This window comes from Enterobacter sp. AC1 (assembly GCF_050434705.1).
Classification (GTDB): Bacteria; Pseudomonadota; Gammaproteobacteria; order Enterobacterales; family Enterobacteriaceae; genus Enterobacter; species Enterobacter cloacae_L.
On record NZ_JBNDIZ010000001.1, the window covers coordinates 115344 to 230686 of the forward strand.

The 115343-nt window shown below is 56.8% G+C and carries 96 protein-coding genes, 2 tRNA genes and 3 pseudogenes (2 of these 101 cut by a window edge); 69 read left to right on the plus strand and 32 right to left on the minus strand.

The annotated features are described in order from the left end of the window. The 3 genes and pseudogenes from M2433_RS00565 to M2433_RS00575 all read left to right on the plus strand — a co-directional run. On the plus strand, window positions 1-831 hold the 3' portion of the coding sequence (locus tag M2433_RS00565) for a D-amino acid dehydrogenase (protein ID WP_429052175.1). The gene continues 468 nt to the left of window position 1, outside the view; the window shows 831 of its 1299 coding nt (coding positions 469-1299); its start codon lies beyond the left edge, outside the window; it ends in the stop codon at window positions 829-831. Between the two features lie 9 nt (window positions 832-840). Then, the gene (gene dadX / locus M2433_RS00570; protein WP_063430649.1) at window positions 841-1911 is read left to right on the plus strand and encodes a catabolic alanine racemase DadX; all 1071 of its coding nucleotides are present in this window, start codon (window positions 841-843) and stop codon (window positions 1909-1911) included. Next, a pseudogene (locus tag M2433_RS00575) lies at window positions 1872-2024 on the plus strand (hypothetical protein); the annotation flags it as partial. The gene dadX and the pseudogene M2433_RS00575, both read left to right, overlap by 40 nt. Here the strand turns inward: M2433_RS00575 and M2433_RS00580 are convergent. Both M2433_RS00580 and ldcA read right to left on the minus strand, forming a co-directional pair. Continuing rightward, complete coding sequence (locus M2433_RS00580) at window positions 1956-3689, minus strand: potassium/proton antiporter (protein WP_429052178.1); 1734 nt, start codon at window positions 3687-3689, stop codon at window positions 1956-1958. The pseudogene M2433_RS00575 and the gene M2433_RS00580 overlap by 69 nt on opposite strands. A gap of 97 nt (window positions 3690-3786) precedes the next feature. After that, a complete protein-coding gene (gene ldcA / locus M2433_RS00585; RefSeq protein WP_429052180.1) occupies window positions 3787-4701 on the minus strand; it encodes a muramoyltetrapeptide carboxypeptidase in 915 nt (304 codons plus the stop codon). A 107-nt stretch (window positions 4702-4808) separates the two neighbouring features. Here ldcA and emtA point away from each other — a divergent pair, with 107 nt between their 5' ends. Beyond that, window positions 4809-5420: a membrane-bound lytic murein transglycosylase EmtA gene (gene emtA / locus M2433_RS00590; RefSeq protein WP_047345820.1), complete on the plus strand. Its 612-nt coding sequence runs from the start codon at window positions 4809-4811 to the stop codon at window positions 5418-5420. Between the two features lie 38 nt (window positions 5421-5458). Here the strand turns inward: emtA and ycgR are convergent, their stop codons facing one another. Next, on the minus strand, window positions 5459-6190 hold the full coding sequence (gene ycgR, locus M2433_RS00595; RefSeq protein ID WP_047345819.1) for a flagellar brake protein YcgR: 732 nt from the start codon (window positions 6188-6190) through the stop codon (window positions 5459-5461). 208 nt (window positions 6191-6398) lie between these two features. Here ycgR and M2433_RS00600 point away from each other — a divergent pair, with 208 nt between their 5' ends. Together M2433_RS00600 and M2433_RS00605 are read left to right on the plus strand one after the other, a co-directional pair. Continuing rightward, the gene (locus tag M2433_RS00600; protein WP_008502662.1) at window positions 6399-6653 is read left to right on the plus strand and encodes a GlsB/YeaQ/YmgE family stress response membrane protein; all 255 of its coding nucleotides are present in this window, start codon (window positions 6399-6401) and stop codon (window positions 6651-6653) included. A gap of 112 nt (window positions 6654-6765) precedes the next feature. Then, window positions 6766-8868: a TonB-dependent siderophore receptor gene (locus M2433_RS00605; RefSeq protein ID WP_429052182.1), complete on the plus strand. Its 2103-nt coding sequence runs from the start codon at window positions 6766-6768 to the stop codon at window positions 8866-8868. A gap of 61 nt (window positions 8869-8929) precedes the next feature. Here the strand turns inward: M2433_RS00605 and M2433_RS00610 are convergent, their stop codons facing one another. Further along, window positions 8930-10615: an alpha,alpha-trehalase gene (locus M2433_RS00610; RefSeq protein WP_429052183.1), complete on the minus strand. Its 1686-nt coding sequence runs from the start codon at window positions 10613-10615 to the stop codon at window positions 8930-8932. 365 nt (window positions 10616-10980) lie between these two features. Between M2433_RS00610 and M2433_RS00615 the strand changes: the two genes are divergently transcribed. Both M2433_RS00615 and M2433_RS00620 read left to right on the plus strand, forming a co-directional pair. Continuing rightward, window positions 10981-12339 carry a glycoside-pentoside-hexuronide (GPH):cation symporter gene (locus M2433_RS00615; protein ID WP_429052185.1) on the plus strand — a complete coding sequence of 453 codons (1359 nt, stop codon included), beginning with the start codon at window positions 10981-10983 and terminating at the stop codon, window positions 12337-12339. Window positions 12340-12557: 218 nt separating this feature from the next. Next, the gene (locus tag M2433_RS00620; RefSeq protein ID WP_429052186.1) at window positions 12558-13937 is read left to right on the plus strand and encodes a carbohydrate porin; all 1380 of its coding nucleotides are present in this window, start codon (window positions 12558-12560) and stop codon (window positions 13935-13937) included. Window positions 13938-13950: 13 nt separating this feature from the next. Here the strand turns inward: M2433_RS00620 and M2433_RS00625 are convergent, their stop codons facing one another. Beyond that, window positions 13951-14907, minus strand: a complete 957-nt coding sequence (locus M2433_RS00625) for an AraC family transcriptional regulator (protein ID WP_429052187.1) — start codon at window positions 14905-14907, stop codon at window positions 13951-13953. A 115-nt stretch (window positions 14908-15022) separates the two neighbouring features. Here M2433_RS00625 and M2433_RS00630 point away from each other — a divergent pair, with 115 nt between their 5' ends. Continuing rightward, the gene (locus tag M2433_RS00630; RefSeq protein ID WP_429052189.1) at window positions 15023-16210 is read left to right on the plus strand and encodes an MFS transporter; all 1188 of its coding nucleotides are present in this window, start codon (window positions 15023-15025) and stop codon (window positions 16208-16210) included. A gap of 47 nt (window positions 16211-16257) precedes the next feature. On the opposite strand, the gene M2433_RS00635 is transcribed toward M2433_RS00630, so the two are convergent. The 6 genes from M2433_RS00635 to M2433_RS00660 form a co-directional block, all read right to left on the minus strand. Continuing rightward, entirely contained in the window at window positions 16258-16737 is a 480-nt protein-coding gene (locus tag M2433_RS00635) for an Hcp family type VI secretion system effector (RefSeq protein WP_429052190.1), read from the minus strand. Between the two features lie 4 nt (window positions 16738-16741). After that, window positions 16742-16960 carry a hypothetical protein gene (locus tag M2433_RS00640; protein WP_429052192.1) on the minus strand — a complete coding sequence of 73 codons (219 nt, stop codon included), beginning with the start codon at window positions 16958-16960 and terminating at the stop codon, window positions 16742-16744. Continuing rightward, window positions 16960-17211, minus strand: coding sequence for a hypothetical protein (locus M2433_RS00645; RefSeq protein ID WP_429052194.1), 252 nt, complete (start codon window positions 17209-17211; stop codon window positions 16960-16962). Before M2433_RS00645 ends, M2433_RS00640 begins: the two co-directional genes overlap by 1 nt. After that, on the minus strand, window positions 17208-17663 hold the full coding sequence (locus M2433_RS00650; protein WP_429052195.1) for a hypothetical protein: 456 nt from the start codon (window positions 17661-17663) through the stop codon (window positions 17208-17210). Before M2433_RS00650 ends, M2433_RS00645 begins: the two co-directional genes overlap by 4 nt. Window positions 17664-17942: 279 nt before the next feature. Beyond that, a complete protein-coding gene (gene gap, locus M2433_RS00655; RefSeq protein ID WP_429052197.1) occupies window positions 17943-18953 on the minus strand; it encodes a type I glyceraldehyde-3-phosphate dehydrogenase in 1011 nt (336 codons plus the stop codon). Between the two features lie 79 nt (window positions 18954-19032). Beyond that, window positions 19033-20013, minus strand: coding sequence for a GlxA family transcriptional regulator (locus M2433_RS00660; RefSeq protein WP_429052198.1), 981 nt, complete (start codon window positions 20011-20013; stop codon window positions 19033-19035). 149 nt (window positions 20014-20162) lie between these two features. Between M2433_RS00660 and M2433_RS00665 the strand changes: the two genes are divergently transcribed. Together M2433_RS00665 and M2433_RS00670 are read left to right on the plus strand one after the other, a co-directional pair. After that, window positions 20163-21134: a fatty acid desaturase gene (locus M2433_RS00665; protein WP_429052200.1), complete on the plus strand. Its 972-nt coding sequence runs from the start codon at window positions 20163-20165 to the stop codon at window positions 21132-21134. Next, complete coding sequence (locus M2433_RS00670) at window positions 21127-21885, plus strand: phosphate/phosphite/phosphonate ABC transporter substrate-binding protein (protein ID WP_429052202.1); 759 nt, start codon at window positions 21127-21129, stop codon at window positions 21883-21885. The genes M2433_RS00665 and M2433_RS00670 overlap by 8 nt, the downstream gene beginning before the upstream one ends. Here M2433_RS00670 and M2433_RS00675 read toward each other — a convergent pair. Together M2433_RS00675 and M2433_RS00680 are read right to left on the minus strand one after the other, a co-directional pair. Beyond that, the gene (locus tag M2433_RS00675; protein WP_429052203.1) at window positions 21864-22760 is read right to left on the minus strand and encodes a LysR family transcriptional regulator; all 897 of its coding nucleotides are present in this window, start codon (window positions 22758-22760) and stop codon (window positions 21864-21866) included. The genes M2433_RS00670 and M2433_RS00675 overlap by 22 nt on opposite strands. Before the next feature lie 22 nt (window positions 22761-22782). Beyond that, window positions 22783-25071, minus strand: a complete 2289-nt coding sequence (locus M2433_RS00680) for an FdhF/YdeP family oxidoreductase (protein WP_429052204.1) — start codon at window positions 25069-25071, stop codon at window positions 22783-22785. A gap of 999 nt (window positions 25072-26070) precedes the next feature. Here M2433_RS00680 and M2433_RS00685 point away from each other — a divergent pair. The 28 genes from M2433_RS00685 (at window position 26071) to tri1 (ending at window position 59291) form a co-directional block, all read left to right on the plus strand. Beyond that, window positions 26071-26565 carry a hypothetical protein gene (locus M2433_RS00685; RefSeq protein WP_059312794.1) on the plus strand — a complete coding sequence of 165 codons (495 nt, stop codon included), beginning with the start codon at window positions 26071-26073 and terminating at the stop codon, window positions 26563-26565. A gap of 23 nt (window positions 26566-26588) precedes the next feature. Then, on the plus strand, window positions 26589-27092 hold the full coding sequence (gene tssJ, locus M2433_RS00690; protein ID WP_047345803.1) for a type VI secretion system lipoprotein TssJ: 504 nt from the start codon (window positions 26589-26591) through the stop codon (window positions 27090-27092). Between the two features lie 28 nt (window positions 27093-27120). Next, window positions 27121-28464: a type VI secretion system baseplate subunit TssK gene (gene tssK / locus M2433_RS00695; protein WP_047345802.1), complete on the plus strand. Its 1344-nt coding sequence runs from the start codon at window positions 27121-27123 to the stop codon at window positions 28462-28464. Window positions 28465-28481: 17 nt separating this feature from the next. Continuing rightward, complete coding sequence (locus M2433_RS00700) at window positions 28482-29720, plus strand: DotU family type VI secretion system protein (protein WP_033145801.1); 1239 nt, start codon at window positions 28482-28484, stop codon at window positions 29718-29720. Between the two features lie 2 nt (window positions 29721-29722). Further along, the gene (gene tssM, locus M2433_RS00705) at window positions 29723-33343 is read left to right on the plus strand and encodes a type VI secretion system membrane subunit TssM (protein ID WP_059312797.1); all 3621 of its coding nucleotides are present in this window, start codon (window positions 29723-29725) and stop codon (window positions 33341-33343) included. A 16-nt stretch (window positions 33344-33359) separates the two neighbouring features. Further along, window positions 33360-34076 carry a type VI secretion system-associated protein TagF gene (gene tagF, locus M2433_RS00710; protein ID WP_047345800.1) on the plus strand — a complete coding sequence of 239 codons (717 nt, stop codon included), beginning with the start codon at window positions 33360-33362 and terminating at the stop codon, window positions 34074-34076. Window positions 34077-34087: 11 nt separating this feature from the next. Then, on the plus strand, window positions 34088-35104 hold the full coding sequence (gene tssA / locus M2433_RS00715; RefSeq protein WP_059312798.1) for a type VI secretion system protein TssA: 1017 nt from the start codon (window positions 34088-34090) through the stop codon (window positions 35102-35104). Window positions 35105-35179: 75 nt separating this feature from the next. After that, window positions 35180-35704 (plus strand): type VI secretion system contractile sheath small subunit, encoded by a 525-nt coding sequence (gene tssB / locus M2433_RS00720; protein WP_008502644.1) that lies wholly within the window; start codon window positions 35180-35182, stop codon window positions 35702-35704. Window positions 35705-35707: 3 nt separating this feature from the next. Continuing rightward, entirely contained in the window at window positions 35708-37207 is a 1500-nt protein-coding gene (gene tssC / locus M2433_RS00725) for a type VI secretion system contractile sheath large subunit (protein ID WP_028018712.1), read from the plus strand. Between the two features lie 336 nt (window positions 37208-37543). Continuing rightward, window positions 37544-37963: a T6SS amidase immunity protein Tai4 family protein gene (locus M2433_RS00730; protein WP_429052209.1), complete on the plus strand. Its 420-nt coding sequence runs from the start codon at window positions 37544-37546 to the stop codon at window positions 37961-37963. A gap of 180 nt (window positions 37964-38143) precedes the next feature. Beyond that, the gene (locus M2433_RS00735) at window positions 38144-38626 is read left to right on the plus strand and encodes an Hcp family type VI secretion system effector (RefSeq protein WP_010432842.1); all 483 of its coding nucleotides are present in this window, start codon (window positions 38144-38146) and stop codon (window positions 38624-38626) included. Between the two features lie 57 nt (window positions 38627-38683). Beyond that, window positions 38684-39226: a hypothetical protein gene (locus M2433_RS00740; RefSeq protein ID WP_429052212.1), complete on the plus strand. Its 543-nt coding sequence runs from the start codon at window positions 38684-38686 to the stop codon at window positions 39224-39226. After that, window positions 39217-39624, plus strand: coding sequence for a putative T6SS immunity periplasmic lipoprotein (locus M2433_RS00745; RefSeq protein ID WP_429052214.1), 408 nt, complete (start codon window positions 39217-39219; stop codon window positions 39622-39624). The genes M2433_RS00740 and M2433_RS00745 overlap by 10 nt, the downstream gene beginning before the upstream one ends. A gap of 81 nt (window positions 39625-39705) precedes the next feature. Beyond that, the gene (gene tagH / locus M2433_RS00750) at window positions 39706-41472 is read left to right on the plus strand and encodes a type VI secretion system-associated FHA domain protein TagH (protein ID WP_429052216.1); all 1767 of its coding nucleotides are present in this window, start codon (window positions 39706-39708) and stop codon (window positions 41470-41472) included. Next, on the plus strand, window positions 41469-42266 hold the full coding sequence (locus M2433_RS00755; RefSeq protein WP_059312806.1) for a PP2C family protein-serine/threonine phosphatase: 798 nt from the start codon (window positions 41469-41471) through the stop codon (window positions 42264-42266). The genes tagH and M2433_RS00755 overlap by 4 nt, the downstream gene beginning before the upstream one ends. Before the next feature lie 16 nt (window positions 42267-42282). After that, a complete protein-coding gene (locus M2433_RS00760) occupies window positions 42283-43287 on the plus strand; it encodes a hypothetical protein (protein ID WP_429052219.1) in 1005 nt (334 codons plus the stop codon). A 9-nt stretch (window positions 43288-43296) separates the two neighbouring features. After that, a complete protein-coding gene (locus tag M2433_RS00765) occupies window positions 43297-44109 on the plus strand; it encodes a type VI secretion system accessory protein TagJ (protein WP_429052221.1) in 813 nt (270 codons plus the stop codon). Then, window positions 44102-44665, plus strand: a complete 564-nt coding sequence (gene tssE / locus M2433_RS00770) for a type VI secretion system baseplate subunit TssE (protein WP_010432861.1) — start codon at window positions 44102-44104, stop codon at window positions 44663-44665. Before M2433_RS00765 ends, tssE begins: the two co-directional genes overlap by 8 nt. Window positions 44666-44667: 2 nt before the next feature. Continuing rightward, window positions 44668-46539 (plus strand): type VI secretion system baseplate subunit TssF, encoded by a 1872-nt coding sequence (tssF, locus tag M2433_RS00775; protein ID WP_429052222.1) that lies wholly within the window; start codon window positions 44668-44670, stop codon window positions 46537-46539. Next, entirely contained in the window at window positions 46536-47579 is a 1044-nt protein-coding gene (tssG, locus tag M2433_RS00780; RefSeq protein WP_429052224.1) for a type VI secretion system baseplate subunit TssG, read from the plus strand. Before tssF ends, tssG begins: the two co-directional genes overlap by 4 nt. Window positions 47580-47617: 38 nt before the next feature. Continuing rightward, a complete protein-coding gene (gene tssH, locus M2433_RS00785) occupies window positions 47618-50233 on the plus strand; it encodes a type VI secretion system ATPase TssH (protein ID WP_429052226.1) in 2616 nt (871 codons plus the stop codon). A 24-nt stretch (window positions 50234-50257) separates the two neighbouring features. Then, entirely contained in the window at window positions 50258-51694 is a 1437-nt protein-coding gene (locus M2433_RS00790; protein WP_063430603.1) for a serine/threonine protein kinase, read from the plus strand. Window positions 51695-51726: 32 nt separating this feature from the next. Beyond that, window positions 51727-53193 (plus strand): phospholipase, encoded by a 1467-nt coding sequence (locus M2433_RS00795; protein WP_429052227.1) that lies wholly within the window; start codon window positions 51727-51729, stop codon window positions 53191-53193. Beyond that, a complete protein-coding gene (locus tag M2433_RS00800) occupies window positions 53190-53951 on the plus strand; it encodes an ankyrin repeat domain-containing protein (RefSeq protein WP_429052228.1) in 762 nt (253 codons plus the stop codon). The genes M2433_RS00795 and M2433_RS00800 overlap by 4 nt, the downstream gene beginning before the upstream one ends. 162 nt (window positions 53952-54113) lie before the next feature. Then, window positions 54114-56042, plus strand: a complete 1929-nt coding sequence (locus tag M2433_RS00805; protein WP_429052230.1) for a type VI secretion system Vgr family protein — start codon at window positions 54114-54116, stop codon at window positions 56040-56042. 11 nt (window positions 56043-56053) lie between these two features. Further along, entirely contained in the window at window positions 56054-56848 is a 795-nt protein-coding gene (locus tag M2433_RS00810) for a DcrB-related protein (RefSeq protein WP_429052232.1), read from the plus strand. A gap of 2 nt (window positions 56849-56850) precedes the next feature. Next, complete coding sequence (locus tag M2433_RS00815; protein WP_429052233.1) at window positions 56851-58191, plus strand: PAAR domain-containing protein; 1341 nt, start codon at window positions 56851-56853, stop codon at window positions 58189-58191. Further along, window positions 58191-59291, plus strand: coding sequence for an ADP-ribosylarginine hydrolase Tri1 (gene tri1 / locus M2433_RS00820; RefSeq protein ID WP_429052234.1), 1101 nt, complete (start codon window positions 58191-58193; stop codon window positions 59289-59291). Before M2433_RS00815 ends, tri1 begins: the two co-directional genes overlap by 1 nt. Before the next feature lie 126 nt (window positions 59292-59417). Here the strand turns inward: tri1 and ychF are convergent, their stop codons facing one another. After that, window positions 59418-60512, minus strand: coding sequence for a redox-regulated ATPase YchF (gene ychF / locus M2433_RS00825; RefSeq protein ID WP_010432886.1), 1095 nt, complete (start codon window positions 60510-60512; stop codon window positions 59418-59420). Between the two features lie 126 nt (window positions 60513-60638). Further along, window positions 60639-61223, minus strand: a complete 585-nt coding sequence (gene pth, locus M2433_RS00830) for an aminoacyl-tRNA hydrolase (RefSeq protein ID WP_023336005.1) — start codon at window positions 61221-61223, stop codon at window positions 60639-60641. Window positions 61224-61497: 274 nt separating this feature from the next. Between pth and ychH the strand changes: the two genes are divergently transcribed. Together ychH and M2433_RS00840 are read left to right on the plus strand one after the other, a co-directional pair. After that, the gene (gene ychH / locus M2433_RS00835; RefSeq protein WP_032656663.1) at window positions 61498-61773 is read left to right on the plus strand and encodes a stress-induced protein YchH; all 276 of its coding nucleotides are present in this window, start codon (window positions 61498-61500) and stop codon (window positions 61771-61773) included. A 120-nt stretch (window positions 61774-61893) separates the two neighbouring features. Beyond that, a complete protein-coding gene (locus M2433_RS00840) occupies window positions 61894-62952 on the plus strand; it encodes a MerR family transcriptional regulator (protein WP_429052238.1) in 1059 nt (352 codons plus the stop codon). Here M2433_RS00840 and dauA read toward each other — a convergent pair. The 4 genes from dauA to lolB all read right to left on the minus strand — a co-directional run bounded on the left by dauA (window position 62938) and on the right by lolB (window position 67292). Further along, window positions 62938-64617, minus strand: a complete 1680-nt coding sequence (dauA, locus tag M2433_RS00845) for a C4-dicarboxylic acid transporter DauA (RefSeq protein ID WP_429052240.1) — start codon at window positions 64615-64617, stop codon at window positions 62938-62940. The genes M2433_RS00840 and dauA overlap by 15 nt on opposite strands. A gap of 124 nt (window positions 64618-64741) precedes the next feature. Beyond that, window positions 64742-65689 carry a ribose-phosphate diphosphokinase gene (prs, locus tag M2433_RS00850; protein ID WP_003856663.1) on the minus strand — a complete coding sequence of 316 codons (948 nt, stop codon included), beginning with the start codon at window positions 65687-65689 and terminating at the stop codon, window positions 64742-64744. Window positions 65690-65814: 125 nt separating this feature from the next. Then, complete coding sequence (gene ispE, locus M2433_RS00855) at window positions 65815-66684, minus strand: 4-(cytidine 5'-diphospho)-2-C-methyl-D-erythritol kinase (protein ID WP_429052246.1); 870 nt, start codon at window positions 66682-66684, stop codon at window positions 65815-65817. Further along, window positions 66681-67292, minus strand: a complete 612-nt coding sequence (lolB, locus tag M2433_RS00860; protein WP_108417820.1) for a lipoprotein insertase outer membrane protein LolB — start codon at window positions 67290-67292, stop codon at window positions 66681-66683. The genes ispE and lolB overlap by 4 nt, the downstream gene beginning before the upstream one ends. 201 nt (window positions 67293-67493) lie before the next feature. Here lolB and hemA point away from each other — a divergent pair, with 201 nt between their 5' ends. The 7 genes and pseudogenes from hemA to kdsA all read left to right on the plus strand — a co-directional run bounded on the left by hemA (window position 67494) and on the right by kdsA (window position 72742). Further along, on the plus strand, window positions 67494-68750 hold the full coding sequence (gene hemA, locus M2433_RS00865) for a glutamyl-tRNA reductase (protein ID WP_028018745.1): 1257 nt from the start codon (window positions 67494-67496) through the stop codon (window positions 68748-68750). 41 nt (window positions 68751-68791) lie between these two features. Continuing rightward, complete coding sequence (gene prfA, locus M2433_RS00870; RefSeq protein ID WP_021240360.1) at window positions 68792-69874, plus strand: peptide chain release factor 1; 1083 nt, start codon at window positions 68792-68794, stop codon at window positions 69872-69874. After that, window positions 69874-70704 (plus strand): peptide chain release factor N(5)-glutamine methyltransferase, encoded by an 831-nt coding sequence (gene prmC, locus M2433_RS00875; RefSeq protein WP_429052250.1) that lies wholly within the window; start codon window positions 69874-69876, stop codon window positions 70702-70704. Before prfA ends, prmC begins: the two co-directional genes overlap by 1 nt. After that, window positions 70704-70772, plus strand: a pseudogene (locus M2433_RS00880) (siroheme synthase); the annotation flags it as partial. The gene prmC and the pseudogene M2433_RS00880, both read left to right, overlap by 1 nt. 125 nt (window positions 70773-70897) lie before the next feature. Then, window positions 70898-71038, plus strand: a pseudogene (locus M2433_RS00885) (siroheme synthase); the annotation flags it as partial. Between the two features lie 3 nt (window positions 71039-71041). Continuing rightward, a complete protein-coding gene (sirB1, locus tag M2433_RS00890; protein WP_047348217.1) occupies window positions 71042-71851 on the plus strand; it encodes an invasion regulator SirB1 in 810 nt (269 codons plus the stop codon). A gap of 36 nt (window positions 71852-71887) precedes the next feature. After that, window positions 71888-72742 carry a 3-deoxy-8-phosphooctulonate synthase gene (gene kdsA / locus M2433_RS00895; RefSeq protein ID WP_047348218.1) on the plus strand — a complete coding sequence of 285 codons (855 nt, stop codon included), beginning with the start codon at window positions 71888-71890 and terminating at the stop codon, window positions 72740-72742. Between the two features lie 93 nt (window positions 72743-72835). Here the strand turns inward: kdsA and chaA are convergent, their stop codons facing one another. After that, window positions 72836-73936: a sodium-potassium/proton antiporter ChaA gene (gene chaA, locus M2433_RS00900; protein ID WP_047348219.1), complete on the minus strand. Its 1101-nt coding sequence runs from the start codon at window positions 73934-73936 to the stop codon at window positions 72836-72838. Window positions 73937-74206: 270 nt separating this feature from the next. Between chaA and chaB the strand changes: the two genes are divergently transcribed. Together chaB and M2433_RS00910 are read left to right on the plus strand one after the other, a co-directional pair. Next, window positions 74207-74437 (plus strand): putative cation transport regulator ChaB, encoded by a 231-nt coding sequence (chaB, locus tag M2433_RS00905; protein ID WP_008499518.1) that lies wholly within the window; start codon window positions 74207-74209, stop codon window positions 74435-74437. A 177-nt stretch (window positions 74438-74614) separates the two neighbouring features. Further along, complete coding sequence (locus M2433_RS00910) at window positions 74615-75310, plus strand: gamma-glutamylcyclotransferase (protein ID WP_429052252.1); 696 nt, start codon at window positions 74615-74617, stop codon at window positions 75308-75310. Between the two features lie 30 nt (window positions 75311-75340). Here M2433_RS00910 and M2433_RS00915 read toward each other — a convergent pair whose 3' ends face one another. The 3 genes from M2433_RS00915 to M2433_RS00925 all read right to left on the minus strand — a co-directional run bounded on the left by M2433_RS00915 (window position 75341) and on the right by M2433_RS00925 (window position 78036). Beyond that, window positions 75341-75580, minus strand: a complete 240-nt coding sequence (locus M2433_RS00915; protein WP_010432930.1) for a DUF1883 domain-containing protein — start codon at window positions 75578-75580, stop codon at window positions 75341-75343. A 211-nt stretch (window positions 75581-75791) separates the two neighbouring features. Beyond that, window positions 75792-77576: a methyl-accepting chemotaxis protein gene (locus M2433_RS00920; protein WP_429052255.1), complete on the minus strand. Its 1785-nt coding sequence runs from the start codon at window positions 77574-77576 to the stop codon at window positions 75792-75794. A 106-nt stretch (window positions 77577-77682) separates the two neighbouring features. Continuing rightward, window positions 77683-78036, minus strand: coding sequence for a DsrE/DsrF/TusD sulfur relay family protein (locus M2433_RS00925; protein ID WP_429052258.1), 354 nt, complete (start codon window positions 78034-78036; stop codon window positions 77683-77685). Between the two features lie 72 nt (window positions 78037-78108). On the opposite strand from M2433_RS00925, the gene nasR reads away from it, so the two are divergent. From nasR to M2433_RS00960, 7 genes are all read left to right on the plus strand, one after another. Further along, window positions 78109-79293: a nitrate regulatory protein NasR gene (nasR, locus tag M2433_RS00930; protein ID WP_429052261.1), complete on the plus strand. Its 1185-nt coding sequence runs from the start codon at window positions 78109-78111 to the stop codon at window positions 79291-79293. A gap of 228 nt (window positions 79294-79521) precedes the next feature. Beyond that, window positions 79522-80769, plus strand: a complete 1248-nt coding sequence (locus M2433_RS00935) for a CmpA/NrtA family ABC transporter substrate-binding protein (protein WP_063956668.1) — start codon at window positions 79522-79524, stop codon at window positions 80767-80769. Between the two features lie 2 nt (window positions 80770-80771). Further along, window positions 80772-81650 carry a nitrate ABC transporter permease gene (ntrB, locus tag M2433_RS00940; RefSeq protein WP_429052265.1) on the plus strand — a complete coding sequence of 293 codons (879 nt, stop codon included), beginning with the start codon at window positions 80772-80774 and terminating at the stop codon, window positions 81648-81650. 9 nt (window positions 81651-81659) lie between these two features. Further along, window positions 81660-82448, plus strand: coding sequence for an ABC transporter ATP-binding protein (locus tag M2433_RS00945; protein ID WP_429052268.1), 789 nt, complete (start codon window positions 81660-81662; stop codon window positions 82446-82448). 10 nt (window positions 82449-82458) lie between these two features. Further along, complete coding sequence (nirB, locus tag M2433_RS00950; RefSeq protein ID WP_429052270.1) at window positions 82459-86448, plus strand: nitrite reductase large subunit NirB; 3990 nt, start codon at window positions 82459-82461, stop codon at window positions 86446-86448. Beyond that, window positions 86445-88922 carry a molybdopterin-dependent oxidoreductase gene (locus M2433_RS00955; RefSeq protein ID WP_429052273.1) on the plus strand — a complete coding sequence of 826 codons (2478 nt, stop codon included), beginning with the start codon at window positions 86445-86447 and terminating at the stop codon, window positions 88920-88922. The genes nirB and M2433_RS00955 overlap by 4 nt, the downstream gene beginning before the upstream one ends. 202 nt (window positions 88923-89124) lie before the next feature. Continuing rightward, window positions 89125-90531 (plus strand): YchO/YchP family invasin, encoded by a 1407-nt coding sequence (locus tag M2433_RS00960; protein ID WP_429052276.1) that lies wholly within the window; start codon window positions 89125-89127, stop codon window positions 90529-90531. A 3-nt stretch (window positions 90532-90534) separates the two neighbouring features. On the opposite strand, the gene narL is transcribed toward M2433_RS00960, so the two are convergent. Continuing rightward, the gene (gene narL / locus M2433_RS00965; RefSeq protein ID WP_008499531.1) at window positions 90535-91185 is read right to left on the minus strand and encodes a two-component system response regulator NarL; all 651 of its coding nucleotides are present in this window, start codon (window positions 91183-91185) and stop codon (window positions 90535-90537) included. Next, entirely contained in the window at window positions 91178-92974 is a 1797-nt protein-coding gene (narX, locus tag M2433_RS00970) for a nitrate/nitrite two-component system sensor histidine kinase NarX (protein ID WP_429052278.1), read from the minus strand. The genes narL and narX overlap by 8 nt, the downstream gene beginning before the upstream one ends. A gap of 309 nt (window positions 92975-93283) precedes the next feature. Between narX and M2433_RS00975 the strand changes: the two genes are divergently transcribed. From M2433_RS00975 to narI, 5 genes are all read left to right on the plus strand, one after another. After that, window positions 93284-94681, plus strand: a complete 1398-nt coding sequence (locus M2433_RS00975) for a NarK family nitrate/nitrite MFS transporter (protein ID WP_429052280.1) — start codon at window positions 93284-93286, stop codon at window positions 94679-94681. A 378-nt stretch (window positions 94682-95059) separates the two neighbouring features. After that, entirely contained in the window at window positions 95060-98803 is a 3744-nt protein-coding gene (locus M2433_RS00980) for a nitrate reductase subunit alpha (protein ID WP_429052282.1), read from the plus strand. Next, window positions 98800-100335 carry a nitrate reductase subunit beta gene (gene narH / locus M2433_RS00985; RefSeq protein WP_429052283.1) on the plus strand — a complete coding sequence of 512 codons (1536 nt, stop codon included), beginning with the start codon at window positions 98800-98802 and terminating at the stop codon, window positions 100333-100335. Before M2433_RS00980 ends, narH begins: the two co-directional genes overlap by 4 nt. Next, the gene (gene narJ, locus M2433_RS00990) at window positions 100332-101042 is read left to right on the plus strand and encodes a nitrate reductase molybdenum cofactor assembly chaperone (protein WP_047348231.1); all 711 of its coding nucleotides are present in this window, start codon (window positions 100332-100334) and stop codon (window positions 101040-101042) included. The genes narH and narJ overlap by 4 nt, the downstream gene beginning before the upstream one ends. Beyond that, on the plus strand, window positions 101042-101719 hold the full coding sequence (narI, locus tag M2433_RS00995) for a respiratory nitrate reductase subunit gamma (RefSeq protein ID WP_429052284.1): 678 nt from the start codon (window positions 101042-101044) through the stop codon (window positions 101717-101719). The genes narJ and narI overlap by 1 nt, the downstream gene beginning before the upstream one ends. Here the strand turns inward: narI and M2433_RS01000 are convergent. Beyond that, window positions 101716-102612: a DMT family transporter gene (locus M2433_RS01000; protein ID WP_429053092.1), complete on the minus strand. Its 897-nt coding sequence runs from the start codon at window positions 102610-102612 to the stop codon at window positions 101716-101718. The two genes, narI and M2433_RS01000, sit on opposite strands and share 4 nt — an antisense overlap. A gap of 107 nt (window positions 102613-102719) precedes the next feature. Between M2433_RS01000 and M2433_RS01005 the strand changes: the two genes are divergently transcribed. Beyond that, entirely contained in the window at window positions 102720-103163 is a 444-nt protein-coding gene (locus tag M2433_RS01005) for an Lrp/AsnC family transcriptional regulator (RefSeq protein ID WP_063429616.1), read from the plus strand. Window positions 103164-103272: 109 nt separating this feature from the next. Here M2433_RS01005 and M2433_RS01010 read toward each other — a convergent pair. The 4 genes from M2433_RS01010 to M2433_RS01025 all read right to left on the minus strand — a co-directional run bounded on the left by M2433_RS01010 (window position 103273) and on the right by M2433_RS01025 (window position 104981). Further along, window positions 103273-103357, minus strand: a tRNA-Tyr gene (locus M2433_RS01010). Between the two features lie 35 nt (window positions 103358-103392). Next, a tRNA-Tyr gene (locus M2433_RS01015) sits at window positions 103393-103477 on the minus strand. A 156-nt stretch (window positions 103478-103633) separates the two neighbouring features. Beyond that, window positions 103634-104476 carry a formyltetrahydrofolate deformylase gene (gene purU, locus M2433_RS01020; protein WP_059311611.1) on the minus strand — a complete coding sequence of 281 codons (843 nt, stop codon included), beginning with the start codon at window positions 104474-104476 and terminating at the stop codon, window positions 103634-103636. A 46-nt stretch (window positions 104477-104522) separates the two neighbouring features. Next, window positions 104523-104981 carry a YchJ family protein gene (locus M2433_RS01025; RefSeq protein WP_429052287.1) on the minus strand — a complete coding sequence of 153 codons (459 nt, stop codon included), beginning with the start codon at window positions 104979-104981 and terminating at the stop codon, window positions 104523-104525. A gap of 115 nt (window positions 104982-105096) precedes the next feature. Between M2433_RS01025 and rssA the strand changes: the two genes are divergently transcribed. The 3 genes from rssA to galU all read left to right on the plus strand — a co-directional run bounded on the left by rssA (window position 105097) and on the right by galU (window position 108212). Next, entirely contained in the window at window positions 105097-105999 is a 903-nt protein-coding gene (gene rssA / locus M2433_RS01030; protein WP_429052289.1) for a patatin-like phospholipase RssA, read from the plus strand. 90 nt (window positions 106000-106089) lie between these two features. Continuing rightward, window positions 106090-107103 carry a two-component system response regulator RssB gene (gene rssB / locus M2433_RS01035; protein ID WP_047348238.1) on the plus strand — a complete coding sequence of 338 codons (1014 nt, stop codon included), beginning with the start codon at window positions 106090-106092 and terminating at the stop codon, window positions 107101-107103. 200 nt (window positions 107104-107303) lie between these two features. After that, on the plus strand, window positions 107304-108212 hold the full coding sequence (gene galU / locus M2433_RS01040) for a UTP--glucose-1-phosphate uridylyltransferase GalU (protein WP_429052290.1): 909 nt from the start codon (window positions 107304-107306) through the stop codon (window positions 108210-108212). Between the two features lie 201 nt (window positions 108213-108413). Here the strand turns inward: galU and hns are convergent, their stop codons facing one another. After that, complete coding sequence (hns, locus tag M2433_RS01045) at window positions 108414-108827, minus strand: histone-like nucleoid-structuring protein H-NS (RefSeq protein ID WP_008502781.1); 414 nt, start codon at window positions 108825-108827, stop codon at window positions 108414-108416. A 549-nt stretch (window positions 108828-109376) separates the two neighbouring features. On the opposite strand from hns, the gene tdk reads away from it, so the two are divergent. Next, on the plus strand, window positions 109377-109991 hold the full coding sequence (tdk, locus tag M2433_RS01050) for a thymidine kinase (RefSeq protein ID WP_047348240.1): 615 nt from the start codon (window positions 109377-109379) through the stop codon (window positions 109989-109991). Between the two features lie 77 nt (window positions 109992-110068). Here the strand turns inward: tdk and adhE are convergent, their stop codons facing one another. Beyond that, entirely contained in the window at window positions 110069-112747 is a 2679-nt protein-coding gene (gene adhE, locus M2433_RS01055; RefSeq protein ID WP_013096268.1) for a bifunctional acetaldehyde-CoA/alcohol dehydrogenase, read from the minus strand. Between the two features lie 478 nt (window positions 112748-113225). Here adhE and M2433_RS01060 point away from each other — a divergent pair, with 478 nt between their 5' ends. Together M2433_RS01060 and oppA are read left to right on the plus strand one after the other, a co-directional pair. Continuing rightward, window positions 113226-113873 (plus strand): YchE family NAAT transporter, encoded by a 648-nt coding sequence (locus M2433_RS01060; RefSeq protein ID WP_429052291.1) that lies wholly within the window; start codon window positions 113226-113228, stop codon window positions 113871-113873. 770 nt (window positions 113874-114643) lie between these two features. Continuing rightward, window positions 114644-115343, plus strand: the 5' end (the start) of a protein-coding gene (gene oppA / locus M2433_RS01065; protein WP_059311605.1) for an oligopeptide ABC transporter substrate-binding protein OppA. The gene runs 932 nt beyond the window's last position; only the first 700 of its 1632 coding nucleotides appear in the window; it begins with the start codon at window positions 114644-114646; the stop codon falls past the right edge of the window.

The window sequence follows — 115343 nt, forward strand, 5'->3', positions numbered from 1 at the left end:
CTGGAAGATGCCGGCGTGCCGTATCAGCTGCTGGAAGCCAGTCAGTTAGGGCAGGTTGAACCGGCCCTGGCGGAAGTGGCGCATAAGCTGACGGGCGGCCTGCGCCTGCCGAATGACGAAACCGGCGACTGCCAGCTCTTCACTCAGCGTCTGGCGCAGATGTGCGAGCAGGCCGGGGTGAAATTCCGCTTTAACACCTCCGTCGACAAGCTGCTGTCGGAAGGGGAAAAAATTTACGGCGTGAAGTGTGGCGAAGAGGTGATCAAAGCGGATGCCTACGTCATGGCGTTTGGTTCGTACTCAACCGTGATGCTGAAAGGCATTCTCGATATTCCGGTTTACCCGCTGAAGGGGTACTCGCTGACCATTCCGGTGAAAGAGGAGAGCGGCGCGCCCGTGTCGACCATTCTGGATGAGACCTACAAAATCGCCATTACCCGCTTCGATAACCGCATCCGCGTAGGCGGCATGGCGGAGATTGTCGGCTTCAACACCGAGCTGCTGCAGCCGCGTCGTGAAACGCTGGAAATGGTGGTAGGGGACCTCTTCCCGCGCGGTGGTTTCGTTGAACAGGCGACCTTCTGGACCGGTCTGCGCCCAATGACGCCAGACGGCACGCCGATTGTCGGACGCACGCCTTATAAAAATCTGTGGACCAATACCGGACACGGTACGCTTGGCTGGACGATGGCCTGCGGGTCCGGCCAGCTGCTGAGCGATCTGATTTCCGGGCGCACCCCGGCAATTCCGTTTGACGATTTAAGTGCCGCGCGCTATCAATCGGGGTTTACGCCTTCGCGTCCACAGCACCTGCACGGCGCGCATAACTGAGGAGTTGTCATGTCCCGTCCTGTTCTGGCCCAGCTGAACCTGCAGGCCCTGAAGGATAACCTGCAAATTGTTCGCCGGGCAGCGCCTGGTGCGCGCGTCTGGTCGGTGGTGAAAGCGAATGCCTACGGCCACGGTATTGACCGTATCTGGAGCGCGCTGAGCGCGACCGATGGCTTTGCGTTACTGAATCTGGAAGAGGCCATTCTGCTGCGCGAGCGCGGCTGGAAAGGGCCCATCCTGCTGCTGGAGGGGTTCTTCCACGCCGACGATCTGCCGCTGCTGGACAAGTACCGGCTGACCACCAGCGTTCACAGCAACTGGCAGATTAAGGCGATTCAGGATGCGAAGCTTCATGCTCCGCTGGATATCTATCTTAAGGTCAACAGCGGCATGAATCGCCTGGGCTTCCAGCCCGAGCGGGTACATACGGTCTGGCAGCAGCTGCGCGCCCTGAAGAACGTGGGTGAAATGACGCTGATGGCGCATTTTGCCGACGCGGAAAAACCGGACGGTATTGCCGATGCCATGGTGCGCATTGAGCAGGCGGCAGAAGGGCTGGATTGCCCGCGCTCGCTGTCGAACTCGGCGGCCACGCTGTGGCATCCCGAAGCACACTATAACTGGGTGCGTCCGGGGATTGTCCTGTACGGCGCGTCGCCCTCAGGCCAGTGGCAGGATATTGCCAACAGCGGCTTGAAGCCGGTAATGACCCTGCGCAGCGAAATCATTGGCGTACAGACCCTGAAGGCCGGTGACGCGGTGGGCTACGGCAGCCGCTACCGGGCAGCGGGCGAGCAGCGCATCGGTATCGTGGCGGGCGGCTACGCTGATGGCTACCCGCGCATCGCGCCGACCGGTACGCCGGTCCTGGTGGATGGCGTGCGCACCGGAACGGTGGGCACGGTATCTATGGATATGCTGGCCGTTGACCTGACGCCATGCCCGCAGGCGGGCATTGGCTCACCTGTTGAGCTGTGGGGTAACGAAATCAAAATTGATGACGTGGCTGCCGCGGCGGGGACGGTAGGGTATGAACTGATGTGCGCGCTGGCACCGAGAGTGCCGGTTGTGACGGTGTAACTTTTGTGTGCCGGGTGGCGCTAGCGCCACCCGGCAAAGAACCGCTACTCCACGTCCTCTTCCCTCGGCCTCAACCCCACCTTCCGTACCGCGTTATCTTCTTTTTCAGCAACCGTCCAGATCATCCCGGCAAACTCCACCTGGTCTCCCACTACCGGTGCAGCGCCGAGACGCTGCTGGATGATTTCGCCAAGCGTCTGCTGGTTATCACCGTCTTCAGCTCCCTCATCCAGACCGTAAATCAGCGCCACATCCGCAAACCTGGCACTCGCTTCCAGAATAAAATCGCCGAAGAAACGCTGGTCCAGCGCCACCGGCGGCGACTGGCTGAACAGCTTGCCCAGCGCGGGAAGGTCGCGCTCGCGGCCAATCACGCACAGAATATCCCCTTCGCGCAGGCGGGTGCTGCCGGTAGGGTGTAGCAGGACATTGTCGCGGAACAGGGCGGCAATGCGCGTCTCGGCCGGCATGTGCAAATCGCGCAGCGAGGCCCCCACGCACCATTTGTCGGCGCTCAGCTGATACACGAGCTGCTCCCACGGGTTTTCAGGGTGAATGTCGAGCCCCACGCGGGACACCGGCCAGCCCACGGGAGGAACCACCACTTTGGCTTTTTTTGCCGCCCATCCGAGCGACGTGCCCTGGAAGAGCAGCGAAATCAGCACCACGAAGAACGCCACGTTAAAGAACAGCCGCGCGTTATCCAGACCGGCCATCATCGGGAAGACCGCAAGGATAATCGGCACCGCGCCGCGCAGGCCCACCCAGCTGATAAAGATGCGCTCGCGCAGGTTGAAGCCGCGAAACGGCAGCAGACCTGCAAACACCGACAGCGGACGGGCGAAGAAGATCATCCATGCAGACAGCAGCAGCGCCGGAATGGCGATCGGCAACAGGTCCGATGGCGTAACCAGAAGCCCCAGAACCAGGAACATGCCGATTTGTGCCAGCCACGCCAGGCCGTCGAAGTTCTGCAAGATGGCATGGCGGTTGCGAATAGGGCGGTTGCCCATCAGGAACCCGCAGAGATAAACGGCGAGGATACCGCTGCCGTCCAGCGCCGTGGTCACGGCAAAAATAAGAATGCCGCCGCTCAGCGCCAGCAGCGGGTAAAGCCCCAGAGGCAGCGATATGCGGTTGATTGTCTGCTGTAGCAGATACCCTCCCGCCAGGCCGATGAGGATCCCCAGGCCGAACTGCTGCAGGATATGCCAGGCAAACATCCAGCTCAGCCCTGTTTCGTGCTGCTGAATCATCTCGATAAGCGTGATGGTCAGGAACACCGCCATCGGATCGTTACTGCCGGATTCAATCTCAAGCGTGGAGCCCACGCGTTCGTTAAGCCCTTTCCCGCCGAGCAGGGAAAACACGGCTGCCGCATCGGTTGAGCCCACGATAGCGCCAATCAGCAAGCCTTCCATAATATTAAGATGGAAGAGCCACGCGGCCATCATCCCGGTGAGGCCAGAGGTAATCAATACGCCGACCGTGGCGAGCGACAGCGCGGGCCCCAGGGCAACGCGAAAGGAGCTCGCCTGGGTGCGCATGCCGCCGTCAAGCAGGATCACGGCCAGCGCGAGGTTACTCACCATGTACGCGAACGGGTAGTTGTCGAAGGGGATACCGCCGATGCCATCAATGCCGGCCAGCATGCCGATGGCAAGAAAAATAACAAGAATAGGTATGCCGAGACGCGATGAAAATGAACTTAATAAAATACTGCTGGTTACAAGGACCGAACCCAAAATGAAAAGGCTGATTATCGCTGCGGCATCCAATGTTCTCTTACTCCCACCTCAATGTTAACGCTGTTACTAAAACCCTAACATATTAACGACGGCAACAGCGTTTTATTAAGCGGGTATAACGGCTTTTTTATGCCTTTATGACAGGATGGCCGCTGAGGGTTAGCCTGCTGCCCGAATCATTATGGATCAGCGAGGCGTGCGCGCCCAGCGCCAGGGTGACTGTTTGCTGCTCATGACCGAAATCCAGGCCGGTGATCACCGGAATATCCAGCCGCGAGCGAACGAAATCGACCATGGTTTCAAGGGTGTAACCCGCGTCATAATCATTTGGCGCAGAGCCGCTAAAGCTGCCCAGCACAATCGCGGACTGGCGCTCAAGAATACCGGCATGATAAAGCTGCAATAGCATGCGCTCGACGCGGAACGGATGTTCGTTGATATCTTCCAGCACCAGAATGCCGTCCTCGATGTGCGGCATCCACGGTGTTCCAATGAGCGAGACCAGCATCGCCAGGTTGCCGCCCCAGAGCTGGCCTTCGCACTCCCAGTGAGGCCCATTCCCCTGCCACTCCACGCTGTAGGTTGAATTGCGCAGCGCGCGCCAGAAATGTTCCACGGTAAACGTATCCAGCTCCGGCGCGCCGAAGTTGCCGGCCAGCATCGGGCCGCTGAAGGTGATGACGTTATGCAGGGCCAGCAGCCCAAGCTGGATGACGGTGAAATCGCTGTGGCCGCAAATCAGCAGCGGATCCTGCTGCTGGCGCTGCGCCAGACCCTGCCAGTCAATGCTCTCCAGCAGCCGGCTCGCGCCATATCCGCCGCGCACCGCCAGAACGATCTGGTTTTCACCCTTCAGGTTCACCAGGCTATTGATATCATTCAGCCTCTGCGCTTCAGTGCCGGCAAAGCGCTGCTGGCGGCGGGGGATAATCGTCTGATTTTCTACCTGATGGCCGAAGTCCAGCAAACGCTGAACGCCCCGCTGCGCCGCGTCCTGGTTAATGCAATAGCCCGACGGCGCGATGAGATGAAACTGAGACATGGCAATTCCTTGCTGAATGAGAAACTAATTGTCTATATCATGCCGCTTAAACGCCGCCTGCTTCAAGGGGCGGCGCACTGCGATGACCGGCTATAAGGATAGATGACGTGAAATTGAGATGGTTTGCTTTTTTGATTGTGTTGCTCGCTGGCTGTAGTTCAAAGCATGATTATCAAAATCCGCCCTGGAACCCTGAAGTGCCGGTAAAGCGGGCCATGCAGTGGATGCCGATCAGTGAACAGGCCGGAAAGGCCTGGGGTGTCAGTCCGCGTCTGATAACGGCGATTATTGCGGTCGAGTCCGGCGGTAATCCCACGCTTGTCAGCAAGTCCAACGCCGTCGGGCTGATGCAGCTTAAAGCGTCAACGGCGGGGAGAGAGGTTTACCGCTACATGGGCTGGAGCGGCCAGCCGTCGACTAGCGAGCTGAAGAACCCGGAACGCAACATTTCAATGGGTACAGCCTATCTGAGCATTATGGAGCATGGCGTGCTGAAGGGGATTGAGGACCCGGAGGTGATGCAGTACGCGCTGGTGGTCTCTTACGTTAACGGTGCCGGCGCGTTGCTCAGAACCTTCTCCTCTGACCGCAAAGAGGCGATAGAAGAGATTAACGGCATGGACAAAGATGAGTTCTTTGAGCATGTTGCGAAAAATCACCCGGCACCACAGGCGCCTCGTTATATCTGGAAAGTACAGAAAGCGATGGATGCCATGTAATGCCGCAGACGGGCGGCGGTCACGCTGCCCGATTTTCCCTACAGAACTTTGTTTGCGCGTTCGCGCGCTTCCCGCTCCAGCGAATAGATAATGCGCTGAAGTTCACGCTCTGCACCGGGTCCGACGTTCAGGAAACGGAAACTCAGGCGCGGCGTGGTGATGGTTTCATTTTTGCTGTCCACGACGGTGCGATCGCTGATGGCAATCAGCTGTGCATCGAAATAAAAACGCCCCCAGCCCCCCATATCCAGCTCGATTTGCGTAAACCGCATGCCTTCTACCAGTCCGTCAGGTTTCGGCGTATCCATCAGCGCGCCCATGCCGCCCAGAGACAGATCGAAGAGGCGAAAGCGGATCTCCTTTTTGTCCGGCATTTTGGCCTTGCAAAAATAGGCGGGGTGAAGCGGGGCGCTGATGCGGAAATATTCACGGCGCTGGACAAACCAGAGATTGGTGGGAAGCGGAGTGGCAAAAGCCGGGAGTCCCTGGTATTCGCTCAGTTCCAGCCGCGACAGGACAAACTCCACTTTAGCACCCTGCGTTTCGGCCATCACTGCGACGTTCTCCGCTTTCAGCGCCGCGCGGTTTTCATGCTCCTGGCTGCCTAAATCAATCACCAGCCGCTCCTGCGAGGCGTCAAGGATCTTGCTGATGAACTGATTATTCGACCAGCTGATGCGCAGCGGCACTTCGCCTTTTTGCAGGTCGCGTAACACCCCTAATACAGCCAGCGGATTTTGCTTGAGGAACTGCTCACTGTAATGACTCACGCCGGATGGCTCCTTGATTGATGACAGACTGTCTTAGCGTTATCGGCAATCTGCAATGAAACTTAATACAAACCGGTGAGTTTTTTTTGCCTGTTCAGGCAAAGATAAGTCGGTGAGATGAAAATGATTTTCCGGCGATGACCTATACTTACGTTAGCTGTGCAGAAGGTTTTCTGCACATGCGTTAAACCTGCAAGAGGGCATCGCTATGGGTATCATCGCCTGGATTATCTTTGGTCTTATCGCTGGCGCTATCGCTAAATTGATCATGCCGGGAAACGATGGCGGCGGCTTTATTTTGACCTGTGTACTCGGGGTCGTTGGTGCGGTTGTGGGCGGCTGGCTGGCGACGATGTTTGGCTTTGGAGGCAACATAAGTGGTTTTGACCTGCACAGTTTCCTGGTCGCTGTCGTGGGTGCCATTGTTGTGTTGGGCATATTCAGGTTACTGCGACGAGCATAAAATGACATAAACGGCTCTCTGCGGAGGGCCGTTTTTTTATATGAATATTGATTTGCTAATCGAAATGATAATAATTGTCGTTCCGTATTGCATCTAACAACAAGACGACATCATGAATACCCCACGTTTCACGCTATGCGCCCTGGCAGGCGCCGTCATCCTGGCATTGCAGGTTCAGGCGTTTGCCGAAGAATCCACCATCGTCGTCACGGGCTCAGAGCAGGGCAGCGCGCTGCCGGCCTGGACAAACAGCGCCACGAAATCCGCCGTGGCCGAAAGCAAAACGCCGCAGGTCATCACGACCCTCTCTGCGCCGGAAATTGAAAAGCGTCACGCGAATTCCGTGAATGAAATCCTGCGCTATGCCCCGGGCGTTTCGACTGAGGTGCGGGGAAATACGTCATACATGAGCGAATATAAAATTCGCGGCTTTACCGTCGACCAGGAGTTCTACAACGGGCTGCAGCTACCCTATAACGTCACCGGCAATACCAAGGCCCGCATCGATCCGCTGTTGATTGACAGCGTGGATATCCTGAAAGGCCCTTCATCGGTCCTTTACGGCGGCGGCTCGCCGGGCGGCCTGGTAAACATCCAGAGTAAAAAACCGCAGCGGGAAGCCCGAACCGAGATCGGCGTTAACACCGGGACCCGAAATCTGAAAGAGGGCTATCTCGACTCAACCGGGCAGATTGCCGACAGCGACTGGAACTATCGCCTGCTGGGCAAAGCGACGGAAAATGACGATCAGCCGCACACCACCCGGTATGAAAACTACCTGGTTGCCCCGTCCGTCACCTGGCAACCCGACAGTAAAACTCGCCTCACCCTCGATGCGCTGGCGCAAAATACCCCAAGCCTGACGCCGTCGAACCCGCTGCCGCTCGCCTACCTGCGCTCGAAATACGCGGGCAAGCGCGATTACGCCGGAGACGAGTGGAGCGGGTTTAAGCAGCGGCAGTGGATGCTGGGCTATAGCTTTGAACACGAGTTTGACAGCGGCTGGGGCTTTAACCAGAAGGCGCGCTATTTCGACGTCGACACCCACCAGCGCAGCGTTTATGCAACGGGGGCGGGGAGCGAGGTTTATCAGCTCAACCGCTTTGCCTACACCACGGATGAAGATCTGAAGAGCTTCAATATTGACAACCAGGTAACCAAAACCGTTGCGCTAGGCGAGTGGAAACACCACCTGCTGGCCGGGTTTGACTATCAGAAGCTGAACTCCCACTTCCACTACCGTTACGCATCTGCCACGCCGGGCATGGATATGCGCAATCCGGACTATTCGCAGATCGACGATAGCGCGCTGGGGCTTTATACCGCCCAGAAAAACCGTCTGAGCTATCAGCAGAACGGCTATTACCTGCAGGATCAGGTGGAGTTTGGCGGCTTAAATCTGCTGGGTAGCCTGCGCTACGATGATTACCGCTCCGTCACCACCAATTATCTGCAAAACGGTGAGAAGGCCTGGGTATCGCAGGATCGCGTTACCAAACGTCTGGGCGCGCTTTACGCCTTCGATAACGGGATTTCGCCGTTTATCAGCTATTCCGAAGGTTTTGCGCCGGTGTCGCCGCAGGGCACGCTCGTGGCGAAAGACGTCAAACCCACCACCAGCAAGCAGGTGGAAGGCGGGGTGAAATACCTGCTGGCGGATTACGCCACCACCTTTACCGCGTCGGTGTTTAATATCCGCCAGAAAAATGTCGTCACCTCCGATCCGGGCTTCCTGAACTATCGTCAGACCGGGGAAGTGGAATCCAAAGGAGCGGAACTGTCTGCCGTCAGCCGTCCGACGGACAACCTGACGCTGATTGCTAACTATGCCTACACCCACGCGATCAATACGGAAGATGACAAGTACAAAGGTAAACGTCCGACGCAGGTGCCGGAGAATGCCTTTAACCTCTGGGGGGATTACACCTTTGAGAACACCGCGCTGAAAGGGCTGATGCTGGGCGCAGGCGCACGCTACACCGGGCCAATGGAGATCTCTCCGGCTAACGATGCGGGTAAACTCGGCGGTACCACGCAGTACGATCTGTCGGCATCCTACCGGATGGGCGAAATACTGCCTTCGCTGGCAGGGTTAACGCTTAAAGCCAGCGCGCAGAACATCACCAACAAAGAGACGCTGACCTGTTACGACGCGACGAACTGCTGGATTGGGCGTGACAGAACGTATCAGCTCGGGGCGAGTTATAGCTTCTGAGCAAAGCCCTGCGAGTCCAAAATGTAGGCCGGGTAAGGCGTAGCCGCCACCCGGCAATACACTACTGCGCCGCAGCTTTCACCGGCGCAGCCTCGTCATTCGCCGCAGGCTGGTTCTCCGGCACGCTGTCGCACGGTTTCTCTTTCGGGCAGACCAGGTCAAGCATCTTCAGCGTCACGCCGTTGCTCCAGCCGAACCCATCCTGCAGCGGATACTCTCCACCGCCGCCACCGGTGCCGGTTGTCGACACGTCATACTTCTCGACCAGTTTCTTTTCGCGATCGTAGGTATGCTGAACGTTCTTCAGGAAGCGCCAGGTCACATCCATCGCGACCTTATCTTTCCCGTAATTCTGCAACCCTTCCGTCGCCACCCACTGCAGGGGAGCCCAGCCGTTTGGCGCATCCCACTGCTGGCCGCTGTTGATGGTGGTGGTCGCTATCCCGCCCGGCTGCAGCAGGCGTGATGAGGTTGCCGCGGCGACTTTATCGGCACGATCCTGCGCCGCTGCCTTCACGTAAAGCGGGAACAGGGCTGCCGCCGTGAGCTGATTGCGGACCTTCTTGTTCTTCAGATCGTAATCGGCGTACCAGCCCTCTTTATCATTCCACAGGTGGCTTTCGATGGCTTTCTGGCGGGCGGTGGCCAGCGCCTCGTATTTGCTGGCGCTGGCGGCATCGCCGCTCTCCTGGCTTGCCCGCGCCAGCAGTTTTTCCATCTTAAACATCAGGGCATTCAGGTCGACGGGAACAATGCTGGTGGTCCGGATGGTGCCAAGTTTTTGCGGGTCATCCATCCAGCGTGAGCTAAAATCCCAGCCCGAAGCTGCCGCAGAACGCAGATCACGGTAGATCTCGGTCGCCGATCGGTTAGGGTTACTTTTGGCGGTATTCACATCATCAAGCCAGGATTCCGGACGCGGGGTATCGCGATCGTCCCAGTAGCGATTGAGGACAGCTCCGTCATCAAGCTTCACTACGCGTTTGTTGGCCTGGCCCGGTTGAAGACCGTCAACGCCGTCCATCCAGTAGGCATACTCTTTCTCCATCTGCGGACGGTATTTCTTCAGCGCATCGCTGTCGTGGGTCGCCAGCAGTTCAACCATCAGCGAGAAGAACGGCGGCTGGGAGCGGCTCAGGTAATAGCTGCGGTTGCCGTTGGGAATGTGCCCGTAAGTGTCGATTTCATAGGCAAAGTTATCCACCATGTCGCTGATTTTGTCCCAGTGACCGCTTTCCGCCAGGCCCAGCATGGTGAAATAGCTGTCCCAGTAGTAAACCTCCCGGAAACGACCGCCGGGCACAACGTAAGGCTTCGGTAACGGCAGGAGGGAATCCCATTTATTGCTGGCTTTATCGGTGGTGCGCGTCAGTACGGGCCAGAGATCGTCAATGTGTTCACGCAGGCTTTGTCCGGCAGGCGGGACGTATTTCTCACCTTCACCCGGCAGCGTAAAGTTCACCTCGACAAAATGGCGTAAATCAAACCCGGATTGACGACGCTGCATGCGGTAGTCGGCAAGGATCGTCAGGGGATCGCTGTTAGGCACTGCATCTGCAAAGGTTTTTTGATCGGGGAAGAGTTTGGCACTTTGCACGTCGCTGAAGAGGGGCCCGAGCAAAATATCCGGTGAATTCGTCTGGCCAGCGTTCATCTCTTCCGCGGCGCCAGAAGCGGCAACCGCGAGCAGCGCACTGCCCAGAACCAGAGGTAAGAGGCGAGGGCGCAGCTTTTGAGGGGTTATCATGGGTGCTTCTCCTTATTCACTGAGCAGCAGTTACGCTGTCTTAATCACCAGAAAACCTTAGTCGAATATGCCGCGCTTCGCGTGTCGAACATCGCATTTTGCACAAATCCAGACTATTTACCGTTGCGCTTAATGCCGCTTGTGATGCGGTGAAATATTGATATTGTGAATATTTAAAAGGTGCAGGAAATAAATTGCGATCCGTTGCACATAATGTTCCCGCTGAATTCTTTCTTTTAATTATCACGATCACATAAAGCAAAAAACATAAGTTGCTGGTGAAAAAACATAATGGATCGCGGCGTCACTCTCAGGCGAAATGGTTGTTGCACAAGAAACCGGTTTCATAAATAAGAGGTTACGCTATGTCAGTTGCAGAAAAAATTCCGGTCAAAGAGAAAATAGGCTATAGCCTGGGCGATGCAGCAAGCCACATTGTATTTGATTCATCGGTGGCCATTCTGGCGTATTACTATACGGATATCTATGGATTACCGCCTGCCGTAATGGGAACCATGTTTCTTCTGGTGCGTTTATTAGATGCCATTACCGATCCCATTATGGGGGCAATTGCCGATGCAACATCAACGCGCTGGGGGCGTTTTCGTCCGTGGCTGCTGGCGATATGCGTTCCTTTTGCGGTGAGCTGCGTGCTGGTTTATTCCATTCCGGATTTTACCGAAACCGGAAAAATTTATTACGCCGTCGGGGCGTATATTTTTATGACCCTGATGTACACCGCCATTAATATCCCGTATTGCTCCCTGGGGGCGGCACTCACGTCCGACCCGCGTGAAAATCTCTCATTGCAGTCCTGGCGATTTGCCATCACCCCCATTGGCGGCGCGCTTGGCACAGCCCTCATTCTGCCGCTGGCGGACTACCTCTACCCGGGCGACAGAGCGACCGGTATTCAGGTGGCGATGGCGCTTTTTGGTGCGATCGGCTGTCTGATGTTTATCGTCTGTTTCGCGACCACAAAAGAGCGCGTGCAGCCCATCAAAGAGGAGAACCTGAACATCGCGCGCGACGTTAAAATTCTCTTCCGTAACGACCAGTGGCGCATTCTCTCCCTCTATAACTTTATGATGCTGGTGGCGGTGGTGATTCGCGGCGGTGCGGTGGTCTATTACGTGAACACCGTGCTGAACAGAGGGGCGGATATTATCTCGTTCTTTATGCTGGGCGGCATGCTGGCCTCGATGTTTGGTTCCGTGCTGGCTCAGCCGTTTGGTACCCGTTTTTGCAAGGTCAAACTCTCGTTCTGGATCAATATCCTGAATGCGGCATTGGGCGTGGCCTGTTTCTGGCTGCCGCTGGAGTTCTGGGTTATTCCCCTGATCGCCCACGTGCTTATTCAGATTGTCCAGGGCGGCAACGGTGCGCTGCAGTGGTCTATGATCACCGATGCGAATAATTACGGTGAATGGAAAACCCAGCGTCGTATTACAGGCATGAACGTTGCGGCCAATATATTCGTGATTAAATTAGGTGTCGCCGTCGGCGGTGCCATTCTTGGCTGGGTGCTGGCCTGGTATAATTATGAATCCAGCAGCACCGTACAATCGGAATCCGCCGTTCAGGGCGTCATTCTGCTGTTTACGCTGATCCCTTCACTCTTTTATTTACTCACCGCCTTCTCAATTAAATTTTATAAATTAACGGAAAACGTCATGAATGGCGTGGTGAGCGATTTAAATAAAGGCGAGTTCGCTAACTCTTAATGGTTTATACCCTAAATAATTCGAGTTGCAGGAAGGCGGCAAAGGAGTGAATCCCAGGAGCTTACATAAGTAAGTGACTGGGGTGAACGAATGCAGCCAACGCACATGCAACTTGAAGTATGACGGGTATAAATAGTAAGCCGATAATTCATGCGAAGTATCGGTGAGGTTCTCTGTGTCCGTCAGGAAATAATGATTAACTCACGAGGATGGAGTCGATGAAAGTGAAATATATTGCACTCATTGTCAGTGCGTTTTGTACTACCGGAGCAATGGCCGCAAAAGATACTCAGCGTCTGGAGGATAAGCTGGCGCAGCTGGAGGCGCGTCTCGAAAAGGCCGAAACCCGGGCGTCTAAGGCGGAAGCACAAATTCAGGTTCTGGAAAAACAGCAGCAGACCGCGGTGGCCGCCAACCCGGTTGTCGTTGAATCCACAGAGCCTGCGACAGCGCAAGCGGCACCGAAGCTGACGTTATCCGGCTACGGCGATATTACGTTTTATGGCGACGTTGAATTTAATATGGACGCGGCCAGCAAGACCGGCAGCTTAACGGCCGTGAAAACGACGGCCAATAAAGACTGGGCGCCCGGCAGCCACGAGCGCTGGGATATTAACGGTCGTCTGCTGCTGGGCTTTGATGGATATAAGCGCATGGACAACGGCAATTTCGCCGGTTTCTCCGTGCAGCCGCTGGCTGACCTGACGGGGAAAATGAACCTTGATGATGCCGTTTTCTTCTTTGGCACGGAAAACGACTGGAAGGTGAAAGTCGGGCGCTTTGAAGCCTATGACATGTTCCCGCTGAATCAGGACACCTTCGTGGAATATTCCGGCAACACGGCCAACGATCTCTACAGCGATGGCTACGGCTACATTTACATGATGAAAGAGGGGCGCGGGCGTAGCGACAGCGGCGGTAACTTCCTGCTGAGCAAAACCCTGGGAAACTGGTATGTCGAGGTTAACACCCTGCTGGAAGACGGGAGTTCACTGTTTGTTGACCAGCAGTATCACGGCGTGGACCTGGATAATGAAAAAAACGTCGCCTACGTCCGACCGGTCATTGCCTGGCAGGAAGGCAACTTCTCGACGGCTATCGCGATGGAGAGCAACCTCGTCAACAACGCCTATGGCTACCGCGACGCATCAGGACAATGGATAGACCAGTCTGACCGTACGGGCTACGGCTTCACCTTGACCTGGAACGGGCAAAAAACCGATCCGGATGACGGTATCGTGGCGAACCTGAATACCGCGTATATGGATGCTACGGACGAGAAGGATTTCACCGCAGGCGTGAACGCCTTATGGCGTAATTTTGAGCTGGGCTATATCTACGCGCATAACCAGATCGATAATTTCAACACCGCGAACTTCGACGCTGACTGCGACGGCGACTGCTGGGTGACCGATCCCGGGGATTATGATATTCACACCATCCATGCTTCATACCTGATCCCGAACGTGATGAAGATGAAGAATTTCAATATTTATCTTGGCGCGTATGCGTCCTGGGTGGAAGCCCATCCGAAAGACGGCGATGACCGAAATGACGATCGCTACGGCGGACGCGTGCGCTTTAAATACTATTTCTGATGCCTTACGCCAGTCAGACCTCTTCCGGAGTCTGGCTGGCTTCCCGCAGCGTGCCGGGCGCATGCCCGATAATCCGCTTAAACGCCCGGCTGAACGCCGCCAGCGATCCATACCCCAGCCGCAGCGCGACCGTTTCAATGGGCTGATTTTCATGGCGAATATACTGAATGGCCAGCCGCATCCTCAGCTCGCTGAGATATTTGGCCGGGGTGGTTCCCGTCGCGGCCAGAAACCGTTCGGCAAACACGGAGCGGGAGGTACCCGCTTCTTTTGCCAGGTCCGCCACGTTCCAGTTCAGACCGGGCTGCTGGTGCATAGCGTAGATAGCCCGGCTCAGGCGAGGGTCGCGCAAGACCTGCACCCAGCCCGTCGCTTTTCCACAACCCGCCTCGACCCAGCCGCGCACGATCAGCGCCGCCACCACGTCGGCCAGCCGGGCGAGGATCCCGGCGAAGCCGACCTGTCGCGTCATTGATTCGCGCTCCATCGCCGCGAGCAGCGGATGAATTTCCGGCCAGGTGGACATCAGCCGGCTGACCATCATCACCTCCGGCATCGACTTGATCAGCGGCTGCATCCCGCCCAGCTCGAAATCCATGCACCCGCTAAAGATGATGGTGTTCTCGCTCTCCGGGCAGGGCTCACAGGTAATGGCGCAGACCGAGCTGCAGATGGGTTCGCTGGGAAAGTCGCTGACCGGGGTAATGGTGGCCTTTTCGTCGGAAAGCAGGGCATGGGAATTACCGCCCGGAATAAACAGGGCGTCCCCGCTGCTCAGTTCAAAGGTCGCACCGCTCTCCATTCGCAGCAGGGCGCTGCCGTGGCTCACGAAATGAAACTGCGCTTTACCGGGCGCCTGGTGGAACGCAACGCCAAACGGCGAGCTGGCTTCAATCCGCCGGTATTTCACCCCTGACAGGCGCATGCCGCGTAAAAGTTCGCTGATCAAATCGGGTGACTGTACGGTCATGGCACAACTCCGGACGAATAATCAATAAGTGGAGATTATATGTCATAGATCGTCCAGGGTGAACCTTCTATTCTTTTGCGACAGTTGTCACATTTCTATAACGGGAGAAAAACAGATGAATTCATGTGTCGCGGCGAGCGAGGCGGTAACGCCTGCAAAACCCGCCTGGCGGGCCGTCTATTCACTGGGGCTGGGGGTGTTTGGGTTAATTACGGCAGAATTTCTGCCCGCCAGTTTGTTAACGCCCATGGCCGCGAGCCTGGGCGTGAGCGAGGGAATGGCTGGGCAGGCCGTGACCGCCACCGCGCTCGTGGCGCTGGTGACCGGGCTGCTGATTACCCCGGCAACCAAAAGTATCGACCGCCGCTGGGTGCTGATGTTTTTCTCGGTGCTGCAAATCATCTCCAGCCTGCTGGTGGCCTTTGCGCCCAACCTGCACGTCCTGCTGATGGGGCGCCTGCTGCTGGGGGTTGCCATTGGGGGATTCTGGGCGATGTCGACGGCCACGACAATGCGTCTGGTGCCGGTGGACAAAGTGCCGAAAGCGCTGGCGGTGATCTTCTCCAGCGTATCGATTGCCACGGTGGTTGCGGCGCCGCTGGGAAGCTATCTTGGCAGCCTGATCGGCTGGCGTAACGTCTTTATCCTCTGCATTCTGCCAAGCATGCTGGCGCTGCTGTGGCAGCTCTGGGTCCTGCCGTCCATGAGGCCGGAGAGTAGCGGGAGCCTGAGCACGCTGTTCCGCGTGCTGCGTCGTCCGGGAATGATCGGCGGCATGCTGGCAACCATTCTGATCTTCAGCGGCCATTTTGCTTTCTTCACCTACCTGCGTCCGTTCCTGGAAACGGTAGGGCAGGCGAGCGTAGAGACCATTTCACTGATCCTGCTGGGCTTTGGACTGGCCAATTTTGTGGGCACCTCCGTTGCCGGACATCTTCTGGCGCGTAATCTGCGCCTGACGCTGGCGCTGGTGCCGTTCGCCATGGGCGTTCTCGCGCTCACGATGGTGGCGTTTGGCCATCTGGCCATGCTGGACGGTTTCCTGGTTGCGCTGTGGGGCTTTGCATTTGGTCTGGTTCCGGTGGGCTGGTCAACCTGGCTTGCCACCACCGTTCCGGATGAAGCCGAAAGTGCAGGGGGGCTGCTGGTAGCCTCAATTCAGCTGGCGATAAGCGCCGGTGCAGCCGGGGGCGGGGCGGTCTTTGACCTCAACGGTGCCAGCGGCGTATTCGCCGGCAGCGGCCTTCTGCTGGTAACGGCAATGGTGATTGTGTTTATGGGCGTGAAGGTTAAGGCGGAGTGATCTTTTCCCTCTCCTGCGGGAGAGGGAATTTATAGATATCTATTATTCTAGGCAGTCGCTCTTTCATTCCAAGTGTCTTTAAACATTATATTTCCGTCACAATATTTCCATTCGATTGATTCATATCGCAGTTCGACTTCTTCCATATGAGCACTCGCGATACCTAGCGGGTGCAATAAAGGGGAGATCCTTGTTATCTTGACGTTTTCCAGGATGATGTTGAAGTATTCACGCTCGATCCCGGCGTCATTGATTTTATACATTTTGATTAATGCCGTTTTGAATGTTTTTCCTGTACAGACGGCACGAAATAGATAGGGGGTGACGCGATCTATTTCTTTTTCAAGGGAAATTGGGACATGAAGTCGTGTTCCTGTCAGTTTTCCCGTATTGGAATCGGTGGGGATCCACACCGAGTGGTTAAACGATTTTAGTTCGGTAGAGCCCAATCTCGTAGGCATTAAACACTCCCCTGTAATCGGGGCGTTATTTTCATCTGTAAGCCATATATGTGCTGGTGTAGACATTTATTTACCCTTTGTTTTTGTAGCGAAACGCAATGAAGTAAACAACTAATAAAATAATCCCAAAAATCCTTAGTGCAATTTCTTCATCTTCTATAAAACTCACTACGACAGCACCTAGAATGACAACGAATATTCCAGTGCCATACCAAAAAAAATCATACATAATATCTTTTAAAAAACTTTTTAAAAATTGCATCAAAAATTCTTTTATAGATTTCCACATTATCGCATCATTTTATTTAGCGCATCAGCAATTTCACCATCGGATACAGTGTTTAAGTTAAGATATCCGGTCTTCATTATCACGGGTTCAATAAGAAAATACATCATTTCCAGCTTTTCAACATACAGCGCATGGTAAAACAACGGTTGGAATTTTTTCAGTGTATTTGCGCTGTCTGCCGCATGCTGGACTATGGCGTAAAGGTTTAATACGCTAATTACACCTCCTGTGCCCCAACCAATTTTTTTCATAAATGCACTTGTACGGCCGCGTTCATGTTATTACCATAACAGATGTATGACGTGACGGCATAAATCAACCCATTCTTAGATACCTGCTTTACTGAGTAGTTTGTTGTAAATGGTATTATTCTCTCAAGAATGTTTTTTCTTTGGCTATTGGATTTGTTATGAAGCATCGTTTCAATATAAATCCTAACCATTCTAAAAATTACATCTCTATGCTTAACGAGCTGTGCTACTCCTTCTAAAAACCTTAAATCTTCATAACCTAATCGTTTACATACATCCTGGTAATTATCCGTGAAGCAAGACGTATAATAGAGTAAGCGTGTTGTAGCATCGCCAAGATTATTTAAATATTCAATAGCTCCGTCTCTCACCCCAGCTACGGCGCGATCAAGCCTTAAAGCAAGTTCTTTATCGGACCCTATTTTTTCGATAATCGATTTACTGTAATACATAGCCTGTCCCTGTTGTGTACAGAGTTCATCATGGGCTACGTTGTCACCTGTGGACAGCGATCGCACTCGCATTTTTAAAAGTAAAATAAAGAATATCCACTAACCTATTTTCTAAGTTAATGGGTGCTTTTTTATAATTGATGTGATGAATTAGCAGCCGTTGAATAGACTTAGGATTATCTTAATTTATTAATTCTGCGAGGGGGGAGAGATATTTTGAATAATGATATAATGTGTAGGCCGGGTAAGCGCAAGCGCCACCCGGTATTAAAGTAAGACTTACAGCCCTTTCTTATCCATAAATACCGCCAAATCCACCAGGCGGTTTGAGAATCCCCACTCGTTGTCATACCACGCCAGGATTTTCACCATATTCCCGCCAATCACCAGGGTGGAAAGCCCGTCGATAATCGAGGAGCGCGGGTCGCCCTGGTAATCGCTGGAAACCAGCGGCTCATCGCTATACCCCAGAATGCCTTTCAGTGGCCCGCTGGCGGCAGCGTGACGGAACGCGTCGTTCACCTCTTCGGCGGTCACGTTGCGGCTCAGCGTCACCGTTAAATCCACAATCGACACCACCGGAACCGGCACGCGCAGGGAATACCCGGTCAGTTTACCGTCCAGGGAGGGGATCACTTTCCCCAGCGCTTTCGCCGCGCCGCTGGAGTAAGGCACAATCGACAGCGCCGCCGCGCGGGCGCCGCGCAGATCTTTCTCCGGCTGGTCGTGCAGCGCCTGGCTGTTGGTGTAGGCGTGGGTCGTGTTCATCAGGCCATGCTCAATCCCGAACTGCTGATGCAGCACCTGAGCAGCCGGTGCCAGACCGTTCGTGGTGCAGCTCCCGTTACTGACTACATCGTGGCGGGCGGGATCGTACTGCTCGTGGTTGACGCCCATCACAATCGTCAGGTCGTCGTTCTTCCCGGGAGCGGAAATGATGACGCGCTTAGCGCCGCCGTGAGTGATATGCACTGCCGCTTTTTCCCGTTCGGTAAAGAACCCGGTGGCTTCAATCACCACGTCAACGCCGACATCGCGCCACGGAATATTTGCCGGATCGCGTTCGCTAAAGACGGCGATACGCTGCCCGTCTACCTGCAGCGCGCCGTCGGCCGCTTCAACGGGCGCGGGCAGTTTGCCCAACAGGGAGTCGTGTTTCAGCAGATGGGCGAGGGTTTTGCTGTCCGTCAGATCGTTAATGGCCACAATCTGCAGATCCGGGTTACCCAGCGCCGCGCGCAGGAAATTACGTCCGATACGGCCGAAACCGTTAATACCGACCTTAACCATGGTGCACTCCTTATCTTTCGTTGTCTGGAGTCACTGTAGGCGTCAGGCGAAATGGCGTAAACGACAAAAAAGGATCAGATTAGGCCATTTTCCGGCAGTGAAAGCGCTGGCGATATTCGCTCGGGGTGAGGTGGAGCTGTTTCTCGAACACGCGCCGCAGGTTAATACTGGTGCCAAACCCGCTTTGCCCGGCAATGCGCTCAAGGGAATCGCTGGTCTGCTCAAGCAGCTGGCGGGCAGCGGCCAGACGCGCTTCAGTCACGTAGCGGGCAGGAGAGACGCCGGTTTCACGGGTAAACACACGGGTGAAATTACGCGGGCTCATCGCCGCCTTTTCGGCCAGATTTTCCACGCACAGGTCGGCGGTGAGGTTCTGCAGCATCCAGGCCTGCAGCTCGCTTATCGGGCCCGACGTGCCGGGCTGCTGCAGGCTGTAGCGGCTAAACTGCAGCTGTCCCCCGGGGCGGCGCAGATACATCACCATATCCTGCGCCACGTCGCGGGCGAGGGTAAATCCGTAGTCTTCCTCCACCAGCGCCAGGGTCAGGTCAAACCCTGAACTCACGCCGCCGGAGGTCCAGACGGGGCCGTCCTGAATATACAGCGGACCGCCTTCGACCTTGATCGACGGATACTGAGCCTGCATTGTCTCCAGCAGCCGCCAGTGGGTGGTCGCACGACGACCGTCAAGCAAACCGCTCTGGGCCAGTAGCATCGCGCCGCCGCATATAGAGGCGACCCGCCGGGCGTGCGGTGCAGCAAGGTGGAGCCAGTCGACCACCGCCGTGCTCTCCTGCTCGTTCATGCCGCGCCCGGTGATGATAATGGTGTCCAGCGGTTCGCGCGGATCCAGCTCCGGCAGGCGGTAATCCGCCAGCAGATTCAGGCCGGATTGACCGTGAATCACCTGGTGAGGCTGGGTCGTGGCGATGATAATCCGGTAGCGGGGGTGGGCAAGCCCTTCCGGGTGCAGTCGGTTGGCCTGCATCAGAATGTCGGCGATACCGGCGGCTTCAAACAGCATGCCGCCGTCGGGAACGATAATCAGGATCTTCTTCATGTCCTGAAAAGTACCTTTATTACAGAATAAGTCAAGCGGCGGGCGACCCGGACGTTTCTGGCAAAGCAAAGCGATTTAAGTTGTTTGTTATTTCAGGCGTAATCCCCGATCGTCAGGGCACTGTCTTTGGCGAAACGGCGTCTGAAGGAATGGGTAAACGAAGCTCCCTCTATTTGCATCCGCAGCAGCGCAATCAAATCCACCATCTCGCTTCGGGATTCCTGTGGCGAAGCGAACTGCCCACCTGGCTGTTAATGATGACCATTTATGCTGGCTGGTTTGGCACGCTGGCGTTCTGGCAAACGCTCGGCCTGTTGCCCGCTACGCTGCTGCTTATCGGGTTTACCGCCTGGTATATGTCCCTGCAGCATGAGCTCATCCACGGACACCCGACGCGTTTTGCCTGGCTTAACCAGCTGTTTGGCACGCTCCCGCTGGCGGTCTGGTATCCGTATGGCCTGTACCGGGATTCCCATCTGGCCCATCACCGGTACGACAGCCTGACCCATCCGGTGGATGACCCGGAGTCCTACTATTTTACCGACGAGAGCTGGGCGCGCTTTACCCCGTGGCAGAAGCGCGCAATCCGCGCCCGGAATACCTTCGCCGGTCGGCTGATGCTGTCGCCGCTGCTCGATATTCTTCAGACGCTGGGCAGCGCCGCGGCGGCGTTTCGCCATCTTCACCTGCGGGCAATGGCGATGTGGCTGGTGCACGGTGTGCTGCTGGCGGCACTTTTCGTCTGGATGACGCGCGTCGGTTTTTCACCCGTCTGGTTTGTGCTGGCGGTAAGCTATCCGGCGCTGGCGCTCACTAAAGTCCGATCGTTTTTCGAACATCGCGCGGCGGACGACCCGCTCGCCCGCTCCGTCATTAACGAGGCGGGGCTCTTCTGGCGGGTGCTGTTTTTGAATCTCAACTACCATTCAGTACATCATGATTTACCGGGCGTTCCCTGGTACGGGCTGAGGGCGATCTACCTGCAAAACCGGGAGGCGTACCGGGAGCGAAATCGCGGTTTCCTCGTCAGGGGCTACGGTGAATGGCTGCGACAGTTCTGGACCCGGCCCGTCGACGTCACCGTTCATCCCGGAGTGCAACAAGGGGAAGGGTATGAGTAACCTGCTGGCGTTTCCCATGTACGCCGTGGATCGCGCCGACACCCGCGCGCTCTGGCTGGCGGTAAAGGGGTTACTGGCCGCGCGCGGTGTGCCCGTCGATCGCGATCCCGGCTGGCCGGAGTTCGATCTGCTGGCCCACTGGCGGCAGCCTGGGCTTATCCTCAGCCAGGCCTGCGGCTTTCCGCTGGTCACGCAGCTCCCGGACGTGCAGGTGGTTGGCTGTTTTCACTACACGGCACCGGGCTGCGAAGGGATCCACTACCGCAGCGTTCTGGCGGTGCGCGAGGAGGATCGGCATCTCACGCTGGCTGATTTTCGCGGACGCCGGGCGATCTGTAATTCCCCGGACTCGCAGTCCGGCTACCGTGCGCTGCGAAAAAAAGTGGCTCCCCTGACCGCTGACGGTCCGTTTTTCGCGCAAACGTCCTTTAGCGGCAGCCATCGGCAGTCGCTGATTGATATCAAACGCGGGGCAGGGGATATCGCGGCCATCGACTGTGTTACCTGGGCGCTGCTGCAGCGTCACGAGCCGGAGCGGCTTGCCGGGCTGGCGGTCATCGACCGCACCCCCCTGACGCCAGGGCTGCCGCTCATCACCTCGCACAATACCTCGGCTGAAACGCTGAGCGCCCTTCGCGATGCGCTACGCGCGCTGGTGGATGCGCCGGAACACCGGGACGTTTGCGACGCGGTGCTCATCGACGGTTTTAGCGCGGTGACGCGTCAGGCTTATGCCTCATTGCGAGAATGAAAAATCTCCTGCGCGTCGGTAAAACAGCGCAGCGCCAGCGAGGAGACGGGTTTTTGCCTGCGCATAATCAGGCCGACGGGGGCCTCAATATTCGCGTCGACGATGGGGACTATCCGGAAATGACCGTTCAGATCTTCCAGCCCGTTGTTCAGCGGCATCACGGCGCAGCATACGCCGCTCTGAACCGCCTGAATGATCTGAAACGTGGAGTCGCTTTCAAAAACGGACGTCGGATCGATACCGGCCGCGTTAAAGCTGGCCTCCATATGCGCCCGGTAGTGCATCCCTTTGGTCAGGAACCCCAGCGGAAAATCCATCAGATCGTGCCATGTCAAACTCTCCTGGCGTAGCTGGAAGTGGCGGGTGTCGTGCAGCAGCCCCATCTTCGTTTTGGGCAACTGGATAACGTCGAACAGGCTGGTGTCGATACTGTTAAGGTAGCAAATCCCCAGTTCGAGCTGGTTGCGGCTGACGCCGTCGGCAATCTGCGCTGAGGACATGGAATAGAGGCTGTAGGTCAGCTCCGGGTATTTGTGCGTCAGCAGACGAATAAAGATCATTGGGTCCACGCTCGCCAGCGGCACCATCCCCAGCCGTAATTCACCCACCACCTGGCCTTTGCACAGCGCGGCTTCCGCCTGTAACCCGTCGTGCGCGGCCAGCAGGGCGCGGGCCCACGCGAGGATGCGTTCCCCCTCCGGCGTAAACCCTTCAAAGCGCTGCCCGCGCACAATCAGCACCAGCCCCAGCTCCTCTTCCAGGTTACGGATGCGCATGGAGAGGGTCGGCTGGGTGATGTTGCACTGCGAGGCCGCTTTACCAAAGTGTCGGGTCTGGTCCAGCGCGATTAAGTATTTTAACTGTTTTATATCCATCGTTTTCTCCGCGCGAACGGCCTTACAGCATGCGGATCTCTTTTGAGCGCAGGGTGATGCGAACCGGAACGGATTTATAGGACGGCGTTCCGCTGTCCTTATCCAGATAGTCGAGCGGCACCAGCACGTTGGCCTCCGGGTAGTAGGCGCCGACAGAGCCCGGGGCAATGCTGTAGGCCACCACGGTGATGTCTTCCAGACGCTGCACGCTGCCGGGCAGGGCGGTTTCAATGTCCACGCGGTCGCCGTGTTCCAGTCCTGACTGCGCCATGTCGTCTTCGTTCATAAACAGCACGTCGCGACGGCCAAACACGCCACGGTAGCGGTCGTCCAGGGCGTAAATGGTGGTGTTGTACTGGTCGTGGCTGCGCAGCGTGATCAGGCGCAGAACGTGCTCGCCTTCACCGCTGGCGTTCTCGTGAACGCCGTCGAATACCGAGAACATCGCTTTTCCCGTCGCCGTTGGCCAGATACGCTGCGTTGGCGGCAGCGGCATCCGAAAGCCGCCGGGAACGCGGATCCGCGCATTGTAGTTCTCAAAGCCCGGAATGGTCTGCTCGATCAGATCGCGGATGCGGTCGTAATCCGCCACCAGCGTTAACCAGTCCACGCGGGTGGCGGGCAGGGTGGCTTTCGCCATGCCGGCGACGATAGCGGGCTCCGAACGGAGCCGCGGGGAGGCGGGCTTCAGCTTGCCGGAAGAGGCATGCACCATCGACATGGAGTCTTCGACGGTGATGGACTGACGTCCGGATACCTGAACGTCCAGCTCGGTGCGGCCCAGGCACGGCAGAATAAACGTCTCTTTGCCCACCAGCAGATGCGTGCGGTTCAGCTTGGTGCCAACGTGGACGCTCAGCTCCAGAGATCCCATAGCCGGAAAGCCGCGTTCATGATCGGGCATTGCCACCGCAAAATTGCCGCCGAGGCAGATGAGCGCTTTTGCGCGGCCGTCGATCATCGCCTGCGTCGCCTGCACCGCGTCGTGTCCGTGGTGAGACGGCGGCTCAAAGCCGAACACCGCCTTCAGACGGTTCAGGAAGGCCGGCGCGGGTTTCTCGCTAATCCCGACGGTGCGGTTTCCCTGCACGTTTGAGTGGCCGCGCAGCGGGCAGATTCCCGCGCCGGGCTTGCCGATATTCCCGCGCAGCAGCAGCACGTCAGCGATCAGCCGCACGTTTGCCGTGCCTTTATTGTGCTGGGTAATCCCCATCCCGTAGGTAATGATGGTGGCCTTCGATTTCGCATAGGCCTCTGCGACCTTTTTGAGCGCCGACTGGCTCAGGCCCGACTCGCGCTCGATGTCGTCCCAGCGGGTTTGCGCGATATCGGCGGCAAAGTCCGCAAAGCCCTGGGTGTGCGCCGCAATAAACGCGTGGTCGAGCACGTCACCGCGTTCGGCCTCCATCTCCAGGAGGTGTTTAGCGATGCCTTTCAGGGCGGCGGCATCGCCCCCGGCCTTCACCTGGAAATAGGTCGAAGCGATATCCGTGGAGCCGTAGGTGGCCATTTCGATCACGCTTTGCGGATCGGCGAAGCGTTCCAGGGCGCGCTCGCGCAGCGGGTTAAAGACGATGATCGGCACATTGCGACGCGCCAGCTCGTGCAGGGTACCCATCATTCGCGGATGGTTGGTGCCAGGGTTGTGACCGATGGAGATCACAAGCTCGGTCTTGTCGAAGTCGTCCAGCGAGACGGTGCCTTTCCCAATGCCAATCGAACGCGGTAAACCGACGCTGGTGGCTTCATGACACATATTCGAGCAGTCCGGGAAGTTATTGGTGCCGTATTCGCGGGCGAACAGCTGGAACAGGTACGCCGCTTCGTTAGAGGCTCGCCCGGAGGTATAGAACTCGACCTGGTCCGGTTCGAGCCCGCGCAACACCTCTCCGATGCGCTGAAACGCCTCGTCCCATTCGACGGGCCTGAAGGTATCGCTGTCGCGGTCATAGCGCAGGGGATGCGTCAGCCGACCGTAACCTTCCAGTTCAAAGTCCGATTTTGCCAGCAGCGAGGAGACGCTGTTTTCCGCCAGAAACGCGGGTGTCACGCGCTTGCTGGTGGCTTCCCACGTCACCGCTTTGGCGCCGTTCTCGCAGAACTGGAACGTGGATTTGTGTTCTTTATCTGGCCACGCGCAGCCCGGGCAGTCAAAACCGTCAGGTTGATTGGTGCGCAGCAGCGTCGCGGGGGCATCAAAGGTATCCATCTGGGTACGTACCGCAATGGCCGTGGCTTTTAACGCGCCCCAGCCGCCTGCAGGACCATCATAGTGTCTGATACCGGGCACTGAGCGTCTTTTACTGTTCATACCAACTCCTGATTTGTTCGGTCTTACGGCGACTAAGCCAATAAATCACTGAAGAAGACGATAAGCGACAGCAATGGCGGCCGGATGTCTGTGTGCATCCGATACGGCAAGGTGTCTTATCTTAAATTCTTTTTATTACAGTGATTTAACAGCTATGCCGCATAAATATTTAAAGAAATTATAACGAAATTTTATCATTTTAATAATAAATATTATCTATCATCCGTTAGGTGGGATAGATGGTGGCGAGCGCAGGAGGATGTAGTACCCGTTAAACTTCGAATGAAGCTTTTGCACGGTGGAAAAGAAAATATCCGCGTCTGGCAGGCTCTCGGGCGCATTGGGCAACGCGAGGGCGGCTGGAATGTTTACTCGGGCTTAATGATTAATGGATATAATTTATGCCCTGGTGGGGTATTTTCACAACGTGAAATATAAAGTTATTTTGAGGCGTGAAATTAACGTCATGCTGCATAAGTGAAATAATCCCATTATGACAATAATTGCGATGAATATTAAAGATACCCTGTTAGTGCAACAAATAATTCATCGTCAGTATATTGTTCTGACATCACCAATACGCGAATTCTACTAATTATGGTAGTGGCGATAATAGCGACATTGCGTTAATGAAAGTGATTCTCTTTTGTCTTTTTCATTTATAAAACATAACCTTAAGTCGTAATGAGGTGAGGGAATTAGAGGGGTTAGGCCACGTCGGGTTTTTTTCTCAGATTAATCCTATAATCTTCCGACTGCTTCATTTACCACCAGTTGCGCAGCGGTAAATATTGAATTGATACGAAGCTCATGTAAACTTGTTTACCGTTTGTCAAAATATGTCAGGAACACGCTGGGCCTTATTCTGGAGGGCTCGTGCGGTAGCTATGTCCTTAAAATAGTAACATCCTGAAAATATCCTGGCTATTTTAACAATAGCACTTAAGTCAAACTTCATCCCCTTATCTCCATCATCGAAATATCGCTACGGAAAAGCATATGAAAATGCGCGTACTGTTTTCACTTCTGTTTGTAATGGCGGTGGCGGGCTGTAAAGCGCCGCAGAAACCTGTGATCAACGACGATACGATCGAGACCAGCCAGGTCAACGGCGTAACCTTAACCCACCGTCACGCCGTTACGCCGCCGGCGGAGTTCACGCCGGTCAACGAGCCGTATCGTGCCATGTATCCGGCATCCCTGATGAGCCGTCCTGACTTTGGCGGCAAGGTTATCCGCAACCTCGAGACCGGTAAAACGTATGTGGTGCTGGGGCAGGTTGAACACTACTGGATGGCGCTTGCCGATGAAGGTAACGAGCAGCTGATTGGTTACGTCCCGATGCGTGCCGTTATCAAGGCCGATCAGTACGAGGCCACCGTGCGTAAGCAGGCCATTCGTCCTAAGGCGCGTAAAAAAGCGACCTGTGTTGATGTCGACGGCAACAGCAAAGCCTGCAAAGACAGCGCTAACGGTACCTGGATCCTGAACTAAACGGCTTTCATGAGCGCATTTTTATGAATAATAAAAATTTTCATAAGCTGTGGTTATTCTTTTACGCGGTGATTTTCGCCCTTGTCGGTGGTTGTACGTCGTCTTCACACAGCGACCCCTCCCGCTACAATCTGCAGTTTCAGGCTCATCCACAAATCAATGAATCTGCGCCGCTTAAGGTCCGGGTGCTGTTGCTGAAATCCGATGCGGATTTCATGTCCAGCGACTTCTACTCCCTGCAGAACAACGCGTCAGCCACGCTTGGCGCGAATCTGCTGAACAGCGATGTGTTCTTCCTGATGCCGGGACAGCTGTCGAAAACCCTCAGCGGGCAAAGCTCTCCGGAGGCCCGCTACATCGGCGTGATGGCGGAATATCAGATGCTGGATGGCAAAAAATGGCGCGTTTCACTCCCTCTGCCCGTGCCTGGCGAAAATCACATCTATCAGTTCTGGAAATGGTCCGCAGATGAACTTCAGGCCAACGTCTTCCTCGACGTGAACGGCATTCGGGTCATCAGCCAGTAACGCGCTTCATAACAGGAAACACATCATCATGACCAAAGCAGAAAAGGTCGTCTGGACCGAAGGCATGTTCCTGCGTCCACACCATTTTCAGCGGACTGAAAGTTATCTGCTCAACCATGTTCGTGAATGGGGTGCGCTGCAGCGCTCTTATCTCTGGGGCTTTCTGGACGTTGAACTGGATGAAGCGATGCTTCGCCAGGGATGCATTGCCCTGAGCTACTGCAGCGGGTTGCTGCCGGACGGCACCTTTTTCCAGGTCCGTAACGGGCGCAACGGTCCTGTGCCGCTGAAAATTCCTGACAACCTCACCAATGAAAAGGTGGTGCTCGCGCTGCCGGTTCGTCGCGGCGAGAGAGAAGAGGTGATTTTCAGCGAAGAGCCGGCCTCGCTGGCGCGCTTTATCGCGTTCGAGCAAGAGGTCGAAGACGATAACGCCATGTCGGTGGGGGACGCCACCGTCCAGTTTGGCCGCCTGCGTCTGACCCTGATGCTGGAAAAAGACCTCACGGCCGAATGGACCGCCATCGGCGTGGCGTTTGTGGCTGAGAAACGCAACGACAACCACGTGCGCCTCGATAACAGCTACATCCCGCCGATGCTTAACGCCAATAACAGCCCGCAGATCTACAGTATGATCAACGATCTGCACGGCTTACTGGTGCAGCGCAGCCAGCAGATTGGCGGCCGATTGCGCCAGCCTGGCCGCTTTAACACCTCTGAAATGATCGAGTTTACGCTGCTGTCGCTGGTTAACCGTCACCTGGGCGAGGTGTCGCATTTAAAAACCCTCCCGCTGCTGCATCCGGAAACGCTCTGGCGCAGCTGGCTGCCGTTTGCCACCGAGCTCGCCACCTGGACGTCGCAACGCACCGCTGAAAGCGTGCTGCCGATTTACGATCATGACGACCTGGCAAACTGCTTTAGCAAGCTGATGCTGATGCTGCGCCAGGGACTGTCGCTGGTAATGGAAGACCACGCAATTCAGCTGCCGCTTAACGAACGCTCTCACGGCCTGAACATCGCCACGGTGCCGGAAACCAGCATGGTGCGCGAGTTTGGCTTTGTGCTGGCGGTCAAAGCCAATGTGCCGGGCGAACACCTGCAAACCCATTTCCCGGCGCAGATGAAGGTCGCGCCGGTGTCGAAAATTCGCGATCTGGTCCAGCTGCAGCTGCCGGGCATTATGCTGCGCGCCATGCCGGTCGCGCCGCCGCAGATCCCGTGGCACGCCGGCTACAGCTACTTCGAGCTCGAGAAGGGCAGCGAGCTGTGGCACGAGATGGATAAGTCCGGCGCATTCGCCCTGCATCTTGCAGGGGAGTTCCCGGGGCTGGATATGGAGTTTTGGGCCATCCGTAGCCCGACAGAATAATAAAGCGAGCGCTTAATATGCAGGAACGACAGGACACCGGCAGTGATGCCGCGTTTACCGGAGCCAGTAGCAACAATCAGCTGGTGGCGGCCGCCAATCCGCTGCTCAATGCGATCCCGCAGATCCGTCATTCGGTGTCGCATGACGATCAGGTGGCGCTGCGCCAGCGTCTGATCGATGAGATTCGCCGTTTTGAAGTCCGCTGCCAGCAGGCGGGGCTGCCTTATGAAGTGATCGTCGGGGCGCGTTACTGCCTGTGTACGGCGCTTGATGAAGCCGCCGCGCTCACCCCCTGGGGCAGCAGCGGCGTCTGGTCAAGCAATGGCCTGCTGGTGACGTTCCATAACGAAACCTGGGGCGGCGAGAAGTTTTTCCAGCTGCTGGCGCGCCTGTCGCAGAACCCGCGCGAACATATCCTGCTGCTGGAGATGATCAACTACTGCCTGCTGCTTGGATTCGAGGGGCGCTATCGGGTGCTGGACAATGGCCGCACCCAGCTTGAAACCATCAAGCAGCGTCTGTGGCAGATGATCCGCGGCGTACGCGGCAGCTACCCGCCGCCGCTTTCACCCCATCCGGAAGATCGTCCGGTGCTGCGCAAGCTCTGGCGGCCAATGGTTCCCCTGTGGGCCTGCGTGGCGCTGGCCGGCTTTATCGCCTGTCTGTTTTATATCGTGCTTAACTGGCGTCTTGGCGATAACACCAACCCGGTGCTGGCGAAGATTTACCAGTCTCAGCTGCCGGAAACCACTATTCAGCAGCCGGCTCGTCAGCTACCGGCGGTGCTGAACCTGCGGGGCTTCCTGAAGCCGGAAATCGAGGCGGGCCTCGTCGCGGTGAAAGACGAAGCGGATCGCAGCGTCGTTATCCTGAAGGGCGACGGGCTGTTTGCCTCGGCCTCTACCGTGGTGCGCGACCGCTATGAGCCGGTGATCAACCGCATTGCGCAGGCGATGAATAACGTCAGCGGCAAAATTCTGGTGGTGGGCTACAGCGACAACGTGCCGATCCGCAGCGCGCGCTTTGCCTCTAACTATGAACTTTCTCTGGAACGTGCCCGCTCCGTACAGAAAATGCTGCAGGGAAGCCTCTCTCAGCCTGGCCGCGTGAAGGCGGAAGGGCGGGGTGAGATTAACCCGGTGGCGCCGAACACGACGCCGGAAAACCGCGCCCGTAACCGCCGTGTGGAAATTACTCTGCTGGTGTCGCCTGAAAATACGCAGGCCGAGCTGAACGGATTGCCGCAAGGAAACTAAGGATGCTGACTACACTTCTTTCCATTTTGACCAACCGCATTCTGTGGAGCTTCCTCGGCGTAACGGCGCTGGCGGCGGTGATCTGGATGATTGGTCCCCTGTTGTCCATCGTGGACACCCGGCCGCTTGAGTCCGAACAGAACCGCATAATCAGTATCGCCGTGGTCTACCTGCTCTGGGCGCAGGGCCACATTCTGCCGCGGCTGTACAATGCCTGGCTGAACCGCAAGCTGATGGACAAGCTCAAAGAGAACACCGCCAGTCCGGAAGCGGCGGATCCCCAGAAGCGGCTGAACAGCGAGGAGCAGATCCTCGCCAGCCGCTTTGATGAAGCCGCGCAAATGCTGAAAAAAGCGCACTTCAGCAAAGCGGGACAGGGTGCCCAGTGGACCCAGCGCTTCAGCACGCAATATCTCTATCAACTGCCGTGGTACGTCATTATCGGCGCGCCGGGCTCGGGTAAAACCACGGCGCTGGTCAACTCCGGGCTGCAGTTCCCGCTGGCGGATCGTTTCGGTAAGACTGCGCTGCGGGGCATCGGCGGCACGCGCAACTGCGACTGGTGGTTCACCAACGAGGCGGTGCTGCTGGATACGGCAGGGCGCTACACCACGCAGGAGAGCGAGCAGGTGCAGGACGCCGGCGAATGGCTGGAGTTTATCAACCTGCTGCGCAAGTATCGCCGCCGCCAGCCGATCAACGGCGTCATCATCACCATCAGCATTTCTGACCTGCTTACCCAGTCTGCCGAGGCGTCCCGCCAGCAGGCGGTGAATCTGCGTCAGCGTTTGTCCGAGCTGCATGAACAGCTGGGCATCCGCTTCCCGGTGTACGTGATGGTGACCAAGGCCGACCTGCTTAAAGGCTTCCGCGCCTGGTTTGCCGACTACGACAAAGCGCAGCGCGACCAGATCTGGGGCTTTACGCTGCCATGGGAACAAACCAAACACGCTGACTACGACCTGATGGGCAACTTCCAGCAGGAGTTTTCGCTTTTACAGCAGCGCCTCGATGCCGGGCTGCCGGAAACGATGCTGAAAGAGCACGACGCGAAAGCCCGTGCCGAAGCCTATCTCTTCCCACAGGAGTTCGCCGCGCTGCGTCCGCTGCTGGCGGATTATCTGAGCACGGTCTTCGCCCGCTCCAACTTCGAAACCGAATTCTCCCCGCGCGGGATCTACTTCGCCAGCGGCACGCAGGAAGGCATGCCGTTCGACCGCGTGATGGGCGAACTGAACCGTGCGCTGTCGCTGCCGGAAGGGGCGGAGGCGGATCGCTGGGATTCGGTGAGCAAAGAGGCCCCTATCCCGGGGGCGAAAGGCCAGAGCTTCTTCATCAAGAACCTGCTGCAAAACGTCATTTTCCAGGAAGCCGGGATCGCCGGAGAAAACCGCTGGTGGGAACTGCGCAACCGGGCCGTGATCTGGTCCGGCTACGCGGCGCTGCTGGCCCTGCTGGTGATCCTGGGCGGGCTGTGGCTGACCAGCTATGCCAAAAACAAGGCCTATCTGGAAGAGGTGGATGCGAAGGTGCCGCTGCTTGACCAGCAGAGCAAGGCGCTGCAGAACCAGACCCAGCGTGACCTGTTCGATCTGCTGCCGCTGCTGAACGGTCTGGTTGACCTGCCAAAAAGCGACGCGTTTGACGTGAACGACCCGCCCGTTTCCCGCCGTATGGGGCTTTATCGTGGGGATGACGTCAGCGATGCTTCCCAGTCTCTGTACCAGAAAGCGCTGGATCAGATGCTGCTGCCGGCCGTTGCCATGCACATTACCACCTGGCTTCGCAACGACAACGGCAGCGATGTGGAATACAGCTACGAAGCGCTGAAAGCCTATCAGATGCTCTATCAGCCGAAGCACTATGATGGCAAATTCCTGCACTCGTGGGTGATGCTCAACCTGCAGCGTAACCTGCCGCAGAACGTCACGAAGGCGCAGCTGCAAGAGCTTGAATGGCACCTGACCCAGCTGCTGGAGCCGAAGATTCAGGCCTCCCCGTACGCGCAGGATGAATCCCTGGTTGCGCGCGAAAGGGCGATGATCAACCAGCAGCCGCTCTCCACGAGGGTGTACGGTCGTCTCAAGCGCCTGCTGGAGCATGATGAAAACCTGAAGCCGGTTTCCCTTTCCGACCTGGGCGGACCGCAGAGCGAGCTGGTCTTTTCACGCAAAAGCGGCAAGCCGGTGAGCGAAGGCGTGCCGGGGCTCTATACGCCGGACGGCTACTGGAAAAGCTTTAACGGCCAGATTGACAGCGTTACCACCGCCCTGCACGAGGACGACGCCTGGGTGCTGGGGGCCGCCACGGCGCAAGAGGATAAACAGCAAATCGATAACGCCGTGCGCCAGCTCTACATGCGCGACTTTATCGCTAACTGGGATCGCTTTCTCGCCGACATTCAGCTGAATAACAGCGCCGACCTTTCCCAGCGCATCAACACGGCGCGCCTGCTCTCGGGGGCAAACTCGCCGCTGCGCCGTCTGGTGCAGAACCTGAGCCAGGTGCTGACGCTGTCGCGCAATGCGCCTGCGCCAGAAGATGCGGGTAAAGCGCAGGATCAGAGCAACCGCGCCACCCGTACGCTGGAAGCGCTGTTCAGCAACAATGACAATGCCCCGACGCAGGCTGCCGTGGTCACGCAGGCGCCGGAGCAGCTGGTGACCGACCACTATGCGCCGATGATCGAGCTGGCGCAGCCGCTGGAGAAGGGCGGGAAGACCATCGTATTTGACGATTTTCTCAAGCAGGTGGATGAGCTTTACCGTTATCTGACCGCCGTACAGGACGCCGCCAACAGCGGCATGCCGGCACCGGGCGGCGAGGCGATCAGCCGTCTGCAGGCCAGCGCCGGTCGTCTGCCGGGCGGGCTGCAAACCATGTTCAGCAATATGGCGGTGGGCGCCAGCAGCGATACCCAGCGCCGTGACCTGGAAAACGTGCGTAAGCGCATCAACGTGGAGGTGGGCGGGTTCTGTCGCCAGGCGATTGCCGGTCGCTACCCGCTGGTGCGCAGCGCCAGCACCGAGGTCACCCCTGACGATCTCGCGCGCATGTTTGCCCCCGGCACCGGTTTGATGGACGCCTTCTTCCGCGACAACCTGACCAATAAAGTGGATACCACGCAGGCAAACTGGCGCTTTATGCCGGGCATCGACGGTAAAACGCTGCCGGGAAGCGAAGGGCTGCTGAGACCGTTCCAGCAGGCCCAGTCTATTCGCGACGCCTTTTTTGCTAACGGCGCAACCACGCCGTCTTTCAAGGTGACGGTACGCACCGTGCGAATGGATAACACCATTCTGAACCTGACGCTGGACGTTGACGGCCAGCTGCTGCGCTACAGCCACGGCCCGCAGGCCGTGCAGATCATGAACTGGCCGGGGCCGGGCGGCACCAACCAGGTCCGAATGCAGCTGGGTCTGGCGAACGGCAGCACGGCGACGCTGGTGACGAACGGTGCCTGGGCGCTGAACCGCTTCTTCGATAAAGCGAGCACCAGCCCGGGGGCGGGGAGCCTGAGCCGTCAGGCCACCTTCAACGTTGACGGACATCAGGTCACGCTGGAGTTTGCGCCAAACAGCATTCGCAACCCGTTCCAGCTTCCTCGTTTCTCATGCCCATAACCGCAAGGACAGCCGTATGACGAATACCCCTGCGATGAACCGCTACAGCTGGTATGGCAAATTACCCAGCGCCGGAGATTTTTTGCAGCGCCGCTTTCCTGACACCTTACAGCGCCAGTGGTCCCATTGGTTCCAGGTCGGTCTGCTGGCCTGGCAGCAGGAAGAACTGCGCAGCGGCGAGCGACAGTTCCACAAAGCGCCGGTCTGGAATTTTGTTGTACCGCCTATGCTGGGCAGCCAGATGATCCAGATGGGCTGCCTGCTGCCCGGTCGGGACAGCGTTGGCCGACAGTACCCGGTTTGCCTGCAGCTGAGCTTCGCCCCGTCAGAGTGGTCGACTAACCTGCTCAGTCAGGCCGAGAGCTGGTATCAGCAGCTTGGACGCCTGGGGCTGCACGCGGTGCGCAACAGTTTTTCCGCCTCGCAGCTGGACGAGATGCTGATGTCCATTCCGGCGCCGCAGCCCGTCGAGCCGCAAAAGCGTTCCGACATTCTTGATGTGATTGGCTATGACGAGGACGGCCAGAGCACGCTGGGCTGGCCTCAGGCGGCAGAGTGTTTTGACCCGCTTCGTCAGACCAGCTACTGGTGGACCAACCGCTGCGACGGCTACCCGCTGTACACCCACGTTCACAGCGGTAACTTTACCGGGCAGCTTTTCACCCTGCTGTTCGATCCGGCAGGGGGCGCCCGCCCGGGCCGTCACGGTCTTTATCCGCCTATGTTTGAATAAGCAGGGATCTTATGAATATCGAAGAATTTCTCGCGCCAATAAGCCCCGACAGGCCCTGCGGCGAAAACCTGGAGTACGACGCTGACTTCCAGCTCATGAATCAGGCAGGCCAGGGAAAAGCGGAACAGCAGTTTGGTGACACCATCATCCCGGCGGAGCCGGCTGACTGGAACACGGTAGAAAAATACGCCACCAGCCTGCTGAGCCGCACCAAAGATCTTCGCGTGCTGCTGGCGTTAACCCATGCCTGGACGCGCCGCCGCGGGCTCGCGGGCTACGCAGACGGATTGCTGCTGGTGCAGGAGGCGCTCGCACGCTACTGGGAGCCGCTCTACCCGCTGCTGGAAGAGTTTGGCGAAACCGATCCGTTCTATCGCATTAACGCCCTGGCAGGGCTGAGCGATAAGTCTGACCTTACCGTCGCCGTGCGTAACGCCTCGCTTCTGCGTTCAAACGGCGATGAAATTTCGCTTCGGGATGCCCAGGCGCTGCTGGACGGCAGTAAGACGGAATGCCCGGACTATCCCGGCGGCCGTCCACGGCTGATTGACGAGCTGGCCCGCGGCGACCAGCCGGGAACCGCAGCGGTTATCGTCATTAACGAACGCCTGCTGGCGATTCGCGATCTGCTCACCGGTTATCTCGGCGAAAGCGGGGTACCGGAGATGGAGCAGCTTCTGAAAACCGTTGGGCTGGTTGCCAGCGCCTGTCAGGTGACCGACATCAGCAAGCTCCTGCCGAACCGGGAGGCGCAGGCTGAACAGCACGCCGAGCCGCAGCCTGCGGCTGCGCAACCCGTTCAGCAGGTCACCGACTGGCGCAGCGTGCAGGTCACTAGCCGCGCCGACGCGCAGCTGATGCTGGAAAAAGCGAAGCAGTATTTTGCACAGTACGAACCGAGCCACCCGGCACCGCTGATGATTGAGCGGGTGCAGCGGCTGTCAGAACTTAACTTTATGGACATTATTCGCGACCTGGCGCCAGACGGCGTTAACCAACTGGAAAACATCTTTGGACGCCGCGAATAACGCGTCCAGGCATTATGACGACAGGCATGGAGCCTGCCGTTTCACCTTCACCGCGCATCTTTGATGGAGAACATCATGGCAATGAGTAACAGTGGGCAGAAATTCATCGCACGTAACCGTGCCCCCCGCGTGCAGATCGAGTACGACGTAGAGATCTACGGTGCAGAACGTAAAATTCAGCTGCCGTTCGTGATGGGCGTCATGGCCGATCTGGTCGGCAAACCGGTGGAAAATCTGCCGGCCGTGGATGAGCGTAAGTTCCTCGAAATCGACATCGACAACTTTGACGAACGCATGAAGGCGCTGAAGCCACGCGTGGCGTTCCAGGTGGATAACACCCTGACCGGCGAAGGCAAGCTCAACGTCGATCTGACCTTCGACAGCATGGACGACTTCCTGCCGGATGCGGTGGCCCGCAAGGTTGAGCCGCTGAACAAGCTGCTGGAAGCGCGTACTCAGCTCTCCAACCTGCTGACCTACATGGACGGCAAAAACGGTGCGGAAGAGCTTATCGCTAAAATTCTGCAGGATCCGACGCTGCTCAAATCCCTGAGCCAGTTGCCGAAAAATGACGAAAGCGCGAAAGGTAGCGAGGAATAATCAATGAGCAACCAGACTCAACAACATGAGCAGCAGGCGGGTCAGGCGTTCAGCCAGGATGAATTCAGCGCGCTGCTGAACAAAGAGTTCCGCCCGAAAACTGACCAGGCACGCTCCGCCGTGGAAAGCGCGGTAAAAACTCTGGCGCAGCAGGCGCTGGAAAATACCGTCACCTTCTCAAACGATACCTACCGCACCATTCAGAACCTGATTGCGGGTATCGATGAGCAGCTGTCGCAGCAGGTGAACCAGATCATTCACCACGACGAGTTTCAAAAGCTGGAGAGCGCCTGGCGCGGCCTGAGCTACCTGGTGAACAACACTGAAACCGACGAGATGCTGAAGATCCGCTTTATGAGCATCTCCAAGCAGGAGCTGGGCCGTACCCTGAAGCGCTACAAGGGCGTGGGCTGGGATCAGAGCCCGATCTTCAAGAAGATCTACGAGCAGGAGTACGGTCAGTTCGGCGGCGAGCCGTTTGGCTGCATCGTGGGCGACTACTACTTCGACCACAGCCCGCAGGACGTTGAGCTGCTGGGTGAAATGGCGCGCATTGGTTCTGCGGCACACTGTCCGTTTATCACCGGTACCGCACCGGGCGTGATGCAGATGGAGTCCTGGCAGGAGCTGGCCAACCCGCGCGACCTGACCAAGATCTTCCAGAACACCGAATACGCCGCCTGGCGTTCACTGCGTGAATCTGAAGATGCCCGCTATCTCGGTCTGGTGATGCCGCGCTTCCTGTCGCGCCTGCCGTACGGCATTCGCACTAACCCGGTCGACAGCTTTGACTTTGAAGAGCAGACCGACGGCGCGAACCACAACAGCTACTCCTGGGCGAACGCCGCCTATGCGATGGCCGCTAACATCAACCGCTCCTTTAAAGAGTACGGCTGGTGCACCTCGATTCGCGGCGTGGAGTCCGGTGGGGCGGTAGAAAACCTGCCGTGCCACACCTTCCCGAGCGACGACGGCGGCGTGGACATGAAGTGCCCGACCGAGATCGCCATCAGCGACCGTCGTGAAGCCGAGCTGGCGAAAAACGGCTTTATGCCGCTGGTTCACCGCAAAAACTCTGACTTTGCTGCCTTCATCGGCGCGCAGTCTCTGCAAAAACCGGCGGAGTACCACGACCCGGATGCGACCGCTAACGCGCGCCTGGCCTCCCGTCTGCCGTACCTGTTCGCCTGCTGCCGCTTTGCTCACTACCTGAAGTGCATCGTGCGCGACAAAATCGGCTCCTTCCGCGAGCGCGAAGAGATGGAGCGCTGGCTGAACGACTGGGTCATGAACTACGTGGACGGTGACCCGGCTAACTCCTCCCAGGAGACCAAGTCCCGTAAGCCGCTGGCGGCTGCGGAAGTGCAGGTGCAGGAAATCGAAGACAACCCGGGCTACTACGCCGCGAAGTTCTTCCTGCGTCCACACTACCAGCTGGAAGGTCTGACCGTTTCCCTGCGCCTGGTGTCTAAACTGCCGTCGCTGAAGACGAAAGACGCGTGATGACGATTGCCGGCCCATTGGGCCGGCAACTTTTAGGTGAATACGAGATAGCTAATGAATTTGACTTTGAAAGCGTTAATACGAAAATTCATCAGCTATTTAACCATTTATACGTTGCTAATAATTTCATTCATGCTGTTTGTGACGGTATCCGTCTACTATCTCTTTATCTTTGACTGGCCGGAAGATGTTCCGCGAATCGCAATGCATGGGTTCTTATGTGTTGGACTTAATTCATTAGCGATAGGCATATACGTTGTCGCAGAGAAATGGAAAGAAAAATCGAGTATTTAACGTGGGCTGAGGCGCTGCGGGGCTTGGGGCAAAGGATATAAGGTGAAATATTTCTTTTTTTTCCTCGCATGTATGACTTTTTATGTGTGTGCCGGAAATAACTATCCTGATTTTTATCAGCAGCAAACATACCGGCAGGTTTTAAAAGATTTAGTTCTGGCGCGCTGTCTTGCGCAGGTGGCAGATAAAGGCAGCCAGTTTTCTGCTGATGCGGCCCGCAGTGCGAGTGCATTCATTGAGTGGATACCTTTTGATGCCGAAAATGGCACTGATAAAGTGGATGCCCTCATCGGAAAATATAAAAATCAAATTAATGGTTTTCATTCAGAGCGAAAACCCGATGTCAAAGGTGTAACCTTAAACTGTTTGCGTCTTTTTCATAGCGATGAGCTGAACAAACTGGTTCCGCAGGTCATCATAGGCGATCCTGATCGTACCTGGATTCAGGATAACCCGCAGTAGTAAAAGACTTCACATTCTTTCCGTTCATTCTGGGGGAATGTAAGACTGTCAAATGACACGGGTCATTTGATGTGAGGCAGAGGTAAAATATGGACGGTTTTATTCAGCCCCATGCTTTCCTGTTTGCCATATAAGGGCTTTTTCGAAAGCAATATTGTTCATCCACGAAGAGTAGATATTATGGCTATTGATATGTTTCTGAAGGTCGAGGGTGTTACGGGCGAATCTAAAGATTCTAACCACACCGGCTGGACTGATATTACCTCCTTCTCCTGGGGCGCTTCCCAGCCGGGTAATATGAGCGTTGGCGGTGGCGGCGGTGCCGGTAAAGTTAACTTTAACGACCTGCACGTTAACGCGCTGATCGACAAATCCACTACAGCAGTCCTGAAACACTGCGCCAGCGGTAAGCACCTGACCAAAGTTGAGCTGTCCGTCTGCAAAGCGGGTGGTCAGCAGGTTGAATACACCCGCATCACGCTGGAAGACGTTCTGGTGACTTCCGTTCAGTACACCGGTGCTGACAACGGCGATACCGTTGGTGTGACCTACGCATTCCAGGCTGCGAAAGTGAAACAGCAGTACTGGGAGCAGACCACCGCCGGTGGTAAAGGTGCTGAAAGCAGCGCTGGCTGGAACATCAAAGAAAACAAAGAAGCGTAATTGCGCATGTGGCCGGGGAGTTTTCCCCGGTCATTATCAACCGGGAAGGAAGATAGCATGGCAAGTTTGCAGGAAGGAGGCGCCCGTCCTCTCACCATTGGCGAAATAGCACTGGCGCGCTCGGTTTTTGGTGACGCAATAAAATACTCAGAAGTTAAAGTCCATAATAAAAGCTATTTGCCCTTTAATATGCAGTCAAACAATGTTGCGATGACGCCTAATGGCGAACTCTATTTTCGGGAGCCGCATTATCGGGACGACTTCTCGACAGAAGTTCCACGATATAAACACTGGTTTATTCACGAGATGGTGCATGTGTTGCAGCACCAGATTGGAATGAATGTTCGTACCCGAGGGGCATTCAGTTGGGCAGCAAGTTATAATTATTCTCTGCCCCCCGATAAAAAGCTATCGGACTTTGGTATGGAGCAGCAGGCTTCTATCATTTCAGATTTTTATTACCTGATAAATTACGGCCTGGGTGATTTCCGAAATATTGCAGGGTTTGAGGGGATTATCGGACCAGATCTGAAGGAAAAATACCTGCAGGTATTATCGTTGTTTATTCAAAATCCTAAAGACCGGCGGGTATGGTTATGAAACAGTTACTCAGTGTTGTGGCAATCGCATTAACGGTGAGCGCCTGTGTCTCTCATCCGGCACAATATCAGCCGCTTTCGGTTACGCTAAAGAACAACGAACCCTGCTTTGCTATTCCCGCTGACTCCGGGTTAGACGCGCCTGTCACCAGCCATTCGCCCACCATAATGAAACGCGCGGGAAATGAATGGAAAGCAATATCGCCGCCGTCAACGTTTAGCCCTGAGGTGACGTTAACGACCCAACAATGTCATCAGTGGACGGGGATTACGTGGCAAGCGGGAGAATATGATGTTGCTCTGAAAGTGTCAGGGAAAAACGATTCTATTCGCTATGCGGCCCGTTTCACCTTACAGGAAGGTACCTCAGGCCAGTTTAAGCTTACGCAGACTGAATAGAATATGTTAACCCCAAACGCCGCCGTTCTCGTCCCGAGAGCGGCAGCGTTTGAGCGCTAATCATACCAGCAGGAATACGCCATGCGATTCACGATTATTTCTACGAAACCCGGTCATCAGCCGCCGCAGAGCAGCTGTGATTTTTACGCCCCGGGCGGCACCATTGGGCGCGGTACGGATAACAATCTGGTATTGCCGGACAATGACCGCACCATCTCGCGTCTGCAGGCCATTGTTCACGTTGATGCCCAGGGTGAATGCCGCGTCACCAACCGTGGCAGCGTCACCCGCGTGGTATTAAATGACATTCCGCTGGAGCGGGGCCGTCAGGTTGAGCTGCAGGATGGCGACATTCTCGGAATTGATGAATACCGCATCGAAGTGACCGAGCTTATCCACGATACGCAGCCGGTAAGCCGCATGGCGGCCAGCATGCAGCAGCAGGCTCGTCCAGCCGCGCCAGCGCCCGCTCCGCAGCCGAAACCGGCAAGCGCCGCCCCGCGCGGGAAGAGCGAGCCGACAGCCGTGCCAACGGAAATCTGGGATAGCCTGATGCAGGAGTTCTCTATCTCCGACAGCATCTCCAGCAACCGCACAAAGCCCCAGCCCGCTGCATCGCACGATCCCTTCACCCAGCCCGCGGCGCCGGAGCGTAACGCCGAAGATCCGCTGGCGATGTTTAACGACAGCGATCCGAAGCTTGAGCGTAAGAATGTCGACCCGGACACGCTGTTCAGCGATGAGGCGCTGTTCAAAAAAGAGAGTATTTTTGACGACGTCACCCCGTCAACGCTGGTGCCGCCGAGCGAGACAGCTCCCGTGCAGCCAGAAGAAGAGGCAGCGGATGAGCTCGACCCGCTGGCCCTGTTCGGTGGTAAGGCCAGCGCGCCCGCCGCGCGTAATGACGACCCACTTGGGCTGATGGGCGGCGCGCCGTTAACCCATCCGGACGACATTGCCGACGAAAAGCCGGAGCCGGAAACGGAACCAGCACCGGCGCAGGAGGAGGACGTGCTTGCCGCTTCCCCACTGTTCGCCCCTGAGCCGCAGGAGGCCCCGCGCGCTGAAGAAGAGCCCGCGCGTCCGGATTACGCAGGTTTCACCATGCCTACGCCGCAGGCCGTTGCGCGCAGTAGCGCGCAGACGCCTAAGGGCCGTCTGCGCATTGACCCGGTCAATAACGCCGCTTCCCCGACAGCCACGGCGAACAGCGGTGAGAAGGGCGAAGTGCTGCAGGGCGAGCTGCTGGAGGCGCTGCTGGAAGGCATGGGTCTCAGCGAAATGCAGCCGGTGCCGCAGTTTGACCGTGAAAATATGCGTCAGCTGGGCCAGATCCTGGGCATGTTCTCCCAGGGGACCGTGGCGCTGCTCTCTTCGCGCTCCATCCTCAAGCGCGGCGTAAAAGCCGATATGACCATGGTGCTGGACGATGCCAACAACCCGTTCAAGCTGCTGCCGACCGGGAAAACCGTCCTGATTCAGATGTTCGGCACGCCGATGCCGGGCTTTATGCCGCCAACCAAATCCGTGCGCGACGCGCTGATCGACCTGCAGGCGCACCAGCTGGGTATGATCTCCGGTATCCGCGCCATTATTGCCGCGATGCTGCAGTCCTTTAACCCGGAACAGCTCGAAGAGCAGGCGAAGCAAAACGGGATGACCTCTCGTCTGGCGCTGCCGGGAAGCCGCAAAGCCGCCCTGTGGGACTATTTTGTTCGCAGCTACGGTGAGACGGCCGGCGAGATTGAAGATGACTTCCACACCCTGTTTGGCGAAGCCTTCCTTCATGCGTATGACATGGAGGTGAATCAGTACAAAGACTCACAGAGCGGATCGGAAGACAAATGAATATCGCAACGGCTTCTCTCTCCCGCCAGGGGACGCGCGCCAGCAACCAGGATCAGACGGGAGAAACCATCGGGGAACGTTCAGCCTGCTTTGTCGTCTGCGACGGCATTGCTGGCCTGCCGGGCGGTGAGGTTGCCGCTGAACTGGCCCGCAACAGCATTATCTCCCGCTTCGATGGCGACAAACATCTTAATGCGCAGCATATTCGCGACTACGTGCAGACCGCGAATCGCACCATTTTGAGTGAACAGCAGGCCGTTCAGGACTATCGCCGGATGGGCACGACGCTGGTCAGCCTGTTCATTGACCGGGATTACGGCCTGGCCTACTGGGCGCACGCGGGCGACAGCCGCCTGTACCTGTTCCGCCGGGGATGGCTGTGGCACGTCACCACCGACCACAGCCTGGTGCAGCAGATGAAGGATGCCGGGCACCAGACCGAGAACCTGAACAGCAACCTGCTGTATCTGGCGCTGGGGATTGAAAACGGTGGGCCGGAAGCCAGCTACAGCGACGTGGTGCAGGTCGAAGACGGCGATGCGTTCTTACTCTGCACCGACGGTTTCTGGCACGGCGTCAGCGAAGAGCAAATGAAGCAGTCGCTGCATATGGTCAATACGCCACAGGAGTGGCTGACCTTAATGAACCAAATCATTCAAAAGAATGGCGAACAGGAGGGGAACGCTCAGGATAACTATACTGCCCTGGCGGTATGGATGGGCAACCCTCAGGACACCACTTTGCTGCACACCCTCTCTGATGCAGCACAATTTCTTCCCTGCGGAACTGATTAGACACACAAGGAACGATATGAAACTTTGGCTATCGGGTTTGGCAATTCTGGCGGTGACCTCCACCGCGCAGGCTGAAAATTTCCGCATCGTGCAGTCTCCTGCGCAGAAGCTGGATATCTGGATCGACAACATCAAAGACAACACCCCGCAAAGCTGGTGTAAGCCAGAGGTGGCGCTGCGTATTGTGGCGAACGGCAAGAAAGACGTCTCCGTGCTGGAAAACTTTGTGCCGCGTCTTGGCTCACTGCTGGAACACCAGTGCAGCAAAGTGAATAAGCTCAGCTGGACGCTTAACGATCCGGCGGGGACGACGCTGGCGCAGGGCACGGCAGGCAAAGCGCAGGAGTGGGCGCTGGTGGTGAAACAGGCGCAGGCTGAGCCCGCCGCGACCCCGACCGCAACCGCAACTGCGGCCAGCGGCGCGTTGCTGCCGCCAGACCAGAACGTGGCAGCCAATACCGTTGCCGCCGACCGCACGCCGTGGCAGGAGTTTACCCTTCAGGACGGCTGCCACCTGCGCACCTTCTGGGAAGGCGGCGCTTCCGCACCGGCGCTCTTCATTCCGGATTCTGATACCACCCGCTGCGGTAACGGCAGCTGGCTGAGCGGACACACCGTCATTTCTCAGTCCCGCAGCGGCGGGCAGAAAGAGATGGCGGTGACCTACATTCATGGCTTCCCGGTAACGGGGCTTAACCAAAGCGCTGACCCGGAAAACGCGCTGATCACCTCCGTTAACAAAGAGCGCATGGTATTCAGCACCCCGAACAGCGACCAGAGCTGGATGATCCTGCCTTACGATCCCACCCTCAACAGCTGGAAGAGCAACGGCACGGTGGCGGTAGAAATTTCGCGTGAAACCGCCAGCGACGATGCCAAACTGCAGGCGCGTATCGACGCGGTGAAAAAAACGTGGGGCGCCTGGGTTGCACCCGGTACCCCGCTGAATATCGTTCTGATTGACACCCTGCGCCCGCAGCTGCGCGATCCGGCAATCGGCGCATGGCGCGCGGCGAATTAAGGAGTGGCTATGAATACGCTCTATCAACACCTGGCGGGTGAGTCGCTCGGCGACGCGCTGGCGCGTCTTGAAGCAGAAATCAAAGCCCGTCCGGCGGATGCCGACCTCCGCGCCGCGTTCGTGCAGTTTTTAACCCTCAGCGGCAACTGGACCCGGGCGCTGACCCAGCTGAAAAGCTGGCTGGCGCTGAAGCCTCAGGCGAAGCCCACCGTCACGCTGCTGGAGCAGTCCATTCAGGGCGAGCTGCAGCGCGCGCAGGTAATGGCCGGCGCGCAGCGTCCTGCCATGCCTGAAACCCAGTGGCCGTGGCTGACCACCCTTGCCGCGGCGCTGGGCGAGGAGGGCGAGCGCGCGCAGGCGCGGCGTCTTGAAGCCCTTGACCTGGCTCAGGCAAACCCGGGCCGCATCGTCCTCGAAAACGAGGAGACGCAGGCGTTTGACTGGCTGATGGACGGCGATGCTCGTCTCGGCCCGGTGTGCGAAACCATTGTAAACGGCCGCTATTTCTGGCTGCCGTTTAGCGCGATTGCGGAGATCCGTTTTCAGGCCCCGGCCAGCGTCACCGACCTGGTCTGGCGCCATGCGCTGGTACGCCTTACCGACGGCACGGAACAGGTGTGCCAGATCCCGGCGCGCTATCCTTTTGGGGACGATGCCTCCGATGCGGTCAGGCTGGGGCGCACCACCGAGTGGCGTCCGCTCGACGAGGACGGCACCCTTTACGAAGGGATGGGGCAAAAAGCCTGGCTGAGCGAACAAAGCGAAAGCCCGCTGCTGACGCTAAGCCTCGTAACGTTTGCGACGGATGGAGCCGATGAGTAATCCCGCTGGCGAAGGCGATCTGCTGCGCAGCGGCTGGCAAGCCCGCAGCAAGCAGGAGAAGGTGGGGGCGCGCGACAAAATGCAGCCCTCGCTGCTGGATCGTCTCACCGATAACGACCCGGAAAAAAAGCGTGAGTCGGCCAACAGCAATCTGATCACCCACGCCGCGCTGCGCCGCAATGTCCTGCGAGATCTGCAGTGGCTGTTTAACACCATCAACCATGATGCCTCCGGTGATTTGAGCGCCTTGCCGCACGTGAACCGCTCGGTGGTTAACTTCGGCGTCGCCCCGCTAGCCGGGAAGCGAATGTCGGATATCGAATGGCACGATATTCAGCGCAAGCTTACCGAGGCCATCATCAATTTTGAACCGCGCATTTTGCCGCAGGGGCTGCAGGTTCGCTGCGTATCGGATACTTCCTCGCTGGATCTGCACAACGTGCTGTCCATCGAGATAAAAGGGCGCTTATGGTGCGTGCCGTACCCGCTTGAGTTCCTGTTTCGCACCGATGTCGATCTGGAAAACGGCCATTTTGAACTGAAAGATGCGGGGTAATCATGGAAAGTAAACTGCTCGAGTATTACAACCGCGAGCTGGCCTACCTGCGCGAAATGGGGGCCGAGTTTGCTGAGCGCTATCCGAAAGTTGCCGGACGGCTGGGCATGCGCGGTATCGAAGTGGCGGACCCGTACACTGAACGCCTGATGGAGGGCTTCGCCTTTCTCACCTCCCGCGTGCAGATGAAAATGGATGCGGAGTTTCCGCGCTTCTCCCAGCGCCTGCTGGAGATGATTGCGCCGAACTACCTCGCGCCCACGCCCTCGATGGCAATTGCCCAAATTGAGCCCGACAGCAGCCGGGGCGACCTGAGCAAAGGCTTTATCGTGCCGCGCGGCACCATGATGGACAGCCTGGCGCTGAAGAAGACGGGCGTCACCTGCAGCTATACGACGGCGCACGACGTCAACCTGCTGCCGGTGAAAATCGACAAGGTTGAGCTGGGCGGCGTTCCCGCAGACCTGCCGCTGGCGCAGCTGGGCCTGAGCCAGCGGGGGATTAACAGCGCCTTACGGATCCGCATCGCCTGCGACGGTCCGCAAAACCTCGGGCACCTGGATTTTGACCGGCTCGAGTTTTTTCTCAGCGGCCCGGACATTGAAGCGCTGAAGCTGCTGGAGCTGGTGATGGAGCACCATGCCGGGATCGTCTGTCAGACGGTCAGCCAGCATCCGCAGCGACAGCTGCTGGCGTCGGACGCGCTGCGTCAGGAGGGCTTTGGGCCGGAACAGGCTTTGCTTCCGGACGATCTGCGCAACTTTGACGGCTACCGACTGCTGCAGGAGTATTTTGCCTTCCCGGCCCGTTTCCGCTTTATCAGCCTGAGCGGTCTGAGCAAGCTGGTTCAGCGTTGCGAAAACGAAAAAGCCTTTGATGTTTTCATCCTGCTGGATAAGTCGGATGAACAGCTGGAGCGCGTGGTCGACGCCAGCCATCTGGCGCTGCACTGCACGCCGGTGATCAACCTCTTCCCGAAGGTGGCGGCCCGGCAGAAGCTGAACGAAGGCCAGCATGAATACCATCTGGTAGTCGATAACATCCGGCCGCTGGACTATGAAATTTACGCCGTGAATAAAATTTTCGGCAGCGCCGACGGGCAGCGCGATGACCAGACGTTTCGTCCTTTCTGGAGTACCTGGAGCGGCGACGCGGGCAACTACGGGGCCTATTTTTCGCTGCGCCGGGAGCAGCGCGTGCTCTCTGAGCATGCCCTGCGCTATGGCACCCGTACCGGCTATATCGGTTCAGAAGTGTTTGTTTCGCTGGTGGATGAACAGCACGCGCCGTGGCAGGAAAACCTGCGCTATATTTCTGCCGAGGTGCTCTGCACCAGCCGCGACCTGCCGCTGATGCTCCAGCAGGAGCTCGGGCAGTTCATCATGGCTGACTCCATGCCGGTGAAATCCCTGACCCTGCGTAAAGGGCCGACGCCGCCGCGTCCGGCGCTGGCCGAAGGGTTCAGCACCTGGCGGCTCATCAGCCAGCTGCAGATGAACTACCTCAGCCTGATGGACAGCGAAAATGAAGACGGCGCGGCCGCGCTGCGCCAGCTGTTAGGCCTGTACGCTAATCTGGCCGAAACGCCGGTTGCGCGTCAGGTGGAAGGCGTTCGCCACTGCGTGCTTGAGCCGGTTCACCGCCGCGTGCCGGAACCCGGTCCGGTCGTTTTCGCCCGCGGAATTGGCATTACCCTGACGGTGGACGAGCGGGCGTTTTCCGGCGCCAGCCCCTGGCTTTTCGGCAGCGTGCTTGAGCGCCTGTTTGCCCGGCTGGTGTCGATTAACAGCTTCACGGAATTCACCCTGAAAAGCCAGCAGCGCGGCGAAATCGGCTACTGGGCGCCGCGAATGGGTAAAAGGGCGCTGCTATGAGTGACGTTGCTGCCGCACCGCTGCGCGTTCACCGCCTCACGCCGCTGCCAGACAGTTTCTGGCGCGGGGTGCGCGAGACGCCGTGGCGCTATGACCTGTTCCAGCTGCTAAGGCGCATTGACGCCCAGGGGGGCGAGCGCTATCCGCTGGGACGCGCGCCGCTGCCGAAATTTGAGCCGTTACGCATCGGCCAGCAGCCGTCGATGAGCTTCGCGCCTTCCACGCTGGCACAGGTACGACAGCGGGAAGAGAGCGGGCTGCACGAGGTGTCTATCCTCAGCTTCGGGCTGTTTGGCCCTAACGGCCCGCTGCCGGTCCACATGACCGAATACGCCCGCGAGCGTATTCATCATCATCAGGACAGCAGCCTGAGCGCGTTTGCCGATCTGTTCCACCATCGCCTGACGCTGCTGTTTTACCGCGCCTGGGCGGACGCGCAGCCCGCCGTCTCCCTTGACCGCGCCGACAACCGGCGCTTTGAGGGGTACCTCGCGTCGCTGATTGGGATGGGGCAGCCGGGCCAGATGAGCAAAGGCAGCCTGAGCGCCCATGCCCGCTTTACCCACGCCGGGCACCTGACCCGTAACGGGCGGGATCCGGAGGGGCTGGAAAAGATCCTGCGCAACTACTTTAACGCGCCGGTCAGGCTGGTAAGCAACGTGCCGCAGTGGATGCCGCTCTCCGCGCGGGAGCAGGCGCAGCTGGGAGCAGGGCGCCGCATGCCGCGCATGGGCGAATCCGCCTTTCTGGGCGTTGCGGTGCGCGACGTGCAGCACAAGTTTCGCATCGAGATCGGCCCGCTGAGCGCGGAGGAGTACAACCGCTTCCTGCCGGGCGAAGCGTGGGTCACCGAACTGCGCGACTGGGTGCGCCAGTATGCCGGGCTGGAATTTGAGTGGGAAACGCGGGTGATCCTGCGCGAAGACGCGGTGCAGGGCACCACGCTCGGCGGCGACGGGCGATTAGGCTACAGCACCTGGCTGGGCCACCAGCCCCAGCCTGTCCCGCGTGGCGATCTGGTGTATCGCGCAGAGCGGTAATCCTTCCGTATACCGAATCATTGTTAATGGAAACTAACATGTCAGAAATTAGCCGTGCCGTGCTTTTCGGCAAACTGGATACGCTGTTATTTACTTCTCTGGAAAGCGCCACCGCGTTTTGCAAGCTGCGCGGCAACCCGTACGTGGAGCTGGTGCACTGGCTGCATCAGCTGATGCAGCAGCAGGAGGGCGATCTGCAGCAGGTCATCCGCCACTTTGCCCTCGACGAACAGCAGCTGACGCGCGATATCGTCGCCGCGCTGGACGCCCTGCCGCGCGGGGCGAGTTCCGTTTCCGACCTCTCCGAACATATCGACAGCGCCGTGGAGCGCGCCTGGGTTTATGGTTCGCTAAAGTTTGGCGTCAGCCGTATTCGCGGCGGCCACCTGCTGATCGGCCTGTTCAAAACCTGGAACCTGGCCAACGTGCTGAAAAGCATCTCGGCGCAGTTCACCCGTCTTAACGTCGAGGTGCTGATTGAGCAGTTTGATGCCATTTGCGCCAACAGCAAAGAGACGCAGCAGGCCACTGCCGCGGTTGACGCACCGGCGGGGGCGGTACCGGCTGCGCAGGGGACGCTGGCCCAGTACGGCCAGGACCTGACCGCCCGCGCGCGTGACGGCAAGATTGACCCGGTTGTCGGGCGTGATGAAGAGATCCGCCAGATGGTCGATATTCTGATGCGCCGCCGTCAGAACAACCCGCTGCTGACCGGGGAAGCCGGGGTCGGCAAAACGGCGGTGGTGGAAGGGCTGGCGCTGCGTATCGCCGACGGCGACGTGCCGGAGCCGCTGCAAAATATTCAGCTGTGGCTGCTGGACATCGGCATGCTGCAGGCAGGCGCCGGCATGAAAGGCGAGTTCGAGGCCCGACTGCAGGCGTTAATCAATGAAGTGCAGTCCAGCGCCACGCCGATTATTCTGTTTATCGATGAGATCCACACCCTGATTGGCGCAGGCGGCCAGCAGGGCACCGGCGATGCCGCCAACCTGCTGAAGCCCGCGCTGGCACGCGGTCAGCTGCGTACCATCGGCGCCACGACCTGGGCGGAATACAAAAAATACATCGAGAAAGATCCGGCGCTGACCCGTCGTTTCCAGACGGTGCAGGTCCACGAGCCGGACGAAGCGAAAGCCGTTCTGATGCTGCGCAGCACCGTGTCGCCGCTGGAGACGCACCATCAGGTTCTGCTACTCGACGAAGCGGTCAGCGCGGCGGTGAAGCTATCCCATCGCTATATTCCGGCGCGTCAGCTGCCGGATAAAGCCGTTGCCCTGCTCGACACCGCCTGTGCCCGCGTCGCGGTCAGCCAGAGCGCGCCGCCGGCGCAGCTGGAAGACTGCCTGCGCCATCTCGCCGCGCTGGACGTGGAAATCGAGATAGCCGAACGCGAAGCGCGCGTGGGAGCCGGTGACGCCGGGCGCGTAACGGCATTACGCGCCGAGCGCGACGCGTATGAAACCAAACGTGAAGCCCTGGCCCAGCGCTGGGAAGAAGAGCGCAGCCTGGTGCAGGAGATTATCCGCCTGCGCGCGGCGCTGTTCGCGGCGGGCGAAGACGATGCCGCCGAACTGCGCGGCCAGCTGGCGGAGCAGCAGCTGGCGCTGAACGCCTTACAGGGCGATGAGCCGCTGCTGTTTGCCGCGGTGGATGAAAACGTTGTCGCCGCCGTGGTCTCCGACTGGACCGGGATCCCGCTGGGCCGGATGGTGAAAAACGAGATCGACGCGGTGCTGAACCTCGCCGATACGCTGAACCAGCGGGTCATCGGCCAGCGTCACGGGCTGGACCTGATTGCCCGCCGCGTCAAAACCTCGCGGGCGAAGCTCGACGACCCGAACAAACCGGTGGGCGTCTTTATGCTATGCGGCCCGTCCGGCGTCGGTAAAACGGAAACCGCGCTGGCGCTCGCGGAATCGCTGTACGGCGGCGAGCAGAACGTTATCACCATCAATATGAGTGAGTTCCAGGAAGCGCACACCGTTTCCACCTTAAAAGGTGCACCTCCGGGGTACGTAGGGTATGGTGAAGGCGGGGTATTAACCGAGGCCGTTCGCCGTCGCCCGTACAGCGTAGTGCTGCTGGACGAAATTGAAAAAGCGCACCCGGACGTCCACGAGATCTTCTTCCAGGTCTTTGATAAAGGCTGGATGGAGGACGGCGAGGGGCGCCACATTGATTTCCGCAACACCATTATTATTCTGACGTCCAACGTGGGCACCGACCTGATTAGCGCCATGTGTGCCGATCCGGAGCTGATGCCGGATCCGGACGCCCTGAGCGGCGCGCTGCGCCAGCCGCTGCTGGAGGTGTTTCCCCCCGCGCTGCTGGGCCGTCTGCTGGTGGTACCGTACTACCCGCTCAGCGACGATATGCTGGGGCAGATTGTTCGCCTGCAGCTTAAGCGCATCCAGCGTCGTCTGGAAGAGAATCACAACATCATTTCTGAGTTTGACGACAGCGTGGTGGAACAAATTGTTCAGCGCTGCACCGAGGTGGAGTCCGGCGGCCGCATGGTGGATGCGATCCTCACCAACACCTTGCTGCCTCAGATGAGCCAGATATTACTTACCGCCAGCCGCAGCGACGAGCAGTACCGACGTCTGCACGTCACCTGCGAGCAGGGCGAGTTTCACTGTCAGTTTGCCGCGTAATAATCATCAAGAGAACTGTAAAAGATGACGGATAATGATAACAATCGGACTGTCCCAAACGCGCTCCCGGTCGGGTACCGCTTCAACGAGTTTGAAATCAAAGAGGTGATCGGCGGCGGCGGTTTTGGCATCGTTTATCGCGCGTGGGATCACCAGCTCGAACGCACTATCGCTATCAAAGAATTTATGCCTTCCTCGCTCGCCGTGCGCGGCGACGACATGACCCTGGTGCTGCGCAGCGAGCGCTTTGGCAAAGCCTTTTCCGCCGGTCTGAACAGCTTTATTCAGGAGGCGCGCCTGCTGGCGCGCTTTAACCACCCGAACCTGCTGCACGTCCTGCGCTTCTGGGTGCAAAACGACACGGCCTATATGGGGACGCTGTTTTACAGCGGCACCACGCTTTCGCGCCTGCGCGAACAAAAGCCGGAGCTGATTAACGAAGCCTGGATCCGCCGCACGCTGCCGATGCTGTTTGGCGCGATCAAGACCATCCACGACGAAGGCTATCTGCACCGCGATATCTCTCTGGATAACATCCAGATCCAGGATAACGGCCTGCCGGTGCTGCTCGATTTCGGCTCCGCGCGCCGCACGATTGGTAACCTTTCTGACGAAACGGAAACCATGTTGCGTCCGGGCTTTGCGCCGATTGAGCAGTACACCGACGACAACGAAAGCGAGCAGGGCCCGTGGACGGACATTTACGCCCTCGGCGCCGTGCTGCGTACCCTGATTGTGGGTTCGCCGCCGCCGGTCAGCGTGGTGCGCTCCATTCAGGACACCTGTAAACCGCTGGTCGAGCTGATGCCGCAGGGCTATTCCATTCCGCTGCTGCAGGCCATCGACCGCGCGCTGGCGCTGCACATGGAGGACCGCCCTCAGTCTATCGACGAGTTCGCCGCGCTGATTGAGATGCCGGTTGCCGGTATTAACGACGTGCTGACGGCGAAAAAGCCCGGCACGATGCTGGTTCCGGTCGAAGACGAAAGCCCGGCTTCGGCACTCGACTGGCGTCGCTACAAGATCCCGGGCATGGTTGCCGCGGGCGTGCTGGTGGGTGTCGTTGCCGGCGCGATGCTGTTCAGCGGCGGTGGCCATGACGCGCCTGAGCAGGCTGCACAGGCACCGTCCGAGACGCGTCCGGCTGAAACAGCCGCAAACGCGCCGGACGTGAAGCCAGAAACGACGACGGTGAACGAGCAGGCGACTGCGCCAGCAGCGGCGCAGCAGACGCCACCGCCTGTCGAGGCCAGCCCGGTTGCGTTGGTTTATATCCGTATTCTCGACGGCGAAACGCTGAAAGTGAACGGCGAGCCAAAAGCGCTGCGTCCGGCGAATAACGGCTACGCGTCGCTCAAGCTGCCAGCCGGCGAGGTGAAGATTGAACTGCAGGGCAACGGCAGAACGCGCAGCCAGACGCTGGATATCGCCAAGCCGGGCACCTGGCTGGTGAATCCGTAAGTCAGGCAGGGACAGGGAACAGGACGGAGCGAATGTATAACATTAAGTTTGTCTATCTTTTCAGCGAGAACGTCTCGCCAGCGCTTTTTGCGAAAATTATCCGCCCGTCCGTTGCCGGGCAGTGGATTATGTCGGTGCCCGACAATTCGCTGCGCTCGCTGTTCACGCGCTACGATTTGCTGCGAACCATCACCGGTGCGAATCCCTATCAGTCCGGGCGCGATACGCGCAAGCTGATAGCGCAGGATCTCGATATGGGCAGAATCGTTGCAATTGACGAAAGTTTTCGCAGCTGGTCATCGGTAACGGAAATCTTTTACATCAATGCCAAAGGGCGGCTGCAGGCCGCCTCGCTCACCGGGCTGGGCTGGTACCCGGTAAGCACTATCGTCGATCGTTACGAAACGATGGTGCGCACCTATGGTTCTCGCCCTGCGCCGACGGAGCTCCCGACGCAGGTGGTGAAATCCAAAGCGGCGCAGGTGCCTGACCAGCCGACGCCGGGCAAAGACGGTAAAACCTACGCGGCACAGCTGCAGAATATGACCAAAGCCGAACGCTGGCAGGCCCGTAAGGACCTGATTGCGAAGGGCAGCAACAGTCTCTATCCGGATGCGCAGATCGCGGCTAAGCGGCTAGCGGCAAATAACATTGCCGTGGAGAAAGCGAAGCTTGCGGAAAATGTTTATAAGACCGTAAACCCGCTGGAAACGACGCCGGGCGTGCCGGAGGGGTGGACGGATATTAGTAATGATGATGCGCTCCTGGGCAAGTATGGCCTGAATAAATCGATGCTCTTCGATGATGACACCTCTCCCAATTTTCTTGCTCGCGTCTATCAGCCTAAACCGGATGTGTTTGGGAATGATATGAATCCCACGGTGGTATTCCGGGGATCGAGGGAGCCGGGTTTTGCATCGCTGTCTGATAATGTTTCCTCGTTGCTCACCAAAGGGGAGCTGGCACCCGTTAAAAACGGTGCAGACTGGTCTAATAACTTCTCCCAGGGCATGGGGATGGCATCTGATTATTATAAAAAAGCCGTGAATATTAGTAAGGAGCTGGCAAGGTCAGGCCAGAATATTGATATTGCCGGACACTCGCTGGGAGGCGGTCTCGCGTCTGCCGCTTCAATGGGAAGTGGTAAAGCAGGATGGACATTTAATGCCGCAGGGCTTAACGCCGGAACGGTAGAAAAATACGGCGGTAAGATCCTGGGCAGCACGGAGAATATTCAGGCGTATCGGGTTAACGGAGAACTGCTGACGAAGATTCAGGAAGTTAATCTTTGGGAAGATCTGAAAACGGTGAAGGGGCATGTCCCGGCTTTAATTCTCAAAGAGGAAATTTCTGCGCTGAGCCCGAATGCTGCGGGTATCGCCCACGATCTTCCCGGTGGGACCGGAAGCGCGCTCGACCGGCATGGTATTAATCAGGCGATAAATTGCATTGAGCAGCAAAAAGATGAGGATATTTCGATAATCGGGAGTCGGTTGTGAAAAAACGTTTGATGGCTTTTGTAGCGTTATGTTTTTTAATCATGATTCAGGGGTGTAAGCAGGATATGGAACTCAATCCACAGGATTACTTCAGCGGTCAGCAGCTTGAACTGGCGAGAGCGATTGAAGAAGGCAATGTTGACGTGGTGAAGACGCTTGCACCCGATAGCAACCTTAACCAGCCTGGAAAGCAGGATATGACGCTCCTTTTCTGGGCGCTTGGCAACGCAATTAATGATAAAAAAACATCTCCCCATTTTAAGGTCATCACTTTGCTCGTTGAGGCCGGTGCGGATCCGCTACAGCCTCGGCCACAAGGGAAAAGCAGCCCCGCAGAATTCGCTCTGAAAGGGGACAGTGCAGACTGGATTAACGCGATGCTGGACGGTGGCCTTTCGCCCGATGTGAAAGATAAGGTTTTCCACGAGCCAATAATCTTCCAGTCGATTAAAGCGAAAAATACGGAGACGCTGGAAGCGATGCTCGATCGCGGTGCTGACGTCAATACAGCCAATTCATTAGGCAAAACGCTGGTATTCGACGCGCTGGATAATCAGTCATACGATCATGTATTAATGTTGCTCGATCGTGGAGCAGATCCGTCAATTAAGGCAAAAAATGGCTGGTCAATGAGCAACGCGCTTGCGGATGCACTGAGTGGGCTTGAAAAAGGCAGCGAGCACTACGAGAAATTAAACGAAATTAAAGAGAAGCTCATCCAGAAAGGTGGTAAATGGCCACCTGAGCCTGTTAGATAAGGGCTAACTCTCTCCACGTTAATTAACAGAACGTTTTTATTTTCTGAGAACACAAGACTTCTCGCCATGGGTAAATGGTGGCTTGTACAAACTCTATATATCCCCACAAATGACATCCACTGTTAAGAATTTCTCAGCATAAACCATTACGGAATACAGATTATGCTCAACCGAATTACCGTCCAGCTCCCGGTCGAGGGGCTGCTCTTCTGGAAACTCTCCGGCCGCGAGGCGATGTCCGAGTCGTTCGCCCTGACGCTGACCCTGCTCGGCACGGATGCGCGAATTGACCGCAGCAAATTGCTCGGGCAGCCGGTCACGGTGACCATCCCGACGCAGAACCTGCTCACCTCCCGCTACATCAACGGCAAAGTCACGCGCGTGGCGGTGAGCGCCGTTGAGCTGACGGGCACCCGCTACGCGGTATACCAGCTGACGGTGGAGCCGGACCTGTGGCCGATGAAGCGCGACCGCAACCTGCGTATCTTCCAGGGGCAGACGGTGCCGCAGATAGTGAAGACCCTGCTGGGGGAGCATCAGGTCAACGTGGAGGACAAACTCACCGGCAGCTACCGGGTGTGGGACTACTGCGTGCAGTATCAGGAGTCGAGCCTGGACTTCATCAGCCGCCTGATGGAGCTGGAGGGGATTGCGTATTACTTCAGCCACGAGGCCGACAAACATACGCTGGTGCTCACCGACGCCGCCACGCAGCACCAGCCGTTCAGCGGCTACGAGGTGATTCCGTATCACCAGACGCCGTCCGGCGGCAGCACGGACGAAGAGGGCATCGGCCAGTGGGCGCTGGAGGACAGCGTGACGCCGGGCATTTACAGCCTCGACGACTATGACTTCCGCAAGCCGAACGCGTGGCTGTTCCAGGCCCAGCAGAACCCGGCATCGCCGAAGCCGGGAAGCATTGACGTGTACGACTGGCCGGGCCGCTTTGTGGAGACCGGACATGCGGAGTTCTACGCCCGCATTCGCCAGGAGCGCTGGCAGGTGGAGCACCAGCAGATTCAGGCCACCGCCACGGCGGCGGGCATAGCGCCGGGCCACATCTTCACCCTGACCAACGCGCCGTTCTTCAGCGATAACGGCGAGTATCTGGTGACGGCGGCGGGGTATCACTTCGAGGAAAACCGCTACGCCAGCGGCGAGGGTGAAACCATTCACCGCACCGATTTCACGGTCATCCCGGCGTCGGTCTCTTATCGCCCGGCGCAGAGCACGGCGTGGCCGCGCACCTACGGCCCGCAGACGGCGAAAGTCGTGGGGCCGCAGGGGGAGAGCATCTGGACGGACAAATACGGTCGCGTGAAGGTGAAGTTCCACTGGGACCGTCTGGCGAAGGGGGACGACACCAGCTCCTGCTGGGTGCGCGTGTCGAGCGCCTGGGCGGGCCAGGGCTACGGCGGGGTGCAGATCCCGCGCGTGGGCGATGAGGTGGTGGTGGACTTTATCAACGGCGACCCGGACCGGCCGATTATTACGGGCCGCGTGTACAACGACGCGAGCATGCCGCCGTGGGCGCTGCCGGCGGCGGCGACGCAGATGGGCTTTATGAGCCGGACGAAAGACGGCTCGGTCGACAACGCCAACGCCCTGCGCTTTGAGGACAAGGCGGGGGGCGAGCAGGTGTGGCTCCAGGCCGAGCGCAACCTGGATATCAACGTCAAAAATGATGAATCCCATTCGACTGAAAAGAATCGAACCCAATTTGTGGGAGAGGATGAAACATTACGGGTTGTCAAAAATCAGAATGCGGGCGTAAAAGGGAACGTCATCTGCCTGACGGGTAACTCTCGCAGTGACAAAGTGGTTAACGACTATATTCTTGCAGCGGGTAATACGCTGAGGCTGGAGTGCGGCGAAAGCGCCATTGAATTATCGAAAGATGGCAGCGTTAATATCATTGGCAATAACTTTAACTTTACCGCTAAGCAGAATGCGCAAATAAACACGCTTGGCGGCGAACTGCATTTAAACCCTGATGATGGAAGCAATGCCATCGATCCTCCTGGGGCATCCCATCAGAGTGAAATCCAGCAGGAAGTAGATGGTTTTTTTGTTATTAATGCCAACAAATAAGAGTAACTCGTATGGCGGAATATATTCTCCAGGAAGCTACACTGGCGTTACCAGATGTATATAAAGACAGAACCATGAATTTATTTACCCTGAGCGAAAATGGTGCCAGTGAGTTTACTTTTGTTGTATCTCGTGCAAGTGCTAAACACGAAGATAAAATCCATGATGTGGCAACTCGTCTGGTGCGTGAGCTGGAAATTACGGTGCCAGACTTTCGTCTCGAATCCTCTCAGATGACTTCTGTTGATGGTCATCAGGCGGTAGAGCTTTTTTATCAGTTTAAAAATGATAATGCGGTCATTCTTCAGAAACAAACGGTGATTTTACTCGGTGACCATCCTGCCGGTCAAAAAATGGTGTGTTATATCGGTACATGCCCGGGTGAATTTAGCGATTTTTATCACAATCAATACCAGGCAATTATCCGCAGCATCAAGTTTCATAAGCCAGCCCCGACCGAAACCAGAGAAATGCTTGCTGCCAACACAGAGGGACCATTTTTTGCACTTGATTGCGAGAGTAAAGTACTCAGTGTCTTTAATAACATCCAGGAGCTTTACGGGCATCTTTCGCTTCAGCGGGCGAAAGAGGGACACTATTTACTTTTTGAGAAGCTGGGGGCACCGCTAAGTATTGCGCCTGTTCCGGGCAGTCAGCCTCTTCGTTATGCGCTGTGGACTCTTTCTGCAGAGAAATCCCGCCACTTAATTTCACAGCTTTCTGTTTGCCGCCAGGTCTCAGGTTTTGACGATCTTAATTCACCCGATCAGATCCGCAAGTATCTGATGGCGCAGAGAGCCGAATAGCTATGTCCGAATGTCTGGCCGCACGTGTTGATGACGAAATTGCTCATACAGCCTCTAAAGGATGGATGATCGCTGGGCTCGTAGGTGGAGCAATTCTGGGTGCGGCTGCCGTTGTTGTTACCGGAGGGACTGCTCTGGTAGCCGTTTCTGCTGTCGCAGCTGGGGCGTGTGCTGCTGGTGGTTTGGGTGAGGTCCTGGGAAGTATGTCATGGGCACCACGGCATGCCACAGGTACGCTTAAAGAAGGTTCGCCTAATGTATTCATCAACAGTCGAAAGGCTATCCGCGCTCATCTTTCTGCTGGGGAGTGCGACGAGCACAGTGGAAGTTTGCAACGAGTTGCAGAAGGTTCGATAAAAGTTTACATCAACAATTTTCCCGCTTCGCGAATTGGCGATAAGTTGACATGCAGCGCTGAGATTAGCCAGGGATCTCGTAATGTTATCATCGGTGGAAGCAAGGTCCAGACTGATGAAATAAGTCCTGAAATTCCTGAATGGGTAAACTGGACGATGCTCGCCGTTGGTGCCGGAGCGATGGCGGTGCTGGCCAGTCCGGCAATCGCACTTCTGAGCACCCTCGGTGCAATGGGCGGTGGGACTGTTGGTAGCTACGCGGGTGGGATGCTGTTTGGCGAAGGTAGCGACGGTCAAAAATGGGGGATGCTGATCGGCTCTGTTATCGGCGGCGGGGCTGGCATGAAGGGCGGGGCACGGTTTGATGCGTGGCGTGCTGGTAAAATACCGACAGTTAAACCTGTTGAAGCAAATCCATTAAGCGCTACAGTTTTAAATAAACCGAAAATGAGTTTATCCGAGGCTGTAGGTAAAGACCTCGCTAATACTTGGGTAACAAAGGGAAGACAACTTGCTGAACAAGGGGATAAACGACTCTCCTCCCTGCTAACCGATGATGAAGTAGGGGCTCTTTACGGTTATACTACGAATGAAGGTTATCCGATGGTTAACAATGCGCTAAGAGGCCAGACTGAACTGACACCAGAAATTCAGGCTTTTGCGGATCATGCTACTAACGCTCTTGATAAGCTTCCTTCCTATGAGGGTATAACATACCGAGGGGCAACGTTACCTGAAAGCGTACTAATGGAAAACCAGGTTGGTCATGTTGTTTCTGATCCCGCATTTATGAGTACCGATCAGAAAGTTCCTTTTTCCGGAGATACTACAATCAAGATTAATGGTAAAACGGGTAAGCCTATTGATTTTCTCTCCGAATATAAAGGAACTGAAACGGAAGTACTTTTTAAACCCGGCACCAAATTTGAAGTTATTGAGCGTGTTGATTCTGGTGGTAAAACCGCGCTTACGTATAAGGAATTATAATGATCGATCTGCACTCTGATTTAAATACGTTACTAAAATATGTGGACAAATATCGACAATACTTACCCGTTAGCAGTCCTTCAGTCCAGCGGAGGATGCAGTATACGTATGATGATAAGCCCTCAGAATCATCCTCAAATAGTGATGCACAAAAACAATGGGATGTAACACCATCATGTAGTCTCTCACCTGCGGAATCACGGGATCGCGCGATAGGTGCTCTTATCGGTCTTGCGGTCGGGGATGCTGTAGGTACCACACTCGAATTTCTACCACGTGACAGAGCACACGTTAAGGATATGACAGGGGGGGGGCCATTTCGACTGCGCGCAGGCGAATGGACGGATGATACATCCATGGCATTATGCCTTGCGGAAACTCTTCTTGAGAAAGGCGATGCTGATACTATATCCTTTAGGAATAAACTTCTGGCATGGTATCAGCATGGGTATAACAGTTCAAATGGTGTCTGTTTTGATATAGGGAATACGACTCGATTTGCTTTAGAACAATATTTGGCTATTGGTCCTGGCTGGAGCGGTAATACCTCACCAGACACTGCAGGTAATGCATCCATTATCAGGCAAGCACCTGTCTCAATTTTTTTTAGAAAGTCATTAAGCAAATCATTTTATGAATCCAAAAAACAAAGTATTGCTACACATGGTGCATCGGAAGCAATAAATAGCACACAGTATTTAAACTATTTACTTGTATATATGATTAATGGGAGCAATAAAGATTTTGTTTTCGCTCCACATATTATGCCGCTCCAGCCACGTGTAATGATTATTAATGCGGGCGAGTATAAGCAAAAAACTCGCGATCAGATTCGTTCAAGTGGTTATGTTATCGATACGCTTGAGGCCGCTATGTGGTCCGTATGGAACACGGATAATTTCCGAGATGCAATTCTACTGGCCGCTAATCTTGCTGATGATGCTGATAGCGTTGCCGCGACAGCGGGACAAATAGCTGGTGCATTGTATGGTTATTCAGGCATTCCTCAGGAGTGGAAAAACAAGCTGGTCCAGCACGACCGTATTCTCCAAATGGCAGGAGATTTGTTCGATAGGGCACCTGAGGACACTTTTTTATAAATATAACATAGTGCCCCGCACCGTGTTATTGGGCGGAAAAATCATAATATTAAGCTAATTCAGCCGGTAATTTCTAATAATAAAAAAATCCACGCCAGGGCGTGGATTTTTTTGACTCAAGACGAATCAGACGTTGAACAGGAAGTTCATTACGTCGCCATCTTTAACGATATAATCTTTCCCTTCCGCACGCATCTTGCCTGCTTCTTTCGCGCCTTGCTCACCCTTGTAGGTGATGAAGTCCTCAAACGCGATAGTCTGCGCACGAATAAAGCCTTTCTCGAAGTCGGTGTGAATTTTACCAGCAGCCTGAGGTGCAGTTGCACCCACAGGGATGGTCCACGCACGCACTTCTTTCACGCCAGCGGTGAAGTAGGTCTGCAGGTTCAGCAGCTCATAGCCTGCGCGGATCACGCGGTTCAGGCCCGGCTCTTCCAGACCCAGCTCGGCCATGAACTCTTCACGGTCGGCATCGTCCAGCTCGGCGATATCGGATTCAACGGCCGCGCACACGGCAACAACCACAGAACCTTCAGCCGCTGCGATTTCACGCACTTTGTCGAGGTACGGGTTGTTCTCGAAACCGTCTTCGTTAACGTTGGCGATGTACATGGTTGGCTTCAGGGTCAGGAAGCTCAGGTATTTGATTGCCGCTTTGTCTTCTTCAGTCAGGTTTTTCAGCGCGCGCAGCATGCCGGCGTTTTCCAGCTGTGGCAGACATTTTTCCAGCGCAGCCAGTTCCGCTTTCGCGTCTTTGTCGCCGCCTTTGGCTTTCTTCTGCACGCGGTGAATCGCGCGTTCGCAGGTGTCGAGGTCAGAGAGCGCCAGTTCGGTGTTGATGACGTCGATGTCGTCGGCCGGATCCACTTTGTTGTTGACGTGGATAATGTTGTCGTTCTCGAAGCAGCGCACAACGTGACCGATCGCTTCGGTTTCACGGATGTTGGTCAGGAACTGGTTGCCCAGACCTTCACCTTTGGATGCGCCTTTTACCAGGCCCGCGATGTCCACAAACTCCATGGTGGTTGGCAGAATACGCTGCGGCTTCACGATTTCCGCGAGCTGGTCCAGACGCGGATCCGGCATTGGCACAACGCCGGTATTAGGTTCGATGGTACAGAACGGGAAGTTCGCCGCTTCGATACCCGCTTTGGTAAGCGCGTTAAACAGGGTGGATTTGCCCACGTTTGGCAGACCGACGATACCGCATTTGAATCCCATTTCTAAATCACCTTAATCTCTTGATAATCAATCCGTTAACGATAACCGACTGATGAAAAGTAAATAACTACGCCTATTATACACGTAACCCGCATGACGCGCGGTAAAAATGCCGTACCGGGTGGATTATTGCGCTTTGAAAGCGTGCAAGCGGTTTGTCGCCTTGGTTAACCCATCTTTCAGCCAGATTTCGGTGCAGCGCGCCGCTTCGTCTACCGCCTCGTCAATCAGTTTCTGCTCTGAAACCGGGGGTTTACCCAGAACAAAACCGACAACTTTGTTTTTATCGCCCGGATGGCCGATTCCCACGCGCAAACGGTGAAAATTCGGGTTATTGCCCAGCTTGCTGATGATGTCTTTTAGACCGTTGTGGCCGCCGTGCCCGCCGCCCAGCTTGAATTTTGCCACGCCAGGCGGGAGATCCAGCTCATCGTGGGCAACCAGAATTTCATCCGGATTAATGCGATAAAACGTCGCCATCGCCGCCACCGCTTTACCGCTCAGGTTCATAAACGTGGTGGGCACCAGCAGGCGAACATCCGCGCCTGCAAGGTTGATACGTGAGGTATACCCGAAGAATTTAGGTTCTTCACGCAGGGGAGCACGTAACCGCTCGGCCAGCAGATCGACGTACCATGCCCCGGCATTGTGGCGGGTGGCCGCATACTCTGCGCCCGGGTTGGCGAGGCCGACAATCAGTTTAATCGTCACGATTCAATTCCTAATGGGTTCCAGATCTGGCGCGTAGTTTACTGTCTGGCGCGCCGCTTGACAAAATTCTGCGCTCTTGACGGTGAAATACGAATAATTACTCATTTGAACAATTAGAATTTCAAGCTGTTCAAAGTCTTATTTGTAAACTTTTGTTTGGGAGTTATCTGTAATTGTGATCATTCACGCAACTCATAAAAAGGGCGTTGTCTATACTTTACACACAAGGATTAGGGGGTTTTCCCCTGACAACCCAAAGTTCCGGAGGTGACACATGAAACGCAAAAACGCTTCGTTACTCGGTAACGTGCTGATGGGATTAGGGCTGTTTGTGATGGTAGCCGGCGTGGGTTATTCAATTTTAAACCAGTTGCCGCAGCTTGACCTCCCGCAATACTTTGCGCATGGCGCAATATTGAGCATCTTTGTGGGTGCGGTATTGTGGCTGGCAGGGGCTCGCGTGAGCGGCCATGAGGAAGTGTGTGACAAATACTGGTGGGTGCGCCACTACGACAAACGCTGTCGTCGCGACCAGCATAAGCACAGCTAGTGCAGCGATATAGAACACCGAAACGGCTCCCGAGGGAGTCGTTTTTTTTTGCATCAAGGGTTGACCCTCACGTAACGTAAGGCTCCAGAGTGGCGCCACTGGCAAAGAAAAGGAGCAGTTATGTTGATTCAGGTGGGTGAGCTGGCAAAACGGGCCGGGATCACCGTGCGAACATTGCATCACTATGAGCAAACAGGGTTGTTGCTGCCTTCTGCCAGAAGCGCGGCAGGTTACCGGCTTTACAACCTGGCGGATGTTCAGCGTCTGCATATGATCCAGGCGCTGGCAAAAGCGGGGATGGAACTTGCTGAAATCAGGGATTTTCTGGAACAGGAGTCGCTGTCGTTAACGGAGCTCCTCGATGCGCAAATCAGCCTGCTGGATAAGCAGCTGCGCAGCATAAATACGCTGCGCGACCGGCTGATGGATTTACGCACCGGGCTTCTCAACGATGCGACCCCGGATCTGGAATCCTGGCTACAGACTCTGGAGTTGATGAATATGTACGATCGCTGGTTTAGCAAAGAAGAGTTACAGCAGCTGCCGTTTGTGGTGCAGAAGGATGCGCTGGCGGCTATCTGGTCGGGGCTGGTAGCGGAGGCCAACGCGCTGCTGGAACAACGCATACCCGTGACTGACGCGCGGGCGATGGACCTGGCTACGCGCTGGATGGAACGCCTGGAGCAGGATACGGCGGGCAAGCCGGAGTTTCTCACCCGGCTGAACGACATGCACAGCGTTGAGCCACAGATGCAGGCGCAGACCGGCATCACGCCGGAGATGACCGATTACATTACGCGGGCGTTTGCCGAATCGAAGCTTATTATCTGGGAGAAATATCTCTCTGCCGAAGAGATGGCTTTTACCCGGAAACACTACTTTGACCGCATGATGGAGTGGCCGCCGCTGGTGGCGATGCTGCACCAGGCGCAGCGGGAAAATCTCGATCCCGCCTCAGACGATGCGCAAAAGCTCGCCGAAAACTGGCTGGTGCTGTTCCAGTCTTACGCGGGCACGAACCCGGAGACCCAGCAAAAGTTTCGCATGGCCATGCAGCAGGAGCCGCATCTGATGAAGGGAACATGGATGACGCCTGCCGTGCTTGGGTGGCTCCAGCAGGCTATCGGGGTGATGATGCAGAGACGTTTCTCTGCATCAGGTGGCTCACAGATCCGCTAACGCGGCTTCACGGTTTGGGTAGAAGGAGAGTCGGCCAGGGATAGGCTGCACGCCCGCGCGCGCCATGGTGCGCAGGGGCTGGAACTCCAGGTTACTCACCCGCAGCTCGCAGCCTTCCGGCAGACGTTTCACAAAGCGCTGGAAGGCATCCAGCCCGCCGGCATCCAGTACCGGTACGGCATCCCATTTCAGCACCACAATCCGCTTGCCCGCGATGCGGGACTCCAGATCGCTGAACAATCCTTCCGCCGCGGCGAAGAACAGCGGGCCAATCACGCGCAGAACCAGCACGTCATCAGGCACCTCCACGTTAACCGGGGAGAGGCGCGTCATCTGCGCAATGCGGCGCATAAACAGCAGGGAAGCGAGCACGATCCCGACGCTGATGGCGATGACCATATCGAACAGCACGGTCAGCGACATGCAGATCAGCATCACGATGATGTCGTCTTTCGGGGCGCGACGCAGCAGGTTCACGACCTTGTGCGCCTCACTCATGTTCCAGGCCACCATCAGCAGCAGCGCGGCCATGGCGGAGAGCGGCAGCCAGGAGAGCAGCGGGGCGAGGATCAGCAGGGCGAGGATCACCAGCGCGGAATGGATAACTGCCGATACGGGCGAGGTTGCCCCGGCGCGCACGTTCGCCGCTGAACGGGCGATAGCCGCCGTGGCCGTAATACCGCCGAAGAACGGCGCGATGATATTCCCTAATCCCTGGCCGACCAGCTCGCCGTTAGCTTTGTGCTTTGTGCCGGTCATGCCGTCAAGCACCACGGCGCAGAGCAGGGACTCAATCGCCCCCAGCATCGCCATAGAGAACGCCGCAGGAAGCAGGGCACGCAGGGAGTCCCAGCTTAGGGTAAAGCTGGAGCCGGGCAGTTCCCACGGCAGCACCAGCTGCGGTAACAGCTGCGGAATGCCGCTGCCCTGTGAACCGTCCGCCAGAACATAGTGGAACTGCGAGCCGATGGTGGCGACATGACCACCAAACATATTCACGATAGCCATCACCGCGCAGCCCAGCAGCAGCGCGGGCAGATGGCCCGGCAGTCGAATGCCCAGACGGGGCCAGACGATCAGCGTGCCCAGCGTCACAATCCCGATGGCGGCGTCGCCCAGGTTGGCGGTCGGCAGCGCCATAAACAGCGCCCCGACTTTCTGTAAATAGTGCTCAGGAACATGAGTCATCTGCAGGCCGAGGAAATCCTTGATCTGCATGGTTCCGATGGTGATACCAATCCCCGAGGTGAATCCCAGCGTCACGGAAAGGGGGATGTACTCGATCAGCCGACCAAAGCGGGCCAGGCCAAACAGAATCAAAAAGACGCCGGACATCAGGGTGGCGACCAGCAGGCCTGCCAGACCAAACTGCTGCGAAACGGGGTAGAGGATCACCACAAAAGCGGCGGTCGGGCCGGAGACGCTAAAGCGCGAGCCGCCGGTCAGGGCGATGACGATCCCGGCAACGGCCGAGGTATACAGGCCGTACTGCGGCGCAACGCCGCTGCCAATCGCCAGCGCCATCGCCAGCGGGATGGCGATAATGCCGACGGTGATCCCGGCAATCAGGTCACGTACAAAGCGTGACGAGGTGTACTTCTCTTTCCAGCAGGCGTCGATGAGGGCGCGAAAGGGCAGAACATGTGAGGAGGTTACGTTTTTCACAATTATCTATCATCCGTATGCGCATCATCTGTCATATGAATGGCAGGTGAAGGAGGCATTAATCATACAAATAAAACCCAGAGACAAAAAAACCCGCCGCAGCGGGTTTTTGGGCCGTGTCCGATTAGTGTTCGAACATTGCAGAGATGGATTCTTCGTTGCTGATACGACGAATCGCTTCGGCCAGCATCCCGGACAGGGTCAGGGTACGCACGTTTGGCAGTGCCTTGATCTCGTCGCTCAATGGGATGGTATCGCATACCACAACTTCGTCAATGACGGAGTTGCGCAGGTTGTTTACCGCGTTACCGGAGAAGATCGGGTGGGTCGCGTAAGCGAACACGCGCTTGGCACCACGCTCTTTCAGCGCTTCAGCGGCTTTACACAGCGTACCGCCGGTATCGATCATGTCGTCAACCAGCACGCAGTCGCGGCCAGCCACGTCACCGATGATGTGCATCACCTGAGAAACGTTAGCGCGCGGACGGCGTTTGTCGATGATTGCCATGTCGGTATCGTTCAGCAGCTTAGCGATAGCACGGGCACGTACCACGCCGCCGATGTCCGGAGAAACCACGATTGGGTTGTCCAGGTTCAGCTGCAGCATGTCTTCCAGCAGGATTGGGCTGCCGAATACGTTATCAACCGGGACGTCGAAGAAGCCCTGGATCTGCTCTGCGTGCAGGTCAACGGTCAGTACGCGGTCAACGCCGACGCTGGACAGGAAGTCAGCGACAACTTTGGCGGTGATTGGCACACGCGCGGAACGAACGCGACGGTCCTGACGGGCATAGCCGAAGTAAGGAATAACAGCAGTGATACGGCCTGCTGAAGCACGACGCAGGGCGTCGACCATAACAACCAGTTCCATCAGGTTGTCGTTTGTTGGAGCACAGGTGGACTGGATGATGAAAATATCACCACCGCGTACATTTTCGTTAATTTGTACGCTGACTTCGCCGTCGCTAAAGCGACCTACGGCGGCGTCGCCGAGGGAAGTGTACAGGCGGTTGGCAATACGTTGTGCTAGTTCCGGGGTGGCGTTACCAGCAAAAAGCTTCATATCAGGCACGAGAAGAACCTCAGGCATGCGTCCAGTGGTGGATAGCGTTCGCCGCAAACTGTGCGGGCCAGGCGAAGGCTATCCAGGCGGTGTATTAAAGAGCGCGATGCAACGTCTGGAACAGGGTGACGTTGTCACCGAAACTCAGTCTGCGCCAGAATGGCGTGCTGCAGGGGGGACGTGTTCATCCCGCGCGCTACAAAACCATGCAGCCAAACCGGCGCTTGCTCAAGCACCTGACGAGCGGCGGATTCGGTGTCAAATTCAGCAAAGACACAGGCCCCTGTACCAGTCAGGCGCGACGGCGCGTATTCTAACAGCCAGGAAAGCACCGCATCAACCTCGCGAAAACGTTTTCTTGCGATATCCTCGCAATCGTTGCTGAATTCACAATTTAATAACGTTTCTATTGACCGCACCGGGGTATCTCTTTTCAGGTCTGGATCTTTAAAGATGACCGGGGTCGGAATGCTCACGCCAGGGTGGGCCACCAGATACCATTTTTCCGGCGGTTCAGCCGGGGAGAGGATCTCACCCACGCCCTCGGCAAAGGCCGCGTGACCGCGAACAAATACCGGGACATCCGCGCCCAGCGTCAGGCCTAAAGCGGCCAGCTCGTCCCGCGACAGCCCGCAACCCCAGAGGTGGTTCAGGGCAACCAGCACCGTGGCGGCGTTAGATGAGCCACCGCCAAGCCCGCCGCCCATCGGCAGACGTTTCTCAATGCGGATGTCCGCACCGCTTCCTGCCGGCAATCGCCCGGTGTCGGCGGCGGCTTTCATCAGCAGACGCGCAGCGCGCACGATCAGGTTGTCCTCATGCGCCACGCCGTCGACCGGCGTCAGGAGGCAAATCTGCCCGTCCTGGCGCAGCTCGATAGAAATCGTGTCGCCATAGTCAATAAACTGAAACAGCGTCTGCAGGGTGTGGTACCCGTCAGCACGCTGGCCGGTAATGTATAAAAACAGGTTCAGTTTTGCCGGAGAGGGCCAGTGGGTCATCATTTAACGATCCAGTTGTCCATTTTCAGCTTGATGCGCTGGCTGCCCTGGGTCAGTTCCATATTTGATGGCAGCGACGGTTTACTCTTGCTGTCATAGGCGCTGTACACCACTTTCCACGTCTTGCCATTCTGAGTGTAATTCACCTGGCTGAGACGGTATTGATCGTCAAGCGTGTAGTCGGTTGCCTCACCCGGCAGGCCAAGGATCCACTGGCGCAGGCTGTTGAGCGGGATAGGCATCCCGGTCAGCTTGCCAATCATCTCTTCGGCATCTGTCGCGGTGTAGTGCTGGCCTTTGTTATCGGTGATCTGCGCTTCGCCCGGTTTGGCGATAAGCTCCAGTTCGGTACTGCCCAGCGGATTTAACAGCAGCAGGCGATAGTTATCCTGGCCCGTCTGCTGCCAGAAGAAGCGCGCATAAACCTTTTGCTCGTCAGAGAGATAAGCGAAGGCGCCGCGGGTCTGGTACTGGCTCAAATTACGGACGTCCTGCTGGTGCTGACGCCACTGCGGTGAATCAGGGCTTTTGCCCGGGCCTTTTGGTTGGGTGACGGTACATGCGGTCAGAACCAGTGCCGCCAGCGGCAGCAGGCGAATCAGTCGGGTCATAATGAGGACAAATCCTTGAGATACGTTGCAGTTATGACTGTTAATGCTAGCGTCGAAGGGGGCTACCGTCTACGTTCAAATTATCTCAAAGCGTGGCGTAAGCTATTACTCCGAAAGGGGGCAGTCCCTTTTATTGATCTCGCGCATCCTGTATGATGCGTTCTGCTAACCTTATTAACGCTGGTACTACTCCCGCTCAACATGACCCTATTAGCACTCGGCATCAACCACAAAACAGCCCCGGTTTCGCTGCGAGAACGCGTTACGTTTTCGCCGGATACGCTTGACCTGGCGCTGGACAGCCTGCTTGCACAGCCGATGGTGCAGGGTGGCGTGGTGCTCTCAACGTGCAACCGTACCGAGCTGTATTTAAGCGTGGAAGAGCAGGATAACCTGCATGAAGCGCTGATCCGCTGGCTATGCGACTACCACAACCTCAACGAAGACGAGCTGCGCAACAGTCTGTACTGGCATCAGGACAATGATGCCGTCAGCCACCTGATGCGCGTCGCCAGCGGGCTGGATTCGCTGGTGCTGGGCGAGCCGCAAATTCTGGGTCAGGTGAAAAAAGCGTTTGCGGATTCGCAAAAAGGGCACCTGAAGGCCAGCGAGCTGGAGCGCATGTTCCAGAAGTCTTTCTCCGTGGCGAAGCGTGTGCGAACCGAAACCGACATTGGTGCCAGTGCGGTTTCTGTTGCTTTCGCGGCCTGCACCCTTGCGCGCCAAATCTTTGAATCCCTCTCAACCGTCACCGTGATGCTGGTGGGAGCGGGCGAAACCATCGAACTTGTGGCGCGCCATCTGCGCGAGCATAAAGTGAAAAAGATGATTATCGCAAACCGCACCCGCGAACGCGCGCAGGTGCTGGCGGATGAAGTGGGGGCAGAGGTGGTTGCCCTGAGCGACATCGATGAACGCCTGAAAGAGGCGGACATTATTATCAGCTCTACCGCCAGCCCGCTGCCGATCATCGGTAAAGGGATGGTGGAGCGCGCGCTGAAGTCCCGTCGTAATCAGCCGATGCTGCTGGTGGATATCGCCGTTCCGCGCGATGTGGAGCCAGAAGTCGGCAAGCTGGCTAACGCCTACCTCTACAGCGTGGACGACCTGCAAAGCATCATTTCGCACAACCTTGCTCAGCGTAAAGCGGCGGCGGTTCAGGCGGAAACCATTGTCGAGCAGGAAACCAGTGAGTTTATGGCCTGGCTGCGCGCGCAAAGCGTCAGCGAGACCATCCGCGAGTACCGCGGGCAGGCGGAGCAGGTGCGTGACGACCTGACTGCCAAAGCGTTAGCGGCCCTTGAACAGGGTGGCGACGCACACGCAATAATGCAGGATCTGGCGTGGAAACTGACCAACCGCCTGATCCATGCGCCAACCAAATCTCTTCAGCAGGCAGCCCGTGACGGGGATGATGAACGCCTGACTATTCTGCGCAACAGCCTCGGGCTGGAATAGCGCCCTATACCCATTTTCTAAGACAAGGTGCACTTACGCCTATGAAGCCTTCTATCGTCGCTAAACTGGAAGCTCTGCACGAGCGCCATGAAGAAGTACAGGCGCTGCTCGGCGATGCCGGGACCATTGCGGACCAGGAACGTTTTCGCGCGCTTTCACGTGAATACGCGCAGTTAAGTGATGTTTCTAAATGCTTTACCGACTGGCGACAGGTTCAGGAAGATATCGAAACCGCGCAGATGATGCTCGACGATCCTGAAATGCGCGAGATGGCGCAGGAAGAGTTGCAGGATGCGAAAGCGCGTTCAGAAGAGATGGAGCAGCAGCTTCAGGTGCTTCTGCTGCCGAAAGATCCGGACGATGAACGTAACGCGTTTGTGGAAGTCCGCGCCGGTACCGGCGGTGACGAAGCGGCCCTGTTTGCCGGGGATCTGTTCCGCATGTACAGCCGCTACGCCGAATCGCGTCGCTGGCGCGTGGAGATCATGAGCGCCAACGAAGGCGAACATGGTGGCTACAAAGAGGTTATCGCCAAGATCAGCGGCGACGGCGTGTACGGCCGTCTTAAGTTTGAATCCGGCGGCCATCGCGTGCAGCGCGTGCCGGCCACTGAATCTCAGGGACGCATTCATACGTCAGCCTGTACGGTGGCGGTGATGCCGGAGCTGCCGGAAGCGGAACTGCCGGACATTAACCCGGCCGATCTGCGCATCGACACCTTCCGTTCCTCCGGAGCGGGCGGTCAGCACGTTAACACCACCGACTCCGCCATTCGTATTACCCACCTGCCGACCGGCATCGTCGTCGAATGTCAGGACGAGCGTTCGCAGCATAAAAACAAAGCCAAAGCGCTGTCCGTACTGGGCGCGCGTATCCACGCGGCAGAAATGGCGAAACGCCAGCAGGCGGAAGCGTCTACGCGTCGTAACCTGCTGGGCAGCGGCGATCGCAGCGACCGTAACCGCACCTACAACTTCCCGCAGGGCCGCGTGACCGACCACCGTATCAACCTGACGCTCTATCGTCTGGACGAGGTGATGGAAGGTAAGCTGGATATGCTGATTGAGCCTATCGTGCAGGAATACCAGGCCGACCAGCTGGCGGCGCTGTCCGAGCAGGAATAATGGATTTCCAGCGCTGGTTACGCCAGGCCACCGGTGAGCTTTCAGAAAGCGAAAGCCCTAAGCGCGACGCCGAAATTTTGCTTGAGCACGTGACGGGCAAAGCCCGCACGTATCTGCTGGCCTTCGGTGAAACCGAACTGACCGCAGAGCAGGAGGCGCAGCTGGCCGCGCTGCTCGCCCGCCGTAAAACCGGCGAGCCGGTGGCGCATCTCGTCGGGGAGCGCGAGTTCTGGTCGTTACCGCTGTTCGTCTCAACGGCGACGCTGATCCCGCGCCCCGATACCGAATGTCTGGTGGAGCAGGCGCTGGCGCGTTTACCGGCAGAGGCCTGTAGCATTCTCGACCTCGGTACCGGCACCGGTGCTATCTCGCTGGCGCTCGCCACCGAACGGCCCGATTGCGCGGTAACGGCGGTCGATGTGATGCCTGACGCGGTGGCGCTGGCGCAGCGTAACGTGGAGCGACTGGGCGTAACTAACGTGACCGTGCTGCAGAGCAGCTGGTTTAGCGCGCTGGAGAAGCAGACCTTCGGAATGATTGTCAGTAACCCGCCCTATATCGACGAGCAGGACCCGCACCTGGCGCAGGGGGATGTTCGCTTCGAACCGCTGACGGCGCTGGTCGCCGCCAACGACGGGTTAGCCGATCTTGAGCATATTGTGACAACGTCACGGAAGCATTTACGTCCCGGCGGCTGGCTGCTGGTGGAGCATGGCTGGACGCAGGGTGAAGCCGTGCGTGCGCTCTTTATGCAGGCAGGTTACGCCGCCGTCGAGACCTGCCGCGACTACGGCGGAAACGAACGCCTGACGCTGGGGCAGTGGCAGTGAAAACAGACTATCTGCCATTTACTGATAAAGGCGCATGGCTGACTGAAAAGCTGTTTGGCGTTATCATCTATACCCAAAATAATTCGAGTTGCATGAAGGCGGCAAGAGAGCGAGTCCTCAGGAGCATAGTTAACTATGTGACTGAGGTGAGCGAGCGCAGCCAACGCACATGCAGCTTGAAGTATGATGGGTATACATCGTTTTGGGTTTTATCGCGCCTGGACGTCGTCGTCCGCGCAGCCAGCAGGTTGGTTTTATCGCCTTTCTGCTGGATCTGGTGGTGCTGTACATCATCATTAAACTCGCCACCACAAGAATACCGTTACTGGGGTAAGTCATGAGGTCCTTAGCCGATTTCGAATTTAATAAAGTGCCGCTCTGCGATGGCATGATCCTGATTTCGGAGATGATCCGCGACGATTTTACGTCGCAGTATGTCTACGATGAGCTGGAAAGTCTGGTTAGCCTGGCGCGCGAAGAGATCAATCAGGCGCGTCCGCAGGACTGGCAGCTGGAGAAGCTGCTTGAGCTTTTCTACGGCGAATGGGGTTTCTGCGACACGCGTGGCGTGTACCGCCTGTCTGACGCATTATGGCTGGACCAGGTCTTAAAAAATCGTCAGGGTAGCGCGGTTGCGCTGGGCTCTATTTTGCTGTGGGTCGCGCACCGTCTGGATATTCCGCTGGTGCCGGTCATTTTTCCGACGCAGATGATCCTGCGTGCAGAGTGGCTGGACGGAGAGATGTGGCTCATTAATCCGTTTAACGGCGACACGCTGGATGAGCATACGCTGGATGTCTGGCTGAAAGGCAATATCAGTCCGGTTGCCGAGCTCTTTAATGAAGATCTCGACGAAGCCGACAACGCCGAAGTCATCCGCAAGCTGCTGGATACGCTGAAGTCCGCCCTGATGGAAGAGCGTCAGATGGAGCTGGCCCTGCGCGCCAGCGAAGTGCTGCTGCAGTTTAATCCGGAAGATCCGTACGAAATTCGCGACCGCGGGCTGATTTATGCCCAGCTCGACTGCGAACACGTGGCGCTGAACGACCTGAACTATTTCGTCGAGCAGTGCCCGGAAGATCCGATCAGCGAAATGATCCGCGCGCAGATCAACGCGATCTCGCATAAACAAATTACACTGCATTAATCTTAATTCCGATTCACACCTGAATAAGGCGATCCTATGAAACAAAAAGTGGTTAGCATTGGTGATATCAACGTGGCAAACGACCTGCCGTTCGTGCTGTTTGGCGGTATGAACGTGCTGGAATCCCGCGATCTCGCTATGCGCATCTGCGAACACTACGTGACCGTGACCCAGAAGCTGGGCATCCCGTACGTGTTTAAAGCCTCTTTTGACAAAGCCAACCGCTCCTCCATTCACTCTTACCGTGGCCCGGGCCTGGAAGAGGGGATGAAAATTTTCCAGGAGCTGAAACAGACGTTTGGCGTGAAAGTGATCACCGACGTGCATGAAGCCTCTCAGGCGCAGCCTGTGGCTGACGTGGTGGACGTGATCCAGCTCCCGGCGTTTCTGGCTCGCCAGACTGACCTGGTTGAAGCGATGGCGAAAACGGGCGCAGTGATCAACGTGAAAAAACCGCAGTTCGTGAGCCCTGGCCAGATGGGCAACATCGTCGATAAATTTATCGAAGGCGGCAACGACAAAGTTATCCTGTGCGACCGTGGTGCTAACTTCGGTTACGACAACCTGGTTGTGGATATGCTGGGCTTCAGCGTGATGAAGAACGTCTCTAACCAGTCTCCGGTTATTTTCGACGTGACCCACGCGCTGCAGTGCCGCGACCCGTTTGGCGCTGCGTCTGGCGGCCGTCGTGCGCAGGTAACCGAACTGGCGCGCGCTGGTATGGCAACTGGCCTGGCTGGTCTGTTCATTGAAGCGCACCCGGATCCTGACAACGCGAAATGCGACGGCCCGTCCGCGCTGCCGCTGGCTAAGCTGGAGCCGTTCCTGAAACAGATCAAAGCGATTGACGATCTGGTGAAAAGCTTCGACGAGCTGGATACCAGCAAATAATAAAAAACCCGCTTCGGCGGGTTTTTTTATGTTTTCACCCTCTCCCTGTGGGAGAGGGGTGGGGTGAGGGCATCAGGCCGCACCGGAACCATCTTATGCAAATATCGTCATCAGATACGCAATAAACAACGCCATATGCGCCGCCCCGTTCAGCACGTTAGTACGCCCGGTGGAGAACGAAATCTGACACAGCAGTAACGATGCCACCATCACAATCATCTCCGGCGCGCCCAGCGCAAACTGCAGTTCGTTGCCGGTCATAAAGGCAATCAGCGTCACCACCGGTACGGTGAGTGAAATGGTCGCCAGTACCGAGCCGAAAAAGAGATTCATTGCGCGCTGAACCTGATTGTTCAATACGGCCTTCAGCGCGCCCAGCCCTTCAGGGGACAGAATCAGTAGCGCCACCAGGAAGCCGGTAAACGCCACCGGCGCGTTCAGCTCGGTTAACAGTGTCTCCAGCGGGTTGGCATTCATCTTGGTCACGGCAATCACCGCAATCAGATGTACGATCAGCCAAACCGTATGCCACGCGCTGCTGTGGGCCGACGGCTTACCGTGGTGTGGGTCATCGTCGTCACCGTCGTCCTCATGCTCGTACACAAACAGGCTCTGGTGCGTTTTCGTCTGTATCAGCAGGAATACGCCGTACATGGCGGCGGAAATGAGCGCGACCAGCAGCGCCTGGCCGGTAGAAAAGTTTGCGCCCGGCAGCGCCATCGGGAAGACCAGCACAATAATCGCCAGCGGGAAGAGGGCAATCAGATACTGTTTAATGCCGAACAGGTTCATGTACTGGGTTGCAAATTTGCGTCCGCCCAGTAACAGAGAGAAGCCCACCAGGCCGCCCGTCACAATCATAATGATTGAGTAGAGCGTGTCGCGCATCAGCGTCGGCGCGGCGTCACCGGTCGCCATAAGCGCGGAAATCAGGCTGACTTCGAGAATAACAACGGAAAGGCTGAGAATTAACGATCCGTACGGCTCGCCCAGACGGTGGGCCAGTACGTCCGCATGGCGAACGACGCTAAATGCGCTGGTTAAAATACCGACCAGAGCCAGAATATTGATACCAACCACCACTGGCAGTGACTGACTGCTTCCCCAGAAGAGCAGCACAGCCAGTGCCAGAACCGGGAAAATGAGTGACGACTCCTTGTGGCGGGTCTTTACCGCCTCGTGTGTTGCTGTCATGTGCTTCTCCATCAATGCAGGTGCTTGTAATTATAGATACATTTTTGAGGCCATTAAATTAACAGATCTCTGTTAAATACCCTTTATTTTTTACTTAATTTTACCCTTTTTCATAATTTCACTGTTTGATATCTATAATACGCCATCTTCATTTAATACCATTTAAATAACAGTGAGATAGGATTTATTACTATCCATAAATTGATGGCGGGTGGCACCCTGACGTATCGTCGTCCACACTTATCTCTTTAACAAAAAGAGAGGTTAGTGATGCCCTATAAAACGAAACGTGAATTACCGGATAACGTACAAAACGTGCTGCCCGCTCACGCGCAGGATATCTACAAAGAGGCGTTTAACAGCGCCTGGGATCAGTACAAAGATAAGGACGATCGCCGGGATGATGCCAGCCGTGAAGAGACGGCGCACAAAGTCGCCTGGGCCGCAGTAAAACATGAATATGAGAAAGGGGACGATGATAAATGGCATAAAAAGAAATAGCCGTGAAATTATTCGCTGCCTTCATTTTGACTTTTCAGGCGGTTGAACTTTCGTTGTATTGCAACTGGTCCGCTAATTGCTTATCGTTATTTAACTGCTGGCAAAATGACCAGCACTTAAGGCCGGGAAGGCGAATTACAGATGTCGCAAGGAAGCATGCAGTGGCGGAGGTGGAAAGTGTTAACGCGTGATTTCTTAATGAAGGCAGATTGTAAGACGGCATTTGGTGCTATTGAGGAATCGCTTCTCTGGTCAGCTGAACAACGTGCGGCGTCGCTCGCTGCTACGCTTGCCTGCCGCCCGGATGATGGCCCGGTATGGATTTTTGGCTACGGTTCGCTGATGTGGAACCCGGCTCTGGAATTTGTCGAATCGGCAACGGGGACTCTCCCTGGCTGGCATCGGGCATTTTGCCTGCGCCTGACGGCCGGGCGCGGCAGCGCGTGCCAGCCGGGGCGCATGCTTGCACTGAAAGAGGGCGGACGCACCACGGGCGTAGCGTATCGCCTCCCGGATGCCACGCTGGAAGAAGAGCTCACGCTGCTCTGGAAGCGTGAAATGATCACCGGCTGCTATATGCCGAGCTGGTGCAAGCTGGAACTGGACGACGGACGCACCGTCAATGCGCTGGTCTTTATTATGGACCCGCGCCACCCGCTGTATGAAGCGGACACCCGCACGCAGGTGATTGCCCCATTAATTGCCGCCGCCAGCGGGCCGCTGGGCACTAACGCGCAGTATCTCTTCTCGCTCGATCAGGAGCTGACCCGACTCGGCATGAAGGACGATTGTCTGAATGAGCTGGTGGTGAAGGTGAAGTCGCTGCTGGAAGGAAACCCGCTCAACGGCACGCTGCGACCGGGTTTTGCCTGATAATACGCCCGGCTCGCCGGGCGTTTGATTTTATGCGGCCACGTAACTGACGGAATGCTCCAGCGACTGGCTGTGGCTGTCGATCAGCACATCCCACGTGCCGGTATACGGCACGGTAAGCCAGGCCTTATCGTCCTGTACGGTCAGAATATCCGCCTGGGACTGTTTTTGCGCTTTCGAACTCATCAGATGAATACGACAGCGTTCTGAGCAACGCACCACTACCGTATCCCCGCCAAACAGTTTCAAACTTGTTTTTACCAGTGCCATTTTTTACCCCGTAGTCTTAAACAACGCTCTCCCTGCTGCCATATCCGAGCGTGATGTTGTTCACAATTCACTCATGGCATAACACCAAAGGGGGAGGGACGGGATGCTGATTTTGATCAAAAAATGGCATAACGATTAAACAAAAATGACAAAATTCCTCAAAATTTCCGCTGGCGCGCGTTTTACCCGCTAAACGCGCGCCGGAAGAACATTAAATGCGGAAATGGCCGGCGGTTTCAGCAAGGTCGCCCGCCTGGCTCTGCAGGGCACCCGCGGCGGCGGCGGACTCCACTACCAGCTCGGCGTTCTGCTGCACCATGCGGTCGAGATGGGTCACCGCGTGGTTGATCTCATGAATGCCTTTCATCTGCTCGCTGGTGGCGATGGAGATTTCGCGCATGATGCCGGAGACGCTGCCGATGCTGGAGCGGATCTCATCCATGCTTTCCCCAGCCAGATGCACGTAGCGGGAGCCGGTAGCCACGCTGTCGGTGGTGGAATCAATCAGCGATTTGATCTCTTTCGCCGCCTGGGCGCTGCGGCTCGCCAGGTTGCGCACTTCGCCTGCCACCACGGCAAACCCGCGACCCTGCTCACCGGCACGGGCCGCTTCTACAGACGCGTTAAGCGCCAGGATGTTGGTCTGGAAAGCAATACCGTCAATCACGCTGGTGATATCGCCAATTTTTGCCGACGCAACTTCGATGGACTGCATGGTGCTGATCGCCTGCGATACCACCTCGCCGCCGCGCGCCGCGGCCGCGGCGGCCTTGCCTGCCTGGTCGTTCGCTTCGGCTGCCGATTCATTGGACTGCGTTACGGAGGCGGTGATCTGCTCTACGGCGCTGGCCGTCTCGCGCAGGCTGGACGCCGCCTGTTCTGTACGTCCTGAGAGGTCCTGGTTACCTGCAGCAATCTCCTGCGCGGCATTTTTCACCGATTCACTGGCATCGCGAAGCTGGACCATCACCACCGAGAGCTTGTCGCTGAAGGCGTTAAAGGCCTGAGCAATCTGCGCGACTTCGTCCTCGCCGCTGTCCGGAAGGCGCTGCGACAGATCGTTGGTCCCGTTGGCAATGTTGTGCATCGCGTCGCGAATATCAGACAGACGCTTCAGCAGACGGGCAATCAGGAAATGGACGATGGCCGCGCTCAGCAGCGCCAGGATCACCAGCGAAATCGCCGACGCTTTAAGCAGGGAATGCATGCCGGAGGTGGCGTCGCCGCTGTCGAGGGCGACGACCAGCAGCCAGTTCGTGCCCGGCACGGCCGTCGCCACGAAGGTTTTCTCGACGTCGTTCAGCGTTCCGTCAACCGGATTACCGCTTTTCAGCGCAGCAAAATCGATGCCTTTGATCGTCTCAGCAAACGGTTTAAGCGTCAGGGCCGGATCGTTAGCCGCAATAACGCTGCCGTCGCTGTTCAGAAGCAACCCGCTGCTCGCCGGGGTAGGATGGATCCCGCGTACGTTAGCCACCACGCTGTCCATGGCCACATCGCCCGCTACAACCGCTTTCAGGGTGCCGTTATCTTTCACCGGCACGGCGAAGGTCACCACCAGTTTGCCGGTACCGGCGTCAACGTAGGGCGCCGTGACGACCGGGCCGTCCGTGCTGACCACCTGCTGATACCAGGGGCGAATGGTCGGGTCATAATCCGCCGGGACGCCCGCAGGCTCGGAGAATTTTGCCGTTTTGCTGGCGTAGCCTGCATAGACGTTGGTGAATCCACCCGCCTGCGCGAGCTGTTTAAACGCCGGAACCGGGTCGTCACTGAGCGCAACGCTCTGCGCGGAGGCGATGACCGTCATCTTGCTTTTTACCCAGTCGGCAATCGCCGTGCTATGGCTCGCGCTGGTGCTGGTCAGGATATCGCGCTGGGACTGCTGGTTATCCTGGCGCGTGACCTGGAAGTTGATAACGGTATTGAGGAGAAGGGCGACGACCAGACAGCCTGCCGTCGCGACGATGATGCGTGCACGAATGGATCTGAACATAAGTGAAATACCTGCTGTGTTGTTTCCATGCCTATCGGCAGCCGCGCAGGTAAACTTGATGCTGAAACCGCGTCCATAAGAAAATAATATTTTTACGTGTTTATTATTAAAAAGTTAATACTTTATCGGCGGACAGCGTCCACTCGGCCAGCTCAACCAGCGTACCAATTTCGACACCCTCAATCAGCGGCAGTCCGGAAACGCCGCGTCCGTCGGTGCAGGTCTTGCACAGCTTCACCGGCACGTTTTGCGCGATCAGGATCTCCAGCATCTGCTGGATGTTATAGCCCTCTGCCGGCTTCTGGCCCTTCAGCCCGGCGGTCACCGCGTCCGACATCAAAAAGAGCCGTAACGCCAGGTCGCTCTCTTTTTCACGCAGCGCAATGGCCAGACGCAGGCTGTTAAAAAGGGATTCGCTGCCGTAGGCCGCACCGTTGGCGATAATCACAATCTTTTGCATGTTGACTCCTGTTCTTATAAAGGCACGAATATTGCTTAACTTTCCCGAGTTTCGCTGTTCTGGAGAGTAAGCATGACATTAATGGCTGGCATTTCGCCAGGGGCTGCCGAATGGCTCCAGCGCGCAAAGGTGATGCGCCGGGAGCAGCTCAGCAAGCTGGCACAGCTGGGCGTGCTTGTGCATGGCATTAGCCAGCTGGCGCACATGTTACAGTGCGAGCGCGGGGCGTCCAACGTCTGGCTCTGCTCACAGGGTAAGCTTTATGCCCCTGAATGCAAGGCCAGCCGGGCGCTGGTGGATGAAAACCTCGCTGCACTTTACGGTACGCTTGAAGCACAGTCTCCTATCCCGGGAAGTTCCGTCTGCGAACGCATCGGCGGCGCGCTGCTAAGCCTGGAGATGCTCCCCGCGCTGCGTGACGGTGTGATTAAGCGAACGGTAACCGCACCGCAGGCGATGGAGCACTACTCCCGCATGCTTCGCCATCTGCTTAGTATCGTGCCGCAGCTCAATGACAGCATTGACGATCCGCAAATCGCCGGGCGTTTTGTTGCCCTTTATAGCCTGATGCAGGGAAAAGAGCTGGCGGGACAGGAGCGGGCGCTGGGGGCGATTGGCTTCACGCAGGGCTTTTTCGATGATGTGACCCGCCAGCGGCTGGTTGACCGCATCGACGGACAGCAGGCCTGTTTTGAGATCTTTCTCTCGCACAGCGCCGCCGACGTCCAGACCACCTTTTCCCTGAACTGCCAGCCCGATCGTGAAACGGAGCAGCTGCGGCGCGTGGCCTGCACCCGCCAGCCTGCCGCAGACGATGGCCATACCGCGCTGGCCTGGTTTGCCCTGCAAACCGCGCGCCTTGAGCATCTACGCGCGCTGGAGGAGACGATCATCGCCGATCTGATAGTCGCGGTGGACGAGCGTATTTACCGTGACGAGGCGTACGCGCCTCCTGCCGATGAGCAGGACGAGCCGCCCGTCCGCTATCCGGAAAAACCCTTACTCACCCTGGTGCGCCAGCAGGCGCGTGAGATAGAGCAGCTGTCGCGTCAGCTTGCGTCCTTGCGCGATACGCTTGAAGAGCGCAAAACCATTGATAAAGCGAAAAGCGCGCTGATGACTCATCAGAATATGAGTGAGGAACAGGCGTGGACGGCGCTGCGCAAAATGGCGATGGACAAGAACCAGCGGATGGTGGATATCGCCCGCGCGCTGCTGATGGTGAAGACTCTTTGGCAGGTAACCCCAAAGGAGTAGCTGCACGGTTAGCGGGCATTTTGTGCCTGATTGAGGTGCGAGAAGGCGGGAAAATGGCCGTTAGCGCCGCGAAAACAGCGTGTTAAAACCTGGCATTCACTTTGCATTATCTGATTAACCATTTTTGACGATGCGCCAACGGCGGTGCATTCGTCTTCGGGATAAAGGCGTCCAGCGGTGCTTCGGCACCGTCGGGCGCTTTTTTTTGGCTTTTTTTCGGGAGTGGTCATGGCGGATTTGTCGAGACGGCGGTTTTTGCAGGCCAGCATGCTGGCGAGTGGCGCAATGCTGTTGCCGGGTGTCATGCAGGCCGCGTGGGCGGCAGGCTCGGATAAACCGGAGCAGGAAACGGTACGCATCGGGTTTATCCCGCTGACCGACTGCGCGCCGGTGGTTATCGCGGCGCTGAAAGGGTTTGATAAAAAATATGGCATTACCATCGTGCCCACCAAAGAGGCGAGCTGGGCGGCGGTGCGCGACAAGCTGGTGGCGGGCGAGCTGGATGCCGCGCACATTCTCTACGGTCTGCTGTACGGGCTGGAGCTGGGTATTGCCGGTAAGCCGCAGCAGATGGCGAACCTGATGACCCTTAACCAGAACGGCCAGGCGATTACCCTCTCAGGCGATCTGGCGGAGAAGGGCGTTCGCGACCTCGACGGCCTGAAAAAACTGATTGGACAGCAGGCGCCCGGCACCTACACCTTCGCGCACACCTTCCCGACGGGGACACACGCCATGTGGCTTTACTACTGGCTGGCCAGTGCGGGCATTAACCCGTTCGACGATGTCCGCACCGTGGTGGTACCGCCGCCGCAGATGGTGATGAACATGCGCATCGGCAACATGGTCGGCTTTTGCGTCGGCGAGCCGTGGAACGCGCGCGCCATCAACGACCGCATCGGCTTTACCGCCGCCACGTCGCAGTCCATCTGGGCCGACCATCCGGAAAAAATCCTCGGCACGCGTCGCGAGTGGGTGGAGAAAAACCCGCACACCGCGCGGGCGCTGGTCAGCGCGGTGCTGGAGGCGGCGCGCTGGATTGATGCTTCCCCGGAAAACAAACGCGAGACCGCGCAGATTCTCTCCCGCCGGGCGTGGCTGAATACCAAAGAGCAGTACCTCACCGGGCGGATGCTGGGCGAGTACGACAACGGCCTGGGCACGCGCTGGCAGGACGCCCACCCGATCCGCTTCTTTAACGAAGGGGCCGTCAGCTATCCGTATCTTTCCGACGGCATGTGGTTCTTAACCCAGTTCCGCCGCTGGGGTTTGCTTAAATCCGCTCCGGACTATGCGGGCATTGCACAGCGCATTAACCAGACCGCGGTCTGGCAGGATGCCGCCGCGGCGGTAGGAAGCATTACCTCACCGGCGTCACCGCTGCGCAGCAGCACACTGATGGACGGCACCGTCTGGAACGGTACCGACCCGGAAGAATACGCCAACCGTTTCGCCATTCATCGTAAAGGGGCCTGATTATGCAGCAACTGCAAAAGACGACATCACACGAGACGCCGGAGAGTGGGGAGGTGATTATTCTGCCTCCGGTGCAGATTCGCCGCCGTACGCCGACGTTCGCGCGCCGGATTAACGGCATCCTTCAGCGCATCATCCCGGCGTTTCTGGGGCTGGGGCTGCTGGTGGTGCTCTGGCAGCTGGCCGCGATCAACAGCAAAGGATTCCCGACGCCGCTCAGCACCCTGGATTCGGCACTCACGCTGTTCGCCGATCCGTTTTACCGTGACGGACCCAACGACATGGGCATCGGCTGGAACGTGCTCGCCTCGCTGCAGCGCGTGGCGGTGGGTTTTGGTCTGGCCGCGCTCGCCGGGATCCCGCTAGGCTTCCTGATTGGCCGCTTCACCTTTTTCTCGCGCATGTTCAGCCCGCTCATCGCGCTGTTGCGCCCGGTCAGCCCGCTGGCCTGGCTGCCTATCGGCCTGCTGCTGTTCCAGAAAGCGGAACCGGCCTCCAGCTGGACCATTTTTATCTGCTCAATCTGGCCGATGGTGATCAACACCGCCGAAGGGGTGCGCCGCATCCCGCAGGACTACCTCAACGTCGCCCGCGTGCTGCAGCTCTCCGAGTGGACCATCATGCGCCGCATTCTCTTTCCCGCGGTGCTGCCGGCGGTGCTGACCGGGGTGCGCCTGTCCATCGGCATTGCCTGGCTGGTGATTGTCGCCGCCGAGATGCTGACCGGAGGCTTAGGGATTGGCTTCTGGATCTGGAACGAGTGGAACAACCTTAACGTCGAAAACATTCTCATCGCCATCGTCATCATTGGCGTGGTCGGGTTACTGCTGGAGCAGGGGCTGATGCTTATCGCCCGCAGCTTTAGCTGGCAGGAAAAATAAGGAGCGAAGATGAAACCGATAATTCAGGTCCAGGCCGTGAGCCAGCGTTTTTCCACCGCCAGCGGCGAGTTTCTGGCGCTGCAGAACGTCTCTTTTGATATTCACGAAGGCGAAACCGTGAGCCTGATTGGCCACTCCGGCTGCGGCAAATCGACGCTGCTGAACCTTATCGCCGGCATTACCCTGCCGACGGAAGGCGGGCTGATTTGCGACAACCGTGAAATTGCTGGGCCAGGGCCGGAGCGTGCCGTGGTCTTTCAGAACCATTCGCTGCTGCCGTGGCTTACCTGCTTCGACAACGTTGCCCTGGCGGTGAATCACGTGTTTCGCCACACCATGAGCAAGGCGGAACGCCGGGAGTGGATTGAACACAATCTCGATCGCGTGCAGATGGGGCACGCCATGCTTAAGCGCCCGGGGGAGATCTCCGGCGGCATGAAACAGCGGGTCGGGATTGCCCGCGCGCTGGCGATGAAGCCGAAAGTGCTGCTGATGGACGAGCCGTTCGGCGCGCTGGACGCGCTGACCCGCGCCCATCTGCAGGACTCGGTGATGCAGATCCAGCAGGCGCTCAACACCACCATTGTGCTTATCACCCACGACGTGGACGAGGCGGTGCTGCTCTCCGATCGCGTGCTGATGATGACCAACGGCCCGGCGGCGACCGTCGGGGAGATCCTGAACGTTGACCTGCCGCGCCCGCGTAACCGGGTGCAGCTGGCGGACGACAGCCGCTATCACCATCTGCGTCAGCAGATCCTGCATTTCCTCTATGAAAAACAGCCCAAAGCGGCGTAACGAGGCAGCCATGACGCGACTGATCGTTATCGGCAATGGGATGGCAGCAGCGCGGCTGATTGCCTCGTTGACGGAGCGTGCTCCCGGTCGCTTCGCGATTACCGTGCTGGGCGACGAGCCTGAACACGCATACAACCGCATCCTGCTCTCTCCGGTGCTGGCCGGGGAAAAACAGGCGGAGCAGATCCGCCTGCAGGATGACGCCTGGTATGAGGCCCGGGGGGTGACGGTGCGAAGGGGAGAAAAGGTGCTAGCGGTAGATGTGGCGAAGCGACAGGTCCGTACTGCACACACCACGCTGGCCTGGGATGAGCTGGTGTTTGCCACCGGTTCCACGCCGTTTGTGCCCCCCATCCCCGGCGGCGACGCGTCTCATGTGTTTACCTTTCGTCGGCTGGCGGATATCGACGCGATTCAGACCCTCTCCGGCCCGGCGGTGGTGCTGGGCGGCGGCGTGCTCGGCGTTGAGGCTGCGGCGGCGCTTGCAAGCAGTTGTGACAACGTCACGCTGGTGCATCGCGGGGCGTGGCTGATGGAACAACAGCTGGATCGGAAGGCTGGCTTCCTGCTCGAGGAGGCGCTGGCGGAGCGCGGGGTGCGCTGCGCGCTGTCGTCCGGGATTGCGTCCATCGCGGCGGATTCGGTGACGTTATCTGACGGTAAGCGAATGAGCGCCGCACGGGTGGTGTTGACAACGGGGGTACTGCCCAACATCTCACTGGCAAAAGCCAGCGGCGTCCGCTGCGCCCGCGGCATTGTGGTTAACGCGCAGATGCAGACCTCCGCGGCGAACGTCAGCGCTATTGGTGAATGCTGCGAGATCGACGGCCAGACCTTTGGCCTGGTTGCGCCCTGTCTGGCGCAGGCGGATATCCTCGCCGCCCGGCTGGCCGGTGCAGGTGGAGCATCTTTTGCCCCAGCGGACAGCGGGATGCGGCTCAAGGTGACGGGAATCGAACTGTTCACCGCCGGTCGCGTCGCGGAGCAGGCGGACGACGTGGTCTGGAGCGCATGGGATCCGCTGACCCGCCACTACCGACGTTTATTGATTCATCGCGGCGCGCTGGCTGGCGTGCTGCTGATGGGCGACTGCCACAGCGCGGCGACATTTACCGATTTACTGGCAACGGCTGCGCCCGCCCACGCGGACTGGCTGTTCGATCGTTTCACTACGCAACCGCAGGTTGCAGGACAGAACGCTATGACAAAACCTACTCTGGTGGTGGTTGGGCACGGTATGGTCGGCCATCATTTCCTCGAAGATTGCGTCAGCCGCAATTTGCATCAGCAGTATCAGATAGTCGTCTTTGGCGAGGAGCGCTATGCCGCCTACGACCGCGTGCATCTCTCCGAGTATTTTAGCGGCCGCAGCGCGGAGTCGCTCTCGCTGGTGGAGGGCGATTTCTTTGCCGACAACGGCATTGAGCTGCGCCTGTCGCAGCAGATCGTCGCTATCGATCGCGACGCGCGTGTGGTGCGCAGCGCCAGCGGGCATGAAACCCAATGGGACAAACTGGTGCTGGCGACCGGCTCATACCCGTTCGTCCCACCCGTACCGGGCAACGATCTGCCGGGCTGCTTTGTCTACCGCACCCTTGACGATCTGGACGCGATTGCGGCCCATGCGGCAGGCTCCCGCCGCGGCGTGGTGATTGGCGGTGGGTTGCTCGGGCTGGAAGCGGCTAACGCCCTGAAACAGCTGGGCCTGGAAACCCACGTGGTGGAGTTTGCCCCCAATCTGATGGCGGTCCAGCTCGACGGCGACGGCGCAGCGATGCTGCGCAAAAAAATCGAGGCGCTGGGCGTCGGCGTTCACACCCGTAAAGCGACGACGGAGATCGCCTCTGCGGATGGCGGGCTGGTGCTGCGCTTCGCCGACGGCGAACAGCTGGAAACGGACATGGTGGTCTTTTCTGCGGGCATTCGCCCCCAGGACGCGCTGGCGCGCAGCAGCGGGCTGGCTATCGGCGAGCGCGGTGGGGTCTGCATTGACGACGGCTGTCGTACCTCCGATCCGGACGTGCTTGCCATCGGCGAATGCGCGCTGTGGGAGGGGAAAATCTTCGGACTGGTCGCGCCCGGCTATCAGATGGCGCGGGTGGCCGCCGCCGCGCTGGCGGGTGAGGATAAAACCTTTACCGGCGCGGATATGAGCACCAAACTCAAGCTGCTGGGCGTGGACGTGGCCTCGTTTGGCGACGCGCACGGGCGCACGCCGGGGGCGCTGAGCTATCAGTGGACGCACGGTCCGCAGCAAATCTACAAGAAAATGGTGGTGAGCCACGACGGAAAAACGCTGCTTGGTGGCGTGCTGGTGGGCGATGCCAGCGAATACGCCACCCTGGTGCAGATGATGCTCAACGGGATAGCTCTGCCAAAAGAGCCGGAGACGCTGATTTTACCCGCGTCGTCCGGCAGCGCGCCAAAAGCGCTCGGCGTGGCGGCGCTGCCGGAAAGCGCGCAGATCTGCTCCTGTCATAATGTTAGCAAAGGCGATATCTGCCGGGCGGTGAGCGGCGGTGCGACGGAGATGGGGGCCATTAAACAGTGTACGAAAGCAGCCACCGGCTGCGGGGGCTGTAGCGCGCTGGTGAAGCAGGTGATGGAGTTCCAACTTGCCGCGCAGGGCGTGGAGGTGAAAAAGGATATCTGCGAGCACTTCCCGTACTCGCGCCAGGAGATTTACCACCTGGTGCGCGTTAACCATATCCGCACCTTCGACCAGCTGATTAGCCGCTACGGGCAGGGGCACGGATGTGAGATCTGCAAGCCGCTGGTGGGCTCGGTGCTGGCCTCGTGCTGGAATGAATACCTGCTGAAACCGTCACACCTGCCGCTGCAGGATACCAACGACCGCTATTTTGCCAATATCCAGAAGGACGGCACCTACTCCATCGTGCCGCGCATGCCCGCAGGGGAAGTGACCGCCGACGGGCTGATTGCCATCGGCCAGATTGCGAAACGCTACAGCCTTTACAGCAAAATCACCGGCGGCCAGCGTATCGACCTCTTCGGTGCCACCCTTGAGCAATTGCCGGAGATCTGGCAGGCGCTGGTGGAGGCCGGGTTTGAAACCGGGCATGCCTACGGGAAATCCCTGCGCACGGTGAAATCCTGCGTAGGGTCGACGTGGTGTCGCTACGGGGTGCAGGACTCCACCGGCCTCGCGGTCAGGCTGGAGCACCGCTACAAGGGCCTGCGCGCCCCGCACAAAATCAAAATGGCCGTCTCGGGCTGTACCCGCGAATGCGCCGAGGCGCAGAGTAAAGACGTTGGGGTCATCGCCACGGACAAAGGCTGGAACCTCTATCTGTGCGGCAACGGCGGCATGAAGCCGCGCCATGCGGATCTCTTCGCCAGCGATCTGGACGACGAAACGCTGATCCGCACCGTAGACCGTTTCCTGATGTTCTACATCCGCACGGCAGATCGCCTGCAGCGCACCAGTACCTGGATGGATAATCTGGAAGGCGGTCTCGACTATCTGCGGGAGGTGATCCTTAACGACAGCCTGGGCATCGCCCACGAGCTGGAGCAGGAGATGGCCCGGGTGGTGGAAACCTACCAGTGCGAATGGCAGACCACGCTTAACGATCCGAACCGTCTGGCGTTGTTCCGCACCGCTGTGAATGACGCCGCAGTGGATCGCAACGCGCGCTGGCAGGAAATTTGCGGCATCGACGACATTCCGGAGCAGGCGGGCATTGGCGCGCGGCTTGGGCGTAAGCCGATTGCGCTGTTCCGCTTTGGCGAGTTCGTTTACGCCCTCGACGATCGGGAGCCGGGCAGCAGCGCGAACGTGCTTTCCCGCGGCATTCTTGGCGATGCGGCGGGGGAGCCGGTGGTGATCTCTCCGCTGTATAAACAGCGCATTCGCCTGCGCGACGGCTGTCAGGTGGAGAGCGGCAAACCCGCGGTGCGCGCCTGGCCGGTCAAAATTGAAGACGGCAAGGTGTGGGTCGGAAACGACGCCCTGGTGATGCGTGCGGAGGCCTCATGACGGAAACCCGGACAACGTGCCCCTACTGCGGGGTGGGCTGCGGCGTGGTCGCGCGCGTGGAAGGCGAAACGGTCACCGTTCGGGGGGATGAAGCCCATCCCGCGAATGCGGGACGGCTGTGCGTGAAAGGGGCAGCCCTGGGGGAAACGACGGGCCTGCAGGGACGATTGCTGCACCCGGTGGTTGACGGCGTTGAGGTAGGCTGGGTGCAGGCGCTGGGGGCGGCAGGCGAACGGCTGCGGGACATCATCGACGCTTATGGGCCGCAGGCGGTGGCGTTTTACGCGTCCGGGCAGTTGCTTACCGAGGACTACTACGCCGCCAATAAGCTGATGAAAGGGTTTATCGGCGCGGCGAACATTGATACTAACTCCCGGCTGTGCATGTCGTCGGCGGTTGTCGGCTATAAACGCGCCTTCGGTGAAGACGTCGTGCCGTGCAGCTACGAGGATGTGGAAAGCAGTGATCTGGTGGTGCTGGCTGGCTCAAACGCGGCCTGGACGCATCCGGTGCTGTATCAGCGGCTGGTGCAGGCAAAGCACAACAACCCGGAAATGAAGGTGGTGGTCATCGACCCGCGCAGAACCGCCACCTGTGACATTGCCGACCTGCATCTGGCGCTCGCGCCCGGCAGCGACGCCGGGCTGTTTGTCGGTCTGCTTAACGTGATTCAGGGAGCGGACGCGTGGCCGATATCCCGCGTGGCGGCGTTTTGCGGCCTCTCGCCGCAGGATATTGGCACGTTTTACGACTGGTTTATGACGGCGCCCCGGGCCGTCACGCTCTATACCATGGGGATTAACCAGTCCTCCAGCGGCAGCGACAAATGCAGCGCCATCATTAACGTTCACCTTGCCAGCGGGAAATTTAACCGTCCGGGCTGCGGCCCGTTTTCGCTGACCGGACAGCCTAACGCGATGGGCGGAAGGGAAGTGGGCGGGCTGGCAAATCAGCTGGCGGCGCACATGAGCTTTGAGCCTGAGGATCTCTCGCGGGTGGCGCGTTTCTGGGGAACGGAACGGCTTGCGCAAACCCCTGGACTGATGGCGGTGGAGCTGTTTGACGCCATTGCCCGCGGCGAGGTGAAGGCGGTGTGGATCATGGGCACCAACCCTGCCGTCTCGCTGCCGGACAGCCACGCGGTGTGTCAGGCGCTGGCAGGCTGCCCGCTGGTGATTGTCTCTGAGGTGATGAACGATACCGACACCGGTCGGTTTGCCCATATTCGCCTTCCGGCGCTGGGCTGGGGAGAAAAGGACGGCACGGTCACTAACTCGGAACGGCGCATTTCGCGCCAGCGCGCGTTTCTGCCCGCGCCGGGCGAGGCAAAGCCAGACTGGTGGATCGTCGCGCAGGTGGCAAAGCAGCTGGGCTACGGCGACGCGTTTGCCTGGCAACATCCGCACGAGATTTTTTGCGAGCATGCGGCGCTGACGGCCTTTGAAAATGACGGCGCGCGGGCGCTAAACCTTCATGGCCTGGCTGCGCTGACCCGTGAGGAGTGGCAGCGGCTTGAGCCTTATCAGTGGCCGACGGGGGAGTTTCCGCGTCGAAACATCGTCCCCGTTACCCCTCAGTCGCACGGCGCGACGGTCAACGCATTATATCCGCTGATCCTCAACTCCGGGCGCATCCGCGATCAGTGGCACACCATGACCCGGACGGGATACGTGGCCAGACTGATGCAGCATATCGCCGAACCGTTTGTTGAGGTTTGCCCCGCCGACGCCGATCGGTTTTCCCTGTGCGACGGCCAGCTGGCGCGCATCAGCTCGCCGCGCGGCGTCATGATGGTCAGAGTCCGCGTCAGCGGCGGACAGCGCGAAGGGGAGGTTTTTGCCCCGATGCACTGGAACGCCGGGTTTGCCCGCCAGGGAAAGGTGAATGCGCTCGTGGAAGGGCGCTGCGATCCGGTTTCGGGCCAGCCGGAGAGTAAACAAACCGCCGTCAGAATCATGCCCTGGCGGCCCGCCTGGCAGGGAGAACTCTACGCCCGCGAACGGCTGGAAATGCCCGCTTCGGTTTACTGGTGGCGCAAAGCGTCACGCCTGACGGTGGCGGGCGATAAACCGCTGCTGTCGTGGATAATGGATTACGCCAGCGGCCGGGGCTGGCAGCTGCAGATTGCTCAGACCGGTGAGCGCAGCAGCGTGCTGGCCTGGCATGAAGGCCAGCTGATGCTGGGTTTCTGGGAGGGCGCCGCGCTACCGGCGCTGGCGCATGCGGTAATAGAAGCCGCTTTTCAGTCGCCACTCTCAACGCCTGCTGCGCGCCATGCGCTGCTGAACGGGCAGGGCACCGGCAAGGCGGCGGACCCGGGGCGCATTGTCTGTAGCTGTTTCAGCGTCGGGGAAAACGCGATACGAGAGGCGATTGCCGGAGGGTGTGATTCCGTCACCGCGCTGGGGAAGACGCTGCGCTGTGGTACGAACTGTGGCTCCTGCGTGCCGGAGCTGAAAGGGCTGTTTGGATAGCGGTGTAAGGGTGTCAGATGGCGGCTGCGCCTTTCCTGACCTACAAATTCGTGCCGCCCCGTAGGTCGGGTAAGGCGCAGCCGCCGCCCGACAATAATGTTCAGGATAATCCTGGATTTTCCGTTAAGCCTGCATTTCACTGCTTATCGCGTTAACATAAAAAGAATTGCCTTATGAACACAGGTTCTTATTTACGACGTTGATGGCTGTATCGTCCCGCATTCATTTGCTGTTTTTACTCTCCCTTTTTACGGCCGGAGCCGTTCACGGTGCGCCGAATTCCTTTATGCATCAGGCGCAGAATCCCTTTGATAATAATGGGGATAGTTTGCCCGACCTCGGCATGGCGGCGCCAACGGGCGAGGGGGAGAAGCACCTGGCCGAAATGGCCAAAGCGTTTGGTGAAGCCAGCATGACCGACAACGGCCTCACCACCGGCGAGCAGGCGCGGCAGTTCGCGTTTGGTCAGGTACGAGACGCGGTGAGCGGCGAAGTGAACCAGCAGATAGAGTCCTGGCTTTCGCCCTGGGGGAACGCCAGCGTCAATTTACTGGTGGATAACGACGGTAAATTTAACGGCAGCAGCGGGAGCTGGTTTATCCCCTGGAATGATACTAACCGCTACCTGAGCTGGAGCCAGCTTGGCCTGACGCAGCAGACGGATGGCCTGGTCAGCAATGCCGGAATAGGGCAGCGCTGGGTCGCCGGGAAATGGCTGCTGGGCTATAACACCTTTTACGATAACCTGCTGGACGAAAATCTACAGCGTGCCGGGCTGGGCGCTGAGGCGTGGGGGGAAAATCTGCGGCTGTCAGCGAACTATTATCAGCCCTTTGCCGGCTGGCGCGAGCGCTCCGACGTTCAGGAGCAGCGCATTGCGCGCGGGTACGACGTGACGGCCAACGCCTGGCTGCCGTGGTTCCATCACCTGAATACCAGCGTCAGCTTCGAACAATACTTTGGCGATAACGTCGACTTGTTCAACAGCGGAACCGGCTATCACAACCCGGTGGCCGTCAACCTGGGGCTCAACTATACCCCCGTTCCGCTGGTCACGCTGACCGCCGCGCACAAGCAGGGCGAGAGCGGCGAGAGCCAGAATAACCTCGGGCTGAAGCTCAACTACCGCTTTGGCGTGCCGCTGTCCAAGCAACTTTCGGCCAGTGAAGTCGCCGCCACGCGTTCCCTGCGCGGCAGCCGCTATGATTCGCCGGAGCGCAGTAGTCTGCCGGTGATGGAGTTCCGTCAGCGCAAAACGCTGTCCGTCTGGCTGGCAACGCCGCCGTGGGATCTGAAAGGGGGCGAGACGGTCATGCTGAAGCTGCAGGTTCGCAGCACGCACGGCATTCGCCAGATCCACTGGCAGGGTGATACCCAGGCGTTGAGCCTGACGTCGCCGGCCAAAAGCAGCAGCAGCGACGGCTGGAGCGTGATTATGCCTGCCTGGGATGGTAGCGAAGGGGCGACAAACCGCTGGCACCTGTCGGCGGTAGTGGAAGATGAGAAAGGCCAGCGCGTCTCGTCCAATGAGATCGTGCTGACCGTGGTACAGCCGCTGGTCGCATTACCTGACAACGACCCGCGCTGGAAGCTGCTGCCGGAGGAGTAGTCCCTAGAAAATGCGTTCCTGATGGACCCACACGGCGGCCTCAACGCGGGATTTTAATTTCATTTTCTTCAGCATATGTTTTACATGCACTTTGACCGTGCTTTCGGTGATATCCAGGCGGCGGGCGATCATTTTGTTCGGCAGGCCCTGGGCAATGAGCTTGAGAATGTCGCGCTCGCGCGGCGTTAGCTGGCTGACGTCACGGTCGGAGGTGGCGCGGTTTGCCCGCAGGCTGGCGGCCAGGACCGGCGTTAAGGCCTCGCTGAGCACCATCTCGCCCGCCGCAGCCTGCTGCAGCGCCTTAAGCAGATCTTCCGGCTCCATATCCTTCAGCAGATATCCATCCGCCCCGCGCTTCAGCGCCGTGACTACATCCTCTTCATGGTTCGACACGCTAAAGACGACGATGCGGCCGGAAAGCGATTTCTCCCGCAGCTTGTCGAGGGTTTCCAGACCGTTCATGCCCGGCATATTCAGATCGAGCAGGATCAGATCGGGATCGAGGGATTCGGCAAGCTCAATGCCCTGTTCGCCGTTGCTGGCTTCGCCCACCACGGTGATATCGGGCGCCATGCTGACCAGCTGTTTTACGCCAGTACGCAGCATCGGATGGTCGTCGATCAACAGGATGGATGCCGGTTCCTGATTAGTCATGGGTTTCTCCTTGAGCAGTTATGAGCGGTTTCTCGGGAATAAAGGTGACGACAACTTCCGTGCCACCCGTCTCTCTCCGGCGAACCTGGCAATCACCGCGCAGGCTTTGGGCGCGGTCTCGCATAATAATTAAACCGTAGTGGTTCGTTCGTTCGGCATTTTCCGGCACGCCGCGGCCGTTGTCGTGAACCGTCAGCTTCACCTGATTGTTGTGCTGGCTGACGGTGACCGTTACCGCCGTCGCGTCGGCATGCTTGAGCACGTTGCTCAGCGCTTCACGGGCGATCTGAAGTAAATGTATGGCCTGATGGGAGGGGACAAACCGCGGCGGCAGCTGGTAGTCCAGCTTCACCGGGAACCCCAGCCGGGCACTAAATTCGTGACAGCTGGACTCCAGCGCCGGGCGCAGGCCCGGCTCGGTCAGCTGGAGACGGAAGGTGGTCAGCAGCTCGCGAAGCTGTATCCAGGAGGTGTTCAGCTCGTTGCGGATCTGGCTGAGCAGCTGCTTATTGCTTTCCGGCATCTCCGCATCCTGCATCTGCAGGCAGCTCACCTGCATTTTCATACAGGAGAGCGACTGGGCGATAGAGTCGTGGAGCTCGCGGGCGATGGTCGCGCGCTCTTCCATGACGATCAGCTGCTGCTGCTTTTCCTGATGCCTGTCGAGCGCCAGCGTGGCCGTTAGCTGTTCGACCAGCGTATCGACCAGCTGCTGCTGGTCGTGGCTCAGGTGACGCCCCGCCGGCAGGGTTGCCAGCAGAATACCGTACTGGGTGTGGCTGTCCGTCAGCCGCCACTTCAGGGTGGTGCCGCTGGAGGTGAGCGGCGGCAGGCCGCGAGGGCAAAGATGGCAGCCTTTGTCATCGCAGGACATATCGGACTGACAGGTAAACTCCTGATGGTTATCTTCGTCTTCAACATCGTAGACCCGCAGCTCCAGGTCGTGAAGCAGGGTCAGATTTTGCAGGCCGTTCAGCACCGGCGAGAGGCGTTCGCACAGCGGCACCTGCATGTGCAGACGACGGTTGGCCTGCCACAGGAAGGAGAGGATCTCGTTTTTCTGCTCAAGCCCCGCCGTTTTTTCCTGAACGCGCTGCTCCAGCACCGCGTAGCTCTCGGAGAGCTCAGCCGACATGGTATTCAGCGCCTGGCCGAGCATGGCCATCTCGTTGCGCCCGCTGATGTGCGTGCGCTGCGTAAAATCGCGTGCGGTGACCGCGCGGGCCATCGCCAGCAGCTGTTTCCAGGGATTCAGGAGCCGCGCGCGGAGCCAGACGATGGTGAAGATCAGCAGCAGACCCATAAACAGCGCCATCGCGCGGTGTACCATCACCACCCTGTCGATGCGCAGTTCGGTTGTTTGGTCGAAAGCGGAGACCAGCGCATCAATGCGTGAGACGAACCCCGCCACGTCCTGCGCAACGACCGCGGTACTGCGCGCCTGTTTCAGGCCCGGCTGCAGCTGGGTGTGCCAGTATCCCTGAAGGGCTTTGAGCTGGGATTGTTGACCGGCACGAATGGCGGCATTTTCCAGCTCGGGGCTGAACGCCGTGCGCTCCATTTCATCGAGCAGGGGCCTGTCGTCCTGCGTCAGGGGAACCGACGCCAGCAGACGATAACTCTGCATGCGTAGCGAGCCTGCCTCATTAATGGCATGCGCATTACCCTGTACCCCCTGAACCAGCCAGCCGGAGATCGCCATGCCGGTCACGCCGATGGCGGTGGACAGCAAAACGATCAGAGCGACCTGATTCACGAGCGTCAGCGGTGATAAACATCTTTTTAACATAGCGTGGGCGTGCTCCTGACGTGGCCTGCTTGCAGGAATGGCGCTATTCTGGTGCATACCCTGGAGTATACCCATACCAATAAAGGATTACCCCCAAATTGCCAACGGAGTAGGGGGAAGGTGGTGGGGGTAGCAAGGAAACGTCAGTACCGTGAAAAACCACGTCTTTTTTAGCGAATTAACCTACTCACTAAGGATAACACCTTTTTTTGCACCGCAAATCCTCCCACTTTTCCTTTGATTTATATCAACTTACCGCCGCCCTAAAACCCTAATGTTTGCAGCATCATTCGAGAATCAGAGGTGTCTATGAGTCACTCATCCGCTCCCGAAAGGGAAAATGGTGCCGTTATTACAGACTGGCGTCCAGAGGATCCGGCGTTCTGGCAACAGCGCGGCCATCGTGTAGCAAGCCGGAATCTTTGGATTTCCGTTCCGTGTTTGCTATTAGCGTTTTGCGTATGGATGTTGTTTAGTGCAGTGGCGGTTAACCTGCCAAAAGTTGGGTTTACGTTTACGACCGATCAGCTGTTTATGCTGACCGCGCTTCCGTCGCTGTCAGGCGCGCTGCTGCGTGTACCTTACGCGTTTATGGTGCCGGTCTTTGGCGGCCGTCGCTGGACGGCGTTCAGTACGGGCATCATGATCGTCCCGTGCGTGTGGCTCGGCTTCGCGGTGCAGGATACCTCCACGCCGTTCAGCGTGTTCGTGATTATCTCCCTGCTGTGCGGTTTTGCGGGCGCGAACTTCGCCTCCAGCATGGCGAACATCAGCTTCTTCTTCCCGAAAGCGAAGCAGGGCGGCGCGCTGGGCATTAACGGCGGTCTGGGGAATATGGGCGTCAGCGTGATGCAGCTCATTGCCCCGCTGGCGATCTCGGTCTCCATTTTTGCGGCCTTTGGCGGCGGTGGCGTCGAGCAGGCGAATGGTTCTTACCTGTACCTGCAAAACGCAGCGTGGATTTGGGTGCCGTTCCTGGTGATCTTCACCCTCGCTTCCTGGTTCTTTATGAATGACCTGTCCGCGTCGAAGGCGTCGCTGAGCGAGCAGCTGCCGGTACTGAAGCGTGGACACCTGTGGGTGATGGCGCTGCTGTATCTGGCAACCTTCGGTTCATTTATCGGCTTCTCTGCGGGCTTCGCGATGCTGTCGAAAACCCAGTTCCCGGACGTTCAGATCCTGCAGTTTGCCTTCTTCGGACCGTTTATTGGTGCCCTGGCGCGTTCGCTGGGCGGCATGGTGTCTGACCGCCTGGGCGGCACCCGCGTAACGCTGGTTAACTTCGTTCTGATGGCGGTCTTCTGTGCGCTGCTGTTCCTGACGCTGCCCGTCGACGGACAGGGCGGTAACTTCATCGCCTTCTTCGGCGTGTTTATGGTGCTGTTCCTGACGGCCGGGCTGGGAAGTGCGTCTACCTTCCAGATGATCTCCGTGATCTTCCGCAAGCTGACCATGGACCGCGTGAAAGCGCAGGGTGGAAGCGAAGAGCAGGCAATGCGTGAAGCGGCGACCGATACGGCGGCAGCGCTGGGCTTTATCTCTGCCATTGGTGCGATTGGCGGCTTCTTTATCCCGAAAGCGTTCGGTATCTCTCTGGACCTGACCGGCTCTCCGGCGGGTGCAATGAAAGTTTTCCTCGTCTTCTATATCGCCTGCGTCGTGATCACGTGGCTGGTATATGGCCGGAATAACAAGAAAAATAAGTAAGTATGATTATCCGTTTACGCGGCCTTCGGGCCGCGTTTTTTTGGGTAACAATAGTTACAACATACTGACAGGCCTGCAGCGGAAGCCTGCGGGTAACACCGTGATGGCCATCGCTTTTCAGGGCGCTCTACCCCTTAATACCTAAGATGTTAAATTTTACCCTGCCTTTTGTACGATAAAATAAAAATATCTATATATTTCATTATGATAATTAATTTATGAAGATACCGCTTTGGTGGTATTTGGTATAACCCCTCGCCAGAAAGTCCCTCGTCGTCTTGATCGTTATCAATTCTCCCTCCCTTTCAGGGCGTTACCTTCGCTGCAAATCAGCAATGTCGATTTAGAGAGCCACAGGCTCCACACAGGAGATACCCGATGAGCAAATTTTTGGACCGGTTTCGCTACTTCAAACAGAAGGGTGAAACTTTTGCCGATGGGCACGGCCAGGTTCTGGATACCAACCGGGACTGGGAAGACGGTTACCGCCAGCGCTGGCAACATGACAAAGTCGTCCGTTCAACCCACGGCGTGAACTGCACTGGCTCATGTAGCTGGAAGATTTTCGTTAAAAACGGTCTGGTGACCTGGGAAATGCAGCAGACCGACTATCCCCGCACCCGCCCGGATATGCCAAACCACGAACCGCGCGGCTGCCCGCGCGGCGCCAGCTACTCCTGGTATCTCTACAGCGCTAACCGCCTCAAATACCCTCTGATGCGCAAGCGCCTGATGAAAATGTGGCGTGAAGCGAAGGTTCAGCACAGCGATCCGGTTGATGCCTGGGCGTCTATTATCGAAGACGCGGACAAAGCGAAAAGCTTTAAGCAGGCCCGCGGCCGCGGTGGCTTTGTGCGTTCTTCCTGGAAAGAGGTGAACGAGCTGATTGCCGCCTCTAACGTCTACACCGTCAAAACCTACGGTCCTGACCGCGTGGCGGGCTTCTCGCCCATCCCGGCGATGTCGATGGTCTCTTACGCTTCCGGCGCGCGCTACCTGTCGCTTATCGGCGGTACCTGCCTGAGCTTCTACGACTGGTACTGCGACCTGCCGCCGGCATCTCCGCAGACCTGGGGTGAGCAGACCGACGTGCCTGAATCCGCTGACTGGTACAACTCCAGCTACATCATCGCCTGGGGCTCAAACGTGCCTCAGACCCGAACGCCGGACGCGCACTTCTTTACCGAAGTCCGTTATAAAGGCACCAAAACCGTGGCGGTCACCCCGGACTACGCCGAAATCGCCAAGCTGTGCGATCTGTGGCTGGCACCGAAACAGGGTACCGATGCCGCGATGGCGATGGCGATGGGCCACGTCATGCTGCGTGAATTCCACCTTGATAAGCCTAGCCAGTACTTCACCGACTACGTCCGCCGCTACACTGACATGCCGATGCTGGTGATGCTCGAAGAGCGTGACGGTTACTATGCCGCTGGCCGCACGCTGCGCGCTGCCGATCTGGTGGATGCCCTGGGTCAGGAAAATAATCCTGAGTGGAAAACCGTCGCGTATAACAGCAACGGCGAGCTGGTGGCGCCAAACGGCTCTATCGGTTTCCGCTGGGGCGAGAAGGGTAAGTGGAACCTTGAGCAGCGTAACGGCACGACCGGCGAAGAGACAGAACTGCGCCTGAGCATGCTGGGTAGCCAGGACGACATCGCCGAGGTGGGCTTCCCGTACTTTGGCGGCGAAGGTTCCGAGCACTTCAACAAGGTTGAGCTGCAGAACGTCCTGATGCATAAGCTGCCGGTCAAACGCCTGCAGCTGGCCGACGGCTCTACCGCGCTGGTTACCACCGTCTACGATCTGACCATGGCGAACTATGGCCTGGAACGCGGTCTGGGCGATGAAAACTGCGCAACCAGCTATGATGACGTGAAGGCCTACACTCCGGCCTGGGCGGAACAGATCACCGGCGTTCCTCGCGGGCATATTACCCGTATCGCACGTGAATTCGCTGAAAACGCCGACAAGACCCACGGCCGTTCGATGATCATCGTCGGTGCGGGTCTGAACCACTGGTATCACCTCGATATGAACTACCGTGGTCTGATCAACATGCTGATCTTCTGCGGCTGCGTTGGTCAGAGCGGTGGCGGCTGGGCGCACTACGTGGGCCAGGAAAAACTGCGTCCGCAGACCGGCTGGCAGCCGCTGGCGTTTGCCCTCGACTGGCAGCGCCCTGCGCGCCACATGAACAGCACCTCCTACTTCTATAACCACTCCAGCCAGTGGCGCTACGAAACGGTTACCGCGCAGGAGCTGCTGTCGCCGATGGCGGATAAATCCCGCTACAGCGGCCACCTGATTGACTTCAACGTGCGCGCAGAGCGCATGGGCTGGCTGCCGTCTGCGCCTCAGCTGGGTACCAACCCGCTGCGCATCGCGGAAGAGGCGAAGAAGGCGGGCATGTCCCCGGTGGATTACACCGTTAAATCCCTCAAGGACGGCTCAATCCGTTTCGCGGCTGAACAGCCGGAAAACGGTAAAAACCATCCGCGTAACCTGTTTATCTGGCGCTCCAACCTGCTGGGCTCGTCCGGTAAAGGCCACGAGTACATGCTGAAATACCTGCTCGGTACCGAAAACGGTATCCAGGGTAAGGATCTCGGCAAGCAGGGCGGCGTGAAGCCGGAAGAGGTGGAGTGGAAAGACAACGGCCTCGACGGCAAGCTTGATCTGGTGGTGACGCTCGACTTCCGTCTGTCCAGCACCTGCCTGTACTCCGACATTGTGCTGCCAACCGCGACCTGGTACGAAAAAGACGACATGAATACCTCGGATATGCATCCGTTTATTCATCCGCTGTCTGCGGCCGTTGACCCGGCGTGGGAATCGAAAAGCGACTGGGATATCTATAAGGACATCGCGAAGAAATTCTCTGAAGTCTGCGTGGGACACCTCGGCAAAGAGACCGACGTGGTCACGCTGCCAATCCAGCACGACTCCGCTGCCGAACTGGCGCAGCCGCTGGACGTGAAGGACTGGAAAAAAGGCGAATGTGACCTGATCCCGGGCGTGACCGCGCCGCACATTATTCCGGTTGAACGTGACTACCCGGCAACGTACGAACGCTTTACCTCTATCGGCCCGCTGATGGAGAAAATCGGTAACGGCGGGAAAGGGATTGCCTGGAACACCCAGAGCGAAATGGATCTGCTGCGCAAGCTTAACTACACCAAAGCGGATGGCCCGGCGAAAGGTCAGCCAATGCTGAACACGGCGATTGATGCGGCAGAGATGATCCTGACCCTGGCACCGGAAACCAACGGCCACGTCGCGGCGAAAGCCTGGGCGGCGCTGAGCGAGTTTACCGGCCGCGACCATACGCACCTGGCGACGAATAAAGAGGAAGAGAAAATCCGCTTCCGCGATATTCAGGCGCAGCCGCGCAAGATTATCTCCAGCCCGACCTGGTCTGGCCTGGAAGATGAACATGTGTCTTATAACGCCGGCTACACCAACGTTCACGAGCTGATCCCATGGCGCACCCTGTCCGGTCGTCAGTCGCTGTATCAGGATCACCAGTGGATGCGCGACTTCGGGGAAAGCCTGCTGGTGTACCGTCCGCCAATTGACACCCGCTCCGTGAAGGCCGTGATGGGGGCGAAATCGAACGGTAACCCTGAGAAGGCGCTCAACTTCCTGACGCCGCACCAGAAGTGGGGTATCCACTCCACCTACAGCGACAACCTGCTGATGCTGACCCTGTCGCGCGGAGGTCCGATTGTCTGGATGAGCGAGGCGGACGCCAAAGAGCTGGGTATTGAAGATAACGACTGGATCGAAGTGTTCAACAGCAACGGTGCCCTGACGGCGCGTGCGGTGGTAAGCCAGCGCGTACCGGCCGGGATGACCATGATGTATCACGCGCAGGAGCGTATCGTTAACCTGCCGGGTTCAGAGATCACAGAGCAGCGCGGCGGGATCCACAACTCCGTGACCCGTATTACGCCGAAGCCGACCCATATGATCGGTGGCTATGCGCAGCTGGCCTACGGCTTTAACTACTACGGCACCGTAGGATCGAACCGCGATGAGTTCGTGGTGGTACGTAAGATGAAGAATATTAACTGGTTAGACGGTGAAGGTAATGACCAGGTACAGGAGAGCGTAAAATGAAAATTCGTTCACAAGTCGGCATGGTGCTGAATCTGGATAAATGCATCGGCTGTCATACCTGCTCGGTCACCTGTAAAAACGTCTGGACCAGCCGTGAAGGTATGGAGTACGCCTGGTTCAACAACGTGGAAAGCAAGCCGGGGACCGGCTTCCCGACCGACTGGGAAAACCAGGAGAAGTGGAAGGGCGGCTGGATCCGTAAAATCAACGGCAAGCTGCAGCCGCGCATGGGTAACCGTGCGATGCTGCTGGGTAAAATCTTCGCTAACCCGCATCTGCCGGGCATCGACGATTACTACGAGCCGTTTGACTACGACTACCAGAACCTGCACAACGCGCCGGAAAGCAAACACCAGCCGATCGCCCGTCCGCGCTCGCTGATCACCGGTCAGCGCATGGACAAAATTACCAGCGGTCCAAACTGGGAAGAGATTCTGGGCGGCGAGTTCGAAAAACGCGCCAAAGACCAGAACTTCGAGAACATGCAGAAGGCGATGTACGGCCAGTTCGAAAACACCTTCATGATGTATCTGCCGCGCCTGTGCGAGCACTGCCTCAACCCGGCATGCGTGGCGACCTGCCCGAGCGGCGCCATCTACAAGCGTGAAGAAGACGGCATCGTCCTGATTGACCAGGACAAGTGCCGCGGCTGGCGTATGTGCATCACCGGTTGCCCGTACAAAAAAATCTACTTCAACTGGAAGAGCGGCAAGTCTGAGAAGTGCATCTTCTGCTACCCGCGTATTGAAGCCGGTATGCCGACCGTCTGCTCCGAGAGCTGCGTAGGCCGTATCCGCTACCTCGGCGTGCTGCTGTACGACGCGGACGCGATTGAAAATGCCGCGAGCACCGAGCACGAGAAAGATCTGTATCAGCGTCAGCTGGACGTGTTCCTCGATCCGAACGATCCGAAAGTGATTGAGCAGGCGCTGAAGGACGGCATTCCGCAGATCGTCATTGACGCCGCGCAGCAGTCTCCGGTGTACAAAATGGCGATGGACTGGAAGCTGGCCCTGCCGCTGCACCCTGAATACCGCACGCTGCCGATGGTCTGGTACGTGCCGCCTCTGTCACCGATTCAGTCAGCCGCGGATGCGGGCGAGCTGGGCAGCAACGGCATTCTGCCGGACGTGGAAAGCCTGCGTATTCCGGTTCAGTACCTGGCAAACCTGCTGACAGCAGGCGATACCCAGCCGGTACTGCTGGCGCTGAAGCGTATGCTGGCGATGCGCCACTTCAAGCGTGCCGAAACCGTGGACGGCGTGACCGATACCCGCGCGCTGGAAGAGGTCGGTCTGACCGAAGCGCAGGCGCAGGAGATGTACCGCTACCTGGCGATTGCTAACTACGAAGACCGCTTCGTGGTGCCGAGCAGCCACCGTGAGCTGGCCCGCGAAGCCTTCCCGGAGAAAAACGGCTGTGGCTTTACCTTTGGCGACGGCTGCCACGGGTCAGACAGCAAATTCAACCTGTTCAACAGCCGCCGCATCGACGCTATGGATGTGACCAGTAAAACGGAGCCGCACGCATGATTGAACTCGTCATTGTTTCGCGTCTGCTCGAGTACCCGGATGCTGCGCTTGCGCAGCATCAGCAGGAGCTCTTTGATGCACTTGCGGCATCTGAAAACCTGGATAAAGAGGATGCCCAGCGGCTTGGCGTTTTCCTCCGCGACCTGCTAGCGCGCGATCTTCTCGACGCGCAGGCGGACTACAGCCAGCTGTTTGACCGCGGTCGTGCAACCTCGTTGCTGCTGTTTGAACACGTTCACGGTGAGTCTCGCGACCGCGGTCAGGCGATGGTTGACCTGATGGCGCAGTACGAGCAGCACGGCCTGCAGCTTGACAGCCGCGAGCTGCCGGACCATCTGCCGCTCTATCTGGAATATCTGGCGCAGCTGCCGAAAGAGGAGGCGCTGGGTGGTCTGCAGGACATCGCGCCGATCCTGGCGCTGCTCGGCGCGCGTCTTCAGCAGCGCGAGAGCCGCTACGCGGTGCTGTTCGATCTGCTGGTGAAGCTGGCCAACGCGTCGGTCGACAGTGAAAAAGTCGCGGAGAAAATCGCCGATGAGGCCCGCGACGATACTCCGCAAGCGCTGGATGCCGTCTGGGAAGAAGAGCAGGTGAAATTCTTTGCTGACCAGAACTGCGGCGAGTCTGAAATCTCTGCTCACCAGCGTCGTTTTGCCGGAGCCGTTGCCCCGCAATATTTGAATATCTCTAACGGAGGACAGCAATAATGCACTTCCTGAATATGTTCTTCTTTGAAATCTACCCGTATATCGCGGGCACCGTGTTCCTGGTGGGAAGCTGGCTGCGTTATGACTACGGCCAGTATACCTGGCGCGCTGCCTCCAGCCAGATGCTGGATCGTAAAGGGATGCACGTGGGCTCTAACCTGTTCCACATCGGTATTCTGGGGATTTTTGCCGGCCACTTCCTCGGGATGCTGACGCCGCACTGGATGTACGAAGCGTGGCTGCCGATTGAGGTGAAGCAGAAGATGGCGATGATCGCCGGCGGCGCCTGCGGCGTGATGACCCTGGTTGGGGGGCTACTGCTGCTGAAACGTCGTCTGTTCAGCCCGCGGGTGCGCGCAACCACGACCGGGGCGGACATCCTGATCCTCTCCCTGCTGATGGTGCAGTGCGCGCTGGGCCTGCTGACCATTCCATTCTCGGCGCAACATATGGACGGCAGCGAAATGATGAAGCTGGTCGGCTGGGCGCAGTCCGTGGTGACCTTCCACGGCGGAGCATCTTCGCACCTGGACGGCGTGGCGTTTATCTTCCGCGTTCACCTGGTGCTGGGGATGACGCTGTTCGTGCTGTTCCCGTTCTCTCGTCTGGTGCATATCTGGAGCGCGCCGGTGGAGTACCTGACGCGCAAATACCAGATTGTACGCGCCCGTCGCTAATTTGCCGTTTTGATACCAACCCCGCACTCGCGGGGTTTTTTTTCGCCCCAGCCCAGGTTGTTGCCCGCTGCAGCAAACAGGATCAGCGCGCCGCCCGCCAGCTGCGTCAGGTTCAGCGAGTGTCCAAATACCAGATTATCGACAATAATCGCCACCACCGGATAGATAAACGACAGCGAGCCGGTAATGGGCGTAGGCAGCTTTTGAATGGCGCTATAGAGCAGCTGATACATAATGCCGGTATGGACGATGCCCAGCGTCAGCAAAATTGGCCAGGGAAAATCGCCAGAAAATGAGGGCATGCCGGCAAACGGCAGAAGCATCACTACGCCGGTCAGCACCTGAATAAAGGCAATATGCTGCGGCGCAATCGATCTGAGTTTGCGGGCGATGATGGCCGTTACCGCATAGAAGAAGGCCGCGGCCAATGCCAGACCGATTCCGGCGAGCCAGTCAGCGCCGTGTGCTCCGGTTAACTCGCTGGAGAGCAAAATAACCACGCCGCCAAAGGCGAGGAACAGCCAGCCCCACTTTACCAGGCTGACGCGCTCGCCTAAAAACATCCCCATCAGTACCAGCATAAACGGCTGGGTGTTATACACCACGGTCGAAAGACCAATCGAGATCCGTTCATAGGCAGCGAAGAGCAGCAGCCAGTTCACCACTAATGCCACACCGCCAAGAATAGCCAGCAGCAGCGTCTTTCGGGTGAGGGGGCTAAAAGGCTTTGGGCTTATCCGGATAAAAACAAAAAGCGCCATTGCCCCGATAAGGCAGCGCCAGAACACCACTTCCGTCACCGGCAGACCGGAAAGTAATACAAATGCGCCAATAGAGCCGGAAATTAACATCGCCAGGCCCATCTGCCAGACGCCTTTATGGAAATCACGCATCATCCACCTCCTGATTAATGACGCTATTGTCGAAAATTGCTGACGGGTTTTACAGGGGTGATATAAGGTTGAATACGTTAATGGCTTTTTAAAATTAGGTGAAAACGATGGAATACCTTCTCGATGATATCGACCGACAAATTTTGGCCTGTCTGGTCGAGGATGCGCGCATGTCCCTGAAGGTGCTCAGCGGGCGTATCGGTCTGACGTCACCCAGCACGGCAGAGCGCCTGAAAAGGCTGGAAGAGCGCGGCGTGATTCAGGGGTATGGCGCACGGGTGAATCTGGCGGCGTTAGGGTACACCCTTCAGGCGCTGGTGCGCGTACGGCCGCTGCCGGGGCTGTTGCATAAGGTTGATAAGTATATTCAGGCGATGCCGGAGTGTATTGAGAGCGACAAGGTGACCGGTGAAGACTGTTTTGTTATCCGGCTGGTGGTGCGGTCAATTGAGCAACTGGATGTGCTGCTGGACGGACTGGCGGAACATGCCCAGTGCAATACGTCGATTGTGAAGAGTTCACCCGTGACGCGACGCTTGCCGCCAATGTAGCTGTCTGTTACCGGGTGACGGCTGCGCCTTACCCGGCCTACAAAGGATTCATATATCGAAAATTGTGGCGTATTGAGTTGAGGGAGAATTTACGGCGACATGGAATTGATGGTGGTGGGGGAAGGATTCGAACCTTCGAAGTCGATGACGGCAGATTTACAGTCTGCTCCCTTTGGCCGCTCGGGAACCCCACCAGGGGTAATTCAAATTTTGAGGTAATGCTGAGAGATGGTGGTGGGGGAAGGATTCGAACCTTCGAAGTCGATGACGGCAGATTTACAGTCTGCTCCCTTTGGCCGCTCGGGAACCCCACCACGGGGTAATGCTATTTACTGGCCTGCTTCCTGCTGGAAGCGGGGCGCATCATATCAAATGAGACGCCCCTGTAAAGCATTCCTTTAGCCAAATGAAGCTGTTTGCCTGCTTTTTATCCGTAAAGGTGCAAAGCTAATCAATTCATTTCTCTGGGATTACAGAATAATAGTTCTGTTGCCGTAAACGAATACCCGCTGCGCCAGCACCTGATAGAGCGCGCGGCTGAGTACGTTCTTCTCGACGTCACGTCCGGCGCGCATCATATCTTCAGCGGTGTAGGTATGATCCACATGAATCACGTCCTGCATGATGATAGGGCCTTCGTCCAGGTTGTCATTCACGTAGTGCGCGGTAGCACCGATGATCTTCACGCCGCGCTCGTATGCCTGATGGTATGGGCGAGCACCAATAAAGGCCGGCAGGAACGAGTGGTGAATGTTGATGATCTTGTTCGGGAAGCGGGCAACGAAGGATGGCGTCAGCACGCGCATATATTTCGCCAGAACAACGTAGTCCGGGTTATGCGCTTCAATAGCCTGCGCCATCAGATCGTCGTGTTCCTCACGGGTATGGCCTTCGTGGCTGACCAGCTCGAACGGAATATCAAAACGTTCCACCAGCGTGCGCAGCGTCTCGTGGTTGCCGATAACGGCAGCAATTTCGACGTCCAGACCACCGTAGTTTGCTTTCATCAGCAGGTCGCCAAGACAGTGTGCTTCTTTGGTCACCAGAATCACGACGCGGCGTCGGCCTGCGGGGGTCAGCTCGCGCACGGAACCTTCCGGCAGCGCGCTGTCCAGATCGGCAAGCAGGGTGTTGTCGTTGAAAATACCTTCCAGTTCGGTACGCATGAAGAAACGACCGGTACGGTGGTCAACGAACTCGTTGTTCTGCACGATATTCAGTTCATGTTTGTAGCAAATGTTGGTAATTCGTGCGATCAGTCCTTTTTGATCGGGACAGATGGTGCGCAGAACTTTACGTTGTAATGATTGCATCGCCGGGAAATCCTGTTTGTATTTGCGAAGTCTGGGTTGTCAGGCGTTACTGCCCGCAACACTTTTTAAATTTTTTACCTGAACCACAAGGGCAGGGATCGTTACGACCAAACTGTGGGCGCGTTCCGTCAATATAATACCATTGCCCGCTTTCCCGTAAGAACCGGGAACGTTCAATAATGGCTCCGGGCTTATTATTCTCGGTAAAGCGGGCAACAAAGCTGACATAGCCTTCATCTGCATGACTCCCGGTTGAGGATTCATAGACGGTAAGGCCAAGCCACTGCGTGTTCGCGAACCCGGCTTCGATGTCCCGTCTGAATTCGGCCGCGTGGCAGGACGGGTGCCAGGTTTTGATCAGGTAGTCTGCGTCTTTGATCACAAAAGCAGTGTACCGTGAACGCATGAGGTGTGACGGGTCTGGTGCAACCTGATCGCCAGAAAGATATCGCTGGCAACATAGGCTATACTCCAGAGCGCTACCACAAGGGCAGAGCTGAGACACGATTCTCTTCCTGGAACAAAAAAATAAGGGCGTAAAACGCTTCGGGTAGCACTATGTTAACTGAGGCGTTGCGTTGACGCTATGTCAGGAATCCAGGGGACGTAAAACAGGGCTAATGAGAAAGGTTAAAATTGGACTGGCGCTGGGCTCAGGTGCAGCCCGCGGGTGGTCACATATCGGCGTGATTAATGCTTTAAAACAGATGGGTGTTGACGTCGATATCGTTGCAGGGTGTTCAATAGGATCGCTTGTCGGCTCCGCTTACGCGTGCGGGAAGCTGCCGGACCTCGAAACTTGGGTGCGCTCCTTCAGTTACTGGGACGTGCTTCGTCTGATGGACCTCTCATGGCAACGCGGCGGGCTGTTGCGCGGCGAGCGCGTCTTTAACCAGTTCCGCCAGGTTATGCCTCTTGAAGACTTCACGGATTGTCACATGCCTTTCGGCGCCGTTGCGACGAATCTCAGCACGGGTCGCGAACTTTGGCTAACCGAAGGGGATATCCATCTTGCCGTGCGTGCCTCTTGCAGTATGCCGGGGTTAATGGCGCCTGTCCCACACAACGGTTACTGGCTGGTTGATGGTGGCGTCGTGAACCCGGTGCCCATCTCGCTCACGCGTGCAATGGGGGCTGACATCGTCATTGCCGTGGACCTGCAGCACGACGCTCACCTGATGCAACAGGACCTCATGCCGGTCAATCTCCAGAGCGAAGACGCCGAGGGCGAGAAGCTGGCCTGGCATGAGCGCCTGCGCGGAAGAATCGGGCGTATGGCCGCGCGCCGCTCGGTTACTGCCCCGACGGCGATGGAAATCATGACCACGTCAATCCAGGTCCTTGAGAATCGCCTCAAGCGCAATCGTATGGCAGGCGATCCACCAGATATTCTTATTCAACCGTACTGTCCGCAAATCTCTACCCTTGATTTCCATCGGGCTGAGGCCGCCATCGCAGCGGGCTCGCTAGCCGTCGAAAAGAAAATGGACGAATTGTTGCCTTTTGTGCGAACAGCACGCTAAGCACTTTTTTTGATTACTTCAGCAAAATCTGACAGGCGATAGTGCCGATCGCATGCCACTATTTAGTTACTGTCAGCCAGGGGAGGAAACATGACGCAACCATTGGCCGGAAAACACATTTTGATTGTAGAAGACGAGCCCGTTTTCCGATCGCTACTGGATTCGTGGTTATCCTCACTGGGGGCAATCACTTCACTGGCTGAAGATGGCATCGACGCGCTGGAAAAAATGATCAGCATTACGCCCGATTTGATGATTTGCGACATTGCGATGCCGCGTATGAACGGGCTGAAGCTGGTTGAACATCTGCGTAACGAAGGTAACCAGACGCCGATTCTGGTGATATCTGCCACTGAGAACATGGCCGATATCGCTAAAGCGCTACGTCTCGGCGTGCAGGATATTCTGCTTAAACCGGTCAAAGATCTGAACCGGTTGCGGGAAACGGTGTTAGCGTGTCTTTATCCGAATATGTTTAATTCCCGGGTAGAGGAAGAAGAGCGTCTTTTTCAGGACTGGGATGCCCTGGTAAGCGATCCGCCTGCCGCGGCGAAACTTTTGCAAGAGCTTCAGCCGCCCGTTCAGCAAACCATTTCGCATTGCCGAATAAATTATCGCCAGCTGGTGGCCGCAGACCAGCCTGGACTGGTGCTGGATATTGCACCCCTCTCTGATTCCGATCTTGCGTTTTATTCCCTGGATGTCACCCGGGCGGGGGATAATGGTGTATTAGCGGCGTTACTCCTTCGTGCGCTATTTAATGGTTTATTGCAGGAACAGTTATCGCATCAGGGGCAACGACTACCAGAGTTAGGCAGTTTACTTAAACAGGTGAACCAGCTTTTTCGTCAGGCAAACTTACCCGGACAGTTCCCGCTGCTTGTCGGTTATTACCACAGCGGTTTAAAGAATCTTATCCTCGTTTCAGCCGGCCTCAACGCTTCACTGAATACCGGTGAACATCATATTGAGGTAAGTAACGGTGTGCCGCTTGGGACATTGGGGACGGCGTATCTTAATCAAATTAGCCATCGCTGTTCCTCCTGGCAGTGCCAAATTTGGGGGGCCGGGGGACGACTACGCTTAATGTTGTCCACGGAATAAGCAGATGGATCGTAATTTTAAGATTGCTTTACCTGTGTTTTACGGGGAGTGCTACTATCGCTGCCCAGATTCATGCGTATTTATCCTAATTGATCGGCAACGCGTTCTTTTCAGACCCGGACTGTGGGGCGAGGCTGATATACTTAACGCGTTATTTATTGCATAAAAGTTCAAAACTTGAACAGCTCAGGAGAATTTGAATGGCTGCCCTAAATTCGAAAGTCAGAAAGGCCGTCATCCCGGTAGCGGGATTGGGGACCAGGATGTTACCAGCAACTAAGGCGATTCCGAAAGAAATGCTGCCTCTGGTTGATAAGCCATTAATCCAGTATGTCGTTAATGAATGTATCGCAGCCGGCATCACGGAAATTGTGCTGGTTACACATTCATCAAAAAACTCTATCGAAAACCATTTCGATACAAGCTTTGAACTTGAAGCCATGCTGGAAAAACGCGTTAAGCGTCAGCTGTTAGAAGAAGTTCAGTCTATTTGCCCTCCTCACGTCACCATTATGCAGGTTCGTCAGGGGCTGGCTAAAGGCCTTGGCCACGCTGTGTTATGTGCACATCCTGTTGTGGGTGATGAGCCTGTGGCGGTAATTCTGCCTGACGTTATTCTGGATGAATACGAATCCGATCTTTCTCAGGATAATCTGGCTGAGATGATCAAACGTTTTGACGAAACAGGCAGCAGCCAGATCATGGTTGAGCCTGTCGAAGACGTGACGGCTTACGGTGTGGTTGATTGCAAAGGCGTTAACCTTGACCCGGGTGAAAGTGTGCCGATGATTGGCGTGGTAGAGAAGCCTAAAGCCGACGTAGCGCCTTCCAACCTGGCCGTAGTAGGTCGCTATGTCCTGAGCGCTGAAATCTGGCCTCTGCTGGCGAAAACGCCTCCAGGAGCAGGTGACGAGATCCAGCTGACTGATGCCATCGATATGCTGATCGAGAAAGAGACCGTTGAGGCTTACCATATGAAAGGTAAGAGCCATGATTGCGGTAATAAGCTCGGTTATATGCAGGCATTTGTTGAATATGGCATTCGCCACAACACTCTTGGCGAAGAATTTAAAGCCTGGCTCAAGGAGAGCGCAGGTATTAAGAAATAAGCTAGGACGGCAAATGTTCGAAACCGGTGAGGCGTTGCCCACCGGTTTTTTTATGCCCATAACACCCCGGAAGCCTGCCTGAAAGTAAGCGCCCTGAAATAGCTGAATAACGCTTTATGACAGAGTGTAAGGGGATGTTTGCGATAAATTTTGGTTAAAAAAAATCCCGCATTATGCGGGATTTTTCTGAATGCGGCTTGATTAATCCTTGATCAGGAAGTCATCCAGCTGTTTACCTTGCTCATCCATGGCTTTCTTGATAACTGCAGGAGTACGACCCTGGCCAGTCCAGGTTTTAGTTTCGCCGTTCTCGTCAACGTAGCTATATTTAGCAGGACGAGCAGCACGCTTAGCTTTAGTACCGGTTTTAGCTGCAGCCATGCTGTTCAGCAATTCATTTGGATCGATACCATCAGCAATCAGCATTTCACGATATTGCTGCAGTTTACGAGTACGCTCTTCGATTTCAGCAGCAGCTGCGCTTTCTTCTTCGCGACGTTCATTAACTACAACTTCTAATTTTTCCAGCATTTCTTCAAGCGTTTCGAGGGTGCATTCTCTTGCCTGCGCACGAAGAGTACGGATGTTGTTCAGAATTTTAAGTGCTTCGCTCATTGTAGTAATCTCAAACTTATAATGGGGGGTGGTTTGTTGACCTAATAATAGAGCCATAAATTCAGTTGTGCAATAGCTAGGAATGTAAGGAATTCAAAAAATACTAAATAATGCCGCTATTATTAATTACGCTAACTTAAATTTCATCACCCGACAGTCTCGCTTGTTATCACGTAAACCTGCTTAGCCCGGTCACTTGCATCTTTTTTTTGTGACATTTACCGCAGGAATTATAGTTGCGGTGGAGAAATATCAGCCTTTCGTATTAGTTCCCATCAGTGATGCTAAGACTGAAATAGTTAATAAATAGTGAATTTTAATGAACGGTGATTCCACTATAAAAAGAAGTGTTATGTTTGGTGGAGCTTATAACATATTGGCCTGGCAAAATGAGTTTACTTCCTGTTTTAACGGATTATTTTTGAAAACAGAAGGCCCAGATTTCTGCTGCGAACCGCATCGTGTGTGCGCTGTATCGCTGATGACCCGACAAAATATGGTACAATCAATCATTGGGAATATTACACATTGATTAGGGTTTTACGGCCAATGGCACAACTTTATTTCTACTATTCGGCAATGAATGCCGGGAAATCCACCGCGTTGCTGCAGTCCTCGTACAATTACCAGGAACGAGGGATGCGTACCGTTGTTTATACGGCTGAGATAGACGATCGCTTCGGTGCAGGGAAGGTGAGTTCCAGAATAGGCCTCTCGTCGCCGGCCAGGCTGTTTAACCCGAAAACTGACCTGTTTGAGGACATTCGCACAGCGCATGCCGCTCAGCCCATACACTGTGTCCTGGTGGATGAGAGCCAGTTCCTGACGCGTGAACAGGTGCATGCGCTGTCAGAGGTGGTCGATGAACTCGATATCCCCGTTCTTTGTTACGGGCTGCGCACGGATTTTCGCGGTGAGCTTTTTGCCGGGAGTCAGTATTTGCTCGCCTGGTCGGATAAGCTTGTTGAACTGAAAACGATCTGTTTTTGCGGCCGCAAAGCCAGTATGGTGCTTCGTCTCGACCAGGCCGGAAAACCTTATGCAGATGGTGAGCAGGTCGTGATAGGCGGTAATGAACGCTATGTTTCGGTCTGTCGTAAGCATTATAAAGAAGCGTTGTCTGTAGGCTCGCTGACGGCGATTCAGCACGACAACAGAAAGTAACGTCAGCTTTATTATTCGGATTATTCAGACATAAAAAAACCCGCCATACAGGCGGGTTTTTATTATTAGACTGTCAGTTAAGCGCTTTTCTTCGCTTTCTTGTCAGCTTTAATAACTGGAGCTTCTGTTTTCACAGCGGCAACGTCACCTTCTTTGAACTCACGGCCGTAGAAGGTATCCAGCAGAATCTGTTTCAGCTCAGAGATCAGTGGGTAGCGCGGGTTAGCACCAGTACACTGGTCATCGAATGCATCTTCAGACAGCTTATCTACGTGAGCGAGGAAATCAGCTTCCTGAACGCCTGCTTCGCGGATAGATTTAGGAATACCCAGTTCAGCTTTGAGGCTTTCCAGCCATGCCAGCAGTTTCTCAATCTTCGCCGCAGTACGGTCGCCCGGTGCGCTCAGACCAAGATGGTCAGCGATCTCAGCATAACGACGACGTGCTTGCGGACGGTCGTACTGGCTGAAAGCAGTCTGCTTGGTTGGGTTGTCGTTCGCGTTATAACGGATAACGTTGCTGATCAACAGGGCGTTCGCCAGACCGTGTGGAATGTGGAACTGTGAACCCAGCTTGTGCGCCATTGAGTGGCAAACACCCAGGAAGGCGTTAGCAAACGCGATACCGGCGATGGTTGCTGCACTGTGAACGCGTTCACGAGCAACCGGGTTTTTAGAACCTTCGTTGTAAGATGCTGGCAGGTTTTCTTTCAGCAGCTTAAGCGCCTGCAGAGCCTGACCGTCAGAGAACTCAGACGCCAGGACAGAAACGTATGCTTCCAGGGCGTGAGTCACAGCATCCAGACCACCGAACGCACACAGTGACTTAGGCATATCCATGACCAGGTTTGCATCAACGATAGCCATATCTGGCGTCAGTGCATAATCAGCCAGTGGATATTTCTGACCCGTTGCATCATCCGTTACAACCGCAAATGGTGTGACTTCTGAACCGGTACCGGAAGTGGTTGTTACCGCGATCATCTTCGCTTTCACGCCCATTTTCGGGAACTTGTAGATACGTTTACGGATGTCCATAAAGCGCAGCGCCAGCTCTTCGAAGTGGGTTTCCGGATGTTCGTACATAACCCACATGATTTTCGCAGCATCCATTGGGGAACCACCACCCAGGGCGATAATCACATCAGGTTTGAAGGAGTTAGCCAGCTCAGCACCTTTACGCACAACGCTCAGGGTAGGGTCAGCTTCAACTTCAAAGAACACTTCAGTTTCAACGCCAGCTGCTTTCAGCACAGAGGTGATCTGGTCAGCGTAGCCGTTGTTGAACAGGAAACGGTCAGTCACGATGAGCGCACGTTTGTGGCCATCAGTAATCACTTCATCCAGCGCGATTGGCAGAGAGCCACGGCGGAAGTAGATAGATTTCGGAAGTTTGTGCCACAACATGTTTTCAGCTCGCTTAGCAACGGTTTTCTTGTTGATCAGGTGTTTTGGACCAACGTTTTCAGAGATGGAGTTACCACCCCAGGAACCACAACCCAGAGTCAGGGAAGGTGCGAGTTTGAAGTTGTAAAGGTCACCGATACCACCCTGGGAAGCAGGGGTGTTGATCAGGATACGCGCAGTTTTCATCATCTGACCGAAGTGAGCGACGCGTTCTGGCTGGTTATCCTGGTCGGTGTACAGGCAAGACGTGTGACCGATACCGCCCATGGCAACGAGTTTCTCGGCTTTCTCTACCGCGTCTTCGAAATCCTTCGCACGGTACATTGCCAGCGTTGGAGACAGTTTTTCGTGTGCAAACGGCTCGCTTTCGTCGACAACTTTCACTTCACCGATCAGGATTTTGGTTGTTGCCGGAACGGTAAAGCCTGCGAGTTCTGCAATTTTGTATGCTGGCTGACCTACGATAGCGGCGTTCAGCGCGCCATTTTTCAGGATGATGTCCTGAACCGCTTTCAGCTCTTTGCCCTGCAGCAGGTAGCCGCCGTGGCTAGCGAAACGTTCACGAACGGCGTCGTAAACGGAGTCTACGACAACAACAGACTGTTCGGATGCACAGATAACGCCGTTATCAAAGGTTTTAGACATCAGCACGGAAGCAACAGCGCGTTTGATATCAGCAGTTTCGTCGATAACAACAGGGGTGTTACCCGCACCCACACCGATAGCAGGTTTACCGGAGCTGTATGCGGCTTTAACCATGCCAGGACCACCGGTTGCCAGGATCAGGTTAATGTCCGGGTGATGCATCAGCGCGTTAGACAGCTCTACAGAAGGTTGGTCGATCCAGCCAATCAGATCTTTTGGTGCGCCGGCAGCGATAGCGGCCTGCAGGACGATATCCGCAGCTTTGTTGGTCGCGTCTTTCGCACGTGGGTGTGGAGAGAAGATGATTGCGTTACGGGTCTTCAGGCTAATCAGCGATTTGAAGATAGCAGTAGAGGTTGGGTTAGTTGTCGGAACAATACCGCAGATAATGCCGATAGGTTCAGCGATGGTGATAGTACCGAAGGTGTCGTCTTCAGACAGCACGCCACAGGTTTTCTCATCTTTATAGGCGTTGTAGATATACTCTGAAGCAAAGTGGTTTTTGATCACTTTATCTTCAACGATACCCATGCCGGATTCGGCAACGGCCATTTTAGCGAGAGGGATTCGAGCATCTGCAGCAGCCAGTGCGGCCGCGCGGAAGATTTTATCAACCTGTTCTTGGGTGAAATTGGCATATTCACGCTGGGCTTTTTTAACGCGCTCGACGAGGGCGTTCAGTTCAGCGATATTAGTAACAGCCATAATGCTCTCCTGATAATGTTTAAACTCTTTTAGTAAACCAGCGCTCGATACGTCACTCAGTATAGTCAGAGCCGATACCACTTGCGTAACACAAAGTAAAACAAAGAGTTACTTTCTGCTTCAGCACACTAATTTACTAAAAGAGCCTTACCTTAGCATCATCCATTTTTGTCAGGCGATCTCCCTGGGGGCGTAACCAAGATTACTCACTTCTGAGTACGGAAATCATGATCTGTGTCAATTTTTCCCCAAGCTGATACCTTTCAGCAGGGTAATTTCGTTGTGATTTTTCCAGTGTTAAAAAATTACGTAAGTATTGGAAGCGGCGCTATCATTGATTATACATATGTTTAACATCCTGAAATGATAACGTTTTGGCACAGATTTCAAGTGAAGTATGCTAATAAAAAAGGTATCTTCAGCGCGATTTCTCATGACACATTCTCAGTCCCGGGCATATGTATAAGCGGAGCAAAACGTGATCCAAACGCTCTTTGATTTTCCAACGTATTTTAAATTTTTTATTGGTTTGTTTGCCCTGGTCAACCCGGTGGGGATCATTCCTGTCTTCATTAGTATGACGAGTTACCAGACGGCAGCGGCCAGGAACAAAACCAACCTCACCGCGAACCTGTCTGTGGCTATCATATTGCTGACCTCCCTTTTTCTGGGGGATACCATTCTTCAGCTCTTCGGCATTTCGATCGATTCTTTCCGCATCGCGGGTGGGATCCTGGTGGTGACTATCGCCATGTCGATGATCAGCGGGAAGCTGGGTGAAGATAAACAGAATAAACAGGAGAAGTCAGAAACTGCCATCCGGGAAAGCATCGGCGTGGTGCCGCTGGCATTACCGCTCATGGCCGGTCCTGGTGCCATCAGTTCAACCATTGTCTGGGGCACGCGTTACCATAGCCTGATGCATCTGATTGGTTTTTCAGTCGCGATCGCTCTTTTCGCGCTCTGTTGTTGGGGAGTATTCCGCATGGCACCGTGGCTGGTGCGCTTGCTGGGGCAGACGGGCATTAACGTCATTACGCGTATCATGGGCCTGCTGTTGATGGCGTTAGGGATCGAATTTATCGTCACGGGGATTAAAAGCATTTTCCCCGGCTTGTTACACTAATATTTCATATGAAAGAACGGAGCGATGGCTCCGTTTTTTACGTGATTATCAGCAAATCATATAACTAAAGTTGAAATGCTCACATATCATAATAAATTCTACTAATAATGTTCATCTCTTGTATTTCAATAAGTTATTAATTCCGCCTTAACCCGCCTGCACATAAAATCTTCGATCGCTCTGTTATTTTACTCACATGATACTCTGGGGCTTGCTGAGAGATAACCGAAATGATATTAGTAATTTCAACATTCCCTTAGATGAATGTGCTAAATAATAACCAGTTGTTAATTTTTTGTACAAAACCACCCGATGATGGCGCAGCGACGCGCTTAGAGAGAAAATATTCTCTATCATATTGAATATCATGTGTTTTTGATGGTGTTTGATGTCTGGCAGGGCTGCCCCCAAAGATACGGTGTTCACCGTAAAAGAGAATTGCTTAACAAATTTGCAAAATGTATTGGCGCGCGTTTACGCCATTTGATACTTTCCGGCCTAATATTTTGCAGCATAAAACAATCAGATGAGAATTATTTTCATATAGTTCTCTTCTCAGATATCCAGCACGGGTCTCAGACAGGGGAGGCCGGTGAAGAATCGACGCAAGACGGCCATACGAGCGGTCAGTAATAAAAAAAGTCGGTGATAGCAAGCAGTAAAAGAAGAACCTGACAGCAGCAAAAAAAACTCCTGCGCTGTACAGGCCCCAACAGGGGATTACACAGCTGGCGAAGGCCAGTAATTATAATGAGTGGAGTACCAACACAATGTCCATCATCACAAAAAAAAATCTGGTAGCGGCGGGGATTTTAACTGCGCTAATCGCGGGCAACGCTGCAATGGCTGCGGACGTTCCTGCAGGAGTTCAACTGGCTGAGAAGCAGACGCTGGTTCGTAATAACGGTGCGGAAGTTCAGTCGCTTGATCCGCACAAAATTGAAGGTGTTCCTGAGTCTAACGTCAACCGCGACCTGTTCGAAGGCCTGCTGGTGACGGACGTAGACGGCCACCCGGCACCGGGTGTGGCAGAAAAATGGGAAAACAAAGATTTCAAAGTCTGGACCTTCCATCTGCGTAAAGATGCGAAATGGTCCGACGGTACCCCGGTTACGGCCGAAGATTTCGTTTATAGCTGGCAGCGCCTGGCGAACCCAAACACCGCCTCCCCGTATGCGAGCTACCTGCAATATGGCCACATCGCCAATATTGATGACATCATCGCGGGCAAAAAGCCGGTTACTGACCTGGGCGTAAAAGCGATTGATGCGAATACCTTTGAAGTGACGTTGAGCGAGCCTGTTCCGTACTTCTATAAGCTGCTGGTTCACCCGTCCGTCTCTCCGGTACCAAAATCCGCAGTGGAAAAATTTGGTGAAAAATGGACGCAGCCTGCCAATATCGTGACCAACGGCGCCTATAAGCTGAAAGACTGGGTGGTCAACGAACGCATGGTTCTCGATCGTAACC

Coding starts and splice junctions, on each gene's coding strand:
- dadX (WP_063430649.1), top strand. CDS start 841: ATGTCCCGTCCTGTTCTGGCCCAGCTGAACCTGCAGGCCCTGAAGGAT.
- ldcA (WP_429052180.1), bottom strand. CDS start 4,701: ATGTCTCAGTTTCATCTCATCGCGCCGTCGGGCTATTGCATTAACCAG.
- M2433_RS00600 (WP_008502662.1), top strand. CDS start 6,399: ATGGGTATCATCGCCTGGATTATCTTTGGTCTTATCGCTGGCGCTATC.
- M2433_RS00605 (WP_429052182.1), top strand. CDS start 6,766: ATGAATACCCCACGTTTCACGCTATGCGCCCTGGCAGGCGCCGTCATC.
- M2433_RS00610 (WP_429052183.1), bottom strand. CDS start 10,615: ATGATAACCCCTCAAAAGCTGCGCCCTCGCCTCTTACCTCTGGTTCTG.
- M2433_RS00615 (WP_429052185.1), top strand. CDS start 10,981: ATGTCAGTTGCAGAAAAAATTCCGGTCAAAGAGAAAATAGGCTATAGC.
- M2433_RS00620 (WP_429052186.1), top strand. CDS start 12,558: ATGAAAGTGAAATATATTGCACTCATTGTCAGTGCGTTTTGTACTACC.
- M2433_RS00625 (WP_429052187.1), bottom strand. CDS start 14,907: ATGACCGTACAGTCACCCGATTTGATCAGCGAACTTTTACGCGGCATG.
- M2433_RS00630 (WP_429052189.1), top strand. CDS start 15,023: ATGAATTCATGTGTCGCGGCGAGCGAGGCGGTAACGCCTGCAAAACCC.
- M2433_RS00635 (WP_429052190.1), bottom strand. CDS start 16,737: ATGTCTACACCAGCACATATATGGCTTACAGATGAAAATAACGCCCCG.
- M2433_RS00640 (WP_429052192.1), bottom strand. CDS start 16,960: ATGTGGAAATCTATAAAAGAATTTTTGATGCAATTTTTAAAAAGTTTT.
- M2433_RS00645 (WP_429052194.1), bottom strand. CDS start 17,211: ATGAAAAAAATTGGTTGGGGCACAGGAGGTGTAATTAGCGTATTAAAC.
- M2433_RS00650 (WP_429052195.1), bottom strand. CDS start 17,663: ATGTATTACAGTAAATCGATTATCGAAAAAATAGGGTCCGATAAAGAA.
- gap (WP_429052197.1), bottom strand. CDS start 18,953: ATGGTTAAGGTCGGTATTAACGGTTTCGGCCGTATCGGACGTAATTTC.
- M2433_RS00660 (WP_429052198.1), bottom strand. CDS start 20,013: ATGAAGAAGATCCTGATTATCGTTCCCGACGGCGGCATGCTGTTTGAA.
- M2433_RS00665 (WP_429052200.1), top strand. CDS start 20,163: ATGGGTAAACGAAGCTCCCTCTATTTGCATCCGCAGCAGCGCAATCAA.
- M2433_RS00670 (WP_429052202.1), top strand. CDS start 21,127: ATGAGTAACCTGCTGGCGTTTCCCATGTACGCCGTGGATCGCGCCGAC.
- M2433_RS00675 (WP_429052203.1), bottom strand. CDS start 22,760: ATGGATATAAAACAGTTAAAATACTTAATCGCGCTGGACCAGACCCGA.
- M2433_RS00680 (WP_429052204.1), bottom strand. CDS start 25,071: ATGAACAGTAAAAGACGCTCAGTGCCCGGTATCAGACACTATGATGGT.
- M2433_RS00685 (WP_059312794.1), top strand. CDS start 26,071: ATGAAAATGCGCGTACTGTTTTCACTTCTGTTTGTAATGGCGGTGGCG.
- tssJ (WP_047345803.1), top strand. CDS start 26,589: ATGAATAATAAAAATTTTCATAAGCTGTGGTTATTCTTTTACGCGGTG.
- tssK (WP_047345802.1), top strand. CDS start 27,121: ATGACCAAAGCAGAAAAGGTCGTCTGGACCGAAGGCATGTTCCTGCGT.
- M2433_RS00700 (WP_033145801.1), top strand. CDS start 28,482: ATGCAGGAACGACAGGACACCGGCAGTGATGCCGCGTTTACCGGAGCC.
- tssM (WP_059312797.1), top strand. CDS start 29,723: ATGCTGACTACACTTCTTTCCATTTTGACCAACCGCATTCTGTGGAGC.
- tagF (WP_047345800.1), top strand. CDS start 33,360: ATGACGAATACCCCTGCGATGAACCGCTACAGCTGGTATGGCAAATTA.
- tssA (WP_059312798.1), top strand. CDS start 34,088: ATGAATATCGAAGAATTTCTCGCGCCAATAAGCCCCGACAGGCCCTGC.
- tssB (WP_008502644.1), top strand. CDS start 35,180: ATGGCAATGAGTAACAGTGGGCAGAAATTCATCGCACGTAACCGTGCC.
- tssC (WP_028018712.1), top strand. CDS start 35,708: ATGAGCAACCAGACTCAACAACATGAGCAGCAGGCGGGTCAGGCGTTC.
- M2433_RS00735 (WP_010432842.1), top strand. CDS start 38,144: ATGGCTATTGATATGTTTCTGAAGGTCGAGGGTGTTACGGGCGAATCT.
- M2433_RS00740 (WP_429052212.1), top strand. CDS start 38,684: ATGGCAAGTTTGCAGGAAGGAGGCGCCCGTCCTCTCACCATTGGCGAA.
- M2433_RS00745 (WP_429052214.1), top strand. CDS start 39,217: ATGGTTATGAAACAGTTACTCAGTGTTGTGGCAATCGCATTAACGGTG.
- tagH (WP_429052216.1), top strand. CDS start 39,706: ATGCGATTCACGATTATTTCTACGAAACCCGGTCATCAGCCGCCGCAG.
- M2433_RS00755 (WP_059312806.1), top strand. CDS start 41,469: ATGAATATCGCAACGGCTTCTCTCTCCCGCCAGGGGACGCGCGCCAGC.
- M2433_RS00760 (WP_429052219.1), top strand. CDS start 42,283: ATGAAACTTTGGCTATCGGGTTTGGCAATTCTGGCGGTGACCTCCACC.
- M2433_RS00765 (WP_429052221.1), top strand. CDS start 43,297: ATGAATACGCTCTATCAACACCTGGCGGGTGAGTCGCTCGGCGACGCG.
- tssE (WP_010432861.1), top strand. CDS start 44,102: ATGAGTAATCCCGCTGGCGAAGGCGATCTGCTGCGCAGCGGCTGGCAA.
- tssF (WP_429052222.1), top strand. CDS start 44,668: ATGGAAAGTAAACTGCTCGAGTATTACAACCGCGAGCTGGCCTACCTG.
- tssG (WP_429052224.1), top strand. CDS start 46,536: ATGAGTGACGTTGCTGCCGCACCGCTGCGCGTTCACCGCCTCACGCCG.
- tssH (WP_429052226.1), top strand. CDS start 47,618: ATGTCAGAAATTAGCCGTGCCGTGCTTTTCGGCAAACTGGATACGCTG.
- M2433_RS00790 (WP_063430603.1), top strand. CDS start 50,258: ATGACGGATAATGATAACAATCGGACTGTCCCAAACGCGCTCCCGGTC.
- M2433_RS00795 (WP_429052227.1), top strand. CDS start 51,727: ATGTATAACATTAAGTTTGTCTATCTTTTCAGCGAGAACGTCTCGCCA.
- M2433_RS00805 (WP_429052230.1), top strand. CDS start 54,114: ATGCTCAACCGAATTACCGTCCAGCTCCCGGTCGAGGGGCTGCTCTTC.
- M2433_RS00810 (WP_429052232.1), top strand. CDS start 56,054: ATGGCGGAATATATTCTCCAGGAAGCTACACTGGCGTTACCAGATGTA.
- M2433_RS00815 (WP_429052233.1), top strand. CDS start 56,851: ATGTCCGAATGTCTGGCCGCACGTGTTGATGACGAAATTGCTCATACA.
- tri1 (WP_429052234.1), top strand. CDS start 58,191: ATGATCGATCTGCACTCTGATTTAAATACGTTACTAAAATATGTGGAC.
- ychF (WP_010432886.1), bottom strand. CDS start 60,512: ATGGGATTCAAATGCGGTATCGTCGGTCTGCCAAACGTGGGCAAATCC.
- ychH (WP_032656663.1), top strand. CDS start 61,498: ATGAAACGCAAAAACGCTTCGTTACTCGGTAACGTGCTGATGGGATTA.
- M2433_RS00840 (WP_429052238.1), top strand. CDS start 61,894: ATGTTGATTCAGGTGGGTGAGCTGGCAAAACGGGCCGGGATCACCGTG.
- ispE (WP_429052246.1), bottom strand. CDS start 66,684: ATGATGACCCACTGGCCCTCTCCGGCAAAACTGAACCTGTTTTTATAC.
- lolB (WP_108417820.1), bottom strand. CDS start 67,292: ATGACCCGACTGATTCGCCTGCTGCCGCTGGCGGCACTGGTTCTGACC.
- hemA (WP_028018745.1), top strand. CDS start 67,494: ATGACCCTATTAGCACTCGGCATCAACCACAAAACAGCCCCGGTTTCG.
- prfA (WP_021240360.1), top strand. CDS start 68,792: ATGAAGCCTTCTATCGTCGCTAAACTGGAAGCTCTGCACGAGCGCCAT.
- prmC (WP_429052250.1), top strand. CDS start 69,874: ATGGATTTCCAGCGCTGGTTACGCCAGGCCACCGGTGAGCTTTCAGAA.
- sirB1 (WP_047348217.1), top strand. CDS start 71,042: ATGAGGTCCTTAGCCGATTTCGAATTTAATAAAGTGCCGCTCTGCGAT.
- kdsA (WP_047348218.1), top strand. CDS start 71,888: ATGAAACAAAAAGTGGTTAGCATTGGTGATATCAACGTGGCAAACGAC.
- chaA (WP_047348219.1), bottom strand. CDS start 73,936: ATGACAGCAACACACGAGGCGGTAAAGACCCGCCACAAGGAGTCGTCA.
- chaB (WP_008499518.1), top strand. CDS start 74,207: ATGCCCTATAAAACGAAACGTGAATTACCGGATAACGTACAAAACGTG.
- M2433_RS00915 (WP_010432930.1), bottom strand. CDS start 75,580: ATGGCACTGGTAAAAACAAGTTTGAAACTGTTTGGCGGGGATACGGTA.
- M2433_RS00920 (WP_429052255.1), bottom strand. CDS start 77,576: ATGTTCAGATCCATTCGTGCACGCATCATCGTCGCGACGGCAGGCTGT.
- M2433_RS00925 (WP_429052258.1), bottom strand. CDS start 78,036: ATGCAAAAGATTGTGATTATCGCCAACGGTGCGGCCTACGGCAGCGAA.
- nasR (WP_429052261.1), top strand. CDS start 78,109: ATGACATTAATGGCTGGCATTTCGCCAGGGGCTGCCGAATGGCTCCAG.
- M2433_RS00935 (WP_063956668.1), top strand. CDS start 79,522: ATGGCGGATTTGTCGAGACGGCGGTTTTTGCAGGCCAGCATGCTGGCG.
- ntrB (WP_429052265.1), top strand. CDS start 80,772: ATGCAGCAACTGCAAAAGACGACATCACACGAGACGCCGGAGAGTGGG.
- M2433_RS00945 (WP_429052268.1), top strand. CDS start 81,660: ATGAAACCGATAATTCAGGTCCAGGCCGTGAGCCAGCGTTTTTCCACC.
- nirB (WP_429052270.1), top strand. CDS start 82,459: ATGACGCGACTGATCGTTATCGGCAATGGGATGGCAGCAGCGCGGCTG.
- M2433_RS00955 (WP_429052273.1), top strand. CDS start 86,445: ATGACGGAAACCCGGACAACGTGCCCCTACTGCGGGGTGGGCTGCGGC.
- M2433_RS00960 (WP_429052276.1), top strand. CDS start 89,125: ATGGCTGTATCGTCCCGCATTCATTTGCTGTTTTTACTCTCCCTTTTT.
- narL (WP_008499531.1), bottom strand. CDS start 91,185: ATGACTAATCAGGAACCGGCATCCATCCTGTTGATCGACGACCATCCG.
- narX (WP_429052278.1), bottom strand. CDS start 92,974: ATGTTAAAAAGATGTTTATCACCGCTGACGCTCGTGAATCAGGTCGCT.
- M2433_RS00975 (WP_429052280.1), top strand. CDS start 93,284: ATGAGTCACTCATCCGCTCCCGAAAGGGAAAATGGTGCCGTTATTACA.
- M2433_RS00980 (WP_429052282.1), top strand. CDS start 95,060: ATGAGCAAATTTTTGGACCGGTTTCGCTACTTCAAACAGAAGGGTGAA.
- narH (WP_429052283.1), top strand. CDS start 98,800: ATGAAAATTCGTTCACAAGTCGGCATGGTGCTGAATCTGGATAAATGC.
- narJ (WP_047348231.1), top strand. CDS start 100,332: ATGATTGAACTCGTCATTGTTTCGCGTCTGCTCGAGTACCCGGATGCT.
- narI (WP_429052284.1), top strand. CDS start 101,042: ATGCACTTCCTGAATATGTTCTTCTTTGAAATCTACCCGTATATCGCG.
- M2433_RS01000 (WP_429053092.1), bottom strand. CDS start 102,612: ATGCGTGATTTCCATAAAGGCGTCTGGCAGATGGGCCTGGCGATGTTA.
- M2433_RS01005 (WP_063429616.1), top strand. CDS start 102,720: ATGGAATACCTTCTCGATGATATCGACCGACAAATTTTGGCCTGTCTG.
- purU (WP_059311611.1), bottom strand. CDS start 104,476: ATGCAATCATTACAACGTAAAGTTCTGCGCACCATCTGTCCCGATCAA.
- rssA (WP_429052289.1), top strand. CDS start 105,097: ATGAGAAAGGTTAAAATTGGACTGGCGCTGGGCTCAGGTGCAGCCCGC.
- rssB (WP_047348238.1), top strand. CDS start 106,090: ATGACGCAACCATTGGCCGGAAAACACATTTTGATTGTAGAAGACGAG.
- galU (WP_429052290.1), top strand. CDS start 107,304: ATGGCTGCCCTAAATTCGAAAGTCAGAAAGGCCGTCATCCCGGTAGCG.
- hns (WP_008502781.1), bottom strand. CDS start 108,827: ATGAGCGAAGCACTTAAAATTCTGAACAACATCCGTACTCTTCGTGCG.
- tdk (WP_047348240.1), top strand. CDS start 109,377: ATGGCACAACTTTATTTCTACTATTCGGCAATGAATGCCGGGAAATCC.
- adhE (WP_013096268.1), bottom strand. CDS start 112,747: ATGGCTGTTACTAATATCGCTGAACTGAACGCCCTCGTCGAGCGCGTT.